The organism is Rothia sp. P6271 (assembly GCF_048512995.1).
Taxonomy (GTDB): domain Bacteria; phylum Actinomycetota; class Actinomycetes; order Actinomycetales; family Micrococcaceae; genus Rothia.
On record NZ_JBLXXV010000005.1, the window covers coordinates 1 to 115,343 of the forward strand.

Here is a 115,343-nt window from a genome sequence, read left to right on the forward strand (position 1 = left end):
CGATTATTTGTTCTTAAAAATGATTTTGACAAAAAATCTGACACTGCTTACTCCAAATAGGCTTATGGCAATAGCTGAAGCTATTCATAGTGTTTACTCCTTCGTAACCAGCTAGAACCGGCCACCCTAATTACAGCCAACTAACCATCACCATTGTCACGATTAGTTTATCAATTTTAAAGATGTTTTTACTATCCTATCCGAATTCTTAGATAAGTAAAGAGTATAGAAGCTATATCGCTATACACCCGCAACCCAAAGTAAAATACCTTGTTGCCTCAGTGATAGAAGGAGAATGCTAGATGGCTAAATATCATGACGAAGATTTAATTTAAGCATTATCTTCTGACAAACAGTCGCAGTCTTTCCTCAACATCTCCGTTATTAGGGCACTGATGTTCTGAAAAACTATAGTTTGTAATCACCATAATATTGGCTCAATAGAATCTTGAGGACATGGCTTACTACCTAACTATTAAGCTTAGCGTCCTGACTAAAATATGGTTCGCCTATACCCGCGCGGTGTCTACCATGAAGCATAGACAGGACGGAGGAACAGATAAATCTTCTAATCTAGCTTGCTCAACTTTTAGACAGTGCTAGATGATGCCTTATGCGTGTATCTGACTTGTTAGCAAGAGTATTGCAGAATTAGCCGCGATTGTTAGCACAATAAATGCAACGAGTCTCGGATACACAACCTGCTTCCCTCGTGAAGCAAAGACCGCAAAAACAATTGCTGTTATCACTCCTGATAGCTGTTGAACATACGGCCCATAAGCCATTGGTAGAGCGTCAGTTTTGCCCAGAACAAATAGTGTGAATACTGCGAGTGAAAATGGCATCTGCGCTACTAAAATATACGCCCAGCTTTCGCCAATTCTTGGGCGGGGAAGGCCCGTTGAAACCGTAAAAAGAATACTCAACGCTACACCTTGGAAAAGAGTCAGTAAAAGAGCCCATCCAGCAGTGATAACACGCAAGAAAACCATAGTTGCACTCGGAGATAAAACCTGTGACCCACCAAAAGAATTAAGTTGCGTAACGAGTAAATTCTCTACAGCAATAAGGATAGATGCGGTATACACCAGTCCTAAGATAATACGGAGACTTACAGGGATGAGCGTTCGTTGTGATACATCGGTTTGTTGAGCATGTGACGGTGTCGTTAACATTTTATGGGTCCTTTATCGGTGAAGAAAATAATGATTTCATCTCATCCGGTAACCGTTGCTCTATACAAGTAGAACAACGCTTAATACATTACGAGTAATTTTGCCCAATCATTTTGGAGTGTTTTTCTCTAACGAAATCAGATGCGGTCCATCAATGTGCAAAATGTGCGTTGCTAGCTCATTCATATCCTGTAAATTATGCGTCGCAAAAAGAATCGACTTTTCTTGACTAATATTCACTAACTGATCTTGAGCGCTCGTACAGGATTCAACGTCCAGCCCATTAAAAGGCTCGTCAAGCAATAGCATCGAAGAGGTAGGTAACGAACAAGCTATTGCAAGTACGAGCCTTTGGCGTTGCCCCAAAGATAATGCCCCTAACTGGGTACTCAACATCTGCTGAGCGATTAGAGGATTTTTTGACAACATCTCACTTTTGAGATGCTTACCCTGCCGAGAGAGTACCTCAACTACTTCAGCAACCGTTAAAGTGTCGAGAGTTAAATATTCTGTGTCTATATAAGTAGCCGTAAATTGAGGCGAACCAATGAAATGAGCCTGATATACCCTGCCAAGAATTCGTAATAAGGTTGTTTTGCCAACCCCATTACGTCCGGTGACTGCTACGAGACCTCGTTCTGGTAGTTGAAACGTAACATCGTCGAATACAACATGATTCCCATACGAAAAAAATAGTTCCTCAATTTTAATCATTTATATCTTGATCCTTCGGTGTGCAAAAAATTGAAAGCAACCACTTATCTGAGTCGAGGTAACGAAGCCACATGAGAACACCAGCCGATACAAGAAATAACAAACTTGCAATAACGACGCTTAAAGAATTCTCGTCTAAGTGAATAGAAGGCGTTACTCCAACAGCGCCCGAAACGGAACACACTATGGATAGAGCAATACCAGCGCCTAACCCAGAACGAGAAATTATCCCTAATGAATTAAGTGATGACGAAGGTAGAACTACTGTTTGACGCTGAATGGCTATTTCCTCGACAGCTAACTCCAAAAATACAAGAGAAAAAAGAAGAACGATTCCAGAATAGGTACCTTGTAACGCTAAAAAGAGAACCCCTCCAACAAACAGAGGTAATGACAAAAGCACCCAATTAAAACGATAGAATCTTACAATTTTCTCACCAGAAAATTGCAAATCTCGACCAAGTAATAGACCCATGCCTAGTGATTCGGGGTTGGTAAACCGTGCCGCATGTACTCGTAGCAAGAGGCAACCCAACATGATGCCAGTAACAAGAATAAGACCTGTTAAATGTGAAAAGCGGTCACTCATCTGTAAAACAATAGTCACTACCCACGACAGCGCAAGGGATAGACCAACAAGTATTCCAATCTTTTGATGGGTCTTGGTATCTTTCGGTCCCAAACGGTGCTTCCCAAGCCAACTAGCCATAATAGAAGTCGTGATTGTGGCTAATACAGTTAGTAGTCCGGCAAAAAGTGATTGCACTATTGTGAGGGCAAATAACTTGACACCCCACTGGCTCACATCAAAATAATATGTCACTAGCCCAAGAGCAACCGCAACGGCTGTCAGGTTGATGACGCGAACCAATAATGTGCTCATTTTTCGCTCAAAGGCTAGAAGCAGCATTAGCAGTATTACATAAATTGAGACTACCTCGAATAAAACTTTAGTTTGTAGATGTATCGCCTGTTTAATCGTGAATACCACGATAGGAAGAGCCACTAACAGAGACCCCGAACAAAACCCGTATCGGCTAGCTGGAGATAATAAGCTGAGGAAAAGATGATGACGACGCCTATTCTTTGCCTCAACGTTCAGCACAAACAGTACGCACCCCATACAGATTAGTAAGATCATTCCGTTTGCATCGGACGTTTGAAGGTCAAAAATTCGCTGAAGGGGAGGAGCGATAAATGAGCATACTAGACTCATAACGATATTTATCCACGAAAAATAAGCAAGCACACGAGAAATTGTGCGTGCATTACGGGTCTCAATCCCAAAAGATTCTAAACGGCTTTGGGTAGCATGCATTACTTTACGCGTCTCGAATAAAAGCGCTGCCCGAACGCCGATGAGAAGTGAGCCAGCCCATGACTTTAGCGAATACACTCGAACCGCCTATACATTCAGAACAACGCTCACACTGAAGATAAATACCATAAAAATACCGTCAAATACCCTGTATAAGGATATCCACCTACTATCTTAAAAAATTAATGACAGTACCAATAGTAGCTTTAACGCTTGTCTTGGCAATAGTGCTGACCACCAGGAGGAATAGAGAATATGAAACTCAGCTCCTCCAAATTGCTCGATAAAGTGTTTGGGCGCTAACCCCTAAAGGGATTAGCGCCCAAACAGTACTGACTTATTCAACCTCACGCCAAACCGCTTGCGGCAGTGTCACAAAGCAACAGAGTAAAGACCCCTGCACTACTGACGCATGCAGGCGAGTGTAATCAACGCTTGTTCTTATTCCGGTGCTGCATGAAAGCATTCCACCATAACAGCATGGCCAGGCCAACGTATCCTGCAGCAATTTCACCAGCAACGATGAGTAACTTCAGCCATGTTGCCTCGATACTCGTTAATTCATCCCAAGTGAAAAAGTATGCGACCAGAGCTAGCACTGGGATCCCAAACAGTGCCCAACGCCAGAACTGAGAATCCAAAAGACGTGGCTTCATCTTCTCCATATACCTTCCTCCTGACTAGGCGCAGCAAGAACCGGTAAATTGGTCGGGTGAAACAATAGCCGTGACCGCCACCTTAAACCTTGTAGTCATGAATTACTCCTTAGGTTTTGTGTAGTGCACCATTGCGCTACGAAAGAATATTAGCACTCAGCATGTGTCTTTCACCACATATGACATTATTGGTGTGAAATGCTCTACAACCCCAAAAGCTTGCGTTCGTCATATATGCTCCCACTCGCTTCGCCTTCACCTCTGATAGCGCGGTCGAATCCGCCGTAACATGCCCTGCCTTCCATCTCCGATAGGTTTGATGGGGTCAGAGGCTTGTGCCCAAACATGCGTGGGTATCCACCATATGGACTGTTTGACTCGCTGACTGAGGTGTACTTGTCTGGAAGGTGTTTTTCTTCGGTTGGGTTGTGCTGGGTCTTGCTTACACTCGACCCTGACCTTTCTCGATTGTTACTATCATCACCTAGAAGACCGCGATAACAAGCAAAAACACCCACTCGGATATTTTGTATCCAAATGGGTGTCTAGATGGAGCGGCTGACGGGAATCGAACCCGCGTATCAGGCTTGGGAAGCGTGCGCTCTACCATTGAGCTACAGCCGCATATAGCGTTGGTAAGACGGTCTGTCTTCATTTTTATTGCTATGTTGTGAATACTTTAGCGCGTTCTGGTACTAAATGAAAATTTCTGTACGTTTAATACGATATTTTTAGAGTGTGCTTATTTCAGACCGTGATATTCGCCAGGAGATTGCTGGCGGTCGTATAGTTTTAGAACCTTTTGATGAGTCGATGATTCAGCCGGCGTCGGTTGATGTTCGTTTGGATCGTTTTTTCCGTCTTTTTGATAATCATAAGTATCCGCATATTGATCCGTCGTCGGATCAGTCTGAGTTGACTCGTTTGGTTGAGGTCGCTCCGGGTGAGCCGTTTATTTTGCATCCGGGGGAGTTTGTTCTTGGTTCCACGTATGAGTCTGTCACCTTGCCTGCTGATGTAGCTGCCCGTTTGGAGGGTAAGTCGTCGTTGGGGCGTTTGGGTCTTTTGACGCATTCTACAGCTGGTTTTATTGATCCTGGTTTTTCGGGGCATGTGACGTTAGAGCTGTCAAATATGGCGACGTTGCCTATTATGTTGTGGCCTGGTTCTAAGGTTGGTCAGTTGTGCTTTTTCCGGTTGTCTTCAGAGGCTGAGCACCCTTATGGTGATGGCGCATACGGCAACCGTTATCAGGGTCAGCGTGGTCCGACGGCTTCGCGTAGCTATCTGAATTTTCATCGTACTAATATCGTTTCGGACGGTTAGGGTTTTTGATGCGCGCTATACGTTTATGCCCCGCGGGTACGAGCGTCGAATTATTTTTTGACGATTCTCTTGAAGAGTCATTGGTTGCGGACGTTCTGAGTTCGTGGGCGGCGATGGACCCGGTTCGTTGTGTGGGCGATTTAGAGCAGAGCACCGCGGATGGGAAAGTTTTTGTTTCTGCGGAGTTGAGTTGCCCTGAAAAATATCGGGGTGTTGAAGGCTTGCAGTTTTTGAGCGTTCAGCATGTTGATGCCGCTCAAGAGCGTTTGACGGTTGAGGTGACGTTGGCGATGCTTCGTACTTTAGCTGGTTCGGTGAGTCTTTTTCATGCGGCTGCCTTGGGTGATGAATCTTCTGGTCGTGCCATGATTTTGATTGGCCCGTCAGGGCGTGGTAAAACGACGGCGTCTCGTTTTTTGGGTCAGCATTTTGCGTATTTGTCGGATGAGACGGCTGTTGTGCAGGATGATTTATGTGTACGTCCGTATCCTAAGCCGTTGTCGGTGATTGTGGAGAAGGGTTCTCCTAAACATCAGATAGATCCGGGGTCTTTGGGTATTTCGGTAGTTGCGCCAGATAATTTTTCGTATCAGCTGTCTCGTATTGTGCTTTTGGGGCGTGTTGAGGAGCCAACTGTTCCGTATGTGGAGGATGTGAGTTGGGCTGAGGCGTTAGTGGAGATTGCTGGTCAGACTTCTGGTTTGTTGCTCACCGATGATGGTTTACCTCGTTTGCTGAATGCGATGAAGCGTTGTGGCGGTGTGCGCCGTGTGGTGTATTCTGAGATTTCTCAGACGTTGCCGGTGTTTAGGGAGTTATTGTCTTCACCGGCGGAGGAGTCTTCTGCGTCGTGGCAGATTGTTCATTCTGTTGAGCAGGAAGTACCGGCGGGCCTTGTGTCTCGTATGTCGGGTACGTCTGCTGTGTTTTTGGATGATGCTTCGTTAATTTATGGTGGTGGGCGGATGTCTGAGGTGTCGGAGTTCGCTGCTGATAGTTGGCTGTTGTTGGATGAGCCGTTGCCTGTGGATGTTTTTCGTCAGAGGATTGAACAGCAGTATGGGCCTATTCCTGATGATCAGTTCCCTGCTGTATTGCAGAATCTTGTGGATTCTCAGATGATTTATTATCAGAAACCATGATGTTTTAGTAGCTGTTGTATCGTATGGTGCAACACAAAAGCTAGGGTGGGTGCTTACACAACGATGTAAGCACCCACCCTATTCTTTGATAAGCGGTAAGTGGCGTATTATAGTTGCCCTTTTTCGAGGGTTTCTTGGTGTTCTTTGCGGTGTACTCGTGGTAGTGGCAGGGTCAGGAGCAGGCCTACTGCGAGAACCACCATGATGCCAAGAATACCCCAGATTTGTGCACCGAATGCCCAGACGAATAGTCCGAATAGTAGCGGTGCTAGGGGTGCTGCTGCGCGTCCTGTGGTGGAGTATAGTCCGAAGATTTCTCCTTCATGCCCGGGTGGGGTGATACGGGAGAGGTAGGTTCGTGACGCGGATTGTGCTGGCCCGACGAAAGCGCAGAGCCCTAATCCACAAATCCAGAAGACAATAGGGCTTTGGACAAATAGGAGCGGGGTTGCAGAGATGAGCAAGAAGACAAGGCTAGAGACGATAACTCGTTTGGGTCCGATGAGGTCATCAAATTTACCGCCGAGAAGTGCACCGATACCGGCAACAACGTTACCTGCAATAGCGAAAATGATGATTTCTGTGGTGCTAAACCCAAAAGTACCTGCGGCGACGATACCGCCGAAGGTGAAAATGCCGGTAAAGCCATCACGGAAGATTGCGGAGGCAAAGAGGAATGCGAGGGTTTTAGGTGAGTTTTTGTAGAGGGCTTTTAGTGTTGCCCAGAGCTTTTTGTAGGAGTCTATGAGCCCAACTTTGGGTGCTACTGGTTTTTTGGGGTGACGACGGTCGTGACGGTAGAGCGCAATAACAAGCGGCGTGCTAAGCACGATGGACCATACTGCTGAGAAGATGGCGACTGCACGAATATTCAAAGAGTTATCGGGTGAGATACCTAAGAAACCTGTGTCTGAGCTGAGCCCCACGAATGCGAAGAGGACGATTCCTAGGGCGATAATGCCGCCGAAGTAGCCTGCAGACCATCCGATACCACTAATTTTTCCAACCGTTGAGGGCGTTGATAGTTCTGGCAGTAGCGCGTTGTAGTTGACGATGGCGAACTCGTTCATGACGTTTGCTGCGCAGATGAGCGTTACACCGTAGAGAAGCCATTGTGGTTCGGGGAATGTGAAGAAGCAAAGTGCCATGAGCACGGCTGTGAGGAATGTGTTGACTGCTAACCATAGGGTGCGTTGACCTGATGCGTCTGCACGTTGTCCTGTGACGGGGGCAAGTAATGCGATGAGCAGTCCTGCAATGGCGAGGCCTGTGGAGAGCATTTCGGAGGCGTCTTTGGGATCGCCGAATGCTTTGCTGGTGAGATAGACGGTGAAGACGAATGTTGTCATGACCGCGTTGAAGGAGGCGCCACCGGCGTCCCATAATGCCCAGGCTGTGATGGTGCCTCGGGTCCCTAATGGCACAGATTCGTTCTGCTCTTTGGCGTGTTTGCTCATAAGGATAAGAGTATCTATTGAGCGTGGGTAATGGTGTGAAATACCCGCAGAAACAAAGATAAAGTGAAGAAATTTGTGTACTTTTTACCAGAACTATGCGCACCGTCTAAGGTTCACTTCTAGTGGGCTTATCTTCAAAGGATTTGTTAATGCTGATGAGCGGTAAGTTCATGGGGTTTAAAGAAGTGTAGACGGCAACAAAATGACTGTTGCCGTCTACACGAGGATGAGGTTTTCTAAGAGATGTTGTTCTTAGACTTCGTTTTGTCCGATGGGGTCATTTTTGCGTTTTGCTTTGACCTCGTTTGTTTTGCGAGTAATGCTGACTTTGATGACGGTACCAACAAGACCTGTTAACAGTGACCATAGAATGATGTCTCGCCAACGCTCATCATCGTCGGGGTTGCTTGCGGGTGGTTCATTTCCGGTTACTTTTTTCCATGTTGCAGAGAGCGCTTTGTTTGCCACGGTGATGCCAGCAAGAGAAGCTGCGGTTCCTACAAGATTAATGGGGTTCATGTTTTTCTCCATCGTTGATGAGTATCCTTAGCAATCCTATAACAGGAGAAGCCCAACAGCGTATTACTACTCACGAATAATTCTCTAAGAAAGCGTGGAAACTGCAGATATTGTCATAACTTCTCTGGAGGGTGGAATTGAACGTGGTGAACAAACTATACTGAACAAGGCTTTGACAATAAAGCCGTATAAACATATACGTATAGAAGCGACAGGGGAGCACCGTAGGGTGCTGAGAGTGCGAAAGCAGACCCTCGAACCTGATCCGGTTAGTACCGGCGTTTAGGAAGTCGAGTTCTCTCAAACGTTCACGTAGTGTAACGTTCCCCTTCCTGTATTCGGGAAGGAAAATTTACGATGGCTAAGAAATCTTCTTTAGCGTGGCGAGTTAACGATATCGTTATCGCCTCTGTCCTGTCCGTAGCATGCGGACTCATTTTCTGGTTCTGGTCTGTTGCGATTTACCCGCTGGCAAAAACGATTTTTGCAACGGTACCAGAATATATGCCTCTTATTGGCGGTGGCTGGCTGATTGCTGGTGTGCTGGGCGGAATTGTTATCCGTAAACCTGGTGCAGCACTATATTGTGAACTTCTTGGCGCCATTATTGAGGGTATCCTTGGCACACATTTTGGTATGTCCGTTATTATCTCAGGCTTAATCCAAGGTCTTGGTGCAGAACTAATTTTTGCGGTATTCCTTTACCGCCAGTGGAATATTATGGTCGCAGCTCTTGCCGGCGCAGTATCTGGTTTCGGTATGGGCGTCTCAGAAATTATCATCTACTACGCAAATGAGCTTTCTTTTGCAAAGATGCTGGTTTACACGGCATGCGGAACGATTTCTGGGGCATTGCTTGCTGGGGTTCTTTCGTGGTTCTTAATGAAAGCACTAGCACAAACGGGTGTCTTGTCGTCCTTGGCTTCTGGACGGTCGAAACGAGCACGCGCCTAACCGTGGATACAACATCTTCCATAACGCCACCGCCTGCTGACTCTCAGCCGGTGCGTGGCGTTCGTATTAGTGTACGTGAGTTTGGTTGGCATTACGCAGGACGAGAAAAACCTACTCTAGAATCTGTACATCTGACCATTGAACCTGGACAAAAAGTGCTTCTTTTGGGTTCTTCTGGCGCAGGCAAATCAACCCTTCTACACGCCATGGGCGGGCTATTACACGACGATGATGGTCAATCTCAACAGGGCACTATCACCATTGATGATATACCTGCTGAAGATGCTCACGGTGCAGTAGGACTCATGCAACAGGACCCAGAGTCATCTATTGTGCTATCTCGTATAGGAGATGATGTTGCTTTCGGTCCCGAAAATTTAGGTGTGCCGCATGAACAAATATGGGAACGTGTTAAACGTGCTTTAGCAGATGTTGGCTTAGAGAAGTTTGACTTATCACATCCGACGAGTGCCCTATCTGGCGGACAAAAACAACGACTAGGGTTGGCTGGCATCCTTGCGATGCATCCTGGTGGTATTTTCTTAGATGAACCAACAGCAAATCTTGATCCTGCTGGTGTTGAAGATGTTCGTGATGCCGTAATACGCGCACAAAAACATACGGGAGCAACCCTTGTCGTTATTGAACACCGTGTTGGTGTGTGGGCTGAGCATATGGACAGAATTATTGTTCTTGGTGCAGGAGGACGTGTTACTCATGATGGTTCACCTACTGAGGTTCTTGCAGAAGCGAGGGAAGAGCTTATTTCTGCGGGGGTATGGGTTCCTGACTACACGCCAGAGGTTCTTCCTTCAACGCAACAGACTGGGGCAGAGCTAATTTGTGCTCGTAATGTGGCAGTAACTCGTCATTATCCTTCTGCACGAGAGCGACGTAAACGACGAAAGGCCCTTAAGAATTGTTCTGAACCGTATATTTTTGATGCGCCTATTGTTTCTTCAGGGATTAATGCTTCTATCCGAGCTGGTGAACATACAAGTGTCCTTGGCTGTAATGGTGCCGGAAAATCTACTTTTGCTCTGACCTTAGCTGGGTTACTCTACCCTGTTTCTGGGGAGATTGTAGCAACGTCAGCATTTTTAGAAGACGCTGCTCCTTCACCGTCACGGCAGTATAAGGAGCCTTCACCTGATATGACACAGTGGCGTTCTCGTGATATTGCTTCGCGTATTGGTCTAGTCTTTCAAGAACCTGAGCAACAGTTTTTAACTGCTACGGTACGTGAAGAACTTGAATTTGGGCCACGACAACTTGCGCGGCTTCGTCAAGAACCTGTCGACGAACAAGCTCTTAAACACCGTATTGACGCGTTATCTGAACGTTTACGTTTGCGTCATCTTGAAGGAGCAAACCCGTTCACCCTTTCTGGGGGTGAGAAACGCCGTCTTTCTGTAGCAACCGCATTGGCAACAGCACCTCAGGTCCTCATTCTTGACGAACCTACTTTTGGTCAAGACGCTCATACATGGAAGGAATTGGTGCTTTTGATTCAAGAACTCTTGGAACAGGGCACAGCAGTCGTTTCAGTAACTCACGATGATGATTTTGTGCGTGCTTTAGGAGGAATACAGCTAAGGCTTATCGCGGAATCAGACTATCACGGGGAAGAAGAACGTTGATGAGTTTTGATATTTTTGCGTCTACCGCAGAAAAAGAAGGGATTCTTGGAAGCGTTAATGCAGGGGTTAAAGTTGCGCTCACTTTGCTTCTGACAATTATCCTTATTCTGCTCAAAGATTGGGTGAGCATCACCATCATCTTTTGTATCGAGTTAGTGGGTTTATGGGCCCTGGGGTTGAACCCTGTGCGTCTTTTGGGTCAGCTTTGGCCTGTATTATTTGGTGTTCTACTATCGGGCTGGTCGACTGCTCTTTTGGTGGAGAAGACAGGGACGATGCTTTTTGACATGGGATTTTTGTCGATGAGCACTGGTTCTCTTGTGACAGGTATTGTTCTGACTATTCGTGGCTTGGCAATGGTTCTTCCTGGGATGATGCTCATGCTAACAACCGACCCAACGGACGTTGCTGATTCTTTGGCGCAGAGCGCAAAATTGCCGGTTCGTTTTGTGCTCGGAGCATTGGTTGCTTTACGTCTTGTCGGGTTGTTGTTGAGCGAATGGAATACACTAGGGCAGGCTCGACGCGCTCGCGGTCTTGGATCAGAAGATACGTTGTGGCAACGTGTTAAAACGTTTTGTGGTCAGAGCTTCGCCTTGTTAGTTCAGGCTATTCGTCGTGGTACACGCTTATCTATAACGATGGAGGCCCGCGGTTTTGGGTCTGCTTCAACTCGCACTTGGGCTCGTATACCGCAGTACGGTCTCGTAGACGTATGGTTTACGGTGGGTGTTGTACTGACGGTTTTGGCAGGTGTTTTAGGTGCTTTAGGATCCGGTACCTTAACTTTTATCTGGCAGTAGTTTTAAGGTTGCGTGTTTTACCCTTCTGCAAGGAATGCTAAGAATTCTTCAGTGGTCTGTTGGGACGTTGCTAATGCTGTTCCGTTGAGGTGTGTTACAGGAGCGATAAGCCGTACGGAAGAGGCTAACCAGACACCTTCAGATTCGAGCAAATCCTGAGGGTAAAGTTCTTGGTATTTGAGTTCCCAGCCGTGTTTGCGTGCTTGCTCAAAAATCATTCCTTGGGTAGTGCCGGGGAGGATTCCGTGGTTTGGTTCTGGGGTGAGGAGGGTTTTTTGCCCATTAATAGTTTGTGCCACAATGACAGAGCTGGTTGCGCCTTCTAGAATACGGCGGTCATCGGTGATGAAGATTGCTTCGTCTGCTCCTTGGGTTCGTACGTATCGTAGGACGGCCATGTTGATGGCGTACGAGAGAGTTTTTGCGCCGGCAAGTAGCCACGGGTATGCGGTGTCTTGAGCAGGATCATGTCCGCGAGGCAGAGTGATTGCTTTGACACCGTGGGTTCTTTGGTCGAGGGTATTCTGAGGCGTCGGCGCGACGGTAACCCAGCTGTGTGGGCCGTTTACTGTGGTACCACGAGAAATAATAATTTTGACGGTGTGTTCTTCACCTAGCGTCGTGGTGTGAGCCTGTTCGGCATTTTCTAGGGCGGTCTTAAGCGCTTGAGTAAGGTGCTCTTTTGCTGGTAGAGGGAGTTGCAATTTTCGGGCAGAATTTGTTAGCCGTTCAAAGTGCGCGTCAAATTTTCGGATGCTGCGATTGACAGCAATCATCGTTTCAAAGACGCCGTCTCCGCGGGTGAGTCCTTCATCTTCGATGCTGATAAGTGGGCGTGAGGGGTCTACGAGTTCACCCTCTGGGTGCTGAGGGGTGAGCATTACTACTGTTGTCATAATTTCATCCTATTCTTGAGATGTCGTTTTATACAGGTGGCGAGAAAATATAGTCAATATGTGATGCTGGGTGTGCAGGTAGTTGGAGGTTTTCTTGTTCTGCCCACGTATCCCAATAGGGGCGGTATGTTTCTCCGTCACGGTTGAGCGCTCGTTCTTTGCGGTGATGTGATGACATATCGAGCCAACATGTGATGACGTTAAATGGTGCTTGGTAGCTGTGAGGCGGTGTGGCGCCAACGCCCTCGACGATGAGCGTTTGGCGTGGGTCAATTGTCGTGAGGTGCGGTCCTGTGGGTTGTTGTGTTTCCCAATCCCAACCGAACCAGATGAGGGGTGATTGCGGGTTATCACTGAGGTTATTGAGGTTGCGGTGCCATTGCTTGATACCTGCTTGTAGCCCGTTCCATCCTTGATAGAGATTTTCGAGGGTGAAGATCTGGGATGGAATGTTGCGTTGGTTAAGGTAGGTGTAGAGGCTATGGGAGAACGTTGTTTTTCCGGCCCCGCTTCGTCCATCAATAGTGATAATTTTGGGCGCGCCTTGTTGGCAGATGTTGTGGTGGATTTTTTCGAGTAGCTGTTGTTCTTCAATGCACAGTACGCTCATGGGCGTTGAATTTTCCTCGTTTTTAGTGGGACTGGATGTAGTGGATAATTCCGGGTATGGCATCTTCAATCATGCGTTGGGTGCAGTAGAAGTCTTCTTGAGTTCCATACCAAGGGTCATAGATGCCGAGTTCTTTGAACGGTGTGTTACATAGTTGCGGGTCGTATTCACGCCAGAGGTGTATTTTTTCTTGGTCTTTGGGGTTTCGTGCGAGTTGCTGTAACCATTGGTAATGGTTGGTGTCCATGGCAAGAATAAGGTGGTATATGTCAAAGTCTTCTCGTGTGAAGGTTTTGGCACGGTGTTTGCTACTGTCGATTCCGCGTTCGTTGAGGACTTTTTGTGCTCTTGGGTCGATAGGGTTTCCGTATTCTTCAGAAGATATTCCGCATGAGGATACTTCAACATTGAGTTGTAGTGATGTGATTTTCTCTCTGAGGAGGTATTCCCCCATAGGGGACCGGCAAATATTTCCTGTACAGACAACCAAGATTTTATTCATGTTTCTATCTTTTCATGGTGGGGGAGATATTACCTATCTTTTCTTGTGAATAGATGGTGGGGTAGGAGAACTGATAGAAAAAGCGGTTTCTTTGCTCCTCCTAGTAGGAGAACCAAAGAAACCGCTTAAGAATTTTTATACGAGATGGAGTTTAGAATTTCCCGTCGTATGCTGAACGGTTGATGGGACCTGCATATCCGACGGTGTCAAGTACGTGCCAGTGTCCCATGTCGTTGTTGCGGATAACCCAGATAGCTTTGACCCAGCTCTTTCCGGAGGAGAACCAACGGTTATTGAGGTTGAGGTTGAGGCGTCCAATTCCGGTTTTGCCGGAGAAACGTAGTTTCTGTGCTTGAACCATGATGGAGCCTGAGGGTAGAACGATATCAGAGCCGTTGGGGTTACCGGTGGAACCGTTGAATGAGTGGGGGATGACTGCGCCAGAAACGTTAACTGGTGCAGACCAGTTACCGGCGTAGAATCCTGGTGCGCTTCCGGACCCGGTGGTGATGGATTGGAAGCGTGCGCTTGCGTTGCCGTAGGCGTTAGTGCGGTTGTAATCATTGTTAACGGGGACGATGTAGCACTGTACGTCGTAGCCGTTAGGTCCTGCGTCTTCTGCGGAGAGCGCTAGTGAGACTTCACGTCCCCAATGCCATGCTCGTCCTTCACCATTGGACTGGTCAATAAAGGACGCGCAAGGGATGTCTTTGCGCCATGCTCCGTCGGGGCATCCTGCAGGTAGCGTTGGGTATGAGGGGTTTGTTGCTCCACCGTGTCCCCCGTGGCCACCGTGTCCGCCGGTGCTTCCCCCGTTACCGTGACCTCCACCTTGGTGACCACCGTTTCCGTGCCCACCGTCGTGGTGTCCGCCACCGGTGCTTCCACCATTACCATGACCGCCGTGATGGTGGCCGTGTCCCTGATTATCATCGGTGCCGGTGCTATTGGAGAATGCCGCTGTGGTAGTGATAGCCAGTGCTGGGATTGCTAAGGCTGCGCCTTTGAGGACGATGCGGCGTGATTCTGAGTGAGTCATGCTGTCTTCCTAACATATGTTTTGTGATAGGTGGCGCGATAGTGCGCTCGGTCTTGCTCTAGCGTATGTCAGTTTTTTGTAGAGGAGACATGAAAGAACAGAATTGTAGGGACAAGTGTTTACACCTGTCCGCTAGGTAGATGTGTCATATTTCTGATGGTTACGTATCGGCTGGTTCTGAAGTCTTATATGGCTTTTCAACCGGTGGAGCAACACCCCTCAATAATTAATTGCTGAAAGCGAACAGTTCACAATATTTACTCAATAAATGCCGGTTCTTAGGCCGTTTTTTCGAGTGTTCTAAGGTAAACATACGCAAAAATACTGCTATCCATATAAATAAAGTTGAGTTAATTAGACTCAACTCTATTGACAAATAGATAAGAAGTGAGAAACTTAAGACAAGCGCTTATCGAAAAAGCTGTTCGATAAAGCTAAATATCTAAGAAAACAACATCTATCTCTAAGGAGTGCATATTATGTCACGTGCAGTAGGCATTGACCTCGGTACCACAAACTCAGTCGTTTCAGTTCTTGAAGGCGGCGAACCTACCGTTATTGCTAACGCAGAAGGTGCGCGCACCACCCCCTCTATCGTTGCATTCTCTAAAGATGGAGAAGTCCTTGTTGGTGACGTCGCAAAACGTCAGGCTGTTACCAACGTCGACCGCACCATTGCTTCGGTAAAACGCCACATGGGAACCAACTGGACCACCGATATTGACGATAAAAAATACACCGCTCAAGAAATTTCAGCACGTACTCTGATGAAGCTCAAAGGTGACGCAGAGGCATACCTCAACGACACCGTAACCGACGCCGTTATCACCGTTCCTGCATACTTTAACGACGCAGAACGTCAGGCAACTAAAGAAGCAGGCGAAATCGCAGGCTTAAACGTACTACGTATCGTCAACGAGCCTACTGCTGCAGCGTTGGCATACGGACTAGACAAGGGTAAAGAAGACGAGCTCATCCTCGTGTTTGACCTTGGCGGTGGTACCTTCGACGTTTCCTTGCTTGAAGTTGGCAAGGACGAAGACGGATTCTCTACCATTCAGGTTCGTGCAACCTCCGGCGACAACCGCCTCGGTGGCGACGACTGGGATCAGCGTATCGTCGACTGGCTGCTCGAACAGGTCAAGTCCAAGAGCGGCGCTGATCTTTCTAAAGACAAGATTGCTCTTCAGCGTCTTCGTGAAGCAGCTGAACAAGCTAAAAAAGAACTCTCTTCTGCAACCTCAACCAATATCTCTTTGCAGTACCTCTCTGTAACACCAGAAGGTCCTATCCACTTGGACGAGAAACTCTCTCGTGCAAAGTTCCAGGATATGACTGCTGATTTACTTGAACGCACTAAGAAGCCTTTCAATGATGTTATTAAAGAAGCTGGTGTTTCCGTTTCTGAGATTGCACACGTAATTCTTGTGGGCGGTTCAACCCGTATGCCAGCAGTAAGCGAAGTTGTCAAAGAATTGACCGGTGGTCGCGAACCTAACAAGGGTGTTAACCCTGATGAGGTTGTTGCTATGGGCGCTGCTATTCAGGCAGGCGTGCTCAAGGGTGACCGCAAAGACGTTCTTCTCATCGACGTTACTCCGCTATCTCTTGGTATCGAAACCAAGGGTGGTGTGATGACTAAACTCATCGAACGTAACACCGCAATTCCTACCAAGCGTAGCGAAACCTTCACCACTGCAGAAGACAACCAGCCTTCTGTTTCTATTCAGGTATTCCAAGGTGAACGCGAATTTACTCGCGACAACAAGAACCTCGGTACCTTTGAGCTAACTGGTATTGCTCCTGCACCTCGTGGCGTTCCTCAGATTGAAGTGACCTTCGATATCGACGCAAACGGTATCGTTCACGTATCCGCTAAGGACAAGGGCACCGGCAAGGAACAGTCCATGACCATTACCGGTGGATCTTCCCTCTCTAAGGAAGACATCGACCGCATGGTTAAGGATGCTGAAGCACACGCTGAACAGGATAAGGCTCGTCGTGAGGCTGCAGAAACCCGCAACCAAGCGGAAACTGCTGCATACTCCATCGAAAAACTTATCAAGGAGAACGGCGATAAGCTCCCTGAAGAGGTCAAGACTGAAGTTCAGGCAGATGTCGACGAACTCAAGAAGGCTCTCGAAGGTGAAGATGACGACGTTGTCAAGTCTGCATTTGAGAAATTGCAGGCTAGCCAGAGCAAACTTGGCGAAGCTATCTACGCCGCAGCTCAGGCAGAAGCAACTCAAGAAGGTGCTGCTGAAGCTGACGACGACGTAGTAGACGCCGAAGTCATCGATGACGACAACGAAAAGAAATAAGTGATGTCCGAGAATACTAACAACTCTCAGAACACTGATCCTTTGGAAGAAGCTTTCAACGCTCCTTCTGCACCAGAACACCCAGCGCCACAAGAAGACGCTGCAACAGAACCTCTACCTGAGGACGTTTCAGCAGAAGCTGAGGCCTCTGAAGAAGTAGCTGAAGATTTTGAGCAGGTGGCACTTGAACGCCTCGAGGATTTGCGCCGGTTACAGGCAGAGTTCACGAACTTCAAGAACCGCAGCGCAAAAGAGAAGGAACAGTTGCGTCAGTTTGTTATCTCTGATGTGGTATCTGCTTTGCTGCCAGTCATTGATGATATCGATGCAGCTCGTCAGCATGGTGACCTTGAAGAAGGCCCGTTTGCTGCCATCGCTAATAAGCTAGAGGAAACTCTTGGTAAGCAGGGTATGGAACGTTATGGTGCTGTCGGCGATAAGTTCGACCCGAAGGTTCACGAAGCTGTTCTGCAGCAGCCTTCTGAGGACATTCCAGAAGACCATGTAGCAATGGTGTTGCGACATGGGTATCGTGTGAATGATCGAATTGTGCGAACTGCACAGGTTGCTGTTGCGGCAGCAATGTAAATAGATAAAAGTGTAGGCGGGCTCGAATCAGCGGGTCCGCCTGCACTATACTTAGGGGATTTACTCCTCTGTACCGTACCTGATATGGCAGGAACGTGCCTCTGACAGAGAGGGATTAACTGCCTCTTGTTATATAGATTTTAAGAGAACTTAAGGAACGCTTTTGAAAGGAGGCGTCAAAACATGGCTAGCGAAAATTGGCTTCATCAAGACTTCTACAAGGTGCTGGGCGTCTCTGAGAAAGCGAGCGATGCTGACATTAAAAAGGCATATCGAAAATTAGCACGTAAATATCATCCAGATCAGAACCCTGGAGATACTGTAGCTGAGAAAAAATTTAAAGAAGTATCTGAAGCGTATGATGTTCTTTCTGATAAGAAACAGCGTGAAGAATATGACCAGATTCGCACATACGGTGCCGCTGGTTTTGGTGGGGGAGGATTCCCCGGAGGTTCTGGATTCCCCGGAGGTTTCAGTAGCACTTCGACCTCCAGTAACGTTAATCTCGAAGATCTATTGGGTGGTCTTTTCGGAGGTGGAGGTTTTGGGGGTGCTTCTGCCGGCGGTTTCGGTGGTTTTTCTCAGCCTGCGCCTAAAGGTCAAGACGCTCAAACAAGTGTCACCATTTCTTTTGCTGATGCTTATCGAGGAACGACTGCTTCTGTTATTCGTCCAGATGGCTCTGAAGCTAAAGCTCGTATTCCTGCTGGCATTAAAGATGGACAAAAAATTAAGTTGCGCGGTAAGGGGCACACCGGTCCTGGTGGAGCTGGCGATTTGACGGTTGTCGTTAAGGTTCGTAAACATCCCGTCTTTACGCGTGAAGGCAATGATGTGATTGTCCATATTCCTATCAGCATTAAAGAAGCTGTTCAAGGAACTATTCTTAGCGTCCCCACCCCTTCTGGTAAGACTGTTAAACTCCGTTTGGCTGCTGGTTCTTCTTCCGGTGTAAAACTTCGTGCTAAAGGCTATGGATTCCCCTCTAAAACCGGGGCAGGTCATCTGATGGTTATTCCAGAAATTCATCTTCCTCAGAATCTTTCTGAACAGGCGCAAGAAGCTTTTGATACGTTCCTTGCTGCTGCAGATGACGATACTGTACGAGACGAATTTCTACGGAAAGCAGCTGAGTAAGTATGGGTTTATCAGCAGATCAACCGGTTTTTGTTATTTCAGTGGCAGCTGAGCTTGCAGGGATGCACCCTCAAACCTTGCGTCAATATGACCGTCTGGGTTTAGTTCAGCCTCAGCGTGCGCCGGGACGTGCTCGTCGATACTCAGCACGAGATGTGGCGAAGCTGCAAGAGATTCAGCAGCTATCTCAAGACGGTGTTTCTCTTGAAGGCATTCGCCGTATTATGGGGCTTGAATCTGAAGTAGAGACCTTGCGTTACGAGATAGAGTCTCTACGTCAAGAGCTTGCAACAGCGAAGACTCGATTAGGGGAGTCCTCTCGCGTCTTTGCTGCTGGCGTTTCTGGCGACATCGTGAGGGTTCCTCGTGGTAAACGCCCGTCTGCCCACGCTCGTTCTCGAGCTATGGTGCTCTATCAGCCTCGATAACTACATATTTTATGGATAAAGGTTCTGCCGTATCTATTCTTAACAGGTTTGTTCTGTTGAATGGGTACGGCAGATTTTTCTATGCTCTGCTTGTCGTCTTACTTGGTGGACATAGTTGCATATAGTGTCGCCCGTCACGTAAGCTGTGCTTTCAAGCAGTAGCTGTGGTTTCTCTCAACAAGGAACAACACTATCTGCAACACCACACATCTGCTAGGAAACCGCTCGCAACGGGCGAAAACAACAAGGAACGCATATGAACATCGACGACGTCCTCGGGGCGATTTCCTCTTTTATTTGGGGGCCCTTCGTCCTCATCCCTTTACTTCTAGGTACAGGTATTTATCTGAGTATTCGCCTCGGATTCATCCAACTGACCAAACTCATTGTGGCGAACCGTCTAGCGTTTGTTGACCGTAAAGATGCTGACGCACAAGGTGGAGACATCTCTCAATTTCAGGCACTAACTACTGCTCTTGCTGCAACAGTTGGTACCGGTAACATCGTAGGCGTAGCAACAGCTATTTCTATTGGCGGTCCAGGTGCTCTCTTCTGGATGTGGGTCACCGCTATTTTCGGTATGGCCTCTAAATACTCTGAGGCGTTTCTTGGTGTACGTTTCCGCACCCACGACTCAAAAGGTGAAGTCAACGGTGGACCACAATACTACCTTGAACGTGGTATTGGTGGAGCGCTCGGCAAATCTCTTGCAATATTCTTTGCAATCGCTGCGGTAATTGCCTCTTTCGGCATCGGTAACATGACCCAAGGTAATTCAATCGCCGGTAACCTATACACCACTTTTAACGTTCCTGTTGGCTTTACCGGCACAATCTTGGCGCTCTTGACGCTCTTCGTACTCCTCGGAGGCATCAAATCCATTGGTAAAGTTACCTCCGCTTTCGTTCCCGTCATGATTATCTTCTACGTCGGTGGCGCTCTATACATTTTAGGAACACACCTAGGGCAGATTCCTGAAGCATTCGCTACAGTCTTTTCAGAGGCATTTACCGGCACTTCTGCTGTAGGCGGTTTTGCAGGTTCAGCACTCATCTACGCAATTCAGTACGGTGTAGCTCGTGGCATTTTCTCGAACGAATCCGGCATGGGTTCTGCTGCTATTGCTGCTTCCGCTGCGCAGACAACTCACCCTGTACGTCAAGGCATGGTCTCCATGACACAGACCTTTATCGACACGATTATTGTGGTGACATGTACCGGTCTCGTTTTGATTATTACCGGTGCTTGGCATCAGAGCGAGAACGGCGAACTAATTTCTGCTTCTACGATGACGAACTGGGCATTTAGCCAAGAAATTGGTCCGATTGGTGGTTGGATCGTCACCATCGGTCTGGTACTTTTTGCGTACTCTACAATTCTTGGGTGGGCATACTACGGGGAACGTTGTATCGAACGTATCTTAGGCCGTTCTGGTGTGCTACCTTACCGTGTATTTTTCTCGGCCATAGTTTTCATCGGATGCACTGTTGAACTAACGACTGTATGGACATTCTCAGATATTGCTAATGGTCTAATGGCTATTCCAAACTTGATTGGTTTGCTCCTCCTCTCAGGTCTGATTGTTCGTGAGACTCGCTGGTATTTGAAGAATGATCCTCACCTGACAGCAACGAAAGAAGAAATCGACCAGTTCATGGAAGGCCATGACGGTGCGATTGATTCTTACGAGAAGACCGGACGCTAACCGTCTAACAAGCATTGTGTAAGTGCTTTCTTTGACGAACACCTATCACATGGGGCGGGGCGGAATACAGTTTTGTATTCCGCCCCGCCCCATAACGTAGCTATGTTCACTGCCGCTTACTCAGAGACATAACACCTGCTACAAACGTAGTTTAAACCTACCAACATTTTTTCATCTATCGACGAATATAGGTCAAATCATGTGCTCCACGGCCAGCTTCGCGAGCCTTACGTTCAAAACTCGTTAGCACTCGACCCTCCCAACGCGGCGCCCAACCGCCTTGCGGGTCTTCCTCCGTTGCACCCTCGCCACGATGCGCATTAACAAAATCGGGATGAGCGTCGAGCACGTCACGCATTACAATAGCGTATTCTTCCCAGTCAGTTGCTAAACGCCAAGTTGCACCAGATTTCAACACGCGTGCAACCTTATGGGCAAATTCTGTACTAATAAGACGGCGCTTATGATGACGAGTCTTATGCCAAGGATCAGGGAAAAACACCCACAACTCATCGACAGAAGCTGGCTCCAACATGTTCTCTAAAAGCTCTGGAGCATTAGCCTGCGCTACACGGATATTCTCCGCACCAGCACTTGCCATCTTGCGTAGTAAATCAGCAATACCGGGGGTATACACCTCAACAGCGAGGAAGTTATGCTCAGGAACCTCCTGCGCACGATGAACAATCGCCTCACCAAGTCCAGAACCAATTTCTACCACAAGAGGAGCGACCCTGCCATAGACTTCTTCAGCATTAAACTGTGCCTCTGGCGCTACTGACGTATCAGTGAGTAGACGAGGTATCTGCAAAACATGGGTAGGAGCATACTGCTCCCACGCGGTGAGTCGGCGACCTGTGAGCCTATCGCCACGACGAACGAATGAAAGTGGCTGTCGGTGAAACTTCTCAGGAACAGCAGAATCTTCTGCTAGATGTTCGGTGTTTTCGTTATTAGTATGCGTTGTCGTTTCCACGAGTCTCCTCAATCTAGTACGGGCGCGTACGGAAACAAAAGCACCGCCCGAATCTGCTCGAATATGAGCAACCTAATCATCCTAGAGGATAGAGAATGAAGCATGCCAGCAACCCTTAAAACTCAACAAATAAAAAAATGTGATATACAATTCATTATTTTCTCGCAATAATAGGGACTAATAGCCTATAAGAACTGAAAGGCCTCCTAGCCTGTCTAAACGGAGAACACCTCAAAACCAGACTAGGATTAACACAAATATCAAAGACCACAAAGGCATGCAGGTCGGCGATACCCTCTCACCATAGAGAACTATTCAAGACACGTATGCCCATCAAACAATGGAGGCGAGATGCCAGACCAACATCATGGTTCGCATACTCAAACGGAAAACGAACTACAACGTGGACTCAGCAATAGACATATCCAGCTCATCGCCATCGGCGGAGCTATCGGAACAGGACTCTTCATGGGGTCAGGAAAGACCATCTCCCTGACAGGTCCGTCCATTCTCTTTGTCTACATGATTATTGGTACAGCAATCTTCTTCGTCCTTCGAGCGATGGGAGAACTACTCCTCTCAAACCTCAAATACAAATCATTCTCTGACTTTGCCTCCGACATCCTTGGACCAGGCGCAGGATTCTTCGTCGGATGGTCCTACTGGTTCACATGGGTCGTTACAGCCGTCGCTGACGTTATTGCCATCACCGGCTACTCACAATATTGGTGGCCACACCTACAACAATGGATACCCGCTATTATCGTCATCGGGTTACTTCTGGCACTGAACCTTCCCAGCGTCAAAAACTTTGGCGAAATAGAATTCTGGTTTGCCCTCATCAAAATAGTCGCTATCTTTGCGCTCATCGTTGTTGGTATTTTCATGATTGCTATCAGCTTCCAGCTACCTAACGGTGGTACAGCAAGCGTCACAAATCTTTGGTCAGATGGAGGTTTCTTCCCTCACGGTATTGTCGGGTTCCTCGGGGCATTCCAAATCGCACTATTTGCTTTCCTCGGTGCTGAACTTGTTGGAACTGCAGCAGCAGAAACACGCGACCCACATAAAACACTACCTAAAGCAATCAACGCTGTCCCCGTCCGTATCATCCTCTTCTACGTACTGACTTTGGCAGTAATCCTGATGGTAACCCCTTGGCAAGACATTGACCCCGCCAAGAGTCCTTTTGTGACAATGTTTAGCCTTGCCGGCTTCGGTTTTGCTGCATCATTAGTGAACTTCGTAGTGCTCACTTCTGCAACATCTTCGGCAAACTCTGGCATCTTCTCCACCTCACGTATGATTTATGGACTTGCAGAAGAAGGTTCTGCACCACGTATCTTCCGTATTCTCAGCCCCGGAGGCGTCCCACGTAACGCACTCTTCCTCACCAGTGTGCTCTTACTCTCCTCCCTCGTACTGCTATACTCCGGAGAATCAGTGATTAGCGCATTTACTCTCGTCACCACTGTGGCAGCGGTACTTGCCATCTTCAACTGGACGATGATCCTTGTCTCCTACCTCGTCTACCGCAAAAAACACCCAGAACGTCACGAAGCATCCACCTACAAAATGCCAGGAGGTATTCTTGCCTGCTGGATTGTGCTCGCATTCTTCGTCGCAATGGTCATCATCCTGGCATTCTACGATGACACCCGCCAAGCACTCTTTGCAATGCCACTATGGTTCGTCCTTCTAGGCATCGGGTGGATGTTCGTCCGTAAGAACCCCACCCACCTCGAACTGCAGAAAAAAGCTCAACTATCACGAGTTAAAGACACCTCTTACGAGGATTCTCTCTAAATCCACAGAGCGCTCGAAGAACCCTTATCTCAACAGGGCGGGGTATAGCATTAATACGCTATATCCCGCCCTGTACTTTTAAAGCAACAGCACCCTAAAACAACCTAAACCTTATGAAAAAATACCCCAAAAATCCTGTACCTCGACGCGGTAGACAACACCATCATCGAATACGTAGACGACGTTCTTTTCTCTTTCGACTCAACACACTCTTTTGGGTTGTCCTCCTTTGCGGAGGTTTTTATATATGGGTAAATCACGAGAAAATTGAAGAACTACTCGGCGCCCCAAATGTTCCTGTAGAAACTGGTTTTGCACGGAGTTCTGCACACCCTTATGGTACTGCTGAACAGGTATTAGAGACGCTTCCCGTGAAAAAACCTGCAGATGCACGCGGCTACTCTCGTTCGCAATTTGGTGCCCCTTGGGAAGATCTTGATAAGAACGGGTGTGATCAACGTAATGATGTACTTGCCAGAGACCTATCGAATGTTCAATACACTCGACGGTGTAAAGTTGCTTCAGGTACTTTTATCGATCCTTACACCGCTGAGCATCTTGATTTTATTCGAGGGGAAAAAACAAGCCCAAGCGTTCCTATTGACCACGTTGTAGCTCTTTCTAACGCCTGGCAAACTGGCGCCGCAGAACTTCCTTTAGCGCAACGTCAACGCCTAGCAAATGACCCGCTTAATTTACAAGCAACCGGATACGATGCCAATACCGAAAAATCTAATAAAGATGCCTCACAATGGTTACCTCAACGAGGCTATCGTTGTGAATACGTAGCACGACAAATCTCTGTTAAAGCAATCTACCATTTGTGGGTTACTCCAGCAGAAAAACAAGCCATGCACGCTGTTCTTCAGGAGTGTCCACAACAACCGGCATACCGTTCTGATTTAAAGCGCTAAAACAACCTAATTTCAGAGAAATTTTTATGAGCTTGAGACTTCTCCCGATGGTTCTTGGTCTTCAAAATAGAAGAGTTCAGGTTTTGTGTAGTTCAGAATCCAACGTAGTGCATACACAATTTCTTGTGTAGCAGATTCAGCATCTTGAAATGTCTGAGCCCAACAATAATAATCTGCAGTGGCTGGTGCCCAACCATGTTCTTCAAGAGTTTTAGAATCGTGACTAGAATCAGTATTTTCGGTGATGAGATCGCAACGGTATCCCGAAGGAGAACGTAAAACATAGAGCCGTGGAGTAGTATTTTTTTGCTTGTGAAGAACCTGCGAAAGATAGTGAAGGTTGACGCTTTGCCCCCATGGAAGCTCTCGAAGAGCCTCGTAAAGTGAAAGTCCCATAACTTCCCACGGGTTCTTACCAGAGGTATCGGAATGCTGGTCTGTGGGAGAATGCACGACACCAATACCATTCGCATAAAGTGCTTTAACATCAACGCCGTTAGAGGAAGCTGTCGATGTTTTTATCTTAGATGAGGAATTGACGGGGAGGTTTGATAATGAACTCATTTTGAGAGCATCGTTAATAAGTCGACGCCCGTTTTTAAGACCTCGATACCATGAACCATATTTACTACGTACTGCGCCAAGAAGTGGAACTCGCCCTAACGGGTTACGGCTCACTGACCAACTTCCATACAGAAGAACCGTTGGTTTACGATCATAGCGGATACAATAACTTAAAAATTCTCCTAATGCGTTGCGAAAATTAAGGTCAGTTAAACTTGAGGGAGAGACACTAATCCCAAAATCTTCTAAATCGGGTGGACATACGCCAACACGCATTAAAGCGACACTCCAACTGCCATCGCCTAGTCGGTCTTCAATAATTTGTCGGTGCGGAGGCCAGCTGCTTACCTCGTCAACAATATTACGTGCTTCTTCAGGAACATCTTCGAAGAAATCATCATATGAGACTTCGTCAAGACGAATATAAGGGTTCTCACTAAGCGCTTTGAGCGCTGCACCACATTTTCCAAGAATGACGGATATTGCTTCGGGGCTGACTTTCGCTTGTGCGAAGATTCGCGGAATATCCTGCAATATGACAGGGTCAAGGTAAGCTGCCGCATAGTGAGGGTCTGGCTCCATGTCATGAGTGACAGCTACGGCATACCAAACGGCTGCCGACATCATAACGTTATTGAGAATATTCTCGGTGCGAGTGTTAAAAGTCCATCGCCGTGAAAAGACTGCACGATGAATCATACGAGGAGATTCTTCGGGGAAGAGTGTTGCCAGCCGGTGGCAGGCTTCTTCTTTTGACCAGCCAGAATCGGCTAGTTCTTCAATGAGAGGCGAGTAGTAGGAGAGAAAACGACTATAGTCCTCGTTACTTGCCATAATAGGGTCAATCCTTAAACTCAGGTATGTGCCTGTGTCGGTATAAATGGATACATAGTTTCGTTATCAAAATCTAAACACTCAAGAACAAAACTACCAATATATATACTCGTATTACTCCAATAAACCAAGATTTTCCATGCTTTATTCCAGCGAAAAACAAGAAAAAGACTGAACTAATGAGAAACTAGAAGCTATGAATTCACCTCGAACGGATAGATACAAACTAGAAAAAACGCTCGCTGGTGAACTAGGTGTACCTATTTCTGGTGTGAGAGCTAGCATTCGGCTGCTTGATGAAGGGGCAACGGTTCCCTTTATCGCTAGGTATCGTAAAGAACACACTGGGGGGATGAGCGATACTCAGCTTCGTGAACTTAACGAACGACTCGAATACCTCAGGGACCTAGAACAACGCCGCCATAAAATCCTTGAATTACTCGCTCAACGTGGTGTACTTGAAGAATCTTTACAAGCCTCAGTGCTTGCCGCAAACACGAAAAATGAGCTGGAATCACTCTACGCCCCCTATAAAATTGCTCGACGAACCCGCGCGCAATGCGCACTTGAAGCGGGGTTAGAACCACTTGTTGACGACCTCCTCGAAGTCCCACTAGCAGAAGCAGAACAAATCGCTCAAGCGTATGTTCGCCCATCTTGTGCAGAAGAACCAGAAGATACTGCTGTACTAGATGCAAAAACTGCACTTGAGGGGGCTCGCGCCATCCTTGAAGAATACGCGCTATATGACCACGAACTAATGGAACAACTCCGTGAACGCTTATGGTCTCATGGCGTCATTAGCTCACGTGTACTTCCGGCACATAGAGAGCATGACAGCAAATTTAGCGACTACTTTCATTTTTCCGAACCACTCAGAAAAATACCTAGCCACCGTGTTCTTGCTTTGATGAGAGCCGAAAAAGAAGGTGTTGTTGAGCTTCGTATAGAAATAGCTCAAACCCCAGAATTTTTAAAACAATCAGGTGAAAGCGACCTCGTAAAACTTCGTGCAAGCAGTGAACGTAACGAACAAGAACGTTATACCTATGAGTCTACTATCGCCTTTGCGTTAGGTATTCCGGTGCAGGTGCTCAACACCGTCAGCGATGAAGACCGTGTTCTTGGATGGTTGGCATCAACAGTACGTTCTACTTGGAAAAATCGTATTCTCCCTCGCCTTACAACGCAGATAAGGGCTCGTTTGCGAGAACACGCCGAAAAATCTGCTATTGATGTGTTCTCATCAAATCTACGAGACCTACTTTTGGCAGCACCAGCTGGTGAACGTGCTGTACTCGCCTTAGACCCCGGTCTACGCACTGGCGTAAAAGTCGCAGCGTTATCTGCACTTGGGGAGGTACTCGATACTACTGTTATCTACCCTCATGCCCCTAAAAAACAATGGGCTGAATCGCTGAATACCTTAGCTGAACTCGTTAAAGAACATCATCTTGAACTGGTTTCTATTGGTAACGGAACAGCCTCTCGCGATACCGATAAACTTGCCAGCGAACTACTGAGCACCCTTAAAAATGAGGGAATCTCTGTACAGAAAGTTACTGTTTCAGAAGCAGGAGCTTCCGTCTATTCTGCATCTGCTCTAGCAAGCGAAGAACTGCCAGATCTCGATGTGTCTCTGCGCGGGGCAGTCTCTATCGGACGTCGTCTACAAGACCCTCTTGCCGAGCTTGTTAAAGTGGACCCGCAATCTATTGGCGTAGGTCAATATCAGCATGATATTTCAGCTCATGCGCTACGACGCTCCTTAGACGCAACAGTTGAAGACTGCGTCAACAGTGTAGGTGTATGGGTTAATAGCGCATCCGTTGAATTACTTTCTCATGTTGCAGGTCTGAACCGTGCGTTAGCTCAAAATATTGTGAACTATCGGCAAGAACATGGTGCTTTCAAAAACCGTCAGGAACTTCTAAACGTCTCTGGAGTAGGCGCTAAAACCTTTGAACAAGCTGCCGGCTTTATTCGTATTAGGGGAGGAGACGAACCTCTTGACGCCTCTGCCGTTCACCCTGAGTCTTATGAGTTAGCTCGTCGTCTCCTTCAGGATGCTGGGGTACTTACAGGTGCAGTGATACCGTCGAGTGCTCGAAAAAAGATGGAATTACAAAAATATTTAGATGAGGGTTTCGGCACTCAAACGCTCAACGATATTCTGGATGAACTCGAAACACCCGGCCGTGACCCGCGCCCAACGTTTCGTACTGTCCACTTCACTGAAGGTGTCGAAACCATCCATGACGTCAAAGTCGGCATGATCCTTGAAGGGACAGTATCAAACGTCGCTGGCTTTGGAGCTTTTGTGGATATTGGTGTTCACCAAGACGGGCTCATTCACGTCTCACAGATGAGCACAAACTATGTCCAAGACCCTCACCATATTGTACGTTCTGGCGACATCGTACAAGTTCGTGTCACCCATGTTGATACAAACCGTGGACGTATAGCGTTGTCGTTACTACTTGAAGAAGAAGTTTCTACTACTAAGAAAAATGCTCGACGTCGGCAACGTCGAGCATAAAAACCCAAATAACCTCTAAATTCTATGAGGTCTTTTGCACCGGCGGAACAGAATCTTCATCCATCGGTACAGAAGGTGATTTCTGTTCACTGTCGAAAGGTACCACTTCGTGTAGTTCTGCTTTTTTACGAGCCTCGTAACCTTTGAAAACAAAGCGGTCAAGCGCCCAAAATCTAAAGACCATCGCTAGAGCTGTACCGAGAATAGGGCCAGCAATAAAGTCTGCAATTTCTTGTGCTAGAAACGAGATATTGGGGTACGACAAATACAATATATAACGTGATACCCACTGCGGAAGAGCGTTCAACCCAATACCGATTACCGTCACAATGGCGAATCCTAGTAGCTGTATGAAAGTTGGTTTTCCGGAGGAGCCTTGCCACGTCCAACGTGAAGAAAGAATATACGAGACAATACTTGCTATTCCGGTTGCAATAATAAGAGCTGTTGTCGGTTTTGCGGTAAGAACCGTGTATTTGACGGCATAATTGATGACCATGGTGAGCACAAAGCAACCACCACCAACAATGAGAAAACGGACTTTCTCATTCTGAAGAAGCTTAAAAAAACTTTCTTTCATGCCCTCAGCTCTTTTCTTCCATCATGGGCTTTGTTCCATAAAGTCTTAGAACACATCACCTCAAAATAGCATTATTATCTCTCTAAAAGAGGAGTATAGCGCTAAAAAATAGCGTGGTATTAGTTGCAGTTTAACCTCAAGGAGGCAGACGCCCTATGACGCCTGCCTCACCTGAGAAGGTAAAAGCTGCTCTTAGAACTCGATATGTGACGGGTCAGGGCCAATACGACCATCTGCACGAGTCAATGAGTTAATAGACTCAATATCTACATCGTCGAGGCGTACCTGTAGTGACTCAAAGTTGGACACAATTCTTTCTGGCGTGACCGATTTAGGAATAACAACGTTGTCTAAGGCTAAATGCCATGCGATAACAACTTGTGCCGGTGTAACCTGATGTTTTTGAGCAATCTCAGTGATGACAGGGTCGCTGAGTAGTTGCCCGCCTTGACCTAACGGAGACCATGCTTCGGTTAATATTCCAAGCTCTTGATGAACGGCACGTAACTTCTCTTGAGAGAAATATGGGTGCAACTCAATTTGATGGATAGCAGGGGTTACCCCTGTTACCTCAATAATTTCGCGTAACTGTTGTTCGGGAAAATTTGAGACACCGATGGAACGTACTAGTCCACGACGACGTAACTCAATGAAAGCTTCCCATGTCTGAACATATTTTTCACGATGGATAGAAGCCCAATGAATGAGGAGAAGATCAACACTTTTGAGCCCGAGGCGTTCTAAGGATTCTTCACAGGCTCGAAGTGTTTGGTCGTACCCTTGGTCCTCATTCCAAATTTTGGTGGTGACAAAGATGTCTTCACGAGCTACTTGGCTAGATGCTAATGCTTTGCCCACACCACTTTCGTTGCCGTAGATTTTTGCGGTATCGATATGTCGGTATCCGGCATCAAGCGCTAGTTGTGTAACTTCTTCTGCTCGGTCGTTTTCGACCTGCCAGAGCCCATAACCTAGCTGAGGGATGGTGTGTCCATCATTAAATGTTTTGAGAGGTTGCTGTGCCATCTGATAATCCTTTCGAAGGTGTACTCAACGGCATCGATCAGAAAACTTTATGCGTAAAATTTTCTGTCTGTTCTTTCATCATAGATTTAGTGCCGCCAAAAATGGTGGTGTTACTTTTCTTTGCGTCATCATATGCTCTTCATCAACGCACCGATAACCCCTGAAAAGATGGGTAAATAGACGGCAGAAGGCACGGTTATCCATAGTGTAGTATTTCCCTCATGGCGAAAATTTTTATGGATTTAACGCCGGTCAGAGAACTCCCCGAGTACCGCCGGCTGTGGATTGGTTCTCTCTTTTCTAGTTTGGGTTTTCAAATTACATCAACAGCCGTCACCCTAGAAATTTTTTCGTTCACACACTCCACCTTCGCCGTAGGGCTTCTCGGCTTTATTGTGGTGTTACCCCTTATCATAGGAGGTCTTTGCGGAGGAGTCGTCGCCGATAACTATGACCGTCGTAAAGTTTCTTTAACCGCCAGCTGGGGCATGTGGCTCATGACCCTTTTCATTGCTTTGCAATCATGGATTAACCTCCAGAACCAATGGATTTTGTATACTCTCGTCGCTTTAGAATCATTACTTTTCCCCATTAATCAGGCTGCTCGTGGCGCTATTATTCCTCGAATAGTTCCTCCAAAACTTCTTGCATCTGCCAACGCACTTAATATGAGCGTTGGCTCCTTGGGCATGGCTCTTGGGCCTTTGCTCAGTGGCTTATTCATTGCTTCTATCGGGTATAACTACACATACCTTGTTAACGTTTTTGCTCTACTGGTCAGTATCTGGGCGCTATATAAACTTCCTACAGTTCTTCCTGAACACGATGAAAAAACACCAAAGGTTCGTGGTCTTTGCTCTGTAGTAGAAGGTTTTTATTTTGTACGGCGCACCCCCGTCATTGCGATGACGTTCATCATTGATTTGATTGCGATGATATGCGTCCAAGCCCGTCCTCTCATTCCTGCTCTAGTGCTCCTCTCCTTTGGTGGTGGAGACCTTGGCGCCGGTGTACTCTTTTCAGCTGGCGCACTAGGGGCTTTTATCGGGGTCACTTTTTCGGGGTGGCTATCAGCTATACAACGCCGTGGAGCTTTCCTCACAATGAGCTATATGTTGTGGGGGATAGGATTCGTTTTCTTCGGTGCAATTGCACTCTTCTTAGAAGGACGCTCTCCGAGCGAGTCCTTACACGAAAACCTATTACCTCTTGTCTGTGCTTCTTGCGCGTTAGCGGTAGCAGGCTGGGCAGATGGTGTAGGCGGTATATTCCGTTCTACTATCATTCAACAAGAAACCCCCGATAGGCTTCGCGGACGCCTTCAGGGTATCTTCATCATGACCCTTGCTGGTGGGCCTAACATCGGTATTGGTGTGATGGGTCTGGGAGCTGCACTATTTGGTACCTCAATGACAGCCATCATTGGTGGTGTGATATGCGTTGGTGCTATCGTGCTAGCGACATACTGGAAACCAGCTTTGTGGAGATATCCAACCGAAAATACTCTTGAACAGTAATGAACGATAACTTCCCTTGTATTCTTGGGGTAGTAGCTTATTGGACAGATATAAAGAAAAGAGATCCTCATGGCTGGCGGGCTAGTTGCGCTTCTAGACGACATCGCAGCATTAGTAAAACTCACAGCGACAAGTACCGACGACGTTGCTGCTGCCGCCTCTAAAGCAAGTGCGCGCGCTATTGGTGTTGTTGTTGACGATACTGCGGTTGTTCCCCAATATTTAAACGGGGTAGAACCTCGTCGTGAGCTACCTATTATTCGTAAAATTGCGGTTGGTTCTCTCCGTAATAAGCTACTTTTTATTCTTCCACTGATTATCTTTTTGAGTTGGTTATGGCCAGCGTCATTAACTCCGTTGTTAATGTTGGGTGGTCTGTACCTCTGCTTTGAAGGTGCTGAGAAGATACTAGAGCTATTTCATCCGCATTCAGCAGAAGAGACAGAAACTCCTGCGCTCATTGCCGGGGAAGAAGCCGAGAAAAACGTTATTTCTGGGGCGATTAGAACAGACTTCATTCTCTCTGCCGAGATTATGGTCATCGCCATGAACACTATTGCTCATGAGGGAACATGGGCTATTCGTATTATCTCCCTCATCGTGGTGGCGGTGCTGATTACTTTACTTGTTTATGGTGTTGTTGCCGTACTCGTGAAGATGGATGATGTCGGCTTAGCGCTCATGCGCGGTGAATCTTCTATGACACAGAAAATAGGCGCTGCGCTCGTGTCAGGAATGCCTCTTGTGACGAAAGGCATTTCATTACTTGGTACTTTTGCGATGCTTTGGGTGGGCGGGCATATCGTCTTGAGTGGCTTAGCAGATGTCGGTTTTCACGCCCCAGAACACGCGGTTGAATACCTTGTTCGTGCTCTCACCTCGTGGAGTGCCGGTACTCTTCTGAGCGTGCTTGCATGGTGCGCTGAAACATTTTTCGCCATGATTTTTGGTCTGTTATGTGGCGGTATCGTGGTTGTTGCAACGCACTTCTTTTCATCGCTACGAGGTACTCAATAGTTCTCGGATATGTTCTGCTGTCATCTTTTCGCTAAAGAAATCTCCATCATCAACAACAGCGTCGAAGAGTGCAGACTTATTTTTTTGTAATTCCATAACTTTTTCTTCAATGGTTCCCGCAGCAATAAGCCTGTAAACCATCACATGTCTGGTCTGCCCAATACGGTGGATTCTGTCGATGGCTTGTTGCTCTGCTGCAGGGTTCCACCACGGATCCATTAAGAAACAATAATCTGCTGAGGTGAGGTTAAGCCCGAACCCTCCCGCCTTGAGCGAGATGAGAAAGACGGAGCTTTCTCCTTTCTCAAATTGTTCGATAACTTTTGCACGGTCTTTTGTCGAACCGTCAAGATAGCAGAACTCAATATTCTGTTCTTCTAAATCTTTTGCGATGGTTTTAAGGTAGCTGGTGAACTGGGAGAAAATCAGTACACGGTGTCCCTGAGAGAGAACTTCTGGCAGATGCGCCTGAAGGTACTCTAGTTTTGATGAGGTAATGTGCGAGTAGTCTTCGTCGACTAGATGAGGTGCTAGCGCCATCATGCGCAGTTTTGTTAACGAACGGAAGACCGTAAAACGGTTTTTGTCCATATCTTTGAGCAGTCCCAGAACTTTTTTGCGTTCTTGTTGTAGGAGCATATCGTATGCTTTACGATGCTCTGGGTTAAGAGCAATGGGCATTCTTTGGTCTGTTTTATCTGGTAGCTCTGTGGCAACAAGTTCTTTCGTTCGCCGGAGGATTAGTGGGCGTATCCGTTGCCGTAACTGTTCGAGTTTTTCGTGGTCTTTGCTTTCAGTGATGGGTTGTACGTAATAGTCTTTGAATTTTCGTGCACTGGGGAATAGACCTGGTGCCACAAGAGAGAAAATGGACCATAACTCCATGAGGTTGTTTTCCATGGGTGTTCCGGTGACGGCAAGTTTGAAACGTGCAGGTATTTTTCGTGCTATTTGGTGTGCTTGAGTTCTCGCATTCTTGATGAATTGCGCTTCATCAAGAATGACCCCGTTCCACGGTGTTTCTTGTGCGTAACTGTTAAAAGCGTTGGAATCTAGTCGTAGCAGAGTGTATGACGTGATAACGACTTGTGCCTGACCAATACGTTCTGTGAGTGTTTGTTGCGATTTTGCAGTGGACGTGGTGATGGCGGCGACTTCAAGTTCTGGTGCGAAGCGTTCTAATTCTTGTACCCAGTTGGGAACAACAGAGGTGGGGGCAATGATGAGGAAGGGAGCAAATGATGGGGTGCTGTTATTGAGCTCTTCGACCCACTGTTCATAGGCTTTGAGCATCATGGAAATAGTTTGTAGTGTTTTACCAAGCCCCATGTCATCACCGAGGACGGCTCCAAGGCGGTGTTTCCACAGGAAGTAGAGCCATTGGTAGCCTTCTTCTTGGTAGGGGCGTAGCTGTGCTTGGAGTGTTGCTGGAGTTGGTACGTTATCGCTACTGTCTTTGTCGCTGAGGAGGCTGTGAATACTTTCTTGCCATCCTTGGCATGATTGTGTGGTGGTGGCAAGCTCTTCGAGTTCTTCCCACATCCCTAATTGGTGTTTGTTGAGGCTAAGTGGTTGGTCTGGTTCTGAGAAGTCTTCTATTTCGGTTAGTAGTTGACGTAGTTTGATAAATTCTGGTCGGTTGAGGGGATAGTAGTTGCCATCACCGAGAAGGATGTGTTTTTTCCCCGCGTTGAGTGCCTCAAAGATCGTAGAGAATGATACGGTCCATTGACCAATGGTGACGATAATTCCAAGGTCAAACCAGTCTTGAGTATCGCTTGGTTCAACTCTCATCTGGATTTCGGGGGTAACGTCCAGTTCTGTGAATTGAGGTTCTTGTCCGTGAGTTTGGATGCGGAGTCCATGAACATCTCGGTATTGGGGCAGTATAGATTCGGTGAGTTGTTGAACATCCCAGTCGTAGAAGTGTTGTTCTGTGAGCTGTAATGCGGGGTAGATATTTTTGAGTTGCGCGAGGATTGTATTTTCGTAGTTTTTATCGCGCTGTTCATAGATGTCTAATAAGGTGCTCTGTACTGGGAAGTATTCGAGGTTGCTTTCATCTCGTGTGTTCTTGAGCGGGTCTTTAGGGTATTCCCATTCCCAGCGGGTGTGGGCGTGGGGTGTTTGTTCGCTGTCGAAGTAGACGTGAAGAATCAGCTCTGGTTGTTGTACTTGGGGTGGTTGTATCGTTGCGTCGTTGGTGCAGAAGCTGATATTGCGTGTGAGATATGGGTAGAACTCTTGATAGAAACTATTGATATCTTGTGAGGGGATTTCGATATGTTCTTCTCGGATAAGGGTTTCTGCTGCGCCGTTGAGTGTTTCTTTCAGGGGAATGAAAATAAGGTCGGCTGCGGCGTATTGGTCGTTGAGACGTGTTGGATTGATGGCGCTAGGTAGGGTTGTTTCCCAATGTTCAGCTTGTGCTGTGGCTTTGTAGTGTTCTTGTGCTTTGTGTCCGAGGGCAATGAATCCGTTGCGGGGCTGGCCTATTGGGTGGCAGTAGTATGCGGGGAAGGCGTTTTCTCCTGCGGTGAGTGTAGGTGTGATGCGTAGACCGTCTTTGTAGCTGTGAAGTTCTGCTTTTAGCGTGGCTTCTTCGGTGTGCGCCGTAGTGATGGGTGTTCCCTCTAGCAGGATGGGCAGTGCTATTTTTTCTGCTTTTTTGAGTACTTTCCATAGTAGGGAAGAGTTAACAGTAGAAAGTGTTACCCAATCGCGGTGGGAAGTGTACGCTGATTGCCAAGGTCTGATGATGGAGTAGAACTCTCGCAACCATCGTTCGTGTTGGGGTCGGAGGGCGTGGCTACTTGTCTTTCCGGTGTGATCTTTTTGGAAGTGTTCCCAGTTGATGCCGTCTTTAATCCATCGGTTGTTTTTACCTTGGACGAGTGGGCGTGCTTGTAGGGTGATACGTGGTGTTTTGTGTTGACCGCTACCGAGTGCGAAGCGGGAGTTGACGTGCATTTTGAGGTCGAGAGCGGCGATGGTATTGCTGTTATTTTCGTAGGGTATCCGGTGATGCTGCGCCAGTGTTTGTGACAGCGTTCTGCGCCATGTCGACATTTTTTGTTGTTCTGCTAGCTCTTGTGCAGTGGTGATTCCGTGTTGTTTGAGCTGTTCTTTGCTGAGTCCGTCTGTGACGCGTTGAGTGGAGCTTTGGGCTTTGCTAACTTTTTCGGCTCTTTCGATGGCGGTGAGCATGATGGCTACGGAGTGTTTGCAGTCGGTGCGTACTGGGCAGGTGCATCGTGCGGAGAAGGCGAGGGATCCTTCAACCTGTTTTGCGGGGAAGACAATTTTGCTGAGGTATGGGTCTGTTGCGTCGCCGTAGGTTGTTCCTGTCAGGATGTGTGCTTGGGCGTCGTAGGAGTATCGGGCGACTTTGCCTTCTTGCATGTATTGTTTTCCGCGGAGGTAGGTGCGGTGTCCTACTTGCTGGATAATTTTTGCTGCGCTGACGGGGATTCTGGGGAAAGCTGATGGTGCATTCACGGTGGTTGTATCCTCTGCTGGCAGGGTGCATATATGTTCTAGGTTACCGGATGAGCTTTCACTAAAGCTGGTGTAGCCTAAATCTCTCAAATATTTTGGGCTGTGCTCTTTGTTTTTTTGTGGTGGTTGCGTTATTCTGGATTCAGCTTCAAGAGTTTCAACTGATAAGCTCCGACTTTAGTTGAACGCCAACCCCATGTTCACGGGTGGCTCGGATGACGAAGCGGTTCGTATTCGCGTCATAGTACGCAGGCTGGTACGGACAAGAGCACTTCGAAAGGAAAGCGCATTCAGCGCAGTTGTATCATGCACAACACCGCTCGCCCTCAGCACAATATTCAACCTGTTTCTTCTGCTCAAACTCGTGGCGGTTACGCTGCCGTAAGCATTCAAGATTACACTCGTATTTCCCATGAGCGTTCTGAGTTTCTTAACTTTTTGCTCTCTCCTAATCCGCACGGTATCCCTAACCAGGAATACGGTATCTTACAAGCAGCATGAGTATAAGAGGACTACTTCTAGACTCTGATGTACTAGCAGAGATTCGCAAAACCACACCACATCCGCAGGTCGTTGCGTTTCTTCGCCGTCGCTCATATATGGTGATGTACATATCAGCACTTAGCCTAGGCGAACTTAAAGGGCTTTACCCCTACCCTGAAACAGAGCGGTGGGTTAACGAACTTCTCGAACGTTTTAGCGGGCAGGTTCTCGACGTTGATACGAACGTATCTTTGGCATGGGCCGGTCGCCAAATTCGTGCTGAAGAACGCCCCTCACCAGAAGGCCCTTATACGCCATTGCCTACCGCCGCACTTGAAGGGCTCATGGCTGCTACCGCTGAAGTGCATCAGCTAGAAATAGTTTCTTCTAAAGCAGATATTTATCGCCGCTGGGGAGTCCCTGCCGTTAATCCGCTGCACGAAAACGCCGCGCGAGGACTATAAACCCTGTGTCTTTTACGTGACCTTAAGACGTAGGCTGTGATGAGCTTAGCGTCTTGACCGGCATACATGGTATGGTTCAGTGGGGTGCACGCGGTGAAGAAAATCCTTGGTTTATGTCTCATTTGGATTAGAAAAGCTGTGTGAACTTCAGAGTTCAATAGAGTTCATGACAAGATAAAAGACGATGAAAACCAGCGTGATGAAACCTCAACAACGTTCGATACCGATGCCCCTCTGGCTACAGGGTGTTGTCGAACTCTTTCGTACTGCCTTCTACTCTTGCTTTGCTGTAGTGCTACTACTGGGTGCCGTATGGTTTACCGGCGGTTTTGAACAGCGTGACCTCTACGCTATGGCAGTTTTAGTTAGCCAAATGTGGCTTCTAATCCACGGGGTTCCTCTTCATCTGAACATCTCTGCCCCGTATGGAGACACCCCCGATATTCAAGGGACGATGAGCTTTATCCCGTTGGGCTTAACGCTGATACCCTTATGGTTATGTTTCCGTTCAGGACGAGTCTTAGCTCAAGCATCTCGTGAGGGACAATTCTGGATACCAACATTAACCGGAGCTATCACTTATAGTGCCTGTGCTGGGGGCTTGAGCCTTTTGACAACAGATACTGCTGCGGTAGCGTATCCTGTAGCTTCTGCACTTGTACCGTGTTGGGTCGTTTTATCAGGGCTTATTCTTGGTGGCTGGTACGAGTCTCGTTCTTTGGCAAGAATGATCGGTGTTAACGCTGCCGAATGGGTTGCTCAGTTTAGCCAGTACTCACGTTGGGCGGGTTCTTATGTTTGGACAGTTCTTCGCGCGTCAATCGTGGCAGTTCTTGCGTTTATTGGCTGTGGAGGGCTATTACTGAGCTTGTCTTTGCTCTGGCATTGGAGCGATGTCGTAACAATTTATCAATTGCTTGATGCTGGTGCTATCGGCGATACTGCTTTGACCTTTTTACAGCTTGGTGTTATCCCTAACGTAGTTTTTTGGGCGATGTCTTGGAGTGTCGGAGCTGGTTTCTCATTGGGAGAACATACCTCCGTAAACTTCTTTGAACACTCTACTGGTGTGCTCCCCGCTTTCCCTCTTCTGGGTGCCTTACCAACGGTCAATGAACCGTGGAACTATATTGCTATTGCGGTTCCTGTGCTGTGCGGTATTGTTGCTGGCTGGTGGTTCTTCCGTGCCGGTGAAGACCACCTTGATGAGTGGCTTTCTCTGAAAATTCCTTTCCGCTGGATTTCTTTGCCACTATCAACTTTTGCCTTAGCTATCTTTGTTTCTGTTCCTGCCGGCATCATTTTGGCGTTATGCGGTTGGGCATCGCGCGGTTCTCTTGGTATGGGACGTTTTACTGATTTAGGGCCAGATGCTTTATTATTTGGTGCTTTATCTGCCGGTTGGATTGCTTGTGGCGTGATGATGGGATCGGTGATGGCCCCTATCTTCCATCGTGGCGCTATTACTGAGCTTGAGCGTTTCTCTGAGCTAAAGAACGACCGTGAAGAGCGCCGTCGTCGTAAACGTCTTGCCCGCGAGCAGAAAAAAGCGCAACGTCGGAACTCTCGTCAGAATTCTGCTATCGCAGAAGTTGAAGAACAGCATGATGAAACCAATAAGCCTTCTTCAGAGGCTGTGCGTCGTCTCTTAGAAGACGCTGATGAACCGTTATCGGATACGACGCGATCTGAGGTGACTCAAAAAGAGGAGAAAAAAACTGCTGATTTTGAATCTGTCGTAGCCCAAAACTTACGATTGTTTTCTGATCTCGAAGAGGAACACCTCGAGGCTCAGGCAGAGGCTTCGTCAACTGAAGATGACGTATCGAAACAAAAAAATGATACTGCAACCGATAAGGTAACTGGAGATAAGGATTCCTCTGAAGGGAAAACCCTCACTCACTTTAAACATGGGCGAGTCATACGCCGTCCAAAAACTCGACGTCGTTCTTCGTCGAAGTCTGATGACTCTTAACGCTTTTCGGGCACAGAGCTTTTGGCGTTCTGAGGGTGTGACAAAACCTCACTTAAATAATTGAGCTTATGGGATGTATCTAGAGCATCATCAAATGTGCTTGAAGACAATACCTTGAGGTTTTATCTTGAAGTTTATTGTGGGGGTTGTTTGTCCCAGTCTAATCGCTCTACAACCACCACCATGAGTACTGCTACCAGTACCCCTATGACTCCCGGTACGACTGCCCCTATCGGGTCGTTATTTGAGTAAGGACCCTAAAAGATTATCTTCTAAATCAGCTTTACACTGCTCCTGCCGGACAATAGTCAGAGCATGACGGGTACAATCTGCAAACTGGTTTGTTTGGTCCATAAAAATTATTTGTATTGAGGTACTAAACATGAGTACTAGCGCAATCACCATAAAGAATGTGAACGTTACATACATGCCTGAGGACGCACGTGCCCGAGCAATATACGTCATGCCCCAAACAGCGCTGATAATCATCCCCAGCTGAAAGGACAATGCTGCAATAAGCCACCACCCGCTATACGCGGAGAACACAAACCCTAAAAGGCCGAAAGCAATGCTCAAACGATGACAGACATCAAGACGTTGCTTTGCGTCTTGAACCATGGGGGAGGACTCATTCTCAGGAAGCATAGGCTGTACAGACATACTCTCTAGGATACCTGCTCTGAGAGATTTGAGGGATTCCTCGCACCTGCTCTCTCCTGTGCAAAATACTTTAAGTCATATAAATAATTGAACTATTAGCTTCGCCACAAGGTGGGGTACACTGTGAATCATGCGTATTGTGGTGATGGTCTCTGGGTCAGGGACAAACTTACAGTCCATCATAGATGCTGTTTCGGCAGGCACCCTCACGGTGGATATTCTTGCTGTCGGTGCAGATAAACCGTGCCGTGGTATCGCACGAGCCCAAGAGAACGGTATTGAAACGTTCCTGTGCGAACCACATCATTATTCTTCTCGCGAGCAATGGAACCGCGCCCTTGAAGAACACCTCACCCGATATAACCCTGATCGTATCGTCTTCGCTGGCTTCATGCGCATCGTGGACAAACAACTTGTTGAACGATTCGCCGGACGTATCATCAATACCCACCCTGCTCTCTTACCCTCTTTCCCCGGAGCACACGGGGTACGCGACGCCCTCGCCTATGGGGTTAAAGTCACTGGAATGACGGTTCATTTAGTTGATGCAGGGGTGGATACCGGAACTATCCTTGCTCAAGCTCCTGTCCTTGTGGAAGATACAGACACCGAAGAAACCCTTCACGAGCGTATCAAAGTCAAAGAGCGGGAGTTACTTGTGAACACTCTTGAACAGATAAGCCACACTCTACGTTCTTCGCAGAATGCCACGGAGAAAACCACTCCTGAAGAACATACACCACCGCTTTTATAAGCGCCGGTGCCACAGATGTAGATACCTCATCACTGGTATCTAGCCCGTGGGCCGGGGCTGAAAACGGATCAAAAAATAACACCTTTTACCCAGACAAAAATTGGAGTATTTGTGAGCCTTACTCAGCTAGATCGTGTCCCCATCAAACGTGCGCTCATCTCTGTCTACGACAAAACTGGATTAGAAGACCTTGCACGCGGACTACACCAAGCCGGTGTATCACTCATTTCAACAGGTTCTACCGCAGCGACGATTGCTTCTGCAGGCGTACCAGTAACAGAAGTATCTGATATCACCGAGTTTCCCGAATGTCTTGAAGGTCGCGTCAAAACTCTTCACCCAAGGATTCACGCAGGTATTCTAGCTGACCGTCGGAAAGAACAACACCGACAAACTCTAGAAGACCTAAGCATCGAACCTTTTGATGTTGTTATCGTTAACCTTTACCCTTTTGCGCAAACTGTTGCTTCTGGTGCTGACCACGATGCTATTATCGAAAAAATCGATATTGGTGGTCCTTCCATGGTGCGTGCAGCCGCAAAAAACCATCATTCAGTAGCTGTTGTCGTCGACCCCCAACGCTATGATGACGTCATTAACGCAGCTCAAAACGGTGGATTTACTTTAGCTGAACGTCGCCGTCTTGCCTCAGCTGCTTTTGCACATACCGCCACTTACGATACCGCTGTAGCAACATGGACAGCCGCCCAGCTAGAAGGATCTGAGAACGCCCAATACTGGCCACCTTTTGCGGGACTATCCTTTGAACGTTCAGAATCTTTACGCTATGGAGAGAACCCTCACCAGCAAGGAGCTCTTTACGTAGACTCCGCTAGCGCACCCGGCATTGCTCAAGCTGAACAACTCGGCGGTAAAGCAATGAGCTATAACAACTACGTTGATGCTGATGCCGCTCTACGCACCGCCTATGATTTCGATGAACCCGCAGTAGCTATTATTAAGCACAATAATCCTTGTGGCGTGGCAATTGCACCACCACAAGCTGAAGACCCTATTGCACAAGCTCATATGAATGCTCACGCCTGTGACCCACTGTCTGCCTACGGTGGTGTTATCGCAGCAAACCGCGAAGTAACCGCACAGATGGCGCAGAACATCAAAAACATTTTTACCGAAGTAATTGTTGCACCGTCTTATAGTGCAGATGCTCTAGAGATTTTACGGTCTAAGAAGAACCTACGTATTCTCGAACTGCCTCAGAACTACACGCGAAGCACCATCGAATACCGTCAAATTTCTGGTGGCGCATTATTCCAAGATGCAGACCAGCTACAAGCTGAGGGTGATGCGCCTACCGCGTGGACTCTCGTTGCCGGTCAACCTGCCGATGAACAAACCCTCAAAGATTTGAGCTTTGCTTGGCGTGCCCTACGTTCTGCAAAATCAAATGCTATCCTTCTAGCTGATCAAGGTGCTGCTGTCGGTATTGGCATGGGGCAGGTAAACCGTGTAGATTCTTGTAAGCTTTCGGTTGAACGCGCTAACACTCTTGCCGATAATGCTGAACGCGCTCGCGGTTCAGTTGCTGCCTCTGACGCCTTTTTCCCCTTCGCTGATGGGCTACAGGTACTCATCGATGCTGGTGTTCGTGCGGTTGTTCAGCCTGGTGGCTCTATTCGTGATGAAGAAGTCATTGCTGCCGCTGAATCTGCTGGTGTGACAATGTACTTTACTGGAAGCCGTCATTTCTTCCATTAAGAAGAATAGTTTCAGAGAATCTGTTCTCTGACAGGGGAGAGATGCTAAGAGGGGTGTGGTTCAGAAAATATTTTCTGAACCACACCCCTCTTAGCTGAGTTTGGAAAACCTAGTTTTTACTGGTTTTCGGTTGCTGTCTCTTGGTGGTGTGCTTGCGCTTCTTCGGCTCCAGCCTGTGCTAGTGCCTGTTTCTCTTGGCTAGAGAAGGAGAAAGCTTCTGCAAAAATCCGTTGGATGTCTTCTGCAGAGTTTGCAGGGAATGCCTGCCCACCGGTTTGAGACGCAATTTCCTGAAGTGCTTGCATATCTGCGTCAGGTGAAATACCGATAAGGATGATATAGACCGGAGCTTCTGGATCTTGTTGAGACTGGATGGTCTTAATAAGATCTTCGGTACTGATGGAATTATCATCGTGGTTTTCACCGTCAGTCATAACGATGACGGTATTTGCTGCGCCTGCCTTGTATTCTTTTTTGACATTTTGGAATGCCGCAAGAATAGTGTCGTTTAGTCCAGTGTAGTTATCTGGAATAGGTTTGAGGGAAGAACCAGCTTCAAGGAGGATGTTGCGCTGTGAACGCCCATCGACTTCATCACTCATATGGCGAATAGGTGCAAGACTCTTATAATCAACGGTTTTTCCGCTGTCATCCTTGCTCATATTGCTAGAGAAACTCCACAATCCCATAGAATCTCGTGCGGGGAAGAGTTTATATCCGGCAAGGATGGAATTGACGGCAATATCCATACGGGTTTGGTCGGTACCATCAATTTTGTAACCCATGGAGCCTGAGACGTCTACCGCAACGAGGGCGTTCAATGGTGCCGCTTGAAGGGAATAGGTAGACCACGCTTCTGCTACAACGTCTGGGTTTGCACCGGTAAGGTTGGTGAACTTTCCGATGGAATCTTTTTCGAGCGGATCACCTTGTGCGTTGCGTAGACCTGCTTCTGCGAGAGCCTTTTTGCCGTCTTCAGAGGAGATGAACTTGGTGATTTTATCAGCTGCTTGTGAAACGGTTTTATTGGTTTCTGTTCCACTAGATGCCGGCTGGTAGAGCGGGTAATCTAATTCGCCACTGCCGGTAGCCGGAACATACGCGGTAAGTTTGGAATCGGAGTGTTCGTTGAGGTATGAGGCATAGTCGTTTTCTCCAACGATAGCCGAACGGTAGGTGTCATTTACTACACCTGAGAGGAGCTCTTGAGCGTTTTCTGCGGCTGTTTCAACTCCGATAGTTTGCGCTCGTGAACCGAGGTTGTTTGCTAGCGCTTGTTTGCTTGCTTTGCCGTTGGCGGTTTCTTCGGTAGCGTTGACGATGGACATGAATGAGCTAGGTTCTACGCTAGGGTCTCCCATGTGTACTGCGGTTACATCGCTGAGAGCTTCGTTCCATGATGGGTATTTGTCTGAAGATTTGGTGACAATGACGCTAGGCGTTTTTGCGAGGGATTCGGCTTTAGTCACTAGCTCGGTTTTTCCTGCGAGGGCAAGCTGAGCTTGTGTCGATGATGCAGGCAACCAGAGGTTTGGTGCAGACTTTCCTGCAATAATTTGGCTTGCAACGTCAGCAACGGAGGTGTCGTGGCTAACGGCCAAGACGATGCAGTCTTCTGGATTGACTGGGATTTTGTGGAGTACCTGCGCCATATCTGGTGTGGTTTCAACGGTGACGCGTTGAGTGGTTGCGCAGGAGGTAGGTACGGATTGTGCGTTAACTACTTTGTCTTCTGTGTTGTTACCTTTGAGGTAGTATGCGAGCATTCCACCGCTTAGTAGGATGGCTGTTGCGCCTCCGACTGCGGCCCATTTGCGCATGTTTTTTCTGCGTTGTGCTTCTCGCGCTTCGCGTCGAGATTGAGCGTTCCCCATTTGTACCCTTCCGCCCTGTCTCCGTAGGTGAGTTTATTTACTGGTGTGAAGATGCGTGAGCGCATAAATAAAGTATGTATCCTTACAAGCCTAATACTTTAGCATATAAAATGCGTTTAGTTTTTATACTATGAAATTGTTTAAAAATGGACATAAGTAGTGCAATTTTTGATATAATTATTTCTTGTTTAAATATCTTTTTGTGAATAAAAGTTTTTGTAGAAACTAATCGTGTTCTATTGACTAGGCGAAACAATATCATCAGGTGGGTTTTGCTAAAATTAAAAGGTTCAAAAGCCTATCTTTTGGCATGTAGCAACTTCTTACATTGCGGACAACGTTCGGGGGTGAGTTAAAAAAGAAAAACTCAAAACTTGAGTGATTATTAAAATAAACTTGGTAAAACTACAGAAACTGTCGAAAAATATACGCACCAGTTACGGTGAAGACACCTCAAAGTTCAAGCTGAGCGACTACCTGCTGTGACAGAAATATCAAAAATATTACGATACGCAAAAATTTAGCTGAAGTAACACATGTACGTAGTGCGGGTAACACTAATACACTAGATGAGTAGTCAACATTCACTCAGGGCAACCGCCCTTGAAAAGCTACCTCCGCCTCTGCACTGAGCTTGCCTCTTGGAAGGAACGCATGATGTCTCACACCGAACAGGTCACCAACCTCCCACTATCTCAAGTAGACCCAGAAGTTGCCGAAGCTATCACCCAAGAACAGCTACGCCAACAAAACACCCTAGAAATGATCGCTTCAGAGAACTTCGCCCCACGCGCAGTCCTCGAAGCTCAAGGCTCCGTACTGACCAACAAATACGCTGAAGGATACCCATCTCGCCGATACTACGGCGGCTGCGAATATGTTGACATCGTCGAAACCCTTGCTATCGAACGAGCCAAAAAACTCTTTGGGGCAGAACACGCCAACGTCCAACCTCACGCCGGTGCCCAAGCAAACAATGCCGTGATGCACGCACTACTCAACCCCGGCGACAAAATCATGGGACTCTCCCTCGCACACGGAGGACACCTCACCCATGGAATGAAACTCAACGTTTCCGGAAAACTCTACGACGTCGTCGCCTACGGTGTCGACGAAGAAACCGGATGCGTAGACATGGGGCAAGTACGCGAACTAGCCCACGCCGAAAAACCGCAAGTTATTATCGCCGGATGGTCCGCATACACCCGTCACCTAGACTTCGCCACCTTCCGAGAAATAGCTGATGAAGTAGGAGCATACCTCTGGGTTGATATGGCACACTTTGCTGGTCTCGTCGCTGCAGGGGTACACCCCAACCCCGTACCCTACGCACATGTCGTCTCCTCAACCGTTCACAAAACCATTGGTGGACCTCGCTCCGGATTCATCCTCTGCACCGAAGAACTCAAGAAAAAAATTGATTCTGCAGTATTCCCCGGGCAACAAGGCGGACCTCTCATGCACGTCATCGCCGCCAAAGCAACAGCCTTCAAAATTGCTGCAAGCGAAGAATTCAAAGACCGCCAAGAGCGCACACTCGCCGGCGCCAAAATCCTCGCTGAACGCCTAAGCCAACCCGACATGGCAGAAGCCGGAATTCACCTCATCTCCGGAGGAACAGACGTTCATCTTGTCCTCGTCAGCCTCGTCAACGCAGAACTTAACGGCAAAGAAGCAGAAGACCTCCTCCATACCGTAGGAATCACCGTCAACCGTAACGCCGTACCCAACGACCCCCGCCCACCCATGGTCACATCAGGGCTACGCATCGGCACACCAGCCCTCGCAACCCGCGGATTCGATGAAGAAGCCTTCGTCGAAGTATCCGACATCATCGCTGAAACTCTCAAACCAGGTGCAAATATCAAAGCCCTGCAACAACGAGTAACAGCACTATGCAAAAAATTCCCCCTCTACGACGGTATTCAGGAGTGGTAATGACACAAATACTTGACGGAAAAGCAACCGCACAAACCATCAAAAAAGAACTAGCACAGCGAGTAGAAGCCCTCAAAAAACAAGGCATAACCCCCGGGCTAGGAACTGTTCTTGTCGGGGACGACCCCGCATCTCACTCCTACGTTGGAGGTAAACATAAAGACTGCCAAGAAGTTGGCATCGCCTCCTTACGGCGTGACCTCCCGGCTGAAACTACTCAAGAAGAACTAGAAGCTGTTCTAGAGGAGCTCAATAACAACCCAGAATGTACCGGATACATCGTTCAGCTACCTCTGCCTGAGCACTTAGACACCAACCGTATCCTCGAAAAAATTTCCCCCGAAAAAGATGCCGACGGGTTGCACCCAACGAACCTCGGAAAACTCGTCCTCAACGTCAACGAACCCCTTAACTCCCCGCTGCCATGCACTCCACACGGCATCGTCGAGTTAGGTCGCCGTCACGGTATCGAATGGGCCGGTAAACACGTCGTCGTACTTGGTAGAGGCATTACTGTTGGCCGACCACTAGGCCTTTTACTGACTCGCCGTGAAATTAACGCCACCGTAACTCTCGTCCATACCGGAACACAAAACCTCGATGAAATCCTCCATAGCGCAGATATTATCATTGCTGCTGTTGGAGTCTCCCACATCATCAAAGAACATCAGGTGCGCCCCGGCGCCGTAGTCTTTGACGTAGGAGTTTCCCGCATCTTCGACGAAGACACCGAAAAATACCGTCTCAGCGGAGATATCAGCCCAGAAGCCGGAGCTAAAGCAGGTTGGGTCTCTCCCAACCCCGGTGGTGTTGGCCCCATGACCCGAGCCATGCTACTTGTAAATGTTGTAGATACTGCAGAAAGAATGGCGTCACAACTCTCAACAGATCTATAACAAGTTCATACAAAATCAAAGATGGCGGTTTTTATGTTCTAGATATTCAACAGAACATAAAAACCGCCATAAACATTAAAACTATTTACACTAAAATAGTTCAAAGCTAAATAGCTTAAAGTGGTTAGCTACCTACCAGTACGCGAAAGCCTAAACTCATAGTCATACCTATCAGCACGATATAAACACACGGTACTTTCTACCGCAATACCACGATCAGTATAACCAATCTTCTCCACCCTCAACGCCGCAGAACCAGATGGAACGTCAAGCGCTTGAGCTTCCTCTCCCGTCACAAGCGTGGCACTGACACGGTGCGTGGCCTTCTCAATCCGATAACCACTACGCGTAAGCTGTTCGTCCAAAGAACCATGAGTCTCCGGCTCTACATGAGAAAAAACCTCCTGAAGAAAATGAGCTTTTTCATAGCACATCGGTTCAGTATCAGCCCGACGAATCTTCACAATCTCAATCACCCTTGTTCCTACCGGAATCTCAAGATTCTTTGCTGTCTGAGCATCCGCCCCCATCGGGTGACACCTCAACGTCGAGGTATCAGGCTTCTGCCCACGAACATCCATATCTTCGGTATACGAAATCAGCCGCGGTTCCTTCGCATGCAAATAGCGGTCTGCAACATACGTACCAGAACCCTGAACGTTATATACCAAGCCTCGACGTTGCAACGTTGCAATAGCACGCCGAACCGTATCACGACTAATACTAAAACGCTCCTGAAGTTCTCTCTCTGTCGGCAAAAGAGTATGGGGTGCACCCTGATCAATATATGTTGTACACAAATAATGCGCTAAACGAAGATATTTTGGCGAATTGCTCGAAGGCAACTCGAAAGATGCAGAAGTCTGTGCTGTCGCGGCCATCGTCATTGAATCTTCGCTAGTCATAGCTTCATACTATCTGCTTAAAGTACAATTCTTGAGTTTTTTCGCCCCTGACGATGCAATAACTCAAAACACGATACGGCATATACTACAAGTCTTCACCTCACAGAATTTTCACCACCGGTTAAAACTATGAGGAAAGCCAAGCTCCCCACTATCGTGCTTGGACCTTCAAGCACTGGCATAATGATAAGTATGCAATCTTCCGGTTCAGACACAACAGCACGTACCCAAACACTCTCAAAAGCTCTCATCGGGGCAAGCCTTGGGGGAGGTATCCTCCTCGTCCTCTGCATTCTCGCCATCTACCAAGCCTCGCACGAAGAATCTGTGCTCGGATGGATTGTCGCAGGTATCCTGCTGGCATGGCTAGGGGTTGCCGGATACCTCGCCATCATCGTGACACAACAAGCCCGCACCACCCAAAAAAATCAAGAACTCTTCCTCCAAGCACGTCGAGCAGAAGAAGACGCCATGCTCGACGACAAATTATCTCACAGCTTCCAAATCGTTCTCGTACAATCAAAAGTCATCGCAGAACACCTCCACTCAGATGCACAAGATGCACCTGCCATGATTGAACGAGCACTAGACACCATCAACACCACAGCCTCCAACGGCATGAGCATGATTAAAGAAGCTCAAGGGCAGAACAACGCAGAAAGAGACTAACCACCCCATGACAAGAACACTTAAGACCCTACGTATTGCCAGCGTCAACGTGAACGGCATCCGCGCCGCATACCGTAAAGACATGGAAAGCTGGCTCAACGAACGAGACATCGACATCCTCTGCCTACAAGAAGTACGCGCACCCGACAAAATCGTACGAGAACTACTCAACGAAGAAAACTGGCATATCCTCCACTCAGAAGCTGCCGACAAAGGACGTGCCGGAGTCCTCATCGCGACAACACGGACCCCACACAAGAACTCCATCCTTCCCGCTACAGAACCGACCAACACCCGATCACACATCGGCGAAGAATACTTTGAACACTCTGGACGATGGGTTGAAGCAGACTACATTCTTCCCAACGGAGAACAACTCACCGTTGTCTCCGCCTACGTACACTCCGGAGAAGTAGACACACCCAAACAAGACGACAAATACCGTTTCCTCGAACGAATGCTCGTCCGCCTTCCCGAACTCGCTCAACACAGCGAAAACGTTGTCGTTGTGGGAGACCTCAACGTCTGCCACACAGAACGAGACCTCAAAAACTGGAAAGCAAACCAAAAACGAGCAGGATTCCTCCCCGAAGAACGTGCCTACTTCGACAAGTTCTTTGGACAAAGCGGATACCTCGATGTTGCACGTTCGCTTGCTGGAGACGTCGACGGCCCATACACCTGGTGGTCCTACCGTGGACAAGCCTTTGACAACAACGCAGGATGGCGTATCGACTACCAGATGGCAACACCCGCCATGGCACAACGCGCCATCAGCTCAGTTGTTGACCGTGCCGCATCCTACGACCAGCGTTTTAGCGACCACGCACCTCTTGTCGTCGACTACCAATTCGCGTAGCACACGAGTCAAAAATCTTAACACCTTCGAGGACTTTGATACCCTCATGGTCAAGACCCCGTCACAACACGCCAACCCATTGAAGGACACACCGTGGCAGAAGAAACCACCAACACCATAGACCGCGCACTCATCCCCAACGCGTCCAAAGGAAAACCCCGCGCTTTCTCCGGCGCCCAACCATCATCCGACTCCTTACACCTAGGAAACTACCTCGGCGCAGTAGAAAACTGGGTGCAGATGCAAGAAGACAATGAATGTCTCTTCTTCATCCCCGACATGCACGCTATCACCGTACGTCAAGACCCAAACGTTCTTCGTGAACGTACCCGAACCATTGCCGCACAATATATTGCTGCCGGAATTGACCCACAAAAAACACCTCTTTTCGTGCAATCTCACGTACCTGAACATGCACAACTCGCATGGGTACTCAACTGCATTACCGGCTACGGTGAAGCCGCCCGCATGACCCAATTCAAAGACAAATCCAGCAAACAAGGCTCCGAGAACACCACCGTCGGACTCTTCACCTATCCCATGCTCATGGCAGCAGATATTTTGCTATACCAAGCAGACCGTGTCCCAGTAGGCGAAGACCAACGTCAGCACCTAGAACTTACCCGCACTATCGCACAACGCTTTAACTCTCGCTTTGGCACCACCTTTCTCCTGCCAGAACCGCTAGAGTTCCGCGAAAGCGCAAAAATCTATGACCTACAAGACCCCACCTCCAAGATGAGCAAATCTGCCCAAAACGATAAAGGCATTATCTGGTTGCTCGACGACCCCAAGAAAACCGCCAAAAAAATTAAGTCTGCGGTAACTGACGACGGATCAACCATCGCCTTCGACCGAACCGACAAACCGGGCGTATCAAACCTCCTTGCCATCTATTCAGCAATCACCGGACGCCCTATCGAAAACATCGTCGAAGAATACGACGGCAAAATGTACGGGCACCTCAAAGTCGACCTCGCTGAAATTCTCGTACAAACCCTAGCGCCTATCCGTGAACGTTCTCTGGAACTGCTCGACGACCCAGCCGAACTCGATAAACTCTTGGCGGTTGGTGCGCAACGCGCTCGCGAAATTGCGTCTGTGACGTTGCAGAATGTCTACGAGCGTGTGGGCTTCATGGGTGCGACGACGCTTTAGCTGAAGAGCCCTTTGATGTCTTTATCGTCTTCTGCTGTGCGAGCTTTAGAGCTTGACCGGCATTTGAGCGTTATTGCGCCGGTACAAGGCGAGTTATCTCGTCTTGTCCGGTGCTGGCAGGGTGCTCATGGTGTGGCTGAATCTGTGCAGACGAGTCATCTAACAATTTTTTTATATGAGCCTACTCCTTCGACGAAAGATATGGTGCTCTCATCCTTGGTGAAGGCCCTATATGGGCAATACTCTTTTAGCGTGTCTATGGGGGCTATTGAGAGCTTCATGCCGTTATCTGAGGTGAGTTATCTGCCCGTGCTAGAGGGCGCGGCAGACTTGATGGCTTTACGTCAGCGGTGCATTGATGCGGTAGGGGAGTCTAGCTCTCCTTTTACCTACGTTCCGCATCTGAGCGTATCGAATCGTTTGGGGCAGAGAGCTCTAACGGATTCTTTGCAATATTTTGCGTCGTTACCTTCTACTGCTGAACGTTTTGTCGTAGATCATCTTCAAATCTGTGAGCATGTTCAAGGGACTTGGCGTTGTCTTAGGACGGTTCCGCTAGATACGAGTCATGATTAGGTTCTAGCTGGTAGGTCTGGCGGATACAGTAAAGCCTGTCTTATCGTTGTTGCGATAAGACAGGCTTTACTCTGTTGAGTTTCTTTTTTTAGAGGAGCTCGTTGAGGTTGAGCTCTTTAATGTCTGCAACAGTGTTTTTCACTGCTTGAGCTTTATCTCGTGTAGTAATGAGCAAGGCATCGGGAGTGTCAACCACTACGAGGTTTTCAATACCGATAACAGCAATTTTTCGTTCCGTATGAGTGACGATAAGACCCGACGAATCTTGGTTGAGGACGTTACTTTTTTCGCCTAATACGGTGAGTGTTTCACCTGTTTTCTCTTGGTTTAGGCGAGTGACTGCGTCGAAATCTCCTACATCGTCCCACGTAAAGGAACCTGGAACCATGGCGACATCTCCTGCTGCTGCTGCTGGTTCTGCAACAGCGTAGTCGATGGCAGTTTTGGGGAGAGTATCCCAGCGTCTTTGAAGAGTTTGGTGCTGTTGCGGGGTGTCCCAATCTTCTGCAATAGCGTTAATTCCGGCGTATAACTCTGGTTCATTTTCTTTGAGGTGTTTGAGCATCAGTTCTGCCGGTGCTACAAACATCCCTGCATTCCAGGTGTATTCTCCGGAGTTCACATAGTCTGCTGCTGTTGCTGCATCAGGCTTTTCGACAAACGACTCTACGGCTAGAGCTGAGGGGGCATTGTCGATACCGAGCGAAGATTTCGCCTTGATGTAGCCAAAAGCTGTGGACGCTTCGGTAGGGGTGATACCAATGGTCACTATTTTTCCGGTAGCTGCAGTTTCTACCGCTTCTTTAACAACTTTTTGGAATTCATCAACGGGTGTGATGACGTGGTCAGCAGCGAAGGAACCAATAATAGCTTCTTGATCTCTTTTGTAGAGGATGGCGCAAGCTAATCCGATAGCTGCTGCTGAGTCTTTGGGGGAGGGCTCAAGGACGAAGTCGGTGTCGTTGAGTTCATGAACTTGTTCGCGTACTGCTTGAGCGTGCGATTCTCCGGTAACAATCATCACTGACCCTTGGGTGAGTCCACTGAGCCTGTCATAGGTTTGCCGTAGAAGTGAAGATCCGTTACCGGTAAGGTCTAGTAAAAACTTAGGTGCGTGTGCCCGCGATAATGGCCATAGGCGGGACCCTACCCCACCGGCCGGAATGAGCGGGTAAAACTTATCTAATGGTGTTCTCATCACCTCTAAGAATAGCGAATTTTTACGTCATAATTCTGAAAATTTTTTGAGATGTCTAACTATTGCTGGTTACTTTTTACGTCCAATGTGATGAGGATTTCCCTTGTTCTCGCGGAAAAGTTGAATATCGGCATAAAAATTTGTGCTAATTACGCTAAAATAAGCCGGTTTTTTATCAACTAACTGTCAATAAAACCGTAAGTGAACTGGTACTGTGTGTGACTAGATGAACACACATTAACTAGCTATTCGACGGCAGACATCGTTTGTTTGATGAGCCAAAACAAGGTCAGCCACGAACAGCTTGCAGGAGGTTATTCAGTGCCGAATAATTCACGAGGAACCTTGTACCGCGGCCGTGAAGGCATGTGGTCTTGGGTAGCTCACCGCATCACCGGTATCGCTATTTTCTTTTTTCTTCTTGTCCACGTCTTAGATACCGCTCTTATTCGAGTTTCCCCCGAAGCCTATAACTCCGTGATGGAGCTTTATAAAAATCCCATCATGGGGCTAAGCGAAGCAGGACTTGTGGGAGCTATCGTCTACCACGCCTTCAACGGTATCCGCATCATCCTGATTGACTTTTGGAAAGATGGCGCAAAAAACCATAAAACAATGCTCTGGGGAGTCCTCCTTCTCTGGGCCGTTGTTATGGTTCCTTTCCTCATCCGCCACATGATTAACACTTTCGGAGGCTAACGCATCATGGCTGTTTCACCACAGAAAATCAAAATTTCTGCTCCGAGAAGCAAAGACAACACCGTTAACGGAGTCAAATACAACCGCTCTAGCTCAAAACGCAATAACTTCGAAATGTTCGCATGGCTTTTCATGCGCATCTCAGGTGTTATTCTCGTTGTCCTTATCTTTGGACACCTCTTCGTCAACCTCATGATGGGTGAAGGCGTCCACCGTATTGACTTTGGTTTTGTTGGCGGTAAATTAGCTCAACCATTCTGGCAGGTCTGGGATCTACTCCTGTTATGGCTTGCAATGTTGCACGGCATGAACGGTATTAGAACCATCATCATGGACTACGCAGAAAAAGACAGCACCCGCCTGACCCTAAAACTAGCGTTGTTCTGTTCTGGCGCTTTTGTTCTTCTGATTGGAACTCTCGTAATCTTCACGTTTGACCCATGCCCAACTGGTGCGGCACCAGAACTATTACCTTCTTTCTGTACCGCCCCATAAATAGCTGAACCTACTACTAGATTTTAGAAAAGAGCATTTTCACATGCAGGTACATAAGTACGATGTCGTTATTATCGGTGCTGGTGGAGCTGGCATGCGTGCCGCCATTGAAGCCGGCACTCGCGCTCGAACCGCCGTTTTGACCAAACTGTACCCCACTCGCTCCCACACCGGAGCCGCTCAAGGTGGCATGTGTGCTGCCCTTGCCAATGTCGAAGAAGACAACTGGGAATGGCACACCTTTGACACCATCAAAGGTGGCGACTACCTCGTAGACCAAGACGCTGCCGAAGTCATGGCCAAAGAAGCAATTGACGCTGTTCTTGATCTAGAGAAAATGGGTTTGCCCTTCAACCGTACCCCCGCTGGACGCATTGACCAACGTCGTTTCGGCGGACACACTCGCGACCATGGTAAAGCACCAGTGCGTCGAGCATGTTATGCGGCGGACCGTACCGGGCACATGATTCTTCAGACGCTCTACCAGAACTGTGTAAAGCATAATGTGGAGTTCTATAACGAATACTACGTTCTCGACCTCATCATGGTTGAAGACGAGAACGGACAGCGTCGCCCCGCCGGCGTGGTCAGTTACGACCTTGCTTCTGGTGATGTACACGTATTCCAAGCAAAATCCATTATCTTTGCCTCTGGCGGTTGTGGAAAAATCTTTAAAACGACATCGAATGCGCATACTCTCACCGGTGATGGCATGGCCATTGCTCTACGTAACGGTATTCCGCTAGAAGATATGGAGTTTGTGCAGTTCCACCCAACGGGGCTTGCCGGACTAGGCATCCTCGTATCGGAAGCTGCTCGCGGTGAGGGCGGTATTCTACGAAATTCTGACGGTGAGCGTTTCATGGAACGCTACGCCCCGACCATCAAAGACCTTGCTCCACGTGATATTGTGGCGCGTTCTATGGCAAACGAAGTGCGTGAAGGTCGCGGTTGTGGACCGAACAAGGATTATGTTCTTCTGGACTTGACCCACCTCGAACCAGCCCACATTGATGCGAAACTTCCTGACATCACGGAGTTCGCTCGCACCTATCTAGGTGTTGAACCGTACACCGAACCTGTTCCGGTGTTCCCTACCGCACACTATGCAATGGGTGGTATTCCCACCAACATCGAAACAGAAGTGTTTGCAGATTCGGAGAACACTATCCCCGGTCTTTACGCCGCTGGCGAGGTTGCGTGCGTATCTGTGCACGGTTCTAACCGTTTGGGCACGAACTCTCTGCTTGATATTAACGTTTTTGGTAAGCGTGCTGGTATTAAAGCGGCAGAGTACGCTGCTTCTGCAGAGTTCTTACCTATCCCTGAGGACGCCGCAAATCGCACTTTAGAGCTTTTGACGTCTCTACGCGATGGCAACGGTACCGAAAAAGTTGGTGTTATCCGTAAAGAACTGCAAGATGTGATGGACGCCGATATGCAGGTGTTCCGCACGGCCGATACGATTCGTAACGCTCTTTCAAAGATTGCAGAGTTAGAAGAACGTTATCAACGTATTTCTATTCAAGATAAAGGTAAGCGCTTCAACCTTGATTTGTTGGAGGCCGTCGAGCTGGGCTTCTTACTTGAGCTCGCTAAGGTGATGTCTGTTGCCGCTTTCCATCGTCAAGAGTCTCGTGGCGGTCACTTCCGTGAAGATTATCCGAATCGTGATGACGTGAACTTTATGAAACATTCGATGGTATATCGAGACGAAAACTCAGAGTTTGAGGGTATTAGCGGTCTTCGTTTTGGCACGAAGCCTGTTGTCTTTACCCGTTATGAGCCGAAGGAACGTAAGTACTAAATGTCTGATTTTGAAGCACGCGAACCAGAATCAAAGGTTGCTATCGCCTCGGAGCAAGGTGGCTCCCAAGGTATTAAAACCTATGATGTGACGGTTAGAATTCGTCGTTATAACCCTGAAATTTCGGGACAAGCGCATTGGGACGAATTCAAGGTGACAATGTACGGTACCGATAGGGTGCTTGATATCTTGCACAAGATTAAGTGGGAGATTGATGGTTCGTTATCGTTCCGCCGTTCATGCGCTCACGGTATTTGTGGTTCTGATGCTATGCGTATTAATGGTAGAAATCGTTTGGCGTGTAAAACCTTGCTGAAGGATTTAGATATTTCTCAGCCGATTACGATTGAGGCCATTAAAGGTTTACCTTGTGAAAAGGACCTTATCGTAGATATGGAACCGTTCTTCCAGTCGTATCGTGAGATTATGCCATTCTTGATGAATGAGGGGCATGAGCCAGAGCGTGAACGCTATCAGTCTGTTGAAGATCGTGAACGTTTTGACGACACAACAAAGTGCATCTTGTGTGCAGCGTGTACGACGTCCTGCCCTGTGTTTTGGACGGATGGCCAGTACTTTGGCCCGTCGGCTATTGTGAATGCTCACCGTTTTATTTTTGATTCTCGTGATGATGCTGGTGATATGCGTCTTGAGATTCTTAACGATAAAGAGGGTGTATGGCGTTGTCGTACGACGTTTAACTGTACTGATGCGTGTCCGCGCGGTATTCAGATTACGAAGGCTATTGCCGAGGTGAAGCAGGCTATTCTAGCTCGTTCGCTTTAGAACAGACGTAGCTTACGTACCTATATCGGGGTACTCTTTCCCTTCTATGATGTGGTGCCAGTTTCTGTAGAAACTGGCACCACATTTTTATACTCGGTGTGATAGGGGCTTGTCCTTGGGACAGCGCGCAAAGCCCCTTGACGTATGAATCCCATACCCCAAGGGGCTTTGCTTTTGCCTTATAGTTTCTTCTACGTGAAGAGAACTTTTAGGAAGCTTTAGCCACCGGTAGAGATATCACCGGAACGAGGAGTTCCTGTGAAACCTTCAGAACCTTCACAAGTACCACGAAGAACTGGCTGGTCATTACCGTCGTCGCTATTAGGTTGTAGGTCTTGACCGTTGAATATGACATGGGTATCACGCCTTGACTTAGTGGAACCACCTAGATAACCAAATTTAACGGTGGGATGGCACGATCCGTCAATACGAACTGGCTCGTACCAACGGCCCCTGACATCTCCATCGCGTAGAGGTGTGGTAATAGCAACCTGATAGGTTTTAGTTCCATTCGACGATACTACAGAAATACGGCTATTAGGATCGATAATAGCTGAACCGTGTGAGGCGGTGCCATCCCACAGGAGACGCGCATTACAATTCACCTCATTAGCGGTAATATCAGTATTCGCTGTAAGTGTTACAGTGAACTGACCGTTTTTGGTTTGTTGTTTAGAGGGAGGTGTCACGCTAAGAACCCAACGACCGTTTTTTGAATAATTGAGGTCTGGGACGGTTGCGCTTTCTGCATTAAATACCCAAGTAACGGTTTCCCCCGCTTTCATCTGGCCGTTGCTCGTAATGACAGACAGGCCCATGGTGGTGCGCTGTGCGTTGCGGTTTCCACTACCGAAGAACACGTCACATAATGCGCCATAGGGTGGGAATGAAGCTGCGTATGCAGGAACAGTGGCAGAAGCAGCGACAACAGGAGCTGCCCATGCAGGAACAGTGGCAGAAGCAGCGACAACAGGAGCCGCCCATGCTGCGCCCTTAGCCAGGGTACGGCGTGAAATTTGAGTCATAAGTATATTTCCTTCTCAAAAAGATGCTAAGTGAGGATAATCGGGATACGTCACCAGATTGTCCCACTGCCTAGAGACTTGGACACACTAAGTGGGTGCATCTTTTGAGACCTGCATGAGCAGGGCACTCAGCTATTTAGGGGACAGAACTGGTTTCTGACTAATAATATCAGCGAATCCCCAGAAATAAAGAGGTTCATTCTGGAAATATCCCCCGAATGGCCGATAAAAATATAACTTTTAAGAAGAATACTGCCCCCTAAAAACCCACAATCTAGAGCGTTGGAAAGTGGGTTTTTATGGAGAAGTTTGAGTTTATGTTGAGTATGAGCACGTCAAGTGATAGAAAATCTGATGTTTAACACTGAAGGAAATTTGGGTTCAAGCACAAAAGCCACCCATAGCACCACGGTTTACAGCGTGCTATGAGTGGCTTTGTGATTTTAATATCATTTTGGGCAGGGGTGGGTCGAGAGGTCTGGTGTCCTCTCGTTATCTGCTTTCAACAACCTGTTATCAAGTTCTACTATCGAAGAAGTTTTAGACTCGGCCGTCCTGATTTGGGTCCCATTTTGACGCACCGCGACGCTTGTCGGGAGAAGCCCTGTCGATAGAGTCGTAGTCTACAACCAAAGTGTCTCCTTGATATCCGCGAACAATGACCTTGTCTGCGCGCTTGTTTCCAGGGAGGAGTCCTGTAAGGCCTGTGAAAATTTTGAAACCCACGCTCAGTGTTCCGCGCTTTGCGCCACGCTTATCAACAAACTCAGGAGTGTCAAACGTAATGGTTTCTACGCCAGTCTTTGAATCGTATTGAACTGGTGAGACGTTGGTACGTGGAAATTCAGTAGGAATCGCCGATCCTCCACCGTCTCCGGCAAGGTCTTCAATCTTGAAATCACGCTTTTTGGTGATGGTCTTATCGTCGTCGTTTGGCACTGGAACGATAGTAACTTCCCAGCGCATGGGTGGAATTGTTGACCCTACGGGGATAAGGAAATGGAAGTTTCCTTCTCTAATGGACGAGTGTGAGCCTGCATCTCGCTGGTCAATATAGAAAGGCCCGCATGAGCCGTCTAATTGGCATGTTACAAGAATATTTGAACTTGCTGCGTATTGTGGCACTCCGGTTGAGTCGCGCACAATAGGTGCTGCCCAAGCGGGGGTGGTGGCGACGGCAAGGGGCGCAGCAAGCGCTGCACCTTTTGCGAGAGTTCGTCGCGAAATGTGATGAGTCATGGTGTATTCCTTAGAATGCTCTCATTAGCGGTGCGGAAATATAAAATAATCAATAATATATTGAAATAAATATGAAATTATGGTGCATGTTATCTGTTGTTGTCGCGCGTTGTTGAGTGATTCATATACTGTCCCTTAAATATGAGTACCCTATTTGGTGGACAACGATAACACCCTCAACGCTAGTGAAGCTCTCCTGAATATTCAGCCTATTTCGTGCTTATTACGCAAGACTTAAAGGATTTTTTAATAAAAAGTAGTCTCTTTTTAGGGGACAAACTTTCAATATAGAAAATAGTGATTGAAAATTAATATTAAGTTTCTGTGAGAATCCTCGGCGCGAGTAGTGAAAAAGCATTTAACGAATATGTAACATGTATAAAAAATATACATTTTTACGAAAATAAATATAAAAAATAGACTAAAAATGTATCTTTAATTACACGCATATATATTGATTTTTGACATTGACAGCGTTAACTGACGAATCCTGCAGCGATGACAAAGGGAAGCCTCACAAAACTCCCACCACAACACCAAAGCGCGCTACATTAGAAAAATGACAGAAAAACCCGCACTAGCACTCCTCGACGAATCTGGTCCCGTCATCGGAACACGTATCAAGCACCTTATCGCCGAACTACAACAGTTCCGTAGAACCGTTCACCAAAACCCAGAACTCTCCTTTAAAGAACACCACACCACAGAACGAATCATCACCCGACTACAAGCCGCCGGCATGAGCCCCCAGCGTTACAAAAACACCGGATGCTACGTAGACATTGGAGAAGGCGTCATCGCCGCTGCGCTACGGGCAGATATTGACGCCCTACCCATCAACGAATACACCGGCCTAGACTACAGCTCCACCCGCCCCGGCATCATGCACGCCTGCGGTCACGACATCCACCAAACCATCATGCTCGGAGTCGCACTAACACTCTGGGAAATACATCAACAAAGCCCGCTCTCTCGGACTATTCGCATCATCTTCCAACCAGCCGAAGAACAACTCCCCGGCGGAGCCGTAGAAGTTATCGCTCAAAACGCTTTAGAAGGAGTCCCACGCGCCTTCGCTTTACACTGCGAACCAAAAGTGGATGTCGGAAAAATCGGAACCCGAATCGGCCCCATCACTTCAGCCTCAGATACCATCAAAATACGACTCACAGGACGCGGCGGACACACCTCACGCCCACACCTCACAGAAGACCTCATCTACGCGATGAACCAAATCGCTATCAACGTCCCAGCAGTTCTCTCGCGACGAATCGATGTGCGCTCAGGTGTACTCCTCGCATGGGGGCAAATTCAAGCAGGTGTTGCACCCAACGCCATCCCCTCTGAAGGCTACCTTGCAGGAACGATGCGTTGCCTCGATGCCCAAGCATGGTACCAAGCCGGAGAAATCCTCGATGAGGTCGTCGAACAAGTTGCAGCACCCTACGGCGTCACCGTCGAACTAGAACACATCAAGGGAGTGCCGCCAGTTGTAAACACAGAAGACGAAACAACCATGGTCGAAAACGCGGCACGAGCAGAACTTGGCGAAGACTCCGTCGTCCTCGTCGAACAATCTATGGGCGGAGAAGACTTCGCCTGGATGCTTCAAGAAGTTCCCGGAACCATGATACGACTAGGAACAAGAACCCCCGGCGGTATCACCTATGACCTTCATCGAGGAGACTACAACCCCGACGAAAGAGCTATCGGGTACGGGGTACAGGTTATGGCATCTACTGCACTACGAGCCGTGCGCTGGGAAATCGCAAAACGTTCTGCCGAACAATTCCGAACAAGCAACACCTACTAAATAACCACAGAAAATAAGTGTTACAGGAAGAAAAAATTGAACTAGAAAAGAGATAGTGGCTAGGCTAAACCTTGAACACTCACCAACGCGGACAGATAACAGTGCCCCGCCCCACGGAGTGTGATACGACATAACCACGTGTGAGCCATTACTATATAACGTATATACCGCACTCTCATCCTCAACAGAGCTAGGACGGCAGAACCTTTCTGGCACACCATGAGTGCACCCCCACTCAACACATCATGAAGGGACGACGATGACCAATCGTAAACGTTTTGCAGCAACAGGTTCAGTCTTGGGCATCTCAGCTATGCTTCTTGCAAGCTGTGGCGCAGCACCCGAAGCATCCTCCGGCGACTCACAAGCTAAAGACTCCAACTTCAAAGGTTGCATCGTCTCTGACTCTGGCGGATTCGAAGATAAATCCTTCAACGAAAACTCCTACGCTGGACTCAAAGCAGCAGAAAAAGACTACGGCATCCAAACTGCGCAGGCAGAATCAAACTCCGATTCTGAGTTCGGACCTAACCTCACCAACATGGTCCAAGCAGGTTGCAATATCATCGTCACCGTTGGATTCTCACTAGCAGACGCAACCAAAGAATACGCAGAACAGAACCCCGATATCGACTTCACCATCGTCGACTACGGCGACATTGACGTCAAAAACGTTCGCCCCATTGTTTACGACACAGCACAAGCTGCATTCCAAGCAGGTTACCTTGCTGCCGCTCAAAGCAAGACCGGCAAAGTCGCAACTTACGGCGGTCTAGAAATCCCCACCGTGACCATCTTCATGGACGGCTTCGCTCAGGGTGTCAAGTACTACAATGAACAGAAAAACGCTAACGTTCAGGTTCTCGGATGGGACCATGATGCGAAAAGCGGAACCTTCACCGGAGACTTCACCGACCAGACCAAAGGTAAAACCAACACCCAGAACTTCCTCGACCAAGGTGCAGACATCATCCTTCCTGTCGCAGGACCTGTAGGTGCCGGTACTCTTGACGCGGTCACCGAATACAACTCAAGCCACCAAGATGCACCCGCATCCGTAATCTGGGTAGACTCCGACGGCTACGAGACCAACCCGAACTACCAGGCCATCATCCTCACCTCCATCCAGAAGAAGATGAAAGAAGCTGTAGAATCCACCATTCACGACAGCCTCGAAGGCAAGTTCACCTCCGAAAAGTACGTTGGAACCCTCGAAAATGATGGTGTTGGACTCGCTCCATTCCATGACTTCGAATCCAAAGTCTCTGACGAAACCAAGTCTGAACTTGGCACCATCAAAGACAAAATCATTTCTGGTGAAATCACTGTCAACACCGACGGTACACCACAGAAATAAAACCTTATAAGGCTCAGTGGCTGGCACTAAGAGGGCAACCTCCTCGTGCCAGCCGCTCAGCACTTAAAACTCCACCACATATTCACACGGATAACCCCCGCTCATACGCTTAAGAGAACTACCCCACATCCCTCAACAGCAGAGTCTGAGCAATGACAAGAAAGCGCATCGATGAAACTCGAACTGCGAAAAGTCACAAAAAAATTTGGTGATTTTACCGCAAATGACAGCATTGATTTAGTCGTAGAACCAGGTACCGTTCACTGCCTCCTCGGCGAAAACGGTGCCGGAAAATCGACACTCATGAACGTCATCTACGGACTCTACGAACCTACCGACGGGCAAATCCTCATCGACGACAAGCCAGTCGAATTTTCTGGGCCCTCAGACGCCATGGCCGCTGGCATTGGCATGGTACACCAACACTTTATGCTTGTACCCGTCTTCACCGTTGCCGAAAATATTGCGCTCGGATCAGAAGAAACGCGCGGAACCATCCTCAACCTTGAAGCAACCCGCACCAAAATCCGTGAAATCTCTCAACGCTACGGGTTCGACGTAGACCCAGACGCCGTCGTTGAAGACCTCCCCGTAGGTGTACAACAGCGCGTAGAAATCATTAAAGCTCTCGTACGAGACGCCGAAATTCTCATTCTTGACGAACCCACTGCAGTGCTCACACCAGCAGAAACTGACCAGCTGCTAGGCATCATGGATCAGCTACGCAAAGACGGAAAATCACTGCTATTTATCTCCCACAAGCTACGAGAAGTACGTGAAGTATCAGACCATATCACCGTGATTCGGCGAGGAAAAGTCGTTGGAACAGCTGACCCCAGCGCAACCACCGACGAACTGGCATCACTTATGGTCGGAAAAGCCGTCAAACTTGTCGTCGAGAAAGACGCCCCACAACTAACTGACGCAAACTTCATCGTTGAAGACCTCAACCTCATCTCTGAACAAGGCGTGCCACTTCTCAAAAACGTCAGCTTTAACGTTCGCGGAGGCGAAATCCTCGCCATCGCCGGTGTGCAAGGAAACGGGCAGACTGAACTCGCTGAAACTATCATCGGGCTACACCCTAAAGCACACGGTTCGATGAAACTAGGAGATACCGAACTCCTCGGAAAAAACACTCGACAAGTACTCGACGCCGGTGTCGGATTCGTCCCAGAAGACCGCAACGTCGACGGACTAGTAGGTTCCTTCTCTATCGCAGAAAACCTCATCCTAGATCTTTATAACCGCAAAGAATTCTCACAATACGGCACACTGCGTAATAGTGAAATCGCTCATAATGCAGAAAGAGCCATTAAAGAATTCGATATCCGAGTCGGTTCACAATACGATGCAGCCTCAACGCTCTCTGGCGGTAACCAACAAAAAATCGTCGTTGCACGAGAACTCACACGAGATCTCAAACTCTTTGTCGCATCACAGCCAACTCGCGGTGTAGACGTTGGCTCCATCGAATTTATTCATCAAAGAATCGTTGAAGAACGAGACAAAGGCGTACCCGTCATCATTATCTCTACAGAATTGGACGAAGTGCACGCCTTAGCAGACCGTATTGCTGTCTTCTTCCACGGAGAACTCATGGGCATCGCACCACCGGAAACGCCACGTAACGTCTTGGGTATGATGATGGCTGGAACACCCTACGAAGAAGCCCTCAAAGCATCGGGGGAAAGCTCCACAACAGATATCAATACCCCCCAACATCAAACCCCCGAAACAGAACATATCCCCTGGGCAGAAGGAGACCAAGCATGAGCGCCGAAGGAAAATCCACCGTCGCAGAAGCCACCGATACCGTGCTCACTGCCTCCGAAACCGTACCACCGGCACACACACAACCCTCTGAAAAAGAAAAACTTCCTGTACTGACTCGTATACTATCCGGCTCCGTCAGCTTGTCCTTTTTCGCACTACTTGCTGCACTCATCGTCGGCGGTATTCTTATCGCGGTCACTGACCCTGCAACACAAAAAGCTTCACGCTACTTCTTCGCCCGACCGCTAGATACACTTAGCGCCGGCTGGGACGCAGCCACCAACGCTTACCTCGCACTATTTAGAGGCGCTATTTTCAACTATGAAGCGAGCACCTTCACTAAAGCGATATATCCGCTGACTGAAACTCTCACGGTAGCAACACCCCTCATTTTTGCTGGTCTTGCCGTAGCTATCGCATTCCGTACCGGACTCTTTAACATCGGCGCACAAGGACAAATCATCCTTGGCGCAATCGTTGCCAGCTACGTTGCCATCAACTGGCACCTACCCAGCTACTTACTACTACCTTTTATCGTTCTTGGCGGTATTCTCGGCGGTAGCCTCTGGGGTGGTTTAGTCGGATTACTCAAAGCAAAGACTGGTGCGCATGAAGTCATTCTTTCTATCATGCTCAACTACATTGCTGCGAACCTACTTCTTTTCCTCCTCAAAACACCACTATGGCAACGCGAAGGAAGCTCAAACCCCATTTCACCTGTACTAGCAGATGAAGCAATCTTCCCCAGAATCTTTGGACAAAGCTTCCGTCTTCACGCAGGATTCATTCTCGCCTTACTAGCAGTATTTTTTGTTTCGTGGCTTATCAACCGTTCAACTATCGGATTCAAACTTCGAGCAGTAGGGGCAAACCCTCATGCTGCAAAAACTGCGGGCATATCTGTTGCTAATGGATACATTATTGTGATGGCTATTGCTGGTGCGCTAGCAGGTCTTGCCGGTGTCGCCCAAGTTTCAGGAACCGAAAAAGTCCTGAGTACAGGTATCGCTTCCTCCTATGGTTTTGACGCTATTACTGTGGCGCTTCTTGGCCGAGCAACACCTGTCGGCACTCTTCTCGCTGCTCTTCTCTATGGGGCACTTCGAGCAGGCGGTGTCACCATGCAGGTCAGCACCGGAACGTCTGTAGACCTTGTCGACGTGGTTCAGGCACTTATCGTGCTCTTCATTGCTGCACCACCACTGGTACGAGCCATCTTTAGGCTTCCAGACCCCGACAAGCCCAAAAAGAAGAAAAAAACTACTCAGTCCGCGGAGGCAAAATAATGAGCACGACAGCTGTTATCGACACCGCAACGCCACAAGATACCGTGCTCGTGCGTCACTGGAAAAACACGTGGATTTTCGGCACACTAAGCGTCATCTCGCTACTAGTCCTTGCCTTGAACGCTCCTGTCTCGCGCGTGGTACTTGGCCTGTCCACCAAAGATGATGTCATTCAACTTCCGGCGCTGAATCTCTCAACGCCAACAACGGGTTGGGCTGTTACCGCCGTCCTCATTGCCGTCACCTTATGGTGTGCTAAGCTCACGTTCTCCGGTAAGAAAACACCGCTATACCTCTCAGCTATTTTCTGGTTCTCTTTTATCTTTGGCGTGCTCATCTGGGCTATCGGCTCTGCACGTATGACCGAAATATCGTTGATTACCATCCTTACCGGTGCTGTTGCTCTTTCAGTCCCCATGATTTTTGGTTCGATGGGCGGACTCCTTTGCGAACGCTCTGGAATCATCAACATTGCGATTGAAGGTCAACTTCTTTTCGGTGCATTCTCTGCCGTACTTGTTGGTTCTATGACAGGAAACCCTTGGCTTGGGCTAATTGCGGCAATGATTGGCGGCATGCTGGTATCTTTCCTACTAGCAACCTTCTCCATTAAATATCTTGTTGATCAGACCATCGTTGGTGTTGTGGTGAACGTCCTCGTCTCAGGACTTACCGGATTCCTTTATTCTCGTGTACTCCAACAAGATGCGGCACACCTCAACTCTGCTCCTCGTTTACCTAGCTTTGAAATTCCGGTTCTTTCACAAATCCCTGTGATTGGTCCAGTACTATTCAACCAGTCCGTTATCGTTTACCTGATGTACATTGTGGTTGGTACGATTTGGTTCTCTCTGAACAAAACACGTTGGGGGCTTCGCACCCGCGCGGTTGGCGAACATCCCCAAGCCGCAGATACCCTTGGCGTCAACGTGAACCGTCTACGCTTTAGCAATGTCATGATTGCTGGCGCTGTTGCTGGTATGGGTGGAGCTTTCTTCACTCTTGTTGCGGTGAGCTCCTTCAACGCTGATATGACGGCAGGGCAAGGCTACATTGCGTTGGCTGCACTAATTTTTGGTCGGTGGAAACCACTTGGTGCGTTGAGCGCCTCACTTCTTTTTGGTTTCTCGTTGCAGATGCAGTTCATCCTTTCTGGACTTGGAACGGATATTCCTACTGAACTATTGGCTATGCTCCCTTACGTCGTAACGATTCTTGCAGTGGCCGGTTTGGTCGGTCGTTCGCGTGGACCTGCAGCAGCCGGTAAAGCGTACACCAAGGGATAAATCACTCCCTGTACCACGAGAAAACACCGATGATGAGGTTTCGATAGTGCACACTGTCGGAACCTCATCGTGCCCTCGGGCGCAATACACAATACGTTTACACCCCAAGGATTCCTGCATGAGCCATCGTGAAACTTTAGAACACCGCATTAACTGGGAAAAACTCACAGAACATGCCACCTGCGCGATGAAAAAATCCTATTCACCCTATTCACAATATGCAGTAGGGGCAGCGGCTCTTACCGACGATGGCAGAATCATTACTGGCTGTAACGTCGAAAATGCGTCTTTTGGGCTTACCTTATGTGCTGAATGTTCCCTCATCTCAGAGCTTTTTAGAACAGGCGGAGGGAAAATCCTTGCCTTTACGTGTGTGGATAAAAATGGTGAAGCACTCATGCCTTGTGGACGGTGCAGACAACTACTCTACGAACACAGCACTAAAGATATGCTCATCAAAACAGTGAGCGGAATACTTTCTATCGAACAGATGCTTCCCGACGCTTTTGGGCCTGAACGGCTCTGAAAATATTCATACTAGACTTAACCGACACCTTTGACGGAGGAAAAACACATGTCGTACGAACCATTCGACGCGGTAGATGTTATTCGCGCTAAACGAGATCGCGAAGAACTTACTAAAGAACACATTGACTGGGTGATTGACGCTTACACTCGTGGAGTTGTCGCTGACGAACAAATGAGTGCACTTGCCATGGCAATTTTTCTGAACGGAATGAGTGCTACTGAAATTCAGCAGTGGACTCAAGCCATGATTAACTCGGGTGAACGACTAGACTTTTCTTCCATCGTTGGTGCTGGAAAGAAAATTGCAACCAGCGACAAACATTCTACCGGCGGTGTGGGAGATAAAATTACGTTGCCACTAGCACCATTGGTCGCAGTCTACAACGTTGCGGTTCCTCAACTATCTGGTCGCGGACTAGGCCATACCGGTGGAACACTCGATAAATTAGAATCCATCCTTGGTTGGCAAGCATATTTGAGTAATGAACGAACTCTCGAAATACTCTCGGACGTAGGCGCTGTTATTTGTGCCGCCGGAACTGGTCTCGCACCTGCAGATAAGAAGCTATACGCGCTACGTGATGTCACTTCCACTGTAGAGGCTATACCACTTATCGCAAGTTCCATCATGTCTAAAAAAATTGCTGAAGGAACAGATTCTCTGGTGCTTGATGTAAAAGTTGGTTCTGGTGCTTTTATGAAAGATGTTGACTATGCACAAGAACTAGCACGTACCATGGTGCGTTTAGGAACAGATGCCGGTGTTAAAACGACAGCATTGCTGACGAACATGGACACCCCGTTAGGGCTGACCGTTGGTAACGCGTGCGAAGTGGAAGAGTCTGTGGAAGTACTTGCTGGTGGTGGCCCATCTGATGTTGTTGAACTGACGGTGGCGCTTGCACGCGAAATGCTCCGTTCCTGTGGCATTGATGAGGACCCCGCTGAAGCTCTCGCTGATGGTCGTGCTATGGATAAATGGCGAGCAATGATTAGCGCCCAAGGTGGAGATCCCGATGCTGCGTTACCTCAAGCACGTGAAACTCACACTGTTTACGCAACAGAAACTGGTGTGCTTACCCGTCTTGACGCTTTGGGAGTAGGGGTTGCTTCTTGGCGTTTGGGCGCTGGACGAGCTCGTAAAGAAGACCAAGTGCAAGCTGGTGCTGGAATCCGTCTACACGCTAAGCCAGGAGACACCATACGCGCTGGTGACCGACTCATGACACTAATGACCGACACTCCCGAACGCTTTGAACGAGCGTTAGAATCCTTAGAAGATGCTTATACTATCGGCAAAGAATATGAGCCTCAGCCGCTGATTCTAGGTAAAGTGAGTACTGAACAGCAGTAAACTACTCGTAAGAACACTCACCGTTCGCACCGAAGAAAGAGAACATCATGGGACTTTTTAGCCGTCGTAAAGACAAGAAAGCTGCTGAATCGGCAGTAACAGCACAACCGGCAGCACAGCCTGTAGAACCAAAGACCCCTGTACAGGAACAGACCCCAAAACCTTCCGTAGAAGAAAGTGCCTCCACTTTCTCTGCCTTTCAAGAGATCAACGAACAGAGTGCTTTGCATTCTCTAATTCGTATGATGCGCTCTAAAGGTGAAGGCCAACTCACCCTCGACCTGAAGCAAGAGGGCAACGACATGTTGTTGACCTTTGAAGAAAATGGCAAAAAAATTGAAGAAACCATTGTTGTTCCAGGAAACTCTTGGTTTGAAAACGTTGCGGCGCTCTACACCGAAGAAGAGGAAGGCTCACGCGGGGCATGGACTCGTGCGCTGATTATTCTGCTGGGAACAAACGCTCAGGTTTCTTACCTCAACTCAAAGAATGAGACCTCTTGTAACCTGCATTATCGAGTAGAGGAGATGGCGGACGAACCAGAAGAGAAAACGTCTGCTACAGAAGCTACAGAAGTAGCTGGAGCAGAAACACTGCCTGAAAATCAGCAGAATAATATCGCTGATGATTCTCCTATCGCTCGTGTTGCAGAACGTTTTGAATCCGCATTTCCTGCGGACAAAACATCGAATGCAAATATTGCTGAAGCAGACGATTCTGCTGAAGAGAATACTTCTGCACCAGTAATAGCGGATGCTCACTCACGTTCTGAGGAATCATCACTTGCTGGTGAAACTCTCAACGCTGAAAGCTCAACAGCTGAGGAAACTACAAGGGTCGATACTACGGCGGCGCAAACAGAAGCTGTTCAAAGCGGCACGAGCAATAGTGTCGAAGAAGCTGAAGAAACTTCTGAAACAGCCACTGCAGAAGCCACCGCAGGAACTGAAACTACAGCAGAAGCCACCACAGAAACTGAAACTACAGCAGAAAGTGGCGAACATGCTCCTCAGAACCTCGACGATAACACCTCGTCATCAGCACAGGACTCAAACACCGAAAAAGCGGAATCAGAAACAGACCGTTCTGAACCTCATGCACGTCTTGCTGTTGCTCGCCCCTCAACCGTAGCAACCGCTGAAACAACAACAGATACCAGCGCAGAACTCGCTGAAGAATCTTCACACGAGGCCGAAACTTCTTACACCAATACCGAAAACAGCGAGAACACCCACGCGAACATCGCTGACGAGTCAGACATAACTACTCATAATACCGATGCAGACACCTTCACCTCTGCACACGATATTTCACTGGTAACCGCGTCACTACCAGAACACGTTGACGACGAATGGGAAGAAGACACCGACACCCTCGTTGCTACACCAGCTACCAACGTCCGTGGAACAGACCTGCCCGAAGACGCACATGGTGTAGACGTAGCACCCTCCTACAACACCCCCGTAGAAGAAGTGCAACCTCCTTCTACAACCGAATTAGCAGAAGGAAACCTCGTCCTTACCGAGGCTCAGGTCGTCGCCCGACTACTCAAAGCACAAGAACAACTTTTCGGAGAAAACGGTACCGCCCGAGACGTCTCCACCGTGCTGATACGTGTTCGTGCCCTTGGCTCCTACTACGATGCGTTAACACACGTCCGCCGTAACGGTTTCTGGGATCAACAACGAACCTTCGACCTCATCCCCGAAGACGTCCTCGCCATCTTGCAGCTCAAAGCAGATTCGTATAAAGAAGGCGCAGGCTCACCACTGGCGATGAGCCTACGCTTCACACCCGGAATCCCTCCAGTAGCATCCTTTAGCTACAACGATGAAGGGGCTTTCGCCAAATACCAAGACACCCTACCGGCACAGCAATACGTTGAAGAGCTCCGACTCTTCCCACGTACCGGAGCAAACATCCCTGAACACATGAACAGGGCGCTTGCTTCATGGACGCTCTAAAACTTTAGGGTGTAAGACGCTGTCGAGGAACTTCACTATTGGAGCTACTCGGCAGCGTTTTCGTATCAACTTCAAACACTATATTGATCAAGGAACACCGAACATGACCCAACTTGACGAACAATGGATACAAAAATTACCCAAAATTTGTTTACACGATCACCTTGATGGTGGATTGCAACCACAAACGATGATTGATATCGCACAAGAAATTGGGCATGAACTACCCAGCGCAGAACCTGAAAAACTTCAAGAATGGTTCTTTGAAGCAGCAAATTCTGGTTCTCTTGAACGATACCTTGAAACATTTACGCATACTTTAGCCCTCATGCAACGAGCAGAAGATTTGCGACGTATCGCTCAAGAACACGTACTCGCGTGCGCGGCAGACGGCGTCATTTATGCAGAGGTTCGATGGGCACCAGAACAACATCAACGTGCAGGACTTAGCCTCGATGAGGCAATCCGAGCTGTAGCAACAGGGCTTAACGACGGTATGGAGATGGTAGCTCAAACTGGTGGAAGAGTTCTTGTCAATCAGATACTGTGTGCGATGAGAGACCACAACAATTCACGACAGATAGCAGAACTCGCGGTGAAATACCGTTCATGGGGTGTGGTCGGTTTTGACCTTGCTGGCGCAGAAGAAAACCACCCTGTAGAACAACACCGTGAAGCTCTAGAGTATTTAGCAGAGAACTTTATGCCAGTCACTATTCATGCCGGCGAAGCGGAGGGGATAGAATCGATTCGCTCCGCATTATTAGTTGGGCGAGTACTGCGTATCGGGCATGGCGTGCGTATTACTGAAGACTTTTCATATACGACAGCCGGAGAACTTGATCCTGAGGGAAAAATCATGCCCCAAACGCCTAAAGACCAGAAGATTCTTCAGCTTGGTGCGCTCGCTAGCTGGGTTAAAGACCGTCGTATTACTTTAGAAATTTGTCCGTGTTCGAATATTCAAACGGGCGCTGCTTATGCTGTTGAACATGGTGTTGTGGATCGTTCTCGTGTCGCTAAGAATCTTGTAGAGCACCCCGTTAACGCTTTGCGTGAGGCTGGTTTTGCCGTGACAATTAGTCCTGATAATCGTTTGATGAGTGGTAGTAGTGTGACTGCTGAATTCGTGCATTTAGCGAAGAATTTTGGTTATCAGGTGCAAGATTTCTTTGAACTAACAACTAATGCTATTGAAGGTGCTTTTATTTCGATGGAGGAGAAACAGCATCTGATGCGTGCTGTTCAGGGTGCGTATATGAGTGTTTTTGAACAACAGAATAGTGTGGAAGAGGAAGAGAACTAATCATGGCAGAGCAGCGTATTGTTCCTCAGGGTGCGTCGGAGGCCTTTGAACGGTCGATTGAGCTAATGGATGTTTTGCGTTCTGAGGGTGGTTGTCCTTGGGATGGGAAGCAGACTCATCATTCGTTGGTTCGGTATTTGGTCGAAGAATCGTATGAGGTAATTGAAGCTATTGAGGCTCAAGAGCAGGTAAATTATGAGCTTCTCAAAGAAGAACTCGGCGATGTTCTTTTACAAGTCCTTTTTCATGCTCGTATTGCTGGTGAGCGCGGTGTTGAAGAAGGTGGTTTTAGTATTGCTGATGTTGTTGAGGGGCTGAACCAGAAACTTGAGCGTCGGCATCCTCATGTTTTTGGTGATTCTTCTGTTCGTTCTTTGAATGATAAAGAGGTGACTGCTCAGTGGGAGGAGTTGAAGAAGCAGGAGAAACCGGAGCGTTTATCTGTTTTTGATGGTATTCCTCCTCATCTTCCGGCGTTGGCTTTAGCGGATAAGGTTATTGCGAAGGCTGATAAGGGGCAGGTGTCACTTGATGTGGCTGGTGTTGTTGCTCCTGATGATGAGCATGCAGCGTTTGCGGTGGAGTTGTTCGAGATGGTTCAGCGTGCTCGTGTTCAAGGGGTTGATGCTGAGGGTGCGTTACGTCGTTTAATGTATGCGGTGATTCACTCCTCTGGGAAGTAATGTGTTGTGCTGTGTTATCTGCCGTTGATGTTGTTATTCGTGGGAATATCTTTGGGTGGATAGGGGAGTGGCGTAGGAAAATATCTCAAATATATTGGTGGGAATTATTGAAAGCCTGTGTGCTTATGTGGGTTTCTTTGGTAAAATCGTAGCTGAACGTACGCTCACGTAAGTGTGCACTAGTGAAAACTTGCCTGAGCTTACTCATAGCCAACCAATCTACGCTTCAAGGAGCATATTCATGGCTTTAATTACAGCAGTTCACGCACGTCAGATTCTCGATTCTCGTGGCAACCCTACCGTTGAGGTGGAGGTTCTCCTCGAAGATGGCGCATTCGGTCGCGCAGCAGTTCCCTCCGGTGCTTCTACCGGTGAATGGGAAGCCGTAGAACGTCGTGACGAAGACAAGTCCGTTTACCTTGGCAAGTCTGTTCTTGGTGCTGTCGGTGCAGTCATCGACGAAATTGCCGAAGAAATCATCGGCATCGACGCAACTGACCAGCGCGCACTTGACGCTGCAATGATTAAGCTTGACGGCACAAAGAACAAAGGTAAGCTCGGCGCAAACGCTATTCTTGGTGTATCTTTGGCTGCTGCGAAGGCTGCTGCAGAATCTGCAGACCTTCCACTGTTCAAGTACCTCGGCGGACCTAACGCACACGTTCTTCCTGTTCCCATGATGAACATCCTCAACGGTGGCTCTCACGCAGACTCCAACGTTGATATTCAGGAGTTCATGATTGCTCCTATCGGATTCGACACCTACTCTGCAGCATTGCAAGCAGGCGTTGAGGTTTACCACGCACTGAAGTCTGTTCTCAAAGACCGCGGTCTTGCCACTGGCTTGGGTGACGAAGGCGGATTCGCTCCTAACCTAGAGTCGAACGCTGCTGCTCTTGACCTCATCATCGAAGCAATCGAAAAAGCTGGCTACAAGCCTGGTGAAGAAATTGCTTTGGCACTAGACGTTGCTTCCTCCGAGTTCTACAACGACGGTGCATACGAATTTGAAGGTCAGAAGAAGACCGCTGCAGAAATGTCCGCATACTATGCAGACCTCGTCGCTAAGTACCCACTCGTATCCATTGAGGATCCTCTCGATGAAAACGACTGGGAAGGCTACAAGAACCTTACCCAAGAAATCGGTGACAAGGTACAGATTGTTGGTGACGACCTCTTCGTGACTAACCCAGAGCGTCTTGCACAGGGTATCGAATCTGGTGCAGCAAATGCGCTGTTGGTGAAGGTTAACCAGATTGGTTCTTTGACCGAAACTCTTGATGCTATGGAAATGGCGCAGCGTCACGAATACCGTTGCATGGTTTCTCACCGTTCCGGTGAAACCGAAGACGTCACCATCGCAGACCTAGCGGTTGCAACTAATGCTGGACAGATTAAGACTGGTGCTCCTGCACGTTCTGAGCGTGTTGCAAAGTACAACCAGCTTCTACGTATTGAAGAAGAGCTTGGCGAAGCAGCTGTTTACGCTGGTGCATCTTCATTCCCACGTTTCAAGGCATAGAGTTTTCGCTCCGATAGAGAGCTAAACATTTCTTGATCCTATCTCCACCAAGAGAGTCTCTGATATGGAGCTTTCTTGGTGGAGATACGTTCTTTTAAAGAATGTTTTTATGCGATACATCTTTAAAGTAGCTGAGAAAAAACAACGAAAAGAAGAATCCCTCGTGTGGGGATTGGAAAGCTAGAAGTGATTTAGTTTTTTGGTGGGTAGAATAGCTAATGCGAGGTACCTACCCTCTGGATAGCTGAGGGATATGAAGAACGCTATCGAGTGAGTGAAAAACTTAGTCAGGGGTAAAATGTCACAAGAAAATAAGCCACGTCGTCGCTCATGGGCAAACTTTTTTGGCACAGAAAAATATCAAAACTATCAGGATGTTAACGCCAGAGAAGATTCTGACGCTCCTGTTGCTGCGCATGCTTTTTCTGGCAGATTGGTTGCGCCTCTCATTATTTTTGCTGTTATCCTCATCTCTTCGTATGCGCCAGTATCAACATATATCCGCCAACAGTCAGAAATTCACCAAGTCGAATCCCATATTGATGCCTTGCAACAAAACCATGACAGTCTGCAAACTCAACTGAGCTGGTGGCAAGATGAAAACTACGTCAAACAGCAAGCAAAGAGCCGTCTATACTATATGGCTGAGGGTGAAACACCGTATCTTGTGGTAGGAGTAGACCCCTCCTCTCATCGTGCAGATGACACCTCAGCAGCAGCACAAAGCGCCCCTAAAGAATCTTGGACAAAAGGTTTGTGGAGCTCTTTTGAACAATCAGCTTTTGCGCAAGATCCAACTCACCAAAAACCAGCGAACAACACCTCTGAACCGGCGCATATAACATCTGCCGAAGAAATAGCGCCGGCTGATCCATCTCGCCCCGTTATAGACCCAACTGCCCCCACCACTGCACCAGCTAGCTCCGCTCCAGCACCATAAAATAACAGACTGATTGACTGACTAAAACTAGTATCACAAGGAACTTCATCATGACTAACACTACTAACCCGCAAGGTTTCGGCGTGAGCGCAGAAACCCTAGAACCTACCGAACTCGATCTTCACGTACTTTCTGAACAATTGGGTCGAAAAGTGCGTGACGTTGCAGAAATCCCTGCTCGCTGTCGCTGCGGAAACCCTCTCGTTGCGGCAACTGCACCACGACTATCAAACGGTTCGCCCTTCCCCACGGTCTTCTACCTAGCACACCCTGCGATTACTGCAGCTGCTAGTCGTCTAGAAGCTGAGGGAAAAATGTACGAGATGACAGACCGTCTTGCTGAAGACACCGAATTAGCTCAGCAATATCAGCAAGCACACGAAAACTATCTTCGTGAACGTGAACGTATCCGTATCAAGACCAACACCGAAGAAGTTCCTGAAATTGACGGTATCTCTGCCGGCGGTATGCCAGTACGTGTTAAGTGTCTTCACGCGGTACTTGGACACACCCTCTCTGTCGGACGCGGAATTAACCCTATGGGGGATGAGACGCTCGAACTGATTGCACCTTGGTGGACTCCCGAACAATGCGCGTGTGACCCACAATGGCGCCATAGCTTTGTCTCAACCGACCAAGAAACCGCTCAATAAGAGAAAGAAGACTTCGACGTGCGTATCGGTGCTATTGACTGCGGAACGAACTCCCTACGACTCCTCATTGCAGACGTTGAGACACAGAACGGTGTGAGCACCCTTCACGATGTCGTACGTCTTATGCGAATTGTACGCCTTGGAGAAGGCGTTGACGCTACGGGCAAGTTTTCAGAAGAAGCCCTCGAAAGAACTTTTAAAGTTGCCCGCGAGTACGCACAAATTATCTCTGAGCACGGTGTTCAGTCTCTTCGTTTTGGGGCGACAAGCGCCACAAGAGACGCCACGAACAAAGATGTTTTTATTCAAGGAATACAAGACATTTTAGGGGTCACACCAGAAATCATCACTGGCGAGGAAGAAGCAGAGCTATCTTTCTATGGGGCGCTTTCTTCTCTTGGAACGAGCGAAGGAAAAACACTTGTTATCGATTTAGGTGGCGGATCTACAGAATTCGTTTTAGGGGATAGCCATTCACTGATTGCTGCGCGTTCAGTGAATATTGGTTGTGTACGTCTTACTGAACGGCATCAGGTGACGGCCCCGATGAGTGAAGAACAAAGACAACGGATTATTGCTGACGTCGATGAAGCTCTCGAAGAAGTTCTTAACTACGTTCAATTATCTCAAGCGCAACGAGTGGTTGGGGTTGCTGGTACCGTTACCACCATTGTTGCAGAACATTACGGGCTTGAAAGCTATAATCCTCAGAGAATCAACGGCGCACAGCTTAACGTTCAAGAGATTGAACAGGCTTGTTATCGTTTGGCTCAAATGACTGCTCAAGAACGCGCTGAACGCGGATTTATGCACCCCGGCCGTGTAGATGTCATTGGTACTGGTGCTGTTATTTGGGCACATATTATTCGACGTTTAGAACAGCTCACAGATGGAGCTGTATATAGCGCTACCGCTAGTGAACACGATATTCTTGATGGGTTGGTACTCTCGCAACGATAATGCGTTCAGGTATTCAACAGCGTTTTATCATGATGTTTGTTGTTTTTTCTTGAGATAACATTCTTTGAGGAGAGCCTATGCCTAAGCACATAACGTCTACATCTTGCTCTTCTGTGCCTGCATCTTCTCGACGAATGAAAAGATACGCTTGTTTTGTGGCGACCTTATCTTTGAGCGTTCTAACCGTTTCTGTGTCGCTGGCCCAGCCTGCGGCCGCCCCTACACCTACCCCAAAGGTATCTGTTTCACCTGCGCCACAACCACCAACTGCACCATCACAGCAACCGGGTGTTCTTCCCTCTATCCCGACCATTGACGTACCTAAAGGAGATGCGGTTCGCGCCCGAGAATACTGGCTTAAAGATTATGGTTTCAGCTCCGTCTGGAAAGAAGCTACTGGGCGTGGGGTCACTGTCGCGGTGATTGACACCGGCGTAGACCAAAGCCACCAAGACCTGAAAAACAATGTTCTACCTGGGACGGACGTTTCGGGTGTTGGCTCTGCTCGAGGCTGGAAAGGTCTAGGCGTTGAACCTGCACACGGAACAATGGTCGCTTCGTTAATTGCAGGGCACGGGCACCGCGACCCAAACACGCCAACCTTCTCCGGTGTCGGTGGTGCACGTCCAGCTGGCATGATAGGGGTTGCTCCAGAAGCTAAGATTCTTCCAATTTCTTTAGAGATTGGTGGTATCTCTGAGGGTGCAAAAAATATTGATGAGCAGCTTCCTGAAGCGGTCCGGTACGCGGTAGACCACGGTGCTGATATCATCAATCTTTCTGTTGGCTCAGATAGCACAAACTGGCCAGAACAATGGGATAGTGCCTTCGCCTATGCCGAAGAAAAAGGCGTCATTATTGTAGCTTCTGCCGGTAACCGAGGCTCTGGAATTACTCAAGTTGGTGCCCCTGCAACGATGCCGGGGGTGCTAACTGTTGGGGGAGTGAACCAGAATAAGCAAGATTCTTGGTCTTCATCCTCTCAAGGTATTTCGATTGCTGTTGCTGCACCCAGCGAAAATCTTATGGGCGCGACCCCCGATAATAAATATGCGGTGTGGTCAGGCACCTCTGGGGCAGCACCTATTGTCTCGGGTTTGGCAGCTCTCATTAAAGAAAAGTATCCGAACCTTACTGCTGCTCAGGTTATTCAGCGTATTATTTCTTCGGCTGATGATGCTGGAGAAAACGGACGAGATGCATTGTACGGGTACGGGATTATTAACCCCGCAAAAGCCTTGAATCCTAAAACTTCTGATGAAGCTGAAGAGAACCCGTTGGGGTCGATGCGTCAGTGGATACAGGTTCATCGTAAGAATGAGAGCCAACCGACTCATCGTTCGAGTGTTCCAACACATCACGCTGATGAGCATATTCCGGTGGCTTCGCCGCCAACTCCTCGCCGTCCAGCTGAAGATTCTGGCATCTTGCCTTTTATTGTGGTGGGTGGATTTTTTCTGTGGACGTTTATCATCACAAGATACTCCATTCGCTCGCTAACTCAGCTAGTCAGAACACAGAAAAAGAGGCGTAGGCCACAAGGGTAGCCGAAATAAGAATCAAGAAAAGCTAAATCCTTGAAGAAAAAAATGCCCTGTAGAGTAGGAAAAGTTCGGCTTAAGTGGCAAGATAGCATATTGAGCAATTGTCCTCCCACCGCGCTGTTTTGCGCTCTAAAGGATGTTGTACTTTTAACAGTTAAACATGCGGTGCAGATACAGGTACGAGTGCATAGACAGCTCTCATATCTCAACCTAAGGAAGTAGCAAAATAAATATGGCATTCACCAAACTAGCTCAGGATCGTCCTCGAGTTCTCATTGTCGGCGGTGGCTACGTAGGATTCACCGTCGCCCAGAAAATTCAGAAGACCATTAAAGAAACTGGCGGTATCGTTACCGTTGTAGACCCTAACCCCTATATGACATACCAGCCCTTCTTGCCAGAAGTTGCTGCAGGTTCTATGGAAGGTCGCAACGCTACCGTTCCTCTACGTCAGCACCTCAAGAACTGCGAAGTTGTTGGTGGTCGAGTCACCGCAATTAACCATGCAACTCGCACCGCAACTATTGAACCTATCGACGTAGGAGAGCCTTTTGAGGTTACTTACGACGAAATCGTCATTGGTGCAGGTGCAGTAACCCGCGCATTCCCCATTCCGGGGCTTGCCGAAATTGCTATCGGCATGAAAACCGTAGAAGAAGCAGTATCTGTTCGCAACTGGGTGCTTGAACGCATCGAAGTTGCTTCTATGCTTGATGATGCAGATGAACGCCGTCGCGCCCTCACCTTCGTTATTGTTGGTGGCGGTTTCGCTGGTGTCGAGACAATCTCCGAACTTGAAGATATGGCTCGTGTCGCCGTAGAACGCAACGGTCGCCTTCGCGTATCTGACCTTCGTTTTGTTCTCGTTGAAGCTGCACCCCGTATCATGCCTGAGGTCCCTGCAGAGCGCGCTGAAAAGGTCGTTGAAGAGCTTCGCGGCCGCGGTATTGAGGTTCTACTCAATACTTCTTTGGCAGATGCTACCGACGGTCATCTTGCGTTGATTAACATGGGAGACAAGTCTCCTGCTGGTGAGCTTGACACCGACACTCTTATCTGGACTGCTGGTGTTGCAGCATCCCCCATGCTCAAGAACACTGACCTTCCTCTGGACGAGCGCGGTCGTGTGCGTGTCGGCGCAGACCTACGAGTTACCGGTGATGACGGCGTCATCGAGGGTGCTTGGGCAGCTGGCGATAACGCTGCTGTTCCTGACCTTTCTGGTGGCGGAGTTGGCGGCTTCTGCGTACCTAACGCACAGCACGCTTCCCGTCAGGCTGTTAAGCTTGCACAGAACCTATTGGCTTCTCGTCGCGGTGAAGCACTCACCGACTACTACCATGAGACCATCGGTGTTGTTGCTGGACTCGGCTTGTGGAAGGGCGTCGCGAACTTCAAGGGTAAGACCATCGGCGGACCTATTGCATGGTTGATGCACCGCGGATACCACGGCATGGCTATCCCCACCGCTGAGCGTACTGTACGTGTTATGAGCATTTGGGCGTTGAACCAAATCTTCGGCCGTGACACCTCTTCTATCCGCCATCAGCGTTCTCCACGTCGCGCATTCCAAAGCGCAACCGGAACTGCTCCTGAAAAGAGTAAGGCACGCCTGTAATAAAAAGTGCGTTCAACGCAATTTTATGGCTATAATAATGTCCTGTGCCTAGAGTTATCTATGTACAGGACAACACTATTCGTTCTATACGGTATAGTGGTAAGGCAGTTGTTTTCTAAAATCTAGCTGCCGATATTGCTCCTATAGCCCAATTGGCAGAGGCAGAGGACTTAAAATCCTTGTGTTCTGGGTTCGAGTCCCAGTAGGAGCACATACGAGAATGTGGTCTCATCAGTGAATACTGATGAGACCACATTTGTTTATACGGTAGAAGTACCGTGAGTATTGTCGCCACGATACTCAATATTTCTGAAACTGTTAGAACCCTAGGAAATACTGTGCTTTTCACCAAAAGTCCCCACGAATATCACGGTTCTCCGATAGTCTGGTAGAGACAGAATTATAGAACTAAAGGAGATTGTTCTCGTGGCAGGCAACCCCCTCATCAATTCCATGCTAGATTCTCAAAAGAAGGATTCTCGCTTTGGACAATTCGGCGCTGGTGGCGCATACTCCAACGGTCAGAGCTCTTCCGCACCGTACGGATATACACCTACCTCACCTCGTGAGGAGACTCCTACCGCCGCTGACCTCAACGCAATGTATCAGTCCCCCAGCGCAACAAGCGCTCAAACGGGGCAGATGAGCATGAACGACGTCATCGTCAAAGTTGCTATCAACTTTGTCATCCTACTGGTTGGCGCAGCCGCATCGGTGATGTTCCCCATACTCGTTGTAGCCGGTTTAGTCGGTTCTATTGTTCTGGGACTTGTTAACGGTTTCAAAAAAGAAGTTTCTCCCGTACTTGTGATGGCATACGCCCTAGCACAAGGTATGCTCCTTGGCGGTTTCTCTGCCATGGCAGAAACACGCTACCCGGGTATCGTTGGGCAGGCTGTTCTTGCAACCTTCATCGTCTTTGGTACAGTTCTGGTTCTTTTCCGTAACGGTAAATTGCGTGAATCACCTAAGATGACGAAATTCTTCACCATCGCAGCTATCTCATATGCAATTTTCTGTCTCGTCAACCTTGGCATGACCCTCTTCGGCGGAACAAACGTTCGCAGCATTGAAGTCATGGGTATTCCTCTCGGCCTCATTATTGGGCTCTTTGCTGTTGCTCTTTGCGTGTACTCCCTCATTCTTGATTTCACCCACGTCAGCGAAGCTGTACGATACGGTGCACCAGAACGTGAATCATGGCGTATGGCATTCGCCCTAACCTCATCTCTGGTATGGCTCTACATCGAGATTCTCCGTATCCTCATGTACGTTCGTGAAATGATGGAACGCTAAAAAAACCACATCCTAACCACGAAAATTCAGGGCGCACGAGAGATTTCGTGTGCCCTGAACGTTTATATGCAACCTTTTCTTACGTTTATTTCTCCCCGAAAATAACGACTTGTCTAAAGATGTGGAAGAATAGTACGCATGAGCGAAACTACCCCCTCACCAGCACCGAAAAATCATATTGAACAAAGTTCTTGGTACCACGGCGATGAACGATACATTCCATTTGCCCTACGCACTGCTGCCGCTTGGTCGTGGAGACTTCTCATAGTTCTCTTCGCATTAGCTTGCCTCCATTGGGTTGCCGCAAAAATTAGTATCATCATTGTTTCTATCGCGGTAGCGGTACTTCTTGCTGCGCTCATCTCACCAGCGGTATTTTTCCTGCGCAAATACGGTCTTAGACGAGGATACGCAACAGCCATTGTTGAGCTCGGGTTCATCGCGGTTGTTGTTGGACTGCTCACCCTCGTCGGGCAACAAATTACCTCTGGATTCTCCTCCCTATCAGACGAAATTGTGCAGGGATACCACACTGTTCTCGGGATGATTGACCAATCTCCAATTGCTTTAGACCTCAAAGAAATAGACTCACATTTTTCGGAGTTTACACAATTCATCAAAAATAACTCTGGCTCCATCCTCTCGGGTGTTGCCTCCCTCGGCTCTACCGCAGCAGATATCGGAACAGGTACTGCTCTTGTTCTCTTCACCCTGATTTTCTTCCTCCTTGAAGGCGAAAGAATCTGGATCTTCTTGGTAGGTCTCTTCCCTGTAACTGCACGTGAAGCAGTTAATGGTGCCGGACGTCGTGGCTGGCGTTCTCTCGTAAGCTACGTTCACGTTCAAGTTTTTGTTGCCTTCGTGGATGCTCTTGGTATCGGTTTAGCAGCGTTCTTCCTCGGAGTCCCGCTAGCTATTCCGCTGGGTGTACTCGTATTCCTTGGCTCTTTTATCCCTATTGTGGGTGCTCTCGTAACCGGTGCGATTGCGGTACTCCTTGCTCTCGTCGCTAACGGCTGGTTTAACGCTCTGATTATGTTGCTGATGGTTCTTCTCGTACAGCAGATTGAATCGCATATCTTGCAGCCCCTAGTTATGGGTAAAGCCGTCTCCTTACATCCTCTCGCCGTCATTTTTGCGGTAGCTAGCGGAACTATCCTTTATGGGCCTCTTGGTGCGTTATTCTCTGTTCCAGTTCTTGCTGTGATGAATACTATCGTGCGTTATCTGGCCCGACGTGAGTGGGAAAAAGACCCAGAAATTCGTACTAAAGAGTTTCTCTACGAACATGAAATTGCTCGTAAAAAACGTAAAGCTGTGGCTGATAAAGTCAAAGAACGTCTTGAACGGCTTAAAGAACACGAACAAGAAGAATCAACACTATAACTGCACTACTCTTGAGATAGTTTTTGTTTCTTAAACTATTCTTCGGATATTCTCTAACGCATAAAGGAAACACCTGTGTCCACTGTTTCAACACAATTACCTGTTCAATATGCAGATATTGAACAAGCCGCTCATCTTCTCAAACCGGTCATTGAACGCACACCGGTGGACCACTCCTTAGCACTATCAGAAATGATTGGCTCAGAAGTTTACTTTAAATGTGAGAACCTACAACGTTCTGGATCTTTTAAAGTACGCGGAGCATACGTCCGTATGGCAAAACTTACTGAGGACGAAAAATCGCGTGGAGTAGTCGCCGCCTCAGCAGGTAATCACGCACAAGGTGTCGCTTTAGCCGCTCAACAACTAGGCATCAAAGCACGTATCTACATGCCTTTAGGTGCAGCACTTCCGAAAGTTGCTGCAACTAAAAGTCGTGGGGCACAGGTTATCTTGCACGGCGCAACCGTTGACGACGCCCTAGCAGAAGCAAAACGTTATGCCGAAGAAACTGGTGCCGTTTTTGTTCACCCCTTCGATAACCCTGATATTATCGCAGGCCAAGGAACTATCGGTATTGAAATCCTAGAACAAGTACCTGATGTTGAAACTATCATCGTTGGTGTTGGCGGGGGAGGGTTACTGGCTGGTTTATCTGTTGCCGTTCGAGAACTTGAACAGAAGACGGGCCGAAAGATTCGCATTATTGGTGTTCAAGCAGAACATGCTGCAGCGTACCCGCTCTCTTTAGCTGCTGACGCTCTGGTCCCTTTGAAAAAAGTCTCTACAATCGCTGACGGCATCGCTGTCGGTAGACCTGGGCAAATGCCTTTCTCCATTATTAAAGAACTGGTTGATGACGTACATACCGTCTCTGAAGATGATATTGCTAGAGCATTAATCTTTTTGATGGAGCGTAACAAGTTGGTGGTAGAGCCGGCAGGGTCTGTTCCTGTTGCTGCTTTGATGGATGGAAAACTTCTCCAACAATACGGAAACCTTGGGACAACAGTATGTTTGCTCTCTGGTGGAAATATTGACCCAATGCTGATGCTCAAAGTGATTCAGCGCGGTCTTTCGGCTGCTGGACGGTATCTAACCATCAAAATGATGTTGAATGACCGTCCCGGCGAGCTAACAACTATCTCATCCATCATTTCTTCTTTGGACGCGAACGTGACGGGTGTGGACCACACCCGTGTCGGCGGTGCACTTTCTATGGGAGATGTTTCTATCACTATTGATATGGAAACTAAAGGGAATGAACATATTCAGCAGGTACTTGATGGGCTAACAGAAGCTGGTTATAAGCCGATTGTTGTGTACTAAATATCATCGGTGGTAATGCTTTGAATATCAGTGATGCCATCGCATCTCACCCGTTATCGGGTGAGATGCGATGGCATCACGTTTTCTGAGCCTATGAGAATGACAAAGAGTCTTCTATCATTCAAAAGGAACGACAGAGATAATCTTGACGTCAATCGTCTTACCGGTTGGGGCAACATACGACGTTTCATCACCGGCACGGCAACCCAAAATAGCAGAACCCATGGGGGAGCTTTCAGAGAAGACCTGAAGACCAGAATCACCGACCAAAGAATCTGCAACTTCGCGTGATCCAAGAAGGAATTTGAAAGGTCGACCGGCAAGCTCTGCTTCAACGACCATTCCGGAATCAACGACCCCGTCATTGTGCGGTGCTTCGCCAATTTGAGCGTTCTCTAGCAACTGAGTTAACTGAGCAATACGTGCTTCATTTTTGCCTTGCTCTTCACGTGCAGCATGGTATCCGCCGTTTTCTTTGAGGTCTCCCTCATCGCGAGCTGCCGAAATACGTTCAATAATTTCTTGACGGTACGGGCCAGAGATATGTTCTAACTCTTTTTTAAGGCGGTCATATGCCTCTTGAGTTAGCCAAGCACCTTCATGAGCGCTCATGTACTTTCCTTTCATAAAACTTTTGAGGTTAAGGATTCACCAAACGGTTATCCTGACACTCAAAATTAGAGTAGTTGTAGCGAACTTTACCCGTTCTAACATACAAGTGCTAGTTTGTGGTGTGAATTCTAAACCTTATGACGAGGTTCGCATACTCCAACAGGTATCAACGGTCGCGGTGACAGCGGGGGAGAGAACCCGTATTTTAACAGTTTGAACATGCACTCGAGACGAGCTCTCACCGGCGGTATCTGCCGGAATAATGACCTCTTTCCAGCCGACTGGGGCACGTGAAGAATTCAACGCTTTAATCGCACAGACAGCTTCTACGTGAGGGTCTTTGAGCACCTCAAAAGTCAGAGATACTTCATCGGCGCTTGTGAGCTGATGTGAAAGATCACGAGCCTGAGGAGACGTCGCTGAAGAATCACTTTGTACCCACCACCCAAAAAGCATTGAGATGACGGTAACACAACCAGCTAAAAGAACCCATACCCACGTTGGTATGCTCCTTTGAGTAGGTTTTCTGCCGTAGCGTGAATCTAAGCTAGTTGTCACGACATCCTTCGTTCATATTCGTTAACCTAGATTGGGTTATCGCCACCAGATATTCGCTAAAATAGAGTGTCTTCTTCAGACCGCATCATCTGCTGACGTTCTAGATGTACTATTTTAGCTACTCTAACGAAAAAAATATTGGAGTTCTTCGTGACCGACTCAAAACACCCTAACAGTATCCTCAAAGATATGGTGCCTTCACCCTTAGCAGAGAACTATGCAGGACTACGTATTTTAGCGGTACACGCACACCCCGATGACGAGTCTTCTAAAGGCTCTGCAACAATGGCAGCATACATACATCGTGGGGCACGAGTTATGGTAGCAACGATGACAGGCGGAGAACGCGGCGATATTCTCAACGAACAGGTGAATGAAAACCCTAAAGCCCACAGAGACCTCCCCGGTGTCCGACGTAAAGAAATGGCAGAAGCTGCCAACATTATTGGTATTGAGCATCGTTGGATAGGGTTTGTGGATTCTGGACTACCTGAAGGCGACCCACTACCAGAACTTCCTTGGGGCTCTTTTGCAACACTGCCTCTAGAACAAGCAACTGCACCGTTAATCCAACTCGTTAGAGAATACCGTCCACACATTATTCTGAGCTACGACGAACGAGGCGGATACCCTCACCCCGACCACATTATGACCCACCGAGTCGCAATGGAAGCTTACGAAAAATCCGGTGACGAAAAAGCATACCCACAATTAGGGAAACCATGGCAAGTTCAAAAAATATACTATGACCGTGCTTTCAACCCAGAACGTATTAGAACCTTCCACCGATACCTCACTAGTACCAAAGGTGAAAGTCCCTTCACCCAGTGGGTGGCTCGTCTTGATGAGAGAGAAGAAGACGAAAAACGTCATCCTTCGCCGTACCCCTCCCACCACACAACGACACGTATCTCGTGTTGGGAGTTTTTTGAAACCCACGACCGTGCACTTCTTGCGCACCGCTCACAGGTTCGCCCAACCGACGCATTCTTCGCGCTCACACCTGAACAGCAAAAAGAAATCTGGCCTTGGGAAGAATACGTATTAGCAAAAAGCAGAGTCCACTCAGAACTACCAGAATGGTGCTTTGCAGAAGGAATCGACTATAAGAGTTCCGAACCTAACGCGTAGAATAAGAGACAGCTCTTCTACTGACAAGACTATCCTTAGAACAACAACGACCAAGAAAAACTGGTGTAACGCATGACGTATCTTTTTGCTGTTGTGGAGACAGCCCAACTTCTGGCAAACTCAACCACACAATATAATCAGGACGGCTCACCAACGGGTTCTCCAGGGTTCCTTGGATTTGTTGCAACTTTTACCGTAGGTGTTTTCATCATCTTGTTGATGTTGGATTTTACGCGCCGTGTACGTCGTATGAGGTACCGTAACCAATACGCTATGGAACAAGAAGCACAACAACGTCAGCAACCCCAGACGGGCGATAACGATACTTCGTCTAAGCCCTCACCAACAGAAAAATAAATAAAGTGCGCGCTGTCTTCACCAGAATATTCTTATGCGTAGATGGAGAACACCACTGCGATATAGTGCAGAATAAAACCGATAACCGTGCACACATGGAATAACTCATGAAACCCAAAAATATGGGGAGCAAGATGAGGTCTTTTCGTCCCGTAAAAAACGGCGCCAAGAATATAGAAAGCGCCACCAGCTGCGATAAGAATTGTTGCAATGACAGAAACCTTCCAAAAATCTTGAAGGTAAAACACTGCCATAAGACCCATCACCACATAAATAGGGGTATAAAGCCAGCGTGGAGCGTACGTCCATAACACCCTAAAAAGAACCACACCCAAGGCACAGCCCCAAATACTCCATAAAAGAATCTGACGCTTTGGGCCGTTAAGGAGCGTAAACGCAAACGGGGTATATGTTCCGGCAATAACCAGCGCAATGTTAGCGTGGTCAAGACGCTTGAGAAGAAGACGCACCCGATCTTCCCAATATCCTCGGTGGTACATTCCAGAAACACCGAAAAGTATGACACCCGTCAACGAGAAAATAGCGCATGCAACTGCTAAAACACCACCGCCAGAGAGCACCACAAGAACAATCCCCGCAATAAAAACAATGGGAGAAAAACCGGCATGTATCCAGCCACGCAGAAGAGGTTTCTTCTCAAAAGGACGATGAGAAGTAGCTGACGATAAAGAAGTTGAAGAAGATGAACGGTGTGTCACTGGTGAACGCCAATCCTAAAAATGTGGTTTCCTCCATTATCTCTGCGATACTCATTAAGGACAAGAGGCAATAAACATTGTGGAACGACTTCAGCACGGTACGATGAAAGAAGACGTTGTTTGCTCAAACCAGAAGAAAATATGACATAAGGAGCTATAGGTGGAAGATTCCTCATCAACTCAAAGCCTTGAACAGCTTCAGATGTTTCAGAACATTCCGCCCCAGAAACTTCCACAACACGTGGGTGTCCTTGTCGACGGCAACAGAAGATGGGCCGCGCAACAAGGCAAAAACACCAAATACGGGCATCAACGTGGAGCTCAACGCATTATCGACTTCCTCCAATGGTGCCAAGAACTCAACGTCCCCATGGTCACCCTCTACATGCTCTCCACTGAAAACCTCAAACGAAAACCAGAAGAACTACAAGACCTCCTCGACGTTATCGAAAACCTCCTTGAAGAGCTCACCCACAAACACCTTGCAAAAATACATGCAGTAGGCAGACTTCACGCCTTACCAAAAACTCTGACACAGAGCATCAACAAAGCAATAGAAGCAACTCAAGACATCAACACACTACAAGTCAACATTGCCGTTGGATACGGTGGAAGACAAGAAATCGTCGATGCCGTCAAAGAACTTCTACAACAAGCGCAGCAGAGAGGAACCTCTCTCGAAGAACTAGTGCAACAACTAGAAACTTCAGATATCAGCGAACACCTCTACACCCGTGGACTACCCGACCCCGATCTTTTAATTAGAACCTCTGGAGAACAACGCCTCTCAGGATTTCTCACCTGGCAATCTGCCTACTCAGAGTTCTACTTCTGTGAAGCGCTCTGGCCAGATTTTACTCGAACAGACTTCGTTCACGCCCTAGCCGACTACGCGCTCAGACAACGACGTTTCGGCTCCTAAACACCATAGAAGAACCACCATGCTGAATATCATCGTCGAATACTTTCATCGTGGAACAGTGCTCAGTAACACGCAAGGAACCATACTAAGCCTAACCCTCATATACTTCATCTATCGAGCTATAGAACTGAGCATCATCGACATACGAGAACACCGACTACCTAACCGTATCGTTCTTCCGCTATACCTGACGATTATGCTACCGCTCATAGCGGTCTACCTTCTTGAACACAACATCATCGGCGTTAAAAATACCCTCTACTCAGCCGTGCTCTTAACACTTTTCTACTACGTACTACGAGTATTCTCCCGCGGTGGACTGGGCCTAGGCGACGTCAAACTCTCTGGAATCCTTGGAGCGCTCACCGGCTTTATCTCACCTTTGACCTTATGCTGGGCAACATTGCTCACCTTCACTTTCGGTGGCATCTATAGCCTTGCTATCCTCCTCCTACGTACCAAAACACCACAACAACACATAGCATTTGGTCCATTTATGCTCCTTGGCACCATACTTGCAATACTTTTCCCACTACCAAATACCATTTTATAAAAATCAAAGGGACTCTAAAACACTATGCCAACACCATCATTCATCACCAAACTACGTGAAAAAATTGGCAACGACATGCTATGGCTCTCCGGCGCAACAGCCGTCATCCAACGACAAAGCGACCAAAAGATTCTGCTGGTTCAACGAAGTGACTCCGGAGCCTGGACACCCATTACCGGAATCGTCGACCCCGGAGAAAACCCAGCCCTAACCATCCGCCGAGAAGCTCAAGAAGAAGCGAACGTCAGCATCGAAGTTATCGCCTTAGCACAGCTTAAAGCAGACCCTCCACACACCTTCAATAACGGTGACCAATGCCAATTCCTTGACCACACCTTCTACTGCCACTACATCAGTGGAGAAGAACGCGTCAACGACGAAGAAAGCACACAAGTTCGTTGGGTGAGTCTTGAAGAAGCCCAAGAACTCTGCTCCCCAAGGATGCTTGACAGAATAGACGCCGCCTTGCACTGGCAAGACGGCGTCCGATTCGGCTACGAACAAGTCTAAAACGCTAAAGACCGTTCACAAACCTAAAGAATCTGCCTCCAAGCACTCATATTACGCAGATTCGAACGAGCCATAGCAACAGCCTCACCAGCACCACGATTGAGAGCAATCTTCGACAACGACGATGCAAAACCAATAATCTGTTTTGCCTCAACTTCTGGAGGCATCGAAAGAGCATTAGGATCTGTCACAACATCCACCAAAGATGGGCCACGATGCTCTAACGCCTTTCGATACGCCCCCTCAAGATCATCCGGATTCGTAACACGTTGAGCCTGAAAACCCATTGCCTGAGCAATATCAGCATAATTAACCTCAGGAACGTCTACACCATAATCCTCAAAACCTTGAACTAACTGTTCAAGCTTGACCATACCCAACGTCGAATTGTTAAACACCACCACGGTCATCGGCAGGTTATACATCTTGGCTGTGAGCAAGTCTCCAAGAAGCATCGACAAACCACCATCACCCGAGACAGAAATTACCTGACGTTCAGGATGAGAAATCTGGGCACCTAATGCCATCGGCATCGCATTAGCCATCGACCCATGCAAGAACGAACCTAAAAGACGACGCTTCGGACCTGGGGTAATATAACGAGCCGTCCACACATTACACATTCCCGTATCAGCGGTAAAAATAGCGTCCTCAGCAGCAACTTCATCCAGTACTGTAGCAGCATATTCGGGGTGAATGAGCGCAGAAGTATTAGGATCCTTCGCATAAGCATTGACAACTTTCTCCATAATCTTCTGATTCTTCTTCACAAGATTCTCAAGAAAACTACGGTCTTCTTTTCTCGAAACCAACGGAAGAACACCGTTGAGAGTTGTCTCAATATCGCCTTCAACAAGCAACCCCACATTAGTACGTCGGCCCATCACCTCAGCACGACGATCAATCTGAATCGTCTCAGTATCAGGCAAGAATTGGTCATAAGGGAAATCCGTACCCAAAAGCAACATCAGGTCAGCTTCCTTAAGACCCTCAGCGGCCTCCCCATAACCTAACAGCCCAGTCATTCCCACATCGTACGGGTTATCGTATTGAATGAACTCTTTACCCCTCATCGTATGTCCGATAGGAGCACCGATTTTTTCGGCAAGTTCAATCACGCGCTCGCGTGCTTGAGCCACCCCAGCACCGGCAAAAATAGCGACTTTTTGTGCTTTATTGATGCGTTCTGCAATTTCTTCAAGCGTCTCAGAGGTTGGTGTTAAGGCTGCTCGACACAAAGTACCCCATTCGGGAATTGCTTCGACGGCATCTTCTGAAGCAATATCGCCGGGGATAGAGACGACGGCAACACCGTTCCGAGCAATTGCGTGACGCATAGCTGAATTGACAATGCGTAATGTTTGTTCGGGGGAGACAGCCATCTCGTTATAAACAGAGCACTCTTCAAAGATTCTTTCGGGATGGGTCTCTTGAAAATAACCGGTGCCGATTTGTCCCGAAGGAATATGCGAGGCAATAGCAAGAACTGGAGCCTGAGAACGATGCGCGTCGTATAACCCGTTGATGAGGTGAGTATTTCCCGGGCCGCAGGAACCTGCACAGACCGCTAGTTTGCCGGTGAGTTGTGCTTCAGCCCCAGCGGCGAAAGCTGCAACTTCTTCATGTCGGACGTGTATCCAATCGATTCCTCCATTATCTGAACCGCCGGATGCTCGTACTGCATCAACAATCGGGTTCAGAGAATCTCCTACCACACCATAAATTCTTTTAACCCCAGCGTCGATGAGTTGCTGGACAATCTGTTCTGCTAACTTCACGGAAAACCCCTCAATATTTATCAGTATTCTTACTATTAACGATAGACCTGTTTCCTAAGAACATCTAGAGTCAAGAACTGAAAATCTCAGAATAAAAAAGACCCTCAACGTTTAGAAAAAACAATATGCCGTTGATACAGATACCTTGTGTACCTGCACCAACGGCATATCATGCTCAGCGTCTTGAACGGAATTAAAAGACTAACGATAAGAACCAATCATGCTCATCACATCTAACGCCTGATCCAACTGTTCTTCCGTAATCTCTCCGCGCTCAAGATATCCAAGAGCTAATACAGCTTCACGAATAGTGCTCTGATGAGCTACCGCATATTTGGCAATCTTCGCAGAAGCTTCATAACCGATATATTTATTGAGCGGGGTTACGGTAGACGGCGAAGCCTCTGCTAAGAAACGAGAGCGCTCAACATGAGCTTCTAAACCATTAATCATCTTGGACGCCATCACCGTTGAAGCATTAGAGAGTAGACGAATTGACTGTAAAAGGTTAGCAGCCATGACGGGAATACCAACGTTAAGTTCAAATGCGCCGTTGGTAGACGAAAGCGCAATCGTTGTATCATTACCAATTACTTGAGCAGCTACCTGAATCACTGCTTCACAAATAACAGGGTTCACCTTTCCGGGCATAATAGAAGAGCCCGGTTGCAAATCTGGAATCTGCAATTCTCCTAGACCCGTATTAGGGCCAGAACCCATCCAACGAATATCATTGCAAATTTTCATCAACGAATACGCAATAGTGCGCAAATGCCCCGAGGCTTCAATCAGAGCATCACGGTTTGCTTGCGCCTCAAAATGGTTACGAGCTTCAGTAATCGGTAAAGAAGTCTCCTGCGCAAGTAGCTCAATGACTCGTTCAGAAAAACCTTCTGGAGTGTTAATACCCGTACCGACAGCAGTTCCGCCTAAAGGAACTTCTGCAACACGCGCCAAAGAACTTTCGACACGCTCAATGCCATACCGTACTTGTGCGGCATAACCAGAGAACTCTTGTCCGAGCGTTACGGGGGTTGCATCCATAAGATGCGTACGACCAGATTTCACAACATCTTTGAATTGCTCAGACTTTTGCTCTAAAGATGAAGCCAACGTATCCAAAGCTGGAATGAGATTGTTAATCAGAGCAGAAGTAGCTGCCACATGAACCGATGTAGGGAAAACATCGTTAGAAGATTGTGAAGCATTGACATGGTCATTGGGGTGAACCTCAAGACCTTGCTCCTTGAGACGACGTGTTGCAAGAGTTGCTAGAACCTCATTGGTGTTCATATTAGAGGAGGTTCCCGATCCCGTTTGAAAAATGTCAATAGGGAAGTGCTCATCGTATGCCCCGGTTGCGACGTCATCGGCGGCTTCACGGATAGCTTGAGCACGCTGGGAATCAAGAACACCTAGTTCTTCATTGGCAGTAGCAGCAGCCTTTTTAATGAGCGCTAAAGCGCGAATATGTGCAGATTCTAAACGTTGCCCTGAGATAGGAAAGTTTTCTACTGCTCGTTGGGTTTGTGCACGGTACAGCGCCTGTGCTGGGACGCGCACTTCACCCATAGTGTCATGTTCAATACGGTATTCGATATGTTCAGCCATGACTACCAGCTTAGCTTCCATAAAGTGACTTACAGCTCACTTTGCGGGTTTTTGACAAGAAAAAACCAAAAATTAAGAACCACACAAACCCTTAAGCTAAAAACCTCATCGCAGCATTCTTATCGATATTCTGTGAACAATACACCAACTCAACTTTGCCATCTGCAAGATGGTAAAACATCCCCACAACAGCTGTACGTCCCTCATCAACCGCCTTAGCGATAAGACGTGACTGCTCCAAAATACGTTCTGACACCTGAACAGTATGCTCCCGAACTACTTCATTCACACTCGGAGTAGACGACAAATGGGCAGAGATTGCTGAAGGAATAATTCGCTCAACCAAATAACGAATAAAGCCACCGGGGAAAACACCCGTCTTCAAAGCCTTTTGAGTGACCGAAACAGCTCCACAAGAATCATGACCAAGAACAACAACTAACGGAGTATGTAAATGTGCAATCGCATACTCTAAAGAGCCGGTAATCGCACTTTCCATCACATGCCCCGCCGTTCGTACCACAAACATATCGCCTAGACCCTGATCAAAAATTACTTCAGCAGCAATACGAGAGTCAGCACAACCAAACAAGGTCGCATAAGGGAACTGTCCACTAACTAAATCATTGCGACGTTCTGCATCCTGATTAGGGTGTTCCACCCGACCGTGTACAAAACGCCAGTTCCCTTCAAGTAACCGTTCAAGAGCCTGCTGCGGAGTAAAAACTTGTTCATTACTGTTCATCATTCTTCTTTCCCGAACACTGATGCTGCTCCGTCTTACTGGATACCTGAAGATGACGTCGGTTCAGCAGTTTTTGTAGGGTTCTTCTCGTAAGCGATAACAGCTTGAGCTAATTGAATAATTTCGTCCTCGGAACTTTGTCCATTAAGAATGACGGTTGTTCCTGAAACAGTACCTACGTATGAAATTGTTGGTTCACCATCTTTAGGTGTGTACACGCGAACATCCCAGAGCACACCAGCGACCTCCTGCGTTCTTTGCACAGCAGCATTATTGACTCGCTGCGCAATCCACGTAGGGTTAGTATTTTCGGCTTGAATCAATTCAATGTACCCTGCTTGAGCAGTAAGCTGACCGGTGTTCCAGAAGCTAATACCATCTGCTTGGTGGCTCTTCCATCGGGCAAAGTTATAACGCCATCCGTCTAGCTCTGGTGCAGCCACAGGATAACCAGCCTCTTGAGAAGACAGATATGCAGTGGAATCTAAATCAACCTGTGGATTGTAATGATTCTTATTGGACGTTAAAGCAGGGGATAACCAGAGAATAGGAATCAGAATAAGAATCATCACCGCCATCGAAATAATCATATTTCGAGCCGGAGCATGAATACGTTGTGCCTGCTTCTGAGTAATGAGGGGAACTACCGGTTCAGAAGATTCTTCGGCAGAAACAGTGTCTTGAGATGAAGGATATTGTTCTGTGCTCACCTAACTATTTTCCCCTATCTTCCTCATAAAAAACCTCAAGACAACCTTATCCACTCAGAAAAACTCAGGTAATAGAGAGAAAAATTTAGCAATTTGAATCACAATAATCAGTATATGGAACTAAGCTTATAGAATGATGACGGAAAAAGGGAACCAGTCATGACGATGACGTAATGACTGACCTATGACCACATCTTGAGTACATATCATCTACCTCGAAGGTCAGGGCACATGTCAGAAAAGCTGGCGCAGAACGATACTTACCACACCGATCGAAACCTCGCACTAGAACTCGTGCGTGCAACCGAAGCTGCTGCTATAGCAAGTGGCCCATGGGTGGGAGCAGGAGACAAAAACCTTGCCGATGGTGCAGCCGTAGACGCTATGCGCTATCGACTATCTACCGTCAACTTCAGCGGCACTGTCGTTATCGGTGAAGGAGAAAAAGACCAAGCACCCATGCTTTTTAACGGCGAAAAAGTTGGCGAAGGAGTTGGAGCGTCCTTTGATATTGCCGTAGACCCCATCGACGGCACCCGACTAACCGCCCTTGGAATGGATAACGCGCTATCCGTTATTGCTGTTGCAGAAGCCGGCTCCATGTTCGACCCATCTGCCGTGTTCTATATGGAAAAACTCGTTGCTGGACCAGAGGCTGCAGAACTTGTCGATTTACGACTACCAGTTAAACAGAACCTTCACCTCACCGCAAAAGCGTTAGGTAAACCAGTTAGCCAGCTCACCGTCTGTGTACTTGACCGCCCCCGCCACGAAAAACTGATTCAAGAAATCCGTGACGCTGGTGCCCGTACCCGAATCATTCTTGATGGTGATGTCGCCGGTGCTATCGCCGCATGCCGTGAAGGAACCGGCGTAGACCTCATGATGGGAACTGGCGGAACACCAGAAGGAATCGTTGCTGCCTGTGCTATTAAATCTACCGGTGGAATCATTCAAGGACGGCTTGCTCCAATCGACGATGCAGAACGCGAAAAGGCCCTCGAAGCTGGACACGACCTTGACCGTGTACTGACAACAGACGACCTCGTCACCAGCGATAACTGCTTCTTTGCGGCAACAGGAATCACCGACGGAAAACTCCTTCGCGGTTTACGCTACAACGGAAACACTGTCACAACCCAATCACTGGTTATGCGTAGTAAATCAGGAACCGTGCGTATCATCGACGCAGAGCATAACTTAGAACGTTGGGAACGCATCCTTCAACGTAAAGCAAGCGTGCGCCGATAACCGTAATAGAAGGCTCTATGAGCAAAAAACTGCGGGTGGGTGGAAACCATACTATATTTCCACCCACCCGCAGTCTGTTAAGAAACTTTGAGCAGAATACTTCAGCGCAAGAGCCTAGGACTTTTGGCGAGCTGAACGAACCTCAGCAACTTTAGTCTTCAGCTGTTGAAGACCCTCACGAGCAGCGCGGATACCTTCGTAAGCACGGTAACCTACCGCAGAGACGGGTAAATCCCAAGTTCCAGGATACGCAACTGAACGTCCACCAAAAGACTTCTTAAACTCCGTAAAGCCTGCCCACTCGTGGTTTGGATCATCATTAGGAGCAATTCCGAACAAGTCAACGTATTTGAGACCTTTTTCTTTTGCATCCATAATCATCCACGAAACAAGAGGCTTATTAATGCGTAGCTTACGGTGCTCCCAAGAAGTTCCAGTATGCGCATAGGTACGTGTATCGTCAGAATCGTAGACGAAAGTTGCCCCAATAGCTTCGCCTTCAGCGGTTCTTACAATAATCAGGCGAGCAGCATCTTCTGGCATAAGAGTTTGAGCAACACGTTTAAGATAATCATCTTGCTGACGTTTAAACTGATTACGTTGCGCTGTCTGCTCTAGATATTTAGTAAGAATATCGATATCTTCAGGATTATGCGAGACCTCAAATGTAATACCCTTTTTATGGATGTTACGGTGCAAATTGCGGTTAGTAGACTGCATCTGTTGCAAGAGCTCGTCTTCAGATACATCTAAATCAATAATCTGAGTATGTCCGGGCTGAATCTGCCGTGGAGACAGTTTAAAACCGCGTGCAGACAAGAACGTCTCTGCCGAACGAGAACCCCAAATTGCTTCTTGCGTGGGCTCAACACGAATAAACCAGCATTTATTCTCGGCAGCAACCTTCTTCATATCTGCGATTGCCTCATCAAAAGCTTCCGCGCTATCGGCAACAGGCCCATAGGGGGAGTAGAGGTATCGTCCAGTTTTGCCACCTTCTAGCGTGGCAAGATAGCTCCACCCATCTCCGCTACCACGGAACACCTGGTGACCATTTGCTGTTTGGAACTTTGCCCAAATATCTGATTGCAGGATATTACTCATGGTTTTCAGCATACCGAACCATAGGCCTCTTTGCTCACTCTATACCAGCTGAGTTATCCCACATTTAATGAAGAATCAGAGAAAAGAACAATGAGGCCCCTCCAACATCCTGAAGAGAATCATTAGGGCGCATAAGGTTTATCACGCGGTAAATCTTCTACTGGTAATGCCTCTGCCGAATCATTTTCTTGCTGTTGGGTGCGTGATGAAACTTTAGCTCGAAGAGCTGTACCCTTATCTTGTGCGGAACGTTTGAGATTCTGTGCAAATTGTCTAATGTCAGCCTGAATCTGCTGTGCCTGATCATCAACGCCAGCACCTAAAATCCGTAAAGCAAGAAGACCAGCATTACGTGCACCATTGATAGATACCGTTGCTACCGGAACACCCGCTGGCATCTGCACAATAGACAGCAAAGAGTCCATTCCCTCAAGGTTTTTTAAACGTACTGGAACACCAATGACAGGCAACGGTGTAACAGAAGCTAACATTCCTGGAAGATGTGCAGCACCACCAGCTCCGGCAATAATGACGCGAATACCGCGCTCATGTGCACGGAGCCCGTATTCAATCATTTCTTCAGGCATGCGATGAGCCGAAACCACATCAGCTTCATATGCGATACCGAACTCCTCAAGGACAGCAGCAGCTTCTTCCATGACCGGCCAATCAGAGTCAGAACCCATAACGATACCAATAACTGGTTGGGTGTTCTCGTACGATGAGAGCATGATATTACTCCTTTGAAGAGGTGGGTGTCTCTAAACCTGTGCGGAAGAGACGAGATATTTTTTCGGCGGCTAGTTGTCGCTGAGATAATGATTGTTCAGTGCCGGTGATGTTAACATGGCCAATTTTTCGTCCGAAGCGGACGTCTTTACCGTAAAGATGTATTTTTGCTTGAGGCTCAAGCGCTAACGCCTGCGGGTAAAGCTCCCCAATATTCTCGTAAGTACCGCCGAGGATATTCTTCATCAGAGCATTAGATTCTGTCAGCTGTGTGTCTCCTAACGGAAGATTGAGCACCGCACGTAAATGTTGTTCAAACTGGCTAGTTTTTGATCCGTTTTGAGTCCAATGCCCAGTATTGTGCGGGCGCATTGCTAACTCGTTGATATAGAAACCCTCTGACGAATCTGGAACTTCAAATAACTCAACCGCCATAACACCCGTTACGTTAAGTTCACGGGCAAGAGTCTGCGCGGTATCGAGTATCTTTTGTGCTAGGTGCTCGGATAATGCTGGAGCTGGGGCAATGACTTCATCGCAAACGGAGTTGACCTGCCGTGATTCACTGATATCCCAAAGACGGATCTCTCCGCTGTCATTGCGTGCAACAAGAGCTGATAACTCCCGTGTGAAGGGAACTTTCTCTTCAACTAAGAGAGATGAAAAGGCGGTGTTGCTCTCAAGCTGAGAGAACCATTGCAAGACTTCTTCGCTGCGTGCTTGTTCTGGTGAACTAATGACCATAACGCCTTTGCCGTCATACCCACCGCGCGGAGTTTTGAGCACAATATCCCACTGATGTTTTTCTCCAAAACTCACAAGTTCTTCAAGGGTACGTATCTCAGCCCACGGTGGGTTAGCTAACCCTAGATGACGAACTGCCTGCCTCATCTGTAACTTGTCCTGGGCATAGATAAGAGCTCGAGGACGCGGCTGAACATTAACGCCCTCGTCGATAAGTTTCTCTAAGAGATGCGTCGGGACGTGCTCATGGTCGAAGGTTAATACATCAACGTTCCGCGCAAAATTGAGCAGTTGTGTGTAATCGGTGTAATCACCAACAGGTGCTTCGGGGATAGTCTGACGCGCACACGCGTTTTCGTCTTCTGCCATAACTTTGAGACGAAAACCTAATTCATGGGCGGGAGCTGCCATCATACGCGCTAACTGACCGCCACCAACAATGCCAACGATGGGAGAGTTCACACTCATAAGGCTACCTTCTTTTTCTGCAAGGAAGCGAAAAATGTCTTTTCATGAAATTCATTCGTGAACAAATGCCTAGAGCCAAGGGGAACATACCGCTTTTTCGTCATGATGAATACGATGGATTTCTTCTGTAACCCAGTGAACAGTCGGATCCCGTAGAATAACGGCTTTTGCCTGAGAAAGACAACATAGCACTTGTTGAAGGTAATTAGCGTTGAACATGGGAGGAGCACTAATGTCGTAGGCCTGTTCCGATAACGGTTCTTGCTGTGTGAGAACAATACTGTTTAGAAGCTGCTGATAGCTGGTATTCTCCCACGCTGTATCCGTAAGAGACGGCGTTGAAAGTCCATGGTAAACGTCGCCATAAGAACGAACAAGAGCGCAATAATCCATGGTGTCATCGGGTAGAACACCCATAAAGCGTGGGGCTAGAGGGCTTTTTTCCACGAGTAGACGGTATTCAGCAGAGCTCTTAGGAAGTTCGTCGATGTTGTCGGTACAAAAAATGTCTGCGCAGTCTTCTTCCTCCGGTACGAAATGCAAGTGTGCGCCAATACGAAGAGCCGCTAGCGCGATGATAATAGAACGCCAATGAGTGGTGGTGCTGATGTGTATTGGCTCTGAGCTATCGAGTTCACATTCTTCGCTGAGAAGGTTTGCTGTTTTGCTCACCCAATTTTCGAGAACTCGCCCAGAAAGTTCAATACGTTCGGAATGGTCGCTATACCAGATGAGAGCTGGGCTTTGACGTGCTTTGAGGGTGGTGAAAAATTTTTCAAAAGAATAGTTACGGGAAGGGTTTTGGGTGAGCATGCACATAACTTTAGCGAAAAACTCCTCAAAACATAATGTATATCACTTAACTTTTGAGATAAGAGCCATACTTTTTAGTCGATATGGAAAAACATCGCATAACACAGTAGGGTAGATACCACATTGAGGGCACAAAAGACGCTGTTTCAGTGAATAAAATATAAAAGTTTTTGCTCTCAGCTTGACTAAACCGGTATTACACGCGTGTAATTAGGTTCAAGGTTTATTGCACTTTTGATTTTGCTTCAGCATCGTTGCGAGCTATACAGTGTATGAGTGTCAATAAACCACGCCAATCAAGAATCAGCAGATTGGTCAATAGAAAACCTCCACGATATAGGGACACGGAAGGGACGAAAATGGGTCTGTATGCTCACCGCAACTACGGGAGCGAATCGCAATATAGCGGAACACAGCCCCAACGTTATACTATGCAATCCGCTCAATACCTTGAAGAACGAGCAAACGCTTTACTAGCTGCCGCCGACGCTAAAGAAAAAGCAAAACAGCCTCCACAGCAAAAAAAGAACCTTGACCCGTTCTCTGCAGAAGCGCTTTCCCTCTGGGAAGCTGCCGCTGGCCTATACAGCACTGAAGGCGACGACGGAGAACTCGCCTGGCAAGCAGACGCGCTCTGCGCACAAACAGACCCAGAAGCGTTCTTTCCTGAAAAAGGTGGCTCAACACGCGACGCAAAGCGCGTTTGTAATGAATGCCCCGTACGCGAAGCATGTCTAGAATATGCAATGGATAATGACGAACGCTTTGGCATCTGGGGTGGACTATCCGAGCGCGAACGTCGTCGTCTGCGTAAACAGACTATTTAGCAGAAAAGAGAAACGCTGTGATGGCACAAGTTCGCCTTTGTTCACGACAGACCTGCCAACGTGAAGCAATCTTCACACTGACCTATGCATACAGCCAATCAACGGCAGTTATCGGTCCGCTCTCAGCACACCGTGAACCACACGCCTACGACCTCTGCGAATTCCACGCAGAGAGACTCACCGCACCTCAAGGGTGGGACGTGATGCGTCTAGACAGTCCTGAAAACCACACTCAAGAACCTCAAAAAGCTGAAAACGCATACCCAACACTGCGTAGCGTACAAGACTAATCTTGCTGCTTTTATGAGTTTCGAACTTTACATATCAAATTACTTATCAGTAGACTGTTAACTTCGAGTGCAGTTTTAGCCTGCGCCACCACAACACACACAGACTCACCTCAACCCCAGCGCAAGATACCGCCACATAAAAATGGCGGATATTCACGCGCATAACTCTCGGTAAGTCTCTCACCGTCGTATGTTCTTCAGTAATCACAAATACAGTAACTAAGGTGGATAAACTTCGTGAGTCAAACACGACCAAACTCTTCTCGTGCCTTCACTCGACGCCCGTTCCTCAGTGCATCGGCGGCACTACTCGGAATCGCTACATTGAGTGCATGTGGAGCACCCAAAAATAATGCATCACAGGCAAATAGCTCAACCAACCCGACACCAAGCACGAGCCCCAGCCCCAAAAAATTTACAGGAACAGTAGAAGTCGTCCCTGTAGCAGATACTACTGAATACAACCCTACCCATCCGGTAACACTCACAGCCACCGGAGGAACACTCAACAAAGTTAACCTCAAAAATGAAGAGGGAGAATCCATCAACGGCGAATACAACGCAGAAAAAACCGTATGGACCTCCACCGAAAACCTCAACTTTAAAAATAAGTACACTATCAGTTGGACAGCCGAAGACCCAGAAGGTGGAAAAACTAGCGGAAGCTCAACCTTCTCCACAGTCTCCGCTGCATATGAGGCCGACGCAAACACTAACATCATCAACGAAGCCACCTACGGTGTCGGAATGCCTATCGAAATCAGATTCTCAGAACCTGTCATCGACAAAACAGCCATAGAAAAAGCTATTACCGTCACCACCGACAAAGAACAACCCGGAAAATTCCGCTGGTACTCCGACCAGATGGTACGCTATCGCCCAGAAAACTACTGGGCGCCAAACTCTACCGTCACAGTGAACATCGATATTCTCGGTATCGACTTCGGCCAAGGAATGATTGGCAACGGAAACATCAAGCGAACTTTCTATACCGGAAACAAACAGTATGCGTTAGCTGATAATGCCACCAAACTACTCACCATGTATGTTAATGATGAGCAAATATACCAAGCTCCCATCACTCTGGGCGATGCAGAATGGCCTTCCGTCACAGGGCAGCTCGTTATTATGGAGCAAGCTAGTAAATACTTCTTTGACTCCGCCTCACTAGGACTCAAAAAAGGCGATCCACACTACTACGAACCCTTCTGGGCTACAAACGTCTCACGTATCACCGCAGGGGGAGCCTTCGTCCACCAAGCCTTACCTAGCGCATACCCTTACATAGGAAACACCAACGTCTCCCACGGTTGCATCGGACTACTACCAGCAGATGCAAAATACTTCTTCGACACATTCCGTGTCGGCGACATCCTTGAAACTGTCAACACCGGATACCCCAACGCCGACCCTGATGACGGCTATGGAGACTGGAACATCCCCTTCGAACACTACGACGACGAATCATACGTCGGCAACTGGTAAAAAATACCTTATACATCAAGTCCCTCACCCCACACCGGTGAGGGACTTGATACTATCTGAGCTGACCTATACTTATTGCAAGTACAGCAAAAATAAGCGCGCACGAGCAGGAGCTACAAAATGACAACCCCTCCGCAACGACGGAACGAATGGGCAAAACTATCCCCAGCTATCTCCCAAAAGGTAGCTAACGCCGAAGAACTACTCTCCGCTCGCAGGCAAGAAATCCAAGAAAAAAACAAAAACTCTAACACCTCCACACCCTGGTCAACAGAAAAACACCCAACACCAGCACCTCACACCAACCCCACCCCAACACCAGTACCTCACAACACCCAAGAACACACCGACCCACCCGTCACTCACACCACAAAAGAAACCACCACAACCGAACCCCCCACACAACACAACACCCAAGAACAACCACAACGCAACACCCGACGTGCAGCGCTCGCAGAAGAAAATCCAGAACAACAACAAAAACGCCTCAACACACGAGAAACCGCCGTCGAAGATAAACCCAAACTGCTCGCCCTACGAGCAACACTTATCGGGCTGAGCGTACCACTACTCACCTTCTTCCTCAGCCTCAAACTCGTAGCCTCCTCAACCTTCCTCTGGATTGAATACCACCGCACCGCATTCCCCAAAGACCGCTACGGATTCGACACACAAGACCGCCTAACCTACGGCAACTACGGGCTAGACTACATCTTCAACCTCGCACCAGCTAGCTACCTCAGCAGCATCAAAAACCTCGAAGGGAAAAAACTCTTCCTCGACAGCGAAGTGCAACACATGACGGACGTCAAACACCTCATGCTCACACTCACCGTTCTTGCCATCATGAGCATCATCAGCGCACTACTTTGCGCACGAACCCTGAGCCTTCGAGCACCAGGAATCATCCGCCGTAGCATCTGGTACGGAAACCTCTTCACTGCACTAATCCTCGCCGTGCTAGCCATTATCGCCATCACCGGATGGGACGTCTTCTTCACCCAATTCCACCACATCTTCTTCCCCCAAGGAAACTGGCAATTTAGAGAATCAGACACCCTCATCCGACTCTACCCACCACAATTTTGGGTTGACGCAGCACTCGTATTCTGCACCCTATGCCTGAGCACTATCGCCGCTCTAGCAGCCATAACCTGGCCCACCACATACCGCAAAATACAAGAAGAAAAACGCAAACAAGAACGCCAAGAACTCCGCCAAAAACTAGCTGGATAAACAACACCCCATGAACCAGAATCTCAGGGAGCAAGAGTGACAGCCCCACAAACACCCATAGCTTTAAAAAAAGGCTGGAAGCTAGAAGAACTGTATACCCGACTCCACGTCGCATACATTGCACTACCACGCTACGGCTGGATTGCCCCCACCCTTATCGTCATCCTTGCCGGAGCACTACGGTTCTGGAACCTTGCCCACCCCAACGCCATCGTCTTTGACGAAACCTACTACGTCAAAGACGGCTACTCCCTTCTCCATTACGGATACGAAAGAAACTGGTCAGAACACGCTAACGAAACATTCGTTGCCGGAACACCCACCGGAATACGAGACACCGCAGAATACGTCGTTCACCCGCCAGTTGGAAAATGGATGATTGCCTTCGGAATGGCACTCTTCGGAGACAACAACCCCTTCGGATGGCGTTTCGCAGCAGCACTCACCGGAACACTCAGCGTTGGGCTCATCGCCCTCGCCGGATGGCTCATCTTCCGATCTGTTACCGTCGCAAGCCTCAGCGCACTACTACTAGGTATCGACGGGCTAGCTATCGTCCAATCAAGACTTGCCCTACTCGATATCTTCCTCATGTTTTGGCTCCTTGCCACCTTCGTCTGCCTCCTCCTCGACAGAGAACAATCACACAGAAAACTCGCTCAAGCCTTACACCACAACGCCCAACAAAACGGGGGAGAACCCACCAACAAACTACTGCAATACGGACCTAAAATAGGCATCCGTCCATGGCGTATCCTCGCCGGAATCTGTGCAGGACTAGCCGTTGGCACAAAATGGAACGCACTATTCTTCATCGCAATATATGGTGTTATTACCGTCCTTTGGGACAACCGTGCACGCCAACTACTCGGTATCAAAAAATGGTGGATACGCGGTATCTTCGACGACGGGATACGAGCCTTCCTCTCCATCATCGGTATTGGACTCCTCACCTATATCAGCACCTGGTCAGGGTGGTTCCTCTCCGATAACGCCTACCACCGACACTGGGCAGAAAAACACCCAACAGAAGGACTGCTCTGGCTACCCCCAGCGCTACGCTCCCTCTGGGAATACCACGTCTCTGCGTACTCCTTCCACACCCACCTAGATACCCCCCACACCTACCAATCACCAGCATGGCAATGGCTCATTCTCGGACGCCCTACCTCGTACTACTACGAGTCCCTCCACCTCGGAGAAAACGGATGCCCAGTCGCTAAATGTTCAGAAGCAATCCTCAACATTGGAAACCCACTCATCTGGTGGTCTTTCATCGTCACCATGGCACTCACACTATTTATCATCATCCTCAAAAGAGACTGGAGATTCCTCACCCTCTGGGCAATCTTTGCTATCGGCTACTTCCCATGGTTTGCATACCCAGAACGAACCATGTTCTTCTTCTACGCACTATCTTTTGAACCCTACGCCATACTCTTACTTGCAGGGACACTAGGACTAGCACTAGGACGCCCCAACGACACCCCACAACGCAAGAAAAAAGGCCTGATTATCGTAGCCCTTTTCGTTATCACTGCACTACTCATCACCATTTTCTACCTCCCCATATGGACCGCCGAAATAATTCCCTACGAACACTGGCGCTGGAGAATGTGGTTCAACCGCTGGATATAAACTCAAATCTCTCATTACCATTGAAGACAAGGGCAACACCCCGATGACACATAACACCGAAACCAACACCGCAAAAACATCTGAACGTTCCGGAACTCTCATCCTCGGAGCGACACCCATCGGAAACCTCTCTGACACCACAGACCGGCTCAAACACTACCTACAAACAGCAGACCTCATCGCAGTAGAAGACACCAGAACCCTCCGCCGGCTACTCAGCGGACTAGGACTCCAAACCGACGCAAAAATCATTACCAACCACGACCACAACGAAACACAAAAAACCGAAGAAATCATCCACGCTGTACGCTCTGGAGAAACAGTCCTCCTCCTATCTGATGCAGGAATGCCCACCATCTCAGACCCCGGATACATCGCAGCCCAAGCCGTAGCAGCCGAAGGACTCCCCGTATCCGTCGCGCCTGGACCCTCCGCCGTACTTAGCGCTCTAGCAGTCTCTGGTCTTCCCAGCGGACGATTCACCTTCGAAGGGTTTCTTGCCCGTAAAGGAAGCGAACGCACCAAACGCCTCAACTCCTTAGCCACCGAAGAACGAACCATGATCTTCTACGAATCCCCACACCGCCTAGCAAAAACGCTACAAGACATGAGCGAAACCTTCGGCCCAGACCGACAAGCCGTTATCTGCCGAGAACTCACCAAACTCCACGAAGAAATCCTCCGCAACTCTCTTGCCGAACTGACAATATGGGCACAAAATACCACCATCCGCGGAGAAATCGCACTCGTAGTAGCAGGGGCAGAAACACCAGAAACACCAGAACCTGAAGGCCTCGTCGACCAAGTCCAAACACTCGTCGACCAAGGTATGCGACTCAAACAAGCCTGCGCACACATCGGAAAACAACACGGCCTCTCAACCAAAGAGCTATACAACGCCACCCTCGCCTCACGAAACTAACACCCCACAACCCCTATCTACTGTTGAAAAGAGACCCCAATGCGCACCTCAAAAACTCAACCTAACGATAGAGACTTCACCACCGAAGAACTCACACACTACGCCCAAAAACTCGGTATCCACCTCCCCACCGAAGAAACCCAACACAGCATCTTCACCAACACACCAGACCTAACAACAGGGCAAACACCACCAGCATACGAAAGCTCACACTACAACCTTCACAACGTCGAAACAGGAGAAGGCACCGGACGCAGATCAAATACCGGAACGAACGGAAGCACCCGCAACCTTGTCTTCCCTCCCGCGCCAGAACCCTTACCCGCACCTGTTATCGACAACCACACCCACATGGATCTACTCGATGGAAATGTCAACATTAGCGTTCGCGACGCCTTAGATACAGGAGAGGCTCTGGGCGTATCACATGTTGTTCAGGTGGGCTGTGACGTTGAGTCTTCTCTCTACTCATTAGCCGTAGCAAATATGGATACACGAGTGTTAGCTGCTGTCGCCTTGCACCCCAACGAGGCACCACGCCTACACCAACAGGGGAAGCTAGAAGAATCTTTAGCCATCATCGACCGTTTAGCTCAACAGACACGAGTCTGCGCCATCGGAGAGAGCGGACTAGATTACTTCCGAACGGAAGAAAACGGACGTTGCCCACAACACGAAAGTTTTCGAGAGCATATCCGTATCGCTAAAAAATACGGTAAAGCACTGCAAATACATGATAGAGACGCTCATGAGGACGTCGTACGTATCCTCCTAGAAGAAGGCGCACCCGAGAGAACTGTTTTTCATTGTTTTTCAGGTGATGAACATCTAGCTAAAATCTGCATGGAACAAGGATGGTATATGAGTTTTTCAGGAACCGTCACCTTCAAAAACTCTCATGGCATCCAAAAAGCACTAGAAATAGCAGACCCATCTCTCATACTGGTCGAAACAGACGCCCCCTTTTTGACACCTCACCCTTATCGTGGACGTCCTAACGCCTCTTATATGACGAACTATACGGTACGTTTCATGGCAGAACGCAGAGAATCTGAGCTTGAACAATTCTGCGAATTACTGACCCAAAACTCACATACTGTCTACGGCTCATGGGAAAACAAACTAAGATAAACCCTGCTATGAAATAGGGGGAATCCTGCCAACATTATGTTCTTCTTGGCATAGATTGCTAAGATAAACGGTGTGAACGAACAGCAACTATTAGGCCCTCAAGAGATTCGTGAACTTGCAGATACTCTTGGTATTCGCCCCACAAAAACTTTAGGACAGAACTTTGTGATTGACCCGAATACGATTCGTCGTATCGTGGCAGCAGCACATATTGACCCTCACGAAACTGTCCTTGAAGTCGGGCCTGGACTTGGGTCTCTAACCCTCGGCCTTCTAGACGCTGCCGCTGCTGTTGTTGCAGTTGAGATAGACCCTCCATTAGCACAACAACTCCCACACACAATAGAACGGTTCAGGCCAGAAAAGGCAGAAAATCTTAGCGTTATTCACAGCGACGCAATGAAGGTATACCAGCTTGAGCAAAACCCTACTGCACTGGTTGCAAATCTTCCCTATAACGTTGCTGTTCCTATCCTGATTCACTTGTTCACCCATATTTCTTCGTTACGTCATGCTCTGGTCATGGTTCAAGAAGAAGTTGCTCAACGTCTTGCTGCAGTGCCTGGCTCAAAAATTTATGGTGTGCCCTCGCTCAAAGCCAACTGGTTCTGTGAAGTCTCTCAGGCTGGAATTATCGGTAAGAATGTCTTTTGGCCTGCCCCTAAAATCAATTCTGGGTTAGTATCCTTTACTCGACGTGAACAACCTTTATCGGATGTTCGTCAAGAACTAGTTTTTTCTATCATCGATGCGGCATTTGCTCAACGTCGTAAGACTCTACGCGCTGCCTTGGGTGTTTGGGCCGGTTCACCGGCTCAAGCTGAAGAGATCCTTAACCATGCTGGGACTGATTCATCATTGCGTGGTGAGAAGCTTTCTATTCATGATTTTGTTCGTATCGCCGAATCAGCTCGCGATCTTGGCTATGACCACGGACTAATGACTCGCGGACAAGCTCACTAAGGGCAGAAGAGGTTAGAACCTATGAGTGCTTCCCAAACATCAGTTGTTGCTTATGGATACGGCAAAGTTAATATGTATTTTGCTGTAGGTGCCCCCGAAGCTAACGGCTATCATCCTGTTGCCAGCTTGTACGCTTCGACTTCATTAAAAGAAACTATTAGTATTCATAGCACTAAAAATGCCGGCATAACGCTCAGTGCAGAAGTTGCCTCTGAATCATTACTAGACCAAATGCAACGAGACAGGGTGTTCGACCTATCTGTTGTTCCTCTAGATTCTCGTAATCTTGCGTATCGTGCTGCTGAGGTCGTTATTCACGAACATGGGCTAGAAACACACGACATCGCCTTTCGTATTCACTTAGTGAAAGCTGTTCCTGTTGCTGGTGGTATGGGCGGTGGCTCAGCTGACGCTGCAGCAGCAATTCGCGCTGTAGATGAGTTTCTCCTCAAAAGTTCTATGACAACGTCATTACTATCTGATGGTACATACCATCGTATTGCGGCATCTCTAGGTGCTGACGTTCCTTTTGCCCTTCACTCAGGTATTGCTATTGGAAGTGGGGTAGGAGATCAGCTTCAACCGCTGGAGCTGCCTTCTACCGTGGAGCCTTTACCTGTTGTGCTGGTTTCTTCAGCCCAAGGCCTTTCTACACCAACCGTCTTTCATGAGTTGGACAGGGGCCGTACGCACGGAGACTATCCACCTGCAGAAGATGTTTTAGCGGTTCCCGACGGTCTTTTAGAAGCTTTGGTTGCTGATACAGCTCCTATTGCTCGTCTCTATGAAATTTCACGGTATATCCGTAACGATTTAGGGGCACCTGCCTGTACCTTAGCTCCAGAACTAACGAAGGTATTAGGAATCGAGTCCGAAGGACTGATTGCAAGTTTTGTATCAGGCTCTGGCCCCACCATTGTTTTGCTCATGGACTCGGCAGAAGAAGCTCAAAAACTTGCATCGTCTTTGCGAAGACGCGGCGGTTACGCTATCGCTGCATACATTCAATAACATAAAAATGGGGTGTACGAAAATTCTTAGTTTCGCACACCCCATTTAGGTTCTTACCGGTAGAACCTGCGAGGCAGGTCATACATGAAAGGAGCCACTTTATATGTCATCTTCCAAATGAAAAGACAGATAAGAGTCACCATAATAGAAATTCCCCAAGGCAAGAGAAGATCTTCTAGTTTGGAGAACTGTAGACCAAAGACTACCAGCGTAGCTCTTGCCACAAAGTCGAGGATAACCATATGTAAGGCGTAAACGGGTAAAGTTCTGAACCCTAAGTAACGTGTGAGTTTGTTAATGCCGTTGATTTTATCGATTTGGTCGCAGAGCCAAATGAACCACGCCAGTGCTATAGGGCCCACAAAGGCTTCAGCCCATGGGAAATAGGTACGGAAACCCCAGATTGCATAAACCATAAATGAGGCGAAGAAAACGGCAGTTAACATTATTCCCTGGAATACAGAAACTTTAGGAACAACGTTGAGTATTTTCGTTCCATACCACGCACCAATCATGAAATAGATGAGGTAATGGAGGCAGTGGTCCCAACCCCACGAACTAGTTTTGATGATGTCAGTCGCGTAGAGGAAATAAATCGTCAGTAGTATTGGGAACTGTATAGATTTAGGTATTTTAAGGGTAAGACGCCAATATGCGTAGAAAAGCATGAGTGCAAAAAAATACCACAATTCTGAATGAAGCATTAACGTGACTTTAGCCCAATGCAGAAGTTCGGTTGTGAGGTTGGTTTCTGCTCTAACCGAGACAAGAACGACCTGCATAAGAGCGTAAAAGAGACTCCATACAATGTAGAGATATCCTAAGCGTGCTACTCGATTAACCCAATATTTATCAGCTGGTTCGTAACTTTCTTATAAAGAAATATGCCTGAGACAAGGCACAGTGCTGGCATTCTGAAGAGAATAAGGAAATCATCAAAGAGTAGAATCCAACGTGGTACAAATAAGCCATATCATGTTGGATAAATAGAAGGACGTGACGGTATATCACGAAAAATACAGCTATTCCTCGTGTTGTATCAATCCATTGTGCTCGTGTTGTTTGGGGTTTTTTGATATCTGTGCAGAAGATACCTGTTGTGCGTGGGACATAATTCCTCGAAAACGGCGGTGAATAAAGCGAAATAAAAATATCTAGTTAAGGGGACGAATACTATCTAACTCTTGTTGATTCCATGAAGTCCATTGCAAGAATTTGCCGCGTTTCATCGGACCCTCAGCCGCAAACTTAATTCTTTCATCAGGTTTTCCTGAAGAGATATTTTCCCATACCTGTTGAATCTGTTCATCGCTAAGCTTGCTACCAGCTTCCCAATGTGGGGCAAACCATGAGAGGTCTTCACCTGTAAGCTTACTGCTTTCTGTCCCTTGGCGAACCTTACGCGCAATCTGCTGCACGCCTCGATACTGGACGTGGATAATGTCTAAGTCACAAGACTGTTTACCTAGACGGGCAACGTTATGATTGCCAGGCCAGATAACGGCTATTGGATGTGTTTTAAAAGCAACTTTTCCAGGGAAAGAATTCGCGGTATCCATGATCAGTTCTGTATTTTTGAGATCTTGTGGTGAATCAACAATTGGTACAGTGTGGTGAAAACGAGCATGAACAACAGAAGAATCTGTATTTTTCAGGAACGATTTAAGACTTGTCTGTGGAGCATACCAAAACTCATCAGCATCGAAGGGAATAAGCCATCGTGCGCCACGTTGCCATGCAATATGAGATAGCCACGTCATTTTTTCTGATTGAGTATGTTCAACAACGGTATCTCTATAAATAAATATTCGAGGATCGGTTGAGGCCTTTTCTTGAAGATATTCCCATGTGCCGTCGGTTGAAAGATTATCAGCGATAAGAATTTTATCTATTCCTTGAGCAAAAAAATGTTCGATAACTAGGGGAAGTACATCTAATTCATTTTTAACAACGCTTACCGCCCATAGCTCTTTTCTTTTAAAAGTTATAGGCGGCAAAGTGGAATGGCACTGCAGACCTTTAATAGCTTTGTACTGAGCTTTTATTTTTTCTTTGTTATTACGCTGTTTAAAGGAGTAACTTATTTGCCCTAACTCAGTGCGTAATGTGCTGAGAATTTTTTTCATATTTTCCCTTTGGTAAACGGTGATTAAAGTTCGTATCAAATGCGGATGTACTGAGTATAAACTACTCAAGAATTTCGGAGAGGTCGAGCCAACGTAGCTCCAGCTCTTCGATGGCAGCGTCAAGTTCACTGATTTCTTGCTGTAGTTTTCCTAACCCCGCAAAATCGGTAGGGTCGTGTTCTGCCATGATGGAAGAAATCCGTTCTTTTTCTGAACTGAGTTTAGACATCTTACGATCTATCTGGTTCATCTCTTTTTGAGCTGCACGAAGTTCTGCCCCAGAAATTTTGGATTGCCTTTCATCTTCTGCAGAATTTTTGTGGAGTGCGTATGCTCCAGAGCCGTTTCCAGCAGAGCTTCCGCCCTTTCCCACAGCAGAAAGATTCACGTATTCTTCAACCCCGCCGGGTAGATGGCGGAAGTTTCCATCAATAATGGCGTATTGCTGGTCGGTTACACGTTCCATAAGATATCTGTCGTGTGAGACAACAAGTAGTGTTCCTGGCCAGGTATCAAGTAGGTCTTCCATGGCTGCGAGCATGTCTGTATCAAGGTCGTTAGACGGTTCATCGAGGATGAGGACATTTGGCTCGTCTAAGAGAATGAGTAAAAGTTGTAAGCGTCTTTTCTGCCCACCTGATAAATCTTTAACAGGGGTAGATAACTGTGCTGTTGTGAATCCTAAACGTTCAAGAAGCTGCCCAGGCGTCATCTCTTTTCCATCGGCAACATAGGAGGTTTTTTTACGAGAGATTACTTCTGAAACTCTGTCATGTTCAACTTCTTTGAGTCCCTCTAGTTGCTGAGTAAGTGTAGCAATTTTAACGGTCTTTCCGTGCTTTACATTTCCGCTAACCGGTGTAACGGCACCCGTAACTAGTCCTAGAAGCGTTGATTTTCCGGCACCGTTGACACCGAGTATTCCGGTGCGTTCTCCTGGCGCAATGTGCCAAGTGATATTTTTGAGGACTTCTTTTTGTTGCTGTGGGTTTTCTGGTTCAGGGTAGCTGACAGAAACATTTTCGATATCGACAACGTCTTTTCCTAAACGTGAAACTGCCATCCGCGATAGTTCGATAGTGTTGCGTGGGGGAGGGACATCGGCAATAAGCTCGTTGGCTGCTTCAATACGGAATTTTGGTTTTGAGGTTCGTGCCGGTGCACCTCGTCTTAACCACGCAAGTTCTTTACGCATGAGGTTTTGACGTTTTGCTTCGGTAACTGCTGCTTGTCGGTCTCTTTCGACTCGTTGCAGGATATAAGCTGCGTAACCACCTTCAAATGGTTCGACGATTCCGTCATGCACTTCCCATGTGTCAGTGCATACTTCGTCAAGGAACCATCGGTCGTGTGTGACGGTGAGTAATCCACCAGCGTGTTTGGACCACCGATTTTTGAGGTGGTTTGCTAGCCACGTAATAGCTTCTACATCGAGATGGTTGGTTGGTTCGTCGAGCATGAGGACGTCCCAATCTCCAGCTAATAGTGCGGCTAGTGCGACACGCCGGCGTTGACCTCCTGAGAGAGAAGAGACATTAGCATCCCAATCAAGGTCATTGACGAGGCCGTTAATGACATCACGAATTTTAGGGTTTGATGCCCACTCGTATTCTGGAGTGTTGCCAACAATTGCTTCACCGACGGTGTGCTCATTGTTGAGAGTATCGGCTTGGGCAAGAAATCCGATGCGTGTTCCAGAACGGACGGTTACTTTCCCACTATCTGGTTGTAGTCGTCCTGCAAGAAGGGATAGCAAGGTTGACTTTCCGTCGCCGTTTTTGCCGACGATGCCGATACGGTGTCCCTCGTTAACGCCTACGGTGATACCTTCAAAAATAGTGCGTGTAGGAAACTCTAAATGGAGTGATTCTCCGCCAAGTAAATGTGCCACATATATAGCCTACATAGCTTGCGGTCTTTATGCTTCGCTTTAAGTAAATGCAGGAAGAGTGTTTTTAGTGTGAGTATTTTCTAAACGATGGGCAATACACTGTTTAGGGGACAGGTAATGATTAGTCGGTTGCGTTAAAGAAGTCTTGCTAAAATTAGACTCTGAGTCAAAATATCTTATTGGCACAAGAACGTATCTTAAGGAAATGAGGAGCATGGCGAAATTTGGCTTAGGTGCGCTGAAGAACCTCTTGGGGGGAAACAAACGGCGCAAGCATGAGGTTCCTTCACCTGTCACGCGTGAAGCTCCCAGCCCAGTTACGGAACAGATTTCTACTATCTCGGAGGAGACTCCTAAGATTTCGATTACTCCTGCCGCGCCTATTCCGCGAAAGGTTCCTGATAACGCAAAAAAGATTCTTTTTGTGTGTACCGGAAACATCGCGCGTAGTGCTTCTGCTCAGTATCTTGCGCAGTCTATGGTTCCTTCTGATTCGCCGTGGATTTTTGATAGTGCTGGAACTGGTGCTGTTGTTGGAAGCTCAGTCGCTTCACATATTGACAAAGAACTAGACCGTCGTGGAGTGCCGTATCTTGGGCATCAAGCAAAGCAGATTAATACCCGACTCTTGGCTGAGTCGGAATTAGTATTGGTGATGGAGCGTGCCCATCTTGACTGGATCGTGCAGGAATGGCCGCAATACCGTTCTAAAGTTCGTTTGTTGCGTGAGATGTCTCGCCTGCGTGAGGGCGCTGGACGTCGTTCAGACCCTATTTCCTATATGAAACAGCACGATAGCGAACCCCTCGCTAAAGACGATATCGCTGACCCCTATCGTCGTGGACCTAAAGCTGCAGAGAAAGCTGTGAAAGAAATCGAAAAATCTCTTGAAGTGATTATTGCGTGGCTAGGACACTAAGAATAATAAAAGTGGGATAAATCAAAGCGAGGGAATTTTGATATTCGCTCAGCTTTGGTATGATAGTGAATCGTCTGGTTGATTCAAGGTCTACAAACCGAGAAAATACTGACAATCCGCCATGGTGTAATAGGCAACACAGCGGCCTTTGGAGCCGTTATTCTAGGTTCGAGTCCTAGTGGCGGAGCAAGGTTAACTTCAGCTATATAGATAACTACATTGAAGTAACCGTTTCCCACCCTCGAGGAGTCCTAAACTGTGAATATCGCAGAAAAACTCGCCCCGTCCGCTGTTATTGTTCTAGCCGCTGGGGCTGGGACTCGCATGAAATCTGAGAAGCCGAAAGTCATGCACGGCATCGGAGGGCGTTCAATGGTAGAGCACGCAATTGCCGCGGCTCGTGAACTCAATCCTAAAAAATTAGCTGTTGTTGTTCGACATCAACGAGACCGCGTCACCGAACACGTTGTTGCGTTCGACAGTGACGTGCATATTGTAGATCAAGATGACATTCCTGGCACCGGTCGTGCTGTTGAAGTTGGTTTACTTGGTCTTGACGAACAAGGGGAAGTTTCTGGAACTGTTGTAGTTACTTACGGAGACGTTCCCCTTTTGCGTGCCCAGACACTGCAAGAGCTAATTGCTTTCCACGAAAAAGATCATAACGCGGTTACCGTTCTGACTGCGCACCTTGATGAGCCTGGTGCTTATGGGCGTATCGTCCGTAATCAGGCTGGTGAAGTTACCGCCATTGTCGAAGCGAAGGACGCTACCCCCGAACAGCTGGCTATCACCGAAATTAACTCGGGTATCTATGCTTTTGACGCTAAAGTTCTTCGTGAATCTCTTGCACAGGTAACAACCGATAATGCGCAAGGCGAAAAATATATTACAGATGTTCTTCACATCGCTCGTGAAGCAGGACATCGCACCGCCGCCCTTGCGATTGAAGATCGCTGGGAAGTTGAAGGTGCAAATGACCGTGTACAGCTAGCTCAGCTTGGACGAAAACTTAACGACCGTACCCTAGAGCTTCATATGCGTAACGGCGTCACTATCGTAGACATTCAAAATACATGGATTGACTCCACTGTAGAAATTGAGTCAGACGTTACCATTCTTCCTGGCACACAGCTACACGGTACAACGCGTATCGGAACTGGGTCCATTATCGGACCTGATTCCACCCTGACGGATGTTATTGTCGGTCAGCATGCTCAAGTGTCACGCACTCATGGCTCAGAAGCAACCATCGGCGATGATGCTACTGTTGGGCCTTTCGCATACCTTCGTCCCGGAACTGTTCTCGGCGAATCTGGTAAAATCGGCACATTCGTCGAAACCAAGAATGCAACCATCGGTAAAGGTTCAAAACTTCCTCACCTCTCATATGCCGGTGACGTCACCATCGGAGACCACTCCAATATCGGTGCCGCCTCTATTTTTGTCAATTACGACGGCGTCAATAAACACCGCTCAACTATCGGATCACATGTTCGCATGGGCTCAGATAACATGTATGTTGCTCCGGTTAATGTCGGCGACGGCGCGTATTCCGGCGCCGGAACAGTTATTCGACAGGATGTTCCTGCCGGTGCGCTAGCTGTTAACGTAGCTCCCCAGCGTAATATCGAAGGCTGGGTTGTCAAAAACCGCGCAGGTACGGAGGCGGCTGAAGCTGCTGAAGCTGCGGGTGCAGAAGCGAAAAACTCTTCCGAGGAGAGCAATAAATAAAATGACTGCAATTACTAATCCCGGCGAAAAGAAGATGGTTCTTGTTTCAGGACGAGCCCACCCCGAACTCGCCAAAGAAATTGCTCAAGAACTCGGATGTGAGGTTCTTCCTACTTCCGCATATACTTTTGCGAACGGTGAAACATACGTGCGCTATGAGGAATCTGTTCGTGGTGCAGATGCTTTTGTGATTCAGTCTCACCCTGCTCCTATCAATGAGTGGGTGATGGAACAGCTCATCATGATTGATTCCCTTAAACGTGCTTCTGCCCGTTCTATTACGGTCGTCTCACCTTTTTACCCCTACGCTCGTCAGGATAAAAAACATAAGGGACGTGAACCTATCTCTGCTCGTCTTGTTGCAGACCTATACAAAACTGCTGGTGCAGATCGTCTCATGAGCGTTGACTTGCACACAGCGCAGATTCAGGGATTCTTTGACGGACCTGTCGACCACCTCATGGCCATTCCACTTTTGGCGGAGCACGTACGAGAACAGGTTGAAGATATCAGCAACATCACTGTGGTATCTCCTGATACTGGACGAGTTCGAGTCGCTGAGCAGTGGGCAGAGCTTCTCGGCGGTGCACCTCTAGCTTTCGTCCACAAAACTCGTGATATCAATGTTCCTAATAAGGCTGTATCAAAAACAGTTGTCGGTAATGTTGAAGGCCGTACCTGTGTTCTAATCGACGACATGATTGACACCGGAGGAACCATTTCTGGCGCAGTGAAGGTGCTTACCGATAACGGCGCAAAAGATGTAATTATTGCGGCAACTCACCCCGTATTCTCTGATCCAGCAGTTGAGCGTCTCTCACAATCAGGTGCTTCTGAAGTGGTCGTGACTAATACCCTCCCTGTGGGAGAAGAC

The 115,343-nt window shown here is 47.9% G+C and carries 101 protein-coding genes, 3 tRNA genes, 1 pseudogene and 2 riboswitches (1 of these 107 running past the window's edge); of the genes and pseudogenes, 69 read left to right on the forward strand and 36 right to left on the reverse strand.

All coding sequences use genetic code 11. The features are described from left to right. Positions 1–611: 611 nt before the first annotated feature. The 5 genes from ACN08X_RS05040 to ACN08X_RS05060 all read right to left on the reverse strand — a co-directional run bounded on the left by ACN08X_RS05040 (position 612) and on the right by ACN08X_RS05060 (position 4,487). On the reverse strand, positions 612–1,175 hold the full coding sequence (locus ACN08X_RS05040) for a hypothetical protein (RefSeq protein ID WP_419108086.1): 564 nt from the start codon (positions 1,173–1,175) through the stop codon (positions 612–614). A 108-nt stretch (positions 1,176–1,283) separates the two neighbouring features. Next, positions 1,284–1,889, reverse strand: coding sequence for an ATP-binding cassette domain-containing protein (locus ACN08X_RS05045; protein ID WP_419108087.1), 606 nt, complete (start codon positions 1,887–1,889; stop codon positions 1,284–1,286). After that, positions 1,882–2,895, reverse strand: a complete 1,014-nt coding sequence (locus ACN08X_RS05050; protein WP_419108088.1) for a hypothetical protein — start codon at positions 2,893–2,895, stop codon at positions 1,882–1,884. Before ACN08X_RS05050 ends, ACN08X_RS05045 begins: the two co-directional genes overlap by 8 nt. A gap of 740 nt (positions 2,896–3,635) precedes the next feature. Beyond that, positions 3,636–3,872 (reverse strand): hypothetical protein, encoded by a 237-nt coding sequence (locus ACN08X_RS05055; RefSeq protein ID WP_419108089.1) that lies wholly within the window; start codon positions 3,870–3,872, stop codon positions 3,636–3,638. A 541-nt stretch (positions 3,873–4,413) separates the two neighbouring features. Beyond that, a tRNA-Gly gene (locus ACN08X_RS05060) sits at positions 4,414–4,487 on the reverse strand. Between the two features lie 114 nt (positions 4,488–4,601). Here ACN08X_RS05060 and dcd point away from each other — a divergent pair. Together dcd and ACN08X_RS05070 are read left to right on the forward strand one after the other, a co-directional pair. Next, positions 4,602–5,189: a dCTP deaminase gene (gene dcd / locus ACN08X_RS05065; protein ID WP_419108090.1), complete on the forward strand. Its 588-nt coding sequence runs from the start codon at positions 4,602–4,604 to the stop codon at positions 5,187–5,189. An 8-nt stretch (positions 5,190–5,197) separates the two neighbouring features. Beyond that, positions 5,198–6,331 (forward strand): hypothetical protein, encoded by a 1,134-nt coding sequence (locus tag ACN08X_RS05070; protein ID WP_419108091.1) that lies wholly within the window; start codon positions 5,198–5,200, stop codon positions 6,329–6,331. 107 nt (positions 6,332–6,438) lie between these two features. On the opposite strand, the gene ACN08X_RS05075 is transcribed toward ACN08X_RS05070, so the two are convergent. Then, complete coding sequence (locus ACN08X_RS05075; RefSeq protein WP_419108092.1) at positions 6,439–7,788, reverse strand: MFS transporter; 1,350 nt, start codon at positions 7,786–7,788, stop codon at positions 6,439–6,441. A gap of 252 nt (positions 7,789–8,040) precedes the next feature. Then, positions 8,041–8,319 (reverse strand): DUF4235 domain-containing protein, encoded by a 279-nt coding sequence (locus ACN08X_RS05080; RefSeq protein ID WP_419103942.1) that lies wholly within the window; start codon positions 8,317–8,319, stop codon positions 8,041–8,043. Between the two features lie 191 nt (positions 8,320–8,510). Further along, positions 8,511–8,613: riboswitch (TPP riboswitch) on the forward strand. A 51-nt stretch (positions 8,614–8,664) separates the two neighbouring features. Here ACN08X_RS05080 and ACN08X_RS05085 point away from each other — a divergent pair. Genes ACN08X_RS05085 through ACN08X_RS05095 form a run of 3 tightly spaced genes read left to right on the forward strand, consistent with a single transcriptional unit; the run spans position 8,665 to position 11,704 of the window. After that, positions 8,665–9,261, forward strand: coding sequence for an ECF transporter S component (locus ACN08X_RS05085; protein ID WP_419101973.1), 597 nt, complete (start codon positions 8,665–8,667; stop codon positions 9,259–9,261). Between the two features lie 2 nt (positions 9,262–9,263). After that, a complete protein-coding gene (locus ACN08X_RS05090) occupies positions 9,264–10,901 on the forward strand; it encodes an ABC transporter ATP-binding protein (RefSeq protein WP_419108093.1) in 1,638 nt (545 codons plus the stop codon). Next, positions 10,901–11,704, forward strand: coding sequence for an energy-coupling factor transporter transmembrane component T family protein (locus tag ACN08X_RS05095; protein ID WP_419106441.1), 804 nt, complete (start codon positions 10,901–10,903; stop codon positions 11,702–11,704). The genes ACN08X_RS05090 and ACN08X_RS05095 overlap by 1 nt, the downstream gene beginning before the upstream one ends. A gap of 17 nt (positions 11,705–11,721) precedes the next feature. On the opposite strand, the gene ACN08X_RS05100 is transcribed toward ACN08X_RS05095, so the two are convergent. The 4 genes from ACN08X_RS05100 to ACN08X_RS05115 all read right to left on the reverse strand — a co-directional run bounded on the left by ACN08X_RS05100 (position 11,722) and on the right by ACN08X_RS05115 (position 14,751). After that, a complete protein-coding gene (locus ACN08X_RS05100) occupies positions 11,722–12,600 on the reverse strand; it encodes an aminodeoxychorismate lyase (protein ID WP_419108094.1) in 879 nt (292 codons plus the stop codon). A gap of 28 nt (positions 12,601–12,628) precedes the next feature. Then, positions 12,629–13,210, reverse strand: a complete 582-nt coding sequence (locus ACN08X_RS05105) for a tRNA (adenosine(37)-N6)-threonylcarbamoyltransferase complex ATPase subunit type 1 TsaE (RefSeq protein WP_419101977.1) — start codon at positions 13,208–13,210, stop codon at positions 12,629–12,631. Positions 13,211–13,232: 22 nt separating this feature from the next. Next, positions 13,233–13,712: a low molecular weight protein-tyrosine-phosphatase gene (locus ACN08X_RS05110; protein ID WP_419108095.1), complete on the reverse strand. Its 480-nt coding sequence runs from the start codon at positions 13,710–13,712 to the stop codon at positions 13,233–13,235. 151 nt (positions 13,713–13,863) lie between these two features. Then, positions 13,864–14,751 (reverse strand): hypothetical protein, encoded by an 888-nt coding sequence (locus tag ACN08X_RS05115; protein ID WP_419108096.1) that lies wholly within the window; start codon positions 14,749–14,751, stop codon positions 13,864–13,866. 479 nt (positions 14,752–15,230) lie between these two features. Here ACN08X_RS05115 and dnaK point away from each other — a divergent pair, with 479 nt between their 5' ends. The 5 genes from dnaK (at position 15,231) to ACN08X_RS05140 (ending at position 20,930) form a co-directional block, all read left to right on the forward strand. Then, complete coding sequence (dnaK, locus tag ACN08X_RS05120) at positions 15,231–17,072, forward strand: molecular chaperone DnaK (protein WP_419108097.1); 1,842 nt, start codon at positions 15,231–15,233, stop codon at positions 17,070–17,072. Between the two features lie 3 nt (positions 17,073–17,075). After that, positions 17,076–17,660 (forward strand): nucleotide exchange factor GrpE, encoded by a 585-nt coding sequence (locus ACN08X_RS05125; protein ID WP_419108098.1) that lies wholly within the window; start codon positions 17,076–17,078, stop codon positions 17,658–17,660. A 183-nt stretch (positions 17,661–17,843) separates the two neighbouring features. After that, positions 17,844–18,797: a DnaJ C-terminal domain-containing protein gene (locus ACN08X_RS05130; RefSeq protein WP_419108099.1), complete on the forward strand. Its 954-nt coding sequence runs from the start codon at positions 17,844–17,846 to the stop codon at positions 18,795–18,797. A 2-nt stretch (positions 18,798–18,799) separates the two neighbouring features. Next, complete coding sequence (locus ACN08X_RS05135; RefSeq protein ID WP_419101983.1) at positions 18,800–19,225, forward strand: heat shock protein transcriptional repressor HspR; 426 nt, start codon at positions 18,800–18,802, stop codon at positions 19,223–19,225. A gap of 256 nt (positions 19,226–19,481) precedes the next feature. Further along, positions 19,482–20,930, forward strand: coding sequence for an alanine/glycine:cation symporter family protein (locus tag ACN08X_RS05140; RefSeq protein WP_419101984.1), 1,449 nt, complete (start codon positions 19,482–19,484; stop codon positions 20,928–20,930). 175 nt (positions 20,931–21,105) lie between these two features. Here ACN08X_RS05140 and trmB read toward each other — a convergent pair whose 3' ends face one another. Next, the gene (gene trmB / locus ACN08X_RS05145) at positions 21,106–21,906 is read right to left on the reverse strand and encodes a tRNA (guanosine(46)-N7)-methyltransferase TrmB (protein WP_419106448.1); all 801 of its coding nucleotides are present in this window, start codon (positions 21,904–21,906) and stop codon (positions 21,106–21,108) included. Positions 21,907–22,257: 351 nt separating this feature from the next. On the opposite strand from trmB, the gene ACN08X_RS05150 reads away from it, so the two are divergent. Both ACN08X_RS05150 and ACN08X_RS05155 read left to right on the forward strand, forming a co-directional pair. Continuing rightward, a complete protein-coding gene (locus ACN08X_RS05150) occupies positions 22,258–23,712 on the forward strand; it encodes an amino acid permease (protein WP_419108100.1) in 1,455 nt (484 codons plus the stop codon). Between the two features lie 113 nt (positions 23,713–23,825). Further along, on the forward strand, positions 23,826–24,626 hold the full coding sequence (locus ACN08X_RS05155; RefSeq protein WP_419108101.1) for an HNH endonuclease family protein: 801 nt from the start codon (positions 23,826–23,828) through the stop codon (positions 24,624–24,626). A gap of 24 nt (positions 24,627–24,650) precedes the next feature. On the opposite strand, the gene ACN08X_RS05160 is transcribed toward ACN08X_RS05155, so the two are convergent. After that, complete coding sequence (locus tag ACN08X_RS05160; protein ID WP_419106451.1) at positions 24,651–26,024, reverse strand: hypothetical protein; 1,374 nt, start codon at positions 26,022–26,024, stop codon at positions 24,651–24,653. Positions 26,025–26,220: 196 nt separating this feature from the next. Between ACN08X_RS05160 and ACN08X_RS05165 the strand changes: the two genes are divergently transcribed. After that, on the forward strand, positions 26,221–28,563 hold the full coding sequence (locus ACN08X_RS05165; protein WP_419108102.1) for a Tex family protein: 2,343 nt from the start codon (positions 26,221–26,223) through the stop codon (positions 28,561–28,563). A gap of 22 nt (positions 28,564–28,585) precedes the next feature. Here ACN08X_RS05165 and ACN08X_RS05170 read toward each other — a convergent pair whose 3' ends face one another. After that, positions 28,586–29,143, reverse strand: coding sequence for a GtrA family protein (locus ACN08X_RS05170; protein ID WP_419108103.1), 558 nt, complete (start codon positions 29,141–29,143; stop codon positions 28,586–28,588). A 192-nt stretch (positions 29,144–29,335) separates the two neighbouring features. Beyond that, positions 29,336–30,169 carry an aldo/keto reductase gene (locus tag ACN08X_RS05175; RefSeq protein ID WP_419108104.1) on the reverse strand — a complete coding sequence of 278 codons (834 nt, stop codon included), beginning with the start codon at positions 30,167–30,169 and terminating at the stop codon, positions 29,336–29,338. Positions 30,170–30,390: 221 nt separating this feature from the next. Between ACN08X_RS05175 and ACN08X_RS05180 the strand changes: the two genes are divergently transcribed. Together ACN08X_RS05180 and ACN08X_RS05185 are read left to right on the forward strand one after the other, a co-directional pair. Continuing rightward, positions 30,391–31,686 (forward strand): MFS transporter, encoded by a 1,296-nt coding sequence (locus tag ACN08X_RS05180; protein ID WP_419108105.1) that lies wholly within the window; start codon positions 30,391–30,393, stop codon positions 31,684–31,686. A 69-nt stretch (positions 31,687–31,755) separates the two neighbouring features. Next, positions 31,756–32,703: a DUF808 domain-containing protein gene (locus ACN08X_RS05185; RefSeq protein ID WP_419108106.1), complete on the forward strand. Its 948-nt coding sequence runs from the start codon at positions 31,756–31,758 to the stop codon at positions 32,701–32,703. On the opposite strand, the gene ACN08X_RS05190 is transcribed toward ACN08X_RS05185, so the two are convergent. Next, on the reverse strand, positions 32,686–36,201 hold the full coding sequence (locus tag ACN08X_RS05190; protein WP_419108107.1) for an SNF2-related protein: 3,516 nt from the start codon (positions 36,199–36,201) through the stop codon (positions 32,686–32,688). The two genes, ACN08X_RS05185 and ACN08X_RS05190, sit on opposite strands and share 18 nt — an antisense overlap. 146 nt (positions 36,202–36,347) lie before the next feature. Beyond that, a riboswitch (SAM riboswitch) is annotated at positions 36,348–36,476 on the forward strand. A gap of 31 nt (positions 36,477–36,507) precedes the next feature. Here ACN08X_RS05190 and ACN08X_RS05195 point away from each other — a divergent pair. The 3 genes from ACN08X_RS05195 (at position 36,508) to ACN08X_RS05205 (ending at position 39,123) form a co-directional block, all read left to right on the forward strand. Continuing rightward, entirely contained in the window at positions 36,508–36,702 is a 195-nt protein-coding gene (locus ACN08X_RS05195) for a nuclease PIN (protein WP_419101995.1), read from the forward strand. Then, positions 36,699–37,148 (forward strand): plasmid stabilization protein, encoded by a 450-nt coding sequence (locus ACN08X_RS05200; RefSeq protein ID WP_419108108.1) that lies wholly within the window; start codon positions 36,699–36,701, stop codon positions 37,146–37,148. The genes ACN08X_RS05195 and ACN08X_RS05200 overlap by 4 nt, the downstream gene beginning before the upstream one ends. Positions 37,149–37,332: 184 nt before the next feature. Then, positions 37,333–39,123 carry a DUF6350 family protein gene (locus ACN08X_RS05205; RefSeq protein ID WP_419108109.1) on the forward strand — a complete coding sequence of 597 codons (1,791 nt, stop codon included), beginning with the start codon at positions 37,333–37,335 and terminating at the stop codon, positions 39,121–39,123. A 240-nt stretch (positions 39,124–39,363) separates the two neighbouring features. Here ACN08X_RS05205 and ACN08X_RS05210 read toward each other — a convergent pair whose 3' ends face one another. Then, positions 39,364–39,783, reverse strand: a complete 420-nt coding sequence (locus ACN08X_RS05210) for a hypothetical protein (protein WP_419106455.1) — start codon at positions 39,781–39,783, stop codon at positions 39,364–39,366. A gap of 130 nt (positions 39,784–39,913) precedes the next feature. On the opposite strand from ACN08X_RS05210, the gene purN reads away from it, so the two are divergent. Continuing rightward, positions 39,914–40,537, forward strand: coding sequence for a phosphoribosylglycinamide formyltransferase (gene purN / locus ACN08X_RS05215; protein WP_419101999.1), 624 nt, complete (start codon positions 39,914–39,916; stop codon positions 40,535–40,537). Between the two features lie 111 nt (positions 40,538–40,648). Then, entirely contained in the window at positions 40,649–42,256 is a 1,608-nt protein-coding gene (purH, locus tag ACN08X_RS05220) for a bifunctional phosphoribosylaminoimidazolecarboxamide formyltransferase/IMP cyclohydrolase (RefSeq protein WP_419108110.1), read from the forward strand. A gap of 116 nt (positions 42,257–42,372) precedes the next feature. On the opposite strand, the gene ACN08X_RS05225 is transcribed toward purH, so the two are convergent. Further along, positions 42,373–44,130, reverse strand: coding sequence for a VWA domain-containing protein (locus tag ACN08X_RS05225; RefSeq protein ID WP_419102001.1), 1,758 nt, complete (start codon positions 44,128–44,130; stop codon positions 42,373–42,375). Positions 44,131–44,784: 654 nt separating this feature from the next. Between ACN08X_RS05225 and glyA the strand changes: the two genes are divergently transcribed. Continuing rightward, positions 44,785–46,068, forward strand: coding sequence for a serine hydroxymethyltransferase (glyA, locus tag ACN08X_RS05230; protein WP_419108111.1), 1,284 nt, complete (start codon positions 44,785–44,787; stop codon positions 46,066–46,068). Continuing rightward, positions 46,068–46,964, forward strand: a complete 897-nt coding sequence (locus tag ACN08X_RS05235; protein ID WP_419108112.1) for a bifunctional methylenetetrahydrofolate dehydrogenase/methenyltetrahydrofolate cyclohydrolase — start codon at positions 46,068–46,070, stop codon at positions 46,962–46,964. The genes glyA and ACN08X_RS05235 overlap by 1 nt, the downstream gene beginning before the upstream one ends. A gap of 128 nt (positions 46,965–47,092) precedes the next feature. Here ACN08X_RS05235 and ACN08X_RS05240 read toward each other — a convergent pair whose 3' ends face one another. Beyond that, the gene (locus tag ACN08X_RS05240) at positions 47,093–47,869 is read right to left on the reverse strand and encodes a GntR family transcriptional regulator (RefSeq protein ID WP_419108113.1); all 777 of its coding nucleotides are present in this window, start codon (positions 47,867–47,869) and stop codon (positions 47,093–47,095) included. 192 nt (positions 47,870–48,061) lie between these two features. On the opposite strand from ACN08X_RS05240, the gene ACN08X_RS05245 reads away from it, so the two are divergent. The 4 genes from ACN08X_RS05245 (at position 48,062) to ACN08X_RS05260 (ending at position 51,131) form a co-directional block, all read left to right on the forward strand. Then, positions 48,062–48,538 (forward strand): hypothetical protein, encoded by a 477-nt coding sequence (locus tag ACN08X_RS05245; RefSeq protein ID WP_419102005.1) that lies wholly within the window; start codon positions 48,062–48,064, stop codon positions 48,536–48,538. A 7-nt stretch (positions 48,539–48,545) separates the two neighbouring features. Further along, entirely contained in the window at positions 48,546–49,397 is an 852-nt protein-coding gene (locus tag ACN08X_RS05250) for an exodeoxyribonuclease III (RefSeq protein WP_419108114.1), read from the forward strand. Between the two features lie 93 nt (positions 49,398–49,490). Beyond that, the gene (trpS, locus tag ACN08X_RS05255) at positions 49,491–50,555 is read left to right on the forward strand and encodes a tryptophan--tRNA ligase (RefSeq protein ID WP_419106568.1); all 1,065 of its coding nucleotides are present in this window, start codon (positions 49,491–49,493) and stop codon (positions 50,553–50,555) included. A gap of 15 nt (positions 50,556–50,570) precedes the next feature. After that, positions 50,571–51,131: a 2'-5' RNA ligase family protein gene (locus ACN08X_RS05260; RefSeq protein WP_419108115.1), complete on the forward strand. Its 561-nt coding sequence runs from the start codon at positions 50,571–50,573 to the stop codon at positions 51,129–51,131. A gap of 88 nt (positions 51,132–51,219) precedes the next feature. Here the strand turns inward: ACN08X_RS05260 and ACN08X_RS05265 are convergent, their stop codons facing one another. Then, positions 51,220–52,329 (reverse strand): mannose-1-phosphate guanylyltransferase, encoded by a 1,110-nt coding sequence (locus tag ACN08X_RS05265; RefSeq protein WP_419108116.1) that lies wholly within the window; start codon positions 52,327–52,329, stop codon positions 51,220–51,222. 273 nt (positions 52,330–52,602) lie between these two features. Between ACN08X_RS05265 and sdhC the strand changes: the two genes are divergently transcribed. Genes sdhC through ACN08X_RS05285 form a run of 4 tightly spaced genes read left to right on the forward strand, consistent with a single transcriptional unit; the run spans position 52,603 to position 56,116 of the window. Continuing rightward, entirely contained in the window at positions 52,603–53,028 is a 426-nt protein-coding gene (gene sdhC / locus ACN08X_RS05270; protein WP_419108117.1) for a succinate dehydrogenase, cytochrome b556 subunit, read from the forward strand. A gap of 6 nt (positions 53,029–53,034) precedes the next feature. Beyond that, positions 53,035–53,523 (forward strand): succinate dehydrogenase hydrophobic membrane anchor subunit, encoded by a 489-nt coding sequence (locus tag ACN08X_RS05275; protein WP_419102011.1) that lies wholly within the window; start codon positions 53,035–53,037, stop codon positions 53,521–53,523. A 43-nt stretch (positions 53,524–53,566) separates the two neighbouring features. Beyond that, on the forward strand, positions 53,567–55,330 hold the full coding sequence (sdhA, locus tag ACN08X_RS05280; protein WP_419108118.1) for a succinate dehydrogenase flavoprotein subunit: 1,764 nt from the start codon (positions 53,567–53,569) through the stop codon (positions 55,328–55,330). Further along, positions 55,331–56,116 (forward strand): succinate dehydrogenase iron-sulfur subunit, encoded by a 786-nt coding sequence (locus ACN08X_RS05285; RefSeq protein ID WP_419108119.1) that lies wholly within the window; start codon positions 55,331–55,333, stop codon positions 56,114–56,116. It begins immediately after the preceding gene. Positions 56,117–56,334: 218 nt separating this feature from the next. Here the strand turns inward: ACN08X_RS05285 and ACN08X_RS05290 are convergent, their stop codons facing one another. Further along, on the reverse strand, positions 56,335–57,141 hold the full coding sequence (locus ACN08X_RS05290; protein WP_419108120.1) for a hypothetical protein: 807 nt from the start codon (positions 57,139–57,141) through the stop codon (positions 56,335–56,337). A 540-nt stretch (positions 57,142–57,681) separates the two neighbouring features. Then, a complete protein-coding gene (locus ACN08X_RS05295) occupies positions 57,682–58,380 on the reverse strand; it encodes a hypothetical protein (protein ID WP_419108122.1) in 699 nt (232 codons plus the stop codon). Between the two features lie 559 nt (positions 58,381–58,939). Here ACN08X_RS05295 and ACN08X_RS05300 point away from each other — a divergent pair. The 20 genes from ACN08X_RS05300 to ilvA all read left to right on the forward strand — a co-directional run bounded on the left by ACN08X_RS05300 (position 58,940) and on the right by ilvA (position 82,981). After that, entirely contained in the window at positions 58,940–60,193 is a 1,254-nt protein-coding gene (locus ACN08X_RS05300; RefSeq protein ID WP_419108124.1) for an amidohydrolase, read from the forward strand. 259 nt (positions 60,194–60,452) lie between these two features. After that, a complete protein-coding gene (locus ACN08X_RS05305; RefSeq protein ID WP_419102017.1) occupies positions 60,453–61,550 on the forward strand; it encodes a BMP family lipoprotein in 1,098 nt (365 codons plus the stop codon). Between the two features lie 171 nt (positions 61,551–61,721). Further along, positions 61,722–63,326, forward strand: coding sequence for an ABC transporter ATP-binding protein (locus ACN08X_RS05310; RefSeq protein ID WP_419108125.1), 1,605 nt, complete (start codon positions 61,722–61,724; stop codon positions 63,324–63,326). Beyond that, on the forward strand, positions 63,323–64,612 hold the full coding sequence (locus ACN08X_RS05315; RefSeq protein WP_419108127.1) for an ABC transporter permease: 1,290 nt from the start codon (positions 63,323–63,325) through the stop codon (positions 64,610–64,612). Before ACN08X_RS05310 ends, ACN08X_RS05315 begins: the two co-directional genes overlap by 4 nt. Beyond that, entirely contained in the window at positions 64,612–65,898 is a 1,287-nt protein-coding gene (locus ACN08X_RS05320) for an ABC transporter permease (RefSeq protein ID WP_419108128.1), read from the forward strand. The genes ACN08X_RS05315 and ACN08X_RS05320 overlap by 1 nt, the downstream gene beginning before the upstream one ends. 91 nt (positions 65,899–65,989) lie before the next feature. Next, a complete protein-coding gene (locus ACN08X_RS05325) occupies positions 65,990–66,424 on the forward strand; it encodes a cytidine deaminase (RefSeq protein WP_419102222.1) in 435 nt (144 codons plus the stop codon). 48 nt (positions 66,425–66,472) lie between these two features. Continuing rightward, complete coding sequence (locus ACN08X_RS05330; RefSeq protein ID WP_419108129.1) at positions 66,473–67,780, forward strand: thymidine phosphorylase; 1,308 nt, start codon at positions 66,473–66,475, stop codon at positions 67,778–67,780. 47 nt (positions 67,781–67,827) lie between these two features. Next, the gene (locus ACN08X_RS05335; RefSeq protein ID WP_419108131.1) at positions 67,828–69,744 is read left to right on the forward strand and encodes a hypothetical protein; all 1,917 of its coding nucleotides are present in this window, start codon (positions 67,828–67,830) and stop codon (positions 69,742–69,744) included. Positions 69,745–69,847: 103 nt separating this feature from the next. Further along, complete coding sequence (locus tag ACN08X_RS05340) at positions 69,848–71,050, forward strand: adenosine deaminase (RefSeq protein ID WP_419108133.1); 1,203 nt, start codon at positions 69,848–69,850, stop codon at positions 71,048–71,050. A 2-nt stretch (positions 71,051–71,052) separates the two neighbouring features. Next, positions 71,053–71,733, forward strand: a complete 681-nt coding sequence (locus tag ACN08X_RS05345; RefSeq protein WP_419108134.1) for a MazG family protein — start codon at positions 71,053–71,055, stop codon at positions 71,731–71,733. A gap of 241 nt (positions 71,734–71,974) precedes the next feature. Continuing rightward, positions 71,975–73,255 carry a phosphopyruvate hydratase gene (eno, locus tag ACN08X_RS05350; RefSeq protein ID WP_419108135.1) on the forward strand — a complete coding sequence of 427 codons (1,281 nt, stop codon included), beginning with the start codon at positions 71,975–71,977 and terminating at the stop codon, positions 73,253–73,255. Positions 73,256–73,553: 298 nt separating this feature from the next. Further along, positions 73,554–74,195 (forward strand): FtsB family cell division protein, encoded by a 642-nt coding sequence (locus ACN08X_RS05355; RefSeq protein ID WP_419102026.1) that lies wholly within the window; start codon positions 73,554–73,556, stop codon positions 74,193–74,195. Between the two features lie 50 nt (positions 74,196–74,245). Next, complete coding sequence (locus ACN08X_RS05360) at positions 74,246–74,848, forward strand: DUF501 domain-containing protein (protein WP_419102027.1); 603 nt, start codon at positions 74,246–74,248, stop codon at positions 74,846–74,848. A gap of 18 nt (positions 74,849–74,866) precedes the next feature. Continuing rightward, positions 74,867–75,808, forward strand: coding sequence for an exopolyphosphatase (locus ACN08X_RS05365; protein WP_419108136.1), 942 nt, complete (start codon positions 74,867–74,869; stop codon positions 75,806–75,808). A gap of 77 nt (positions 75,809–75,885) precedes the next feature. Then, entirely contained in the window at positions 75,886–77,355 is a 1,470-nt protein-coding gene (locus tag ACN08X_RS05370) for a S8 family serine peptidase (protein WP_419108137.1), read from the forward strand. 229 nt (positions 77,356–77,584) lie between these two features. Then, positions 77,585–78,970: an NAD(P)/FAD-dependent oxidoreductase gene (locus ACN08X_RS05375; protein WP_419102030.1), complete on the forward strand. Its 1,386-nt coding sequence runs from the start codon at positions 77,585–77,587 to the stop codon at positions 78,968–78,970. Positions 78,971–79,107: 137 nt separating this feature from the next. Next, positions 79,108–79,181: transfer RNA gene (locus tag ACN08X_RS05380), tRNA-Leu, on the forward strand. 215 nt (positions 79,182–79,396) lie between these two features. Continuing rightward, entirely contained in the window at positions 79,397–80,266 is an 870-nt protein-coding gene (locus tag ACN08X_RS05385; protein WP_419102031.1) for a Bax inhibitor-1/YccA family membrane protein, read from the forward strand. A 138-nt stretch (positions 80,267–80,404) separates the two neighbouring features. After that, positions 80,405–81,652, forward strand: coding sequence for an AI-2E family transporter (locus tag ACN08X_RS05390; RefSeq protein WP_419108138.1), 1,248 nt, complete (start codon positions 80,405–80,407; stop codon positions 81,650–81,652). 75 nt (positions 81,653–81,727) lie between these two features. After that, positions 81,728–82,981 (forward strand): threonine ammonia-lyase, encoded by a 1,254-nt coding sequence (ilvA, locus tag ACN08X_RS05395; protein ID WP_419102033.1) that lies wholly within the window; start codon positions 81,728–81,730, stop codon positions 82,979–82,981. A gap of 117 nt (positions 82,982–83,098) precedes the next feature. On the opposite strand, the gene greA is transcribed toward ilvA, so the two are convergent. Further along, on the reverse strand, positions 83,099–83,593 hold the full coding sequence (gene greA / locus ACN08X_RS05400) for a transcription elongation factor GreA (RefSeq protein WP_419102034.1): 495 nt from the start codon (positions 83,591–83,593) through the stop codon (positions 83,099–83,101). Positions 83,594–83,728: 135 nt separating this feature from the next. After that, positions 83,729–84,151, reverse strand: coding sequence for a DUF4307 domain-containing protein (locus ACN08X_RS05405; RefSeq protein ID WP_419102035.1), 423 nt, complete (start codon positions 84,149–84,151; stop codon positions 83,729–83,731). A gap of 189 nt (positions 84,152–84,340) precedes the next feature. On the opposite strand from ACN08X_RS05405, the gene mca reads away from it, so the two are divergent. Both mca and ACN08X_RS05415 read left to right on the forward strand, forming a co-directional pair. After that, positions 84,341–85,282 carry a mycothiol conjugate amidase Mca gene (gene mca, locus ACN08X_RS05410; protein ID WP_419108170.1) on the forward strand — a complete coding sequence of 314 codons (942 nt, stop codon included), beginning with the start codon at positions 84,341–84,343 and terminating at the stop codon, positions 85,280–85,282. Positions 85,283–85,354: 72 nt separating this feature from the next. Further along, positions 85,355–85,639, forward strand: coding sequence for a hypothetical protein (locus ACN08X_RS05415; RefSeq protein WP_419108139.1), 285 nt, complete (start codon positions 85,355–85,357; stop codon positions 85,637–85,639). A 32-nt stretch (positions 85,640–85,671) separates the two neighbouring features. Here the strand turns inward: ACN08X_RS05415 and trhA are convergent, their stop codons facing one another. Next, positions 85,672–86,358: a PAQR family membrane homeostasis protein TrhA gene (trhA, locus tag ACN08X_RS05420; RefSeq protein ID WP_419102037.1), complete on the reverse strand. Its 687-nt coding sequence runs from the start codon at positions 86,356–86,358 to the stop codon at positions 85,672–85,674. 160 nt (positions 86,359–86,518) lie between these two features. Between trhA and uppS the strand changes: the two genes are divergently transcribed. The 3 genes from uppS to ACN08X_RS05435 are packed head-to-tail and all read left to right on the forward strand — an operon-like array spanning position 86,519 to position 88,343. Continuing rightward, entirely contained in the window at positions 86,519–87,280 is a 762-nt protein-coding gene (uppS, locus tag ACN08X_RS05425; protein WP_419108140.1) for a polyprenyl diphosphate synthase, read from the forward strand. A gap of 19 nt (positions 87,281–87,299) precedes the next feature. Continuing rightward, complete coding sequence (locus ACN08X_RS05430) at positions 87,300–87,833, forward strand: prepilin peptidase (RefSeq protein WP_419108141.1); 534 nt, start codon at positions 87,300–87,302, stop codon at positions 87,831–87,833. Positions 87,834–87,857: 24 nt separating this feature from the next. Continuing rightward, a complete protein-coding gene (locus ACN08X_RS05435) occupies positions 87,858–88,343 on the forward strand; it encodes an NUDIX hydrolase (RefSeq protein ID WP_419106349.1) in 486 nt (161 codons plus the stop codon). Positions 88,344–88,366: 23 nt separating this feature from the next. On the opposite strand, the gene ACN08X_RS05440 is transcribed toward ACN08X_RS05435, so the two are convergent. From ACN08X_RS05440 to ACN08X_RS05455, 4 genes are all read right to left on the reverse strand, one after another. Then, positions 88,367–90,121, reverse strand: coding sequence for a pyruvate dehydrogenase (locus tag ACN08X_RS05440; RefSeq protein WP_419102041.1), 1,755 nt, complete (start codon positions 90,119–90,121; stop codon positions 88,367–88,369). Between the two features lie 201 nt (positions 90,122–90,322). After that, on the reverse strand, positions 90,323–91,732 hold the full coding sequence (locus ACN08X_RS05445; RefSeq protein WP_419108142.1) for a class II fumarate hydratase: 1,410 nt from the start codon (positions 91,730–91,732) through the stop codon (positions 90,323–90,325). Positions 91,733–91,823: 91 nt separating this feature from the next. After that, positions 91,824–92,480, reverse strand: a complete 657-nt coding sequence (locus ACN08X_RS05450) for a carbonic anhydrase (RefSeq protein WP_419108143.1) — start codon at positions 92,478–92,480, stop codon at positions 91,824–91,826. A 32-nt stretch (positions 92,481–92,512) separates the two neighbouring features. Continuing rightward, a complete protein-coding gene (locus ACN08X_RS05455) occupies positions 92,513–93,187 on the reverse strand; it encodes a DUF4245 domain-containing protein (protein ID WP_419106352.1) in 675 nt (224 codons plus the stop codon). A 231-nt stretch (positions 93,188–93,418) separates the two neighbouring features. Between ACN08X_RS05455 and glpX the strand changes: the two genes are divergently transcribed. Beyond that, complete coding sequence (gene glpX, locus ACN08X_RS05460; protein WP_419102045.1) at positions 93,419–94,438, forward strand: class II fructose-bisphosphatase; 1,020 nt, start codon at positions 93,419–93,421, stop codon at positions 94,436–94,438. Positions 94,439–94,552: 114 nt separating this feature from the next. Here glpX and ACN08X_RS05465 read toward each other — a convergent pair whose 3' ends face one another. The 4 genes from ACN08X_RS05465 to ACN08X_RS05480 all read right to left on the reverse strand — a co-directional run bounded on the left by ACN08X_RS05465 (position 94,553) and on the right by ACN08X_RS05480 (position 98,296). Continuing rightward, positions 94,553–95,542 carry a lipid II:glycine glycyltransferase FemX gene (locus ACN08X_RS05465; protein WP_419102046.1) on the reverse strand — a complete coding sequence of 330 codons (990 nt, stop codon included), beginning with the start codon at positions 95,540–95,542 and terminating at the stop codon, positions 94,553–94,555. Between the two features lie 122 nt (positions 95,543–95,664). Continuing rightward, the gene (gene purE / locus ACN08X_RS05470) at positions 95,665–96,273 is read right to left on the reverse strand and encodes a 5-(carboxyamino)imidazole ribonucleotide mutase (RefSeq protein ID WP_419108144.1); all 609 of its coding nucleotides are present in this window, start codon (positions 96,271–96,273) and stop codon (positions 95,665–95,667) included. Positions 96,274–96,277: 4 nt separating this feature from the next. Beyond that, positions 96,278–97,483 (reverse strand): 5-(carboxyamino)imidazole ribonucleotide synthase, encoded by a 1,206-nt coding sequence (locus tag ACN08X_RS05475; protein WP_419108145.1) that lies wholly within the window; start codon positions 97,481–97,483, stop codon positions 96,278–96,280. 69 nt (positions 97,484–97,552) lie between these two features. Continuing rightward, entirely contained in the window at positions 97,553–98,296 is a 744-nt protein-coding gene (locus tag ACN08X_RS05480; RefSeq protein WP_419108146.1) for a TIGR03089 family protein, read from the reverse strand. A 272-nt stretch (positions 98,297–98,568) separates the two neighbouring features. Here ACN08X_RS05480 and ACN08X_RS05485 point away from each other — a divergent pair, with 272 nt between their 5' ends. From ACN08X_RS05485 to ACN08X_RS05525, 9 genes are all read left to right on the forward strand, one after another. After that, positions 98,569–99,123 carry a WhiB family transcriptional regulator gene (locus ACN08X_RS05485; protein ID WP_419108147.1) on the forward strand — a complete coding sequence of 185 codons (555 nt, stop codon included), beginning with the start codon at positions 98,569–98,571 and terminating at the stop codon, positions 99,121–99,123. Positions 99,124–99,143: 20 nt separating this feature from the next. After that, positions 99,144–99,413 carry a DUF3499 family protein gene (locus ACN08X_RS05490; RefSeq protein WP_419102224.1) on the forward strand — a complete coding sequence of 90 codons (270 nt, stop codon included), beginning with the start codon at positions 99,144–99,146 and terminating at the stop codon, positions 99,411–99,413. Positions 99,414–99,650: 237 nt separating this feature from the next. Continuing rightward, complete coding sequence (locus tag ACN08X_RS05495; protein WP_419108148.1) at positions 99,651–100,898, forward strand: Ig-like domain-containing protein; 1,248 nt, start codon at positions 99,651–99,653, stop codon at positions 100,896–100,898. Between the two features lie 120 nt (positions 100,899–101,018). Further along, positions 101,019–102,134, forward strand: coding sequence for a TIGR01906 family membrane protein (locus ACN08X_RS05500; RefSeq protein WP_419108149.1), 1,116 nt, complete (start codon positions 101,019–101,021; stop codon positions 102,132–102,134). A 36-nt stretch (positions 102,135–102,170) separates the two neighbouring features. Next, the gene (locus ACN08X_RS05505; protein WP_419108150.1) at positions 102,171–103,772 is read left to right on the forward strand and encodes a dolichyl-phosphate-mannose--protein mannosyltransferase; all 1,602 of its coding nucleotides are present in this window, start codon (positions 102,171–102,173) and stop codon (positions 103,770–103,772) included. 43 nt (positions 103,773–103,815) lie between these two features. After that, complete coding sequence (gene rsmI / locus ACN08X_RS05510) at positions 103,816–104,694, forward strand: 16S rRNA (cytidine(1402)-2'-O)-methyltransferase (protein ID WP_419108151.1); 879 nt, start codon at positions 103,816–103,818, stop codon at positions 104,692–104,694. Between the two features lie 39 nt (positions 104,695–104,733). Next, positions 104,734–105,825, forward strand: coding sequence for a TatD family hydrolase (locus tag ACN08X_RS05515; protein WP_419108152.1), 1,092 nt, complete (start codon positions 104,734–104,736; stop codon positions 105,823–105,825). A gap of 72 nt (positions 105,826–105,897) precedes the next feature. Next, positions 105,898–106,788, forward strand: coding sequence for a 16S rRNA (adenine(1518)-N(6)/adenine(1519)-N(6))-dimethyltransferase RsmA (gene rsmA / locus ACN08X_RS05520; RefSeq protein ID WP_419108153.1), 891 nt, complete (start codon positions 105,898–105,900; stop codon positions 106,786–106,788). A gap of 21 nt (positions 106,789–106,809) precedes the next feature. Then, positions 106,810–107,799 carry a 4-diphosphocytidyl-2C-methyl-D-erythritol kinase gene (locus ACN08X_RS05525; protein ID WP_419108154.1) on the forward strand — a complete coding sequence of 330 codons (990 nt, stop codon included), beginning with the start codon at positions 106,810–106,812 and terminating at the stop codon, positions 107,797–107,799. A 53-nt stretch (positions 107,800–107,852) separates the two neighbouring features. On the opposite strand, the pseudogene ACN08X_RS05530 reads toward ACN08X_RS05525, so the two are convergent. From ACN08X_RS05530 to ACN08X_RS05540, 3 genes and pseudogenes are all read right to left on the reverse strand, one after another. Continuing rightward, positions 107,853–108,647, reverse strand: a pseudogene (locus ACN08X_RS05530) (acyltransferase family protein); the annotation flags it as partial. 306 nt (positions 108,648–108,953) lie between these two features. Next, the gene (locus ACN08X_RS05535) at positions 108,954–109,925 is read right to left on the reverse strand and encodes a glycosyltransferase family 2 protein (RefSeq protein WP_419108155.1); all 972 of its coding nucleotides are present in this window, start codon (positions 109,923–109,925) and stop codon (positions 108,954–108,956) included. Between the two features lie 61 nt (positions 109,926–109,986). Further along, the gene (locus ACN08X_RS05540) at positions 109,987–111,816 is read right to left on the reverse strand and encodes an ABC-F family ATP-binding cassette domain-containing protein (protein WP_419108156.1); all 1,830 of its coding nucleotides are present in this window, start codon (positions 111,814–111,816) and stop codon (positions 109,987–109,989) included. Between the two features lie 214 nt (positions 111,817–112,030). Between ACN08X_RS05540 and ACN08X_RS05545 the strand changes: the two genes are divergently transcribed. The 4 genes from ACN08X_RS05545 to ACN08X_RS05560 form a co-directional block, all read left to right on the forward strand. Further along, a complete protein-coding gene (locus tag ACN08X_RS05545; RefSeq protein WP_419108157.1) occupies positions 112,031–112,735 on the forward strand; it encodes a hypothetical protein in 705 nt (234 codons plus the stop codon). A gap of 115 nt (positions 112,736–112,850) precedes the next feature. Further along, positions 112,851–112,922, forward strand: a tRNA-Gln gene (locus tag ACN08X_RS05550). A 77-nt stretch (positions 112,923–112,999) separates the two neighbouring features. Beyond that, positions 113,000–114,469: a bifunctional UDP-N-acetylglucosamine diphosphorylase/glucosamine-1-phosphate N-acetyltransferase GlmU gene (gene glmU, locus ACN08X_RS05555; protein WP_419108171.1), complete on the forward strand. Its 1,470-nt coding sequence runs from the start codon at positions 113,000–113,002 to the stop codon at positions 114,467–114,469. Between the two features lies 1 nt (position 114,470). Continuing rightward, positions 114,471–115,343: the 5' portion of a ribose-phosphate diphosphokinase gene (locus ACN08X_RS05560; RefSeq protein ID WP_419102062.1), read on the forward strand. Its footprint extends 114 nt past the window's final position; the window shows 873 of its 987 coding nt (coding positions 1–873); it begins with the start codon at positions 114,471–114,473; its stop codon lies off the right edge, out of view.

Bases quoted from the DNA above. Each gene is read 5' to 3' on its own strand.
- ACN08X_RS05040 (WP_419108086.1), bottom strand. From the start codon at position 1,175: ATGTTAACGACACCGTCACATGCTCAACAAACCGATGTATCACAACGA.
- ACN08X_RS05045 (WP_419108087.1), bottom strand. From the start codon at position 1,889: ATGATTAAAATTGAGGAACTATTTTTTTCGTATGGGAATCATGTTGTA.
- ACN08X_RS05055 (WP_419108089.1), bottom strand. From the start codon at position 3,872: ATGGAGAAGATGAAGCCACGTCTTTTGGATTCTCAGTTCTGGCGTTGG.
- ACN08X_RS05070 (WP_419108091.1), top strand. From the start codon at position 5,198: ATGCGCGCTATACGTTTATGCCCCGCGGGTACGAGCGTCGAATTATTT.
- ACN08X_RS05075 (WP_419108092.1), bottom strand. From the start codon at position 7,788: ATGAGCAAACACGCCAAAGAGCAGAACGAATCTGTGCCATTAGGGACC.
- ACN08X_RS05080 (WP_419103942.1), bottom strand. From the start codon at position 8,319: ATGGAGAAAAACATGAACCCCATTAATCTTGTAGGAACCGCAGCTTCT.
- ACN08X_RS05085 (WP_419101973.1), top strand. From the start codon at position 8,665: ATGGCTAAGAAATCTTCTTTAGCGTGGCGAGTTAACGATATCGTTATC.
- ACN08X_RS05095 (WP_419106441.1), top strand. From the start codon at position 10,901: ATGAGTTTTGATATTTTTGCGTCTACCGCAGAAAAAGAAGGGATTCTT.
- ACN08X_RS05100 (WP_419108094.1), bottom strand. From the start codon at position 12,600: ATGACAACAGTAGTAATGCTCACCCCTCAGCACCCAGAGGGTGAACTC.
- ACN08X_RS05105 (WP_419101977.1), bottom strand. From the start codon at position 13,210: ATGAGCGTACTGTGCATTGAAGAACAACAGCTACTCGAAAAAATCCAC.
- ACN08X_RS05110 (WP_419108095.1), bottom strand. From the start codon at position 13,712: ATGAATAAAATCTTGGTTGTCTGTACAGGAAATATTTGCCGGTCCCCT.
- ACN08X_RS05115 (WP_419108096.1), bottom strand. From the start codon at position 14,751: ATGACTCACTCAGAATCACGCCGCATCGTCCTCAAAGGCGCAGCCTTA.
- dnaK (WP_419108097.1), top strand. From the start codon at position 15,231: ATGTCACGTGCAGTAGGCATTGACCTCGGTACCACAAACTCAGTCGTT.
- ACN08X_RS05125 (WP_419108098.1), top strand. From the start codon at position 17,076: ATGTCCGAGAATACTAACAACTCTCAGAACACTGATCCTTTGGAAGAA.
- ACN08X_RS05130 (WP_419108099.1), top strand. From the start codon at position 17,844: ATGGCTAGCGAAAATTGGCTTCATCAAGACTTCTACAAGGTGCTGGGC.
- ACN08X_RS05135 (WP_419101983.1), top strand. From the start codon at position 18,800: ATGGGTTTATCAGCAGATCAACCGGTTTTTGTTATTTCAGTGGCAGCT.
- ACN08X_RS05140 (WP_419101984.1), top strand. From the start codon at position 19,482: ATGAACATCGACGACGTCCTCGGGGCGATTTCCTCTTTTATTTGGGGG.
- ACN08X_RS05150 (WP_419108100.1), top strand. From the start codon at position 22,258: ATGCCAGACCAACATCATGGTTCGCATACTCAAACGGAAAACGAACTA.
- ACN08X_RS05155 (WP_419108101.1), top strand. From the start codon at position 23,826: ATGAAAAAATACCCCAAAAATCCTGTACCTCGACGCGGTAGACAACAC.
- ACN08X_RS05160 (WP_419106451.1), bottom strand. From the start codon at position 26,024: ATGGCAAGTAACGAGGACTATAGTCGTTTTCTCTCCTACTACTCGCCT.
- ACN08X_RS05165 (WP_419108102.1), top strand. From the start codon at position 26,221: ATGAATTCACCTCGAACGGATAGATACAAACTAGAAAAAACGCTCGCT.
- ACN08X_RS05170 (WP_419108103.1), bottom strand. From the start codon at position 29,143: ATGAAAGAAAGTTTTTTTAAGCTTCTTCAGAATGAGAAAGTCCGTTTT.
- ACN08X_RS05175 (WP_419108104.1), bottom strand. From the start codon at position 30,169: ATGGCACAGCAACCTCTCAAAACATTTAATGATGGACACACCATCCCT.
- ACN08X_RS05180 (WP_419108105.1), top strand. From the start codon at position 30,391: ATGGCGAAAATTTTTATGGATTTAACGCCGGTCAGAGAACTCCCCGAG.
- ACN08X_RS05185 (WP_419108106.1), top strand. From the start codon at position 31,756: ATGGCTGGCGGGCTAGTTGCGCTTCTAGACGACATCGCAGCATTAGTA.
- ACN08X_RS05195 (WP_419101995.1), top strand. From the start codon at position 36,508: ATGCACAACACCGCTCGCCCTCAGCACAATATTCAACCTGTTTCTTCT.
- ACN08X_RS05200 (WP_419108108.1), top strand. From the start codon at position 36,699: ATGAGTATAAGAGGACTACTTCTAGACTCTGATGTACTAGCAGAGATT.
- ACN08X_RS05205 (WP_419108109.1), top strand. From the start codon at position 37,333: ATGAAAACCAGCGTGATGAAACCTCAACAACGTTCGATACCGATGCCC.
- ACN08X_RS05210 (WP_419106455.1), bottom strand. From the start codon at position 39,783: ATGTCTGTACAGCCTATGCTTCCTGAGAATGAGTCCTCCCCCATGGTT.
- purN (WP_419101999.1), top strand. From the start codon at position 39,914: ATGCGTATTGTGGTGATGGTCTCTGGGTCAGGGACAAACTTACAGTCC.
- ACN08X_RS05225 (WP_419102001.1), bottom strand. From the start codon at position 44,130: ATGGGGAACGCTCAATCTCGACGCGAAGCGCGAGAAGCACAACGCAGA.
- glyA (WP_419108111.1), top strand. From the start codon at position 44,785: ATGATGTCTCACACCGAACAGGTCACCAACCTCCCACTATCTCAAGTA.
- ACN08X_RS05235 (WP_419108112.1), top strand. From the start codon at position 46,068: ATGACACAAATACTTGACGGAAAAGCAACCGCACAAACCATCAAAAAA.
- ACN08X_RS05240 (WP_419108113.1), bottom strand. From the start codon at position 47,869: ATGACTAGCGAAGATTCAATGACGATGGCCGCGACAGCACAGACTTCT.
- ACN08X_RS05245 (WP_419102005.1), top strand. From the start codon at position 48,062: ATGCAATCTTCCGGTTCAGACACAACAGCACGTACCCAAACACTCTCA.
- ACN08X_RS05250 (WP_419108114.1), top strand. From the start codon at position 48,546: ATGACAAGAACACTTAAGACCCTACGTATTGCCAGCGTCAACGTGAAC.
- ACN08X_RS05260 (WP_419108115.1), top strand. From the start codon at position 50,571: ATGTCTTTATCGTCTTCTGCTGTGCGAGCTTTAGAGCTTGACCGGCAT.
- ACN08X_RS05265 (WP_419108116.1), bottom strand. From the start codon at position 52,329: ATGAGAACACCATTAGATAAGTTTTACCCGCTCATTCCGGCCGGTGGG.
- sdhC (WP_419108117.1), top strand. From the start codon at position 52,603: ATGAGCCAAAACAAGGTCAGCCACGAACAGCTTGCAGGAGGTTATTCA.
- ACN08X_RS05275 (WP_419102011.1), top strand. From the start codon at position 53,035: ATGGCTGTTTCACCACAGAAAATCAAAATTTCTGCTCCGAGAAGCAAA.
- sdhA (WP_419108118.1), top strand. From the start codon at position 53,567: ATGCAGGTACATAAGTACGATGTCGTTATTATCGGTGCTGGTGGAGCT.
- ACN08X_RS05285 (WP_419108119.1), top strand. From the start codon at position 55,331: ATGTCTGATTTTGAAGCACGCGAACCAGAATCAAAGGTTGCTATCGCC.
- ACN08X_RS05290 (WP_419108120.1), bottom strand. From the start codon at position 57,141: ATGACTCAAATTTCACGCCGTACCCTGGCTAAGGGCGCAGCATGGGCG.
- ACN08X_RS05295 (WP_419108122.1), bottom strand. From the start codon at position 58,380: ATGACTCATCACATTTCGCGACGAACTCTCGCAAAAGGTGCAGCGCTT.
- ACN08X_RS05300 (WP_419108124.1), top strand. From the start codon at position 58,940: ATGACAGAAAAACCCGCACTAGCACTCCTCGACGAATCTGGTCCCGTC.
- ACN08X_RS05305 (WP_419102017.1), top strand. From the start codon at position 60,453: ATGACCAATCGTAAACGTTTTGCAGCAACAGGTTCAGTCTTGGGCATC.
- ACN08X_RS05310 (WP_419108125.1), top strand. From the start codon at position 61,722: ATGAAACTCGAACTGCGAAAAGTCACAAAAAAATTTGGTGATTTTACC.
- ACN08X_RS05315 (WP_419108127.1), top strand. From the start codon at position 63,323: ATGAGCGCCGAAGGAAAATCCACCGTCGCAGAAGCCACCGATACCGTG.
- ACN08X_RS05320 (WP_419108128.1), top strand. From the start codon at position 64,612: ATGAGCACGACAGCTGTTATCGACACCGCAACGCCACAAGATACCGTG.
- ACN08X_RS05330 (WP_419108129.1), top strand. From the start codon at position 66,473: ATGTCGTACGAACCATTCGACGCGGTAGATGTTATTCGCGCTAAACGA.
- ACN08X_RS05335 (WP_419108131.1), top strand. From the start codon at position 67,828: ATGGGACTTTTTAGCCGTCGTAAAGACAAGAAAGCTGCTGAATCGGCA.
- ACN08X_RS05340 (WP_419108133.1), top strand. From the start codon at position 69,848: ATGACCCAACTTGACGAACAATGGATACAAAAATTACCCAAAATTTGT.
- ACN08X_RS05345 (WP_419108134.1), top strand. From the start codon at position 71,053: ATGGCAGAGCAGCGTATTGTTCCTCAGGGTGCGTCGGAGGCCTTTGAA.
- eno (WP_419108135.1), top strand. From the start codon at position 71,975: ATGGCTTTAATTACAGCAGTTCACGCACGTCAGATTCTCGATTCTCGT.
- ACN08X_RS05355 (WP_419102026.1), top strand. From the start codon at position 73,554: ATGTCACAAGAAAATAAGCCACGTCGTCGCTCATGGGCAAACTTTTTT.
- ACN08X_RS05360 (WP_419102027.1), top strand. From the start codon at position 74,246: ATGACTAACACTACTAACCCGCAAGGTTTCGGCGTGAGCGCAGAAACC.
- ACN08X_RS05370 (WP_419108137.1), top strand. From the start codon at position 75,886: ATGCCTAAGCACATAACGTCTACATCTTGCTCTTCTGTGCCTGCATCT.
- ACN08X_RS05375 (WP_419102030.1), top strand. From the start codon at position 77,585: ATGGCATTCACCAAACTAGCTCAGGATCGTCCTCGAGTTCTCATTGTC.
- ACN08X_RS05390 (WP_419108138.1), top strand. From the start codon at position 80,405: ATGAGCGAAACTACCCCCTCACCAGCACCGAAAAATCATATTGAACAA.
- greA (WP_419102034.1), bottom strand. From the start codon at position 83,593: ATGAGCGCTCATGAAGGTGCTTGGCTAACTCAAGAGGCATATGACCGC.
- mca (WP_419108170.1), top strand. From the start codon at position 84,341: ATGGTGCCTTCACCCTTAGCAGAGAACTATGCAGGACTACGTATTTTA.
- ACN08X_RS05415 (WP_419108139.1), top strand. From the start codon at position 85,355: ATGACGTATCTTTTTGCTGTTGTGGAGACAGCCCAACTTCTGGCAAAC.
- ACN08X_RS05430 (WP_419108141.1), top strand. From the start codon at position 87,300: ATGCTGAATATCATCGTCGAATACTTTCATCGTGGAACAGTGCTCAGT.
- ACN08X_RS05435 (WP_419106349.1), top strand. From the start codon at position 87,858: ATGCCAACACCATCATTCATCACCAAACTACGTGAAAAAATTGGCAAC.
- ACN08X_RS05445 (WP_419108142.1), bottom strand. From the start codon at position 91,732: ATGGCTGAACATATCGAATACCGTATTGAACATGACACTATGGGTGAA.
- ACN08X_RS05450 (WP_419108143.1), bottom strand. From the start codon at position 92,480: ATGATGAACAGTAATGAACAAGTTTTTACTCCGCAGCAGGCTCTTGAA.
- glpX (WP_419102045.1), top strand. From the start codon at position 93,419: ATGTCAGAAAAGCTGGCGCAGAACGATACTTACCACACCGATCGAAAC.
- ACN08X_RS05465 (WP_419102046.1), bottom strand. From the start codon at position 95,542: ATGAGTAATATCCTGCAATCAGATATTTGGGCAAAGTTCCAAACAGCA.
- purE (WP_419108144.1), bottom strand. From the start codon at position 96,273: ATGCTCTCATCGTACGAGAACACCCAACCAGTTATTGGTATCGTTATG.
- ACN08X_RS05475 (WP_419108145.1), bottom strand. From the start codon at position 97,483: ATGAGTGTGAACTCTCCCATCGTTGGCATTGTTGGTGGCGGTCAGTTA.
- ACN08X_RS05480 (WP_419108146.1), bottom strand. From the start codon at position 98,296: ATGCTCACCCAAAACCCTTCCCGTAACTATTCTTTTGAAAAATTTTTC.
- ACN08X_RS05485 (WP_419108147.1), top strand. From the start codon at position 98,569: ATGAGTGTCAATAAACCACGCCAATCAAGAATCAGCAGATTGGTCAAT.
- ACN08X_RS05490 (WP_419102224.1), top strand. From the start codon at position 99,144: ATGGCACAAGTTCGCCTTTGTTCACGACAGACCTGCCAACGTGAAGCA.
- ACN08X_RS05500 (WP_419108149.1), top strand. From the start codon at position 101,019: ATGACAACCCCTCCGCAACGACGGAACGAATGGGCAAAACTATCCCCA.
- rsmI (WP_419108151.1), top strand. From the start codon at position 103,816: ATGACACATAACACCGAAACCAACACCGCAAAAACATCTGAACGTTCC.
- ACN08X_RS05515 (WP_419108152.1), top strand. From the start codon at position 104,734: ATGCGCACCTCAAAAACTCAACCTAACGATAGAGACTTCACCACCGAA.
- ACN08X_RS05525 (WP_419108154.1), top strand. From the start codon at position 106,810: ATGAGTGCTTCCCAAACATCAGTTGTTGCTTATGGATACGGCAAAGTT.
- ACN08X_RS05535 (WP_419108155.1), bottom strand. From the start codon at position 109,925: ATGAAAAAAATTCTCAGCACATTACGCACTGAGTTAGGGCAAATAAGT.
- ACN08X_RS05545 (WP_419108157.1), top strand. From the start codon at position 112,031: ATGGCGAAATTTGGCTTAGGTGCGCTGAAGAACCTCTTGGGGGGAAAC.